Consider the following 109,999-nt stretch of genomic DNA (forward strand, 5'->3'; position numbering starts at 1 on the left):
GGGGGGCCCCCGCGGGGGCCCCTACCCCCCCCGGGGGGGGGGGTTTTTGGGGGGGGGGGCGGGGGGGGTCCCCCCCCCCCCCCCCCGGGGGGGGGGGCCCCCCCCCCCCGCGCCCCGCGCCGGCCCGGCCCCGGCCTGCCGGCGACCTCCGGACGGCATCGGCCGGGCCGGCCGGCCACACTGCGGCTCCCCCCGCTCAGGCACCACGAGGGCCACGCGAGAACCCCGGTCGCGCCAAGGTCAAGCCGCTTCGCGGTCGCCTACGGCGAGCCTTGACACGACCAGGGAACCTCGCGCAGCGACAAGCCTGCCTGATCGAGGAGATCCCGCAGACGCGCCGCGGGCATGCCCACAATGGGCCATCCATGGGCCAGTGGCCGCGAGGCGCAGCGGTCACGAGCGGGCACGAGGGACAAGCCAATCCGTCCCTGCGACAAGAGACTGTGCAGTCCGGTTGATGCGTGCGGGGTTGCCGGCTCCACGGAGAGGTTGTGCTCTAATCGCGGAGCACCGGTGCAGGTAAGTAATCATGACCACACGATGACACCAGGGCCCAGGTGTGGAGTGGATAGATTCCAGAATCAGATCGAGGCGGCGCAGCGCAGTAGCGAGGATCGGATCGAGGCGGCACGCCGTAGCGGTGCCTCCTCGTTGGATCTGAGTGGTCTCTCGTTGGGAGCCCTACCGGAGTCGCTGGGCAACCTGACCGCCCTCACCGAGCTGCTGCTGGTCGGCAACCGGCTCACTGCGCTGCCGGAATGGCTGGGTAACCTGACCGCCCTCACCCGGCTGGGCCTGGGCGGCAACCAGCTCACTGCGCTGCCGGAGGCGCTGGGTAACCTGACCGCCCTCACCTGGCTGGGCCTTTCTGGTAACCAGCTGCAGGCGCTGCCGGAGTCGCTTTGCAGCTTGACCGCTCTCACCTGGCTGGACTTGGCCAACAACAAGCTCTCGGCGCTGCCGCAATGGGTTGGTGCCCTGACCGCCCTCACCTGCCTGGACCTGACCGAAAACCGACTCACTGTGCTGCCGGAGTCGCTGGGTAACCTGACCGCGCTCACCCGGCTGTTCTTGACCGAAAACCAACTCACCGTACTGCCGGAGTCGCTGGGTAACCTCGCAGCCCTCACGCGGCTGGATCTGGCCGGCAACCAGCTCGCCGCGCTGCCGGAATGGCTGTGCAATCCCACCGGCGGCGAGCCGATGAACACACCTTTGCAGGCCTGGATCGACGACACCCGCACCACCGTGGACGGCCCTGCCGACCTGGACGCCATCCTTGACCGCGTACCGCCCAGCGGTGTCTCGCTGATCAGCGAAGACGGTGCGCGGAGTCTGCACATCACCCTTCATGCGGACCGCTCCGCCCTGGTATGGGAGAGCGAGGACGAAATCATGCTCAGCTGGGGACCAGTGCCGCTTGGCGCCCCACCCGGCCAGACAGTCGCCGACGCCGAATACGCATTCTCTGACCCGTGGTTCACCGCCGCAGGCGCTGAACCCTTCGATCTCACCGAAGAACAGGCCCGTCAAGCAGGGCACGAATTCCTGCGCACGGGCGTACGCCCCAGCAACGTTCAATGGGTTGACAAGCCGTAGGGTTCGCCCGGAATAACACACGCAGCCTTGTGAATGCTGCTTGATCTTGTGGGTGGTTTTCGTTCCGCTCTATCTGACCGCGACGGGGCGCAACCCCTTCGCTCGCAGCGGCGGTTGACAGTCGAGGGGCGGCCTCGCCTCGACCGCCCCTGACGCACCGTTGCCCGGAACGCTCCCACCTTGCCGCTGATCAGCAGGAATACCAAGCCGGACCGGATCACCAGGCCATTGCCGTCACGGTTCGGCAGTTGAGGAGGCTCCCGTTGTCGGTCTGGCACGACGTGAAGGTCACGCTCGTCCCCTCAGGGATGCTCAAGTCCAGGGTGTGACTGGTGTTCGCACCGCTGGTCAACCGGTAGTCGTTGTAGTGCATGCCGTTGTCGTACCACTGGGCCCCCACGTAGACGCCCCGACCATCCGCGTACGAGTCGATCGCGACCAGGCGCTCGCCATATGCCCAGAACTCACCGTCACCCACCGCTATGCCGTCGTGCCAGAACATGATCCAGCAGTCCCGGCCGCCGGGGTCGTTGGACGCCGCTCCGCAACTGCTCGTGTAGTAGTCGGCGTAGGCGGCGGTGGACGTCACCCCGACCAGCACGGCGGCCATCGCCGCGACGATGCCCACCCTTGCGCGATTCCGCATGATCACTCCTTGGTCCATTGAGGAGGGATGACTATGTCATGATCGCTGCCTCCACGGAAGGGTTCCTGGTGGCGCGCTCGTCGGATGTCCATCGACCGTCATCCGGGGCGGCGGCGACGGCTGCGTACGATGCGGGCCGGGCATCCCCTCGTCGGGTGGAGGTAGGCACGGATGTCAGGCCAGCAGGACGGATTCGCCCTCGGCGTCGACCTCGGCACCTCGAACACGGTGGCCGTGCTGCGCTGGCCCGACGGCCGGACCCGCCCGGTGCTCGTGGACGGGCACCCGATCCTCCCCTCCGGCGTGTACGCCGACCCCGAGGGGCAGCTGCACGTCGGGCGGGACGCCCAGCGGCGGGCCCAGGTCGACCCGGCCCGGTACGAGCCGAACCCGAAGCGCCGGGTGGACGAGGAGACCGTCGAGCTGGGCGGGCGGGCGTACCGGCCGGCGGAGCTGCTCGCCGCGACGCTCCGGGCGGTCGCGGACGCCGCGGTGGCCGCGACCGGATTCCTACCACCGGCGGTCGTCACCCACCCGGCGGCCTGGGCGGCGCCGCGCCGGCAGGTGCTGCACGACGCCTTGGAGCTGGCCGGCTGGCCCGCCGCCGCCGAGCACACCCTGTCCGCCCCGATCGGCCCCGGCACCCGGTTGCTGCGTGAGCCGGTGGCCGCGGCCCGCCACTACACCCAGGTGCTGCGCCGGCCGGTGCCCGTCGGCGGCTCCGTCGCGGTGTTCGACTTCGGCGGCGGCACCCTCGACGTGGCCGTGCTCCGCAACGAGGGCGCCGACCCGTGGGGCGACTCCGGCTTCCACCTGGTCGCCACCGGTGGCGTCGCCGACCTCGGCGGCCTGGACCTGGACGCCGCGCTGCTGGGGCGGGTCGGCGAATTGGTCGGCCTGGCGTACCCCCGACACTGGGCCCGGCTCACCGATCCGGGGACCACCGCCGAGTGGCGGGACCGACAGCAACTCTGGGACGACGTCCGCGGCGCGAAGGAGATGCTCTCCCGGTCCACGGTCGCGCCGGTGGCCGTACCGGGGGTGGAGGCGGTGGTCCACCTCTCCCGGGAGGACCTGGAACGGCTCGCCGCGCCACTGCTCGCCCGCGCTGTCGCCGAGACCCGGGAGGTGATCGCCTCGGCGGGGCTGACCCCCGGGCAGCTCTCCGGTCTCTTCCTGGTGGGCGGATCGACCCGGGTGCCGCTGGTGGCCCGGCTGCTCCACGCCGGCCTGGAGATCGCCCCGACCGTCCTGGAGCAGCCGGAACTGCCGGTGGCCGAGGGGGCGCTGACCGACCTCCCGTTGCCCCGGCGGACCGGCCGGCCGGCGAGCGTCGTCCCGGCCCCGGCCGGACCGCCGGACACTCTCCCCACCGAGCCCGCCGCCGGGTCGCCCGACATCCGGCCCACCGAGCCCGCCGTCGGCCCGCACGGCACCCTGCCGGTGAGCGCGCCGCCGGCCGTCGGCCCGCACGGCACCGTGCCCTACGCCGCTCCGGCGCACTCCGCACCCGCCGGAACCATGGTGGCGGTGGGTGGGCCCACGCCACCGGGAGCGGCGTACGCCATGGCCGGTCATCCCGGTCCTGCCGCGCAGCCGGGAGCCGGCCCGGCGGGCGTACCCCACGGGGTGCCGCCGGTCTCCCCCGCGGCGGGCGGCGCGACCCGGCCGGCGCGGAGCCGGCGGGCCGTCTGGATCGCGGTCGGCGCCGGCCTCGTGGTGGTCGCCGTGGTGGCCGCCACGGCGTGGTGGGTCTTCCGGGACCGCTACCCGGCGCTGGACTTTCACACCCCGAAACTGGTCGCGCGGGAGGCGACCGGCGCGGAGCGACCGGGAGAGACGTTCACCGCCGTGACGGCCGACCGCGCCTACCTGGCCTACCCACTGCCCGACGACCACCTGACGGTGGTCGCGCTCGATGCCGGAACCGGCACGGTGCTGTGGCGCAAGGCCACCCGGACGAGCGCGGACCGGTGGGCGGGCATTCGAGCGCTCCCGGACGGGGTCGCCGTGTTCGCCGACGCGTCCGGGGACAGCACCCCCCGCGACCTGCTGGTCCTCGACGGCTCGGGCGACGAGCGGTGGCGGCTGAGCATCCGCGGCGACGACGCCGTTTACCTCACCGGCAGGACGGCGGTCTGGCTCGACCGGACCGGCAACCGACTGGCCGGGCTGCGGCTCAGCGACGGTCAGGAGCAGTGGAACCGGGACAACCCACGCACCGAGTACGGGGACGCTCGCACCGAGGTGCTGCCGGTCCCCACCGGCGAGGCGCTGGACGGACCCGGGTACCTCGACGGCGTGCCGCGGGCGCCCTGGCTGGGCGACGCCGACCGGCTGGTCCAGGTCGGGGCGGACCGGTCCGTGCGGGTCATCGAGATGGACAGCGGGAAGATCCTGCGCAGCCGGAAGAACGTCGCCGACGTCGACGACCCGGTGGCGGCCAGCAACGACCGGCTCTACGTGATCGAGGACAACCGGGGCTTCCGGCTGCTCGCGTACGACCTGGGCAGCCTCGACCTGCCCGCCATGCTCTACACCTCGCCGGGCGAGGGCAGCCGGGCGAAGTCCCTGGTGACCTGCGGCGAGCACCGGGCCTGCCTGCTGGAGGCGCCGGACTCCGGGCCCGACGGGACGAAGGTGGTGGCCGTCACCGAAGGGAAGAAGGCCCGGAGCTGGCCGGCCCCGAAGGCCAAGACCCTGGTCCCGCTGGGCGAGCACCTGCTCGCCGAGGGGGACTTCCCGACGTCGACGGTCACCCTCTTCGCCCCGGACGGCCGGGCGGTGCTGCGAGACCGGGCCGGGGTCGCCGCCCGGCTGGACGCCGGCAACATGCTGCTCTTCGCCGAGGCACCGAGCTCCGTCGAGGACGACCGCAGCCTCGCCGGCATGGCCGTCGGCTCCGCCGAACCCGTCGAGATGGGCGAGCTCAAGGACGTCCGCAGCGAATCCTGCTCATGGAACACCGAGGTGATCGCCTGCGGCGCGGAGAAGGAACTGGTGGTCTACCGCTTCGCCGGCTGACTCACCCCCACCGGCCCGATCCGCTGGCCTCCCCCGCTCAGTCCACCGGGCGACGGATGAACCGCGCCGGGCCGGGTAATGCGACCGCCGTCCTGGTGGAGTGACGACCGGCGTCGCGGCGCTCCGCGACCGGGCACGCGGGCGGGCGGCAGCGCGCCGACCCGCCCGCGGCCACGGCGGTTCAGTTTCCGGTGACCCAGTTCCAGGCGGTCACGACCCACTCGGTCTGCTGCAGGTAGGCGACTCCTACGCCGGCCAGGAAGAGCCCGGTCAGCAGGTGCGCGCCCCGGGCGCTGCGCCGGATCCGGCCGAGTTGCCGCTCCCAGACGAGCCGGCCGACCAGGCGCGCGAGCGCGAAGAGGCCGACCGCGGTGAGCAGGCTGAGCACGAACGTGAGCAGCGGAGCCGTCAGGTTGCCCCGACCGGAGATCGCCCAGACGCCCCAGCAGACGAAGGCGAAGAGCGCGCCGGCCGCGCTCCAGTTTCCGCCCCGGCGCAGCTGCGCCAGGCGCCAGCTCATTGGCCGGCGGGGAGCGGAGTCACCCGACCAGCCGGTGGGGTCGGCGGTGGGGAACTGCTCGGTCCGGGGCGTCCGCCGTGGCCCCACCTGGGCGACGCCGCGCTGGTACGCGTCCCGCTGCGGTGGCACCACGCCGACCCCGGGCTGCGGCGGCACCTCCAGGGTGCGCTCGGCCCACGGCTGTGTCTGGTCCGCCATCTCGTGTCCTCCCCCTCGACCGACGTGGCCTCGGTTCCGAGGGTAGCGAGCCGGCAAATCGGTCGCCGACCCCGCATGTGATGGGCTACACACGGGCGATGACAGACGTGACGGTGCCGCGCGCGGAGGACTTCGACGAGATCTGGGGGTTGCTGGCCCTGGCCTTCCACAGCGACTCCGACCCCGAGCTGCGGGAAGTCGAGCGCGGGGTGTTCGAGCCCGAGCGCGCCCTGCTGGTCCGCGACGGCGGGACGGCGGTGGCGCACGCCGCCGCGTTCACCAGGGAGCTGGCGGTGCCCGGCGCCAGCGTGCCGGCCGCGCACGTGACGATGGTCTCAGTCCTACCGACCCACCGCCGGCGCGGCCTGCTCACCGGGTTGATGAGCCGGCAGCTCCGGGAGATCCGGAACGCGGGTCGCGAGCCGGTCGCGGTGCTCTGGGCCAGCGAGGGCCGGATCTATCCCCGCTTCGGCTACGGTCTCGCCGCCCAGCGGTACACCCTGGTCTGCCAGACCGCCGAGCTGCGCCTGCCGGAACCGGCGTCCGCCGTGGGCACGCTCCGCCTGGACCGACCCGCCCCGCACGGGGCCGAGCTGGCCCGGCTGTACGAGCGGGTGCGCGCCGACCGCCCCGGCTGGTCGAGCCGGGACGAGCGCTGGTGGGCGTACCTGCTCGCCGACCTGAAGAGCCTGCGAGAGGGTGCGACCGAGCGCCGGGTGCTGCTGCACGAGGGCCCGGCGGGCCTGGACGGGTACGCGCTCTACCGGACGAAGGACAGGTGGGAACGGAGCGGCCCCCGGGGCGAGGTCCGGGTCGACGAGGTCGTGGCGGCGACCCCGGACGCGTACCTGGCGCTGTGGCGGTTGCTGCTGTCGATCGACCTGACCCGGCAGCTGTCGTTCCGTGCCGCCGCCGTGGACGAGCCGCTGCTGTGGCTGCTGAACGAGCCGCGCGGCCTGGGCGCCCAGCTCTCCGACGCGCTCTGGGTACGCGTGGTCGACCTGCCCGCCGCGCTGGCCGCCCGCCGGTACGTCACCGAGGTCGACGTGGTGGTGGAGGTGACCGACGACCTGCTGCCGGAGAACGCCGGCCGGTGGCGGCTGGTCGGCGGTCCGGCCGGCGCCGAGTGCGTCGCCACGACCGCGCCGGCCCAGCTCGCCTGCGACGTACGCGCCGTCGGCGAGCTCTACCTGGGTGGGGCCGGGCTGGGCGCGCTCGCCGCCGCCGGACGGGTGCGGGAGCTGGTGCCGGGGACCGTGGCGGCGGCCGGTCCCGCCTTCGGCTGGCACCGCGCGCCGGCCCCCATGGAGGTCTTCTGACGCCCGAGGCGGTGGTCCGGGCCGGTACGGTCGGGTGATGGGCGATGCGGAGCGCCGGCGACGCCGGCTGCGGCACCACGGCGACGGCGAGACGCCGGACGGCGAGAGCCCGACCGCGACCACGAGCGCGGTGGACGACGAGCCGCCCCGGGGGCGCCGCCCCGGCCCGGCCGCCGAGGAGGGCGAGCGCGGGCTGCGCGGGCTGGTCGGCTCGGGGTCCTCACAGGTCAGCGTGACCGCCGCGCTGCGGGCCCGGGATGCCGCCCGGCCGAGCGACGAGGACCTGGCCGAGGCCGAGGCCCGGGTGGTGATCGTCAGACGGAACTGGGTGCCCCGCGACGAGCTGCCCCGCACCGGTCGCTGACCGGTCGACGGGTCCGGCCGGTGGCCACGCGTCAGGCCGGCAGGTCGGGAAGCTGGCGGCTCTGCTCGTAGGCGGCCACCTGGGCGATCCGGCGGGAGTGCCGGGGGTTGCCCGAGAACGGGGTGGTCAGGAACGCCTCCACCAGGGCGGTCGCCTCGTCCAGGGTGTGCTGGCGGGCGCCGACGGCGACGATGTTGGCGTCGTTGTGCTCGCGCGCCAGCTGGGCGGTGTCGATGTTCCAGGCGAGCGCGGCGCGTACGCCGGCGATCTTGTTGGCGGCGATCTGCTCGCCGTTGCCGGAACCGCCGATGACCACCCCGAGGCTGCCCGGGTCGCTGACCACCCGGTCACCGGTGTGCAGGCAGAACGCCGGGTAGTCGTCGTCCGGGTCGAAGGCGTGCGGGCCGACGTCGACCACCTCGTATCCCTGCTTGGCCAGGTGGTTGGCCAGGTGCACCTTCAGCTCGAAGCCGGCGTGATCGGATCCCAGGTAGACGCGCATACCGCGCAGTCTGACAGGCCCGCCCCCGTGCCGGCGCGCGGGCGGCGGCACCGAGGCGGATTCGTCACAGGTTCGCCTACGCCAGCTCGGCGACGACCAGGCCGGCCCGCGCCTTCGGGGTGAACCAGGTGCTCTTGCGGGGCATCTTCTCCCGGGCCAGGTTGACCGCGACGAAGTCGTCCACGGTCACCGGGGCGATCAGGATCGCCAGCTCGGCCCGGCCGGCGTCGACCTCGCCGGTGAGCCAGCTCGCCGGGTAGTCGCCGCCGACGTAGGTGATCCGCTTGTCGCCCGGGTCGAGGCCGAGCGCGTCGCGCAGCAACAGCCGCTCGACCAGCGCGTGGTCGAGGTTGTCCAGCCGGCCGCCGTTGACCTGCGGCAGGGTGACCGCGTACCCCTGGCCGGCCAGGTAGAGGTGGACGGCGCCGCCGGCCGCCGGGACCTCGACCGGGCCGTCGATCGGGTTGATCTCCGCGCCGGCGGCGCGGAGCCGGTCGAGCAGCTCCGCGGGAGTGGTGGTCAGCTCGCTGACCAGCCGGTTGTAGGGCTGGATGGCGACCGAGGCGGGCGTGGTGATCACCGACAGGAAGCGCGGGAAGCCGCCGGTCTGCGCGGCCAGGCTGCGGTGGTTGCCGTCCGCGACCACCAGCTCGCCGCCGCCGGCCAGCGCGGTCAGCTCGTCCTGCTCCGGACCGGGGCCGACCAGCCAGATCGCGTGGGTCCGCCCGGTCTGGTCGACGTCGGTCGCCGCGGGCGCACCGGCCGCCTCGGTCGCCGTCGCGAGCGCGGCGTGCAGCTCGTCGCCGCGCCCGGTCTGCAGCAGGAGTACGGGCGAGAGCAGGTGGCGCAGCGCGCCGGCCAGGGCGACCCGTTCCCGCACCTTGGCGATGAAGACGTCCTCATTGCGGATCACCAGGCCGGGCTCGTCGGCCCGGGTGGAGATCTGGTCGGTGTCGACCATGGCGAACAGCCCGTACGCGCTCTCCTCGCCCGGCGCGCTGATCCGGTAGAGCACCACGACCTGCTCGGCCGGCGTGTAGCTGCCATCCGCCTTGGCCTCGGCGAGGCGGGCCGCCGCGTCGGGGAGCGCGTCGAGGAAGGACTTCCCGAGGCTCTCCGGCGCCCGGTGGGGCATCTCGATCCCCAGGGCACTGTGCGGGTTCGCCTCGACGATGGCGGTGATCTCCGCGTCGTCGGCGAACTCGTCGTAGTTCTGCGCGCCGGTGCCGCCAGTGGTGATCCAGGCCCGGGCGATCGGATGCACGACCGTCATGCCCGCTGACGCTACCCGCGCCGGTGGGCACGCCGGCGCCGGACCCGCAGCACGTCCACCAGATGAAAGGAGGGCCCCCTGCTCAACTCCTCAGCGCGCTGGACCGGACCGTGCCGGGGATCCGGGGCGGGAGGCTCACGTCGGCGGGCGGGGTCAACCGGGAAGTGGCCACCACCCGGGCCACGCCGACCACGATCGGCGGCGCCAGCAGGTCGACCAGCTCGGCCGGCAGGGTGGGCCGGACCGCCGGCCAGTAGCCCTCGGCCACGGACCAGTACGTCGCACCGGAGTCCTCGGTCGCCGTCACCGGCGCGGCGTCGGACGTACGGCGGTGCTTGGCCATGGGAACGCCTCCAGGAGCTGCCAGGGTGCGGCCCCGCGGGCCGCCGGCTGGAACACCAGGTCAAACGAACCCCGCGCCGCCGGGGTGACGCCGGCGGCGCGGGGTTCGAGGTGTCACCCGGGGTCCCCTGCTCTACCGGAGGCGTCGAGAAGGGGCCCTTCCTTGCGCCCTCAGTCGAAGATCGGGCCTAGGTCCCGGGTGCGCTTCAACTCGTAGAAGCCGGGGGTGCCGGCGACCAGCAGGACGCCGTCCCAGAGCCGGCCGGCCGCCTCGCCCTTCGGCGCCGGGGTGATCACCGGGCCGAAGAAGGCGACCTTGCCGCCGTCCGGGCCAGGGGCGTGGATCACCGGAGTGCCGACGTCGGTGCCGACCGGGCGCATGCCGGCCTCGTGGCTGGCCCGCAGCGCCTCGTCGTAATCGGTGGAGTCGGCGGCGTCGGCGAACGCCGGGTCCAGCCCGACGTCGGTGAGCGCGCCGACCAGCATGTCCCGGCCGAGTTCCTCCTTGCCCAGGTGGATCCGGGTACCCATGGCGTGGTAGAGCTTCGCCAGCGTCTCCCCGCCGTGCGCCTGCTCGACGGCGATGCAGACCCGCACCGGGCCCCAGCCCTTCTCCATCAGCTCCTGGTACTGCTCGGGCAGCTCCCGGCCCTCGTTGAGCACGGAGAGGCTCATCACGTGGAAGCTGATGTCCACGTCCCGGACCTGCTCGACCTGCAACAGCCAGCGGGAGGTGATCCACGCCCACGGGCAAAGCGGATCGAACCACATGTCCACGGCGCCACGTTCGGTCACGGTGATATCCCTTCACGACTCCGCGCGCCGGGACCCCGGCGCCTTCCCCCTGATCCTCACCCCGGGTGGCATCGGCCGGTACCGGAATGAGAGCGTGACCTCGGCCACCGCAGGGTGTAACCACATGGAAGACTCGGTGGACCGGTCGCCACGAGCGGACCGGGGCGGCCGGTGCCGCGGGACGCGGCGAGACGAGTGGGATGGAGACGAACAGTGCCGGGAGTGCGCAACCTGACCCAGGTCGAGGCTACCGAGCGGGCCCGCCTGCTCGAGGTGACCGGGTACGACATCAGCCTTGACCTGTCGACCGCCGTGCAGGCCACCGGTCGCACGTTCCGCTCGGTGACCGAGGTCCGCTTCCGCTGCGCCGAGCCGGGGGCGACCACGTTCATCGAGACGGCCGCCGAGTCGGTGCGGTCCGCGACGCTCAACGGCGCGCCGGTCGACATCTCCGGCTGGTCGGCCGAGAAGGGCCTCACCCTGACCGGCCTGGCCGCCGAGAACGTCCTCGTGGTCGACGCCGACTTCGCGTACTCGAACAGCGGCCAGGGCCTGCACCGCACGGTCGACCCGGTCGACGGCGAGACCTACCTCTACAGCCAGTTCGAGACGGCGGACGCGCAGCGGGTCTTCGCCTGCTTCGACCAGCCCGACCTGAAGAGCATCTACGCCTGGCACGCCACCGTGCCGGACCACTGGCGGGTGGTCTCCAACATGCCGGTGGAGCGGGAGGAGCCGGCCGGCGAGGCGCTCAAGACCGTCCACTTCGCCGAGTCGGCACGGATGAGCACCTACATCACCGCGCTCTGCGCGGGGCCGTACCACGAGGTGCGGGACAGCCACGACGGCATCGACCTGGGCGTCTTCTGCCGGGCCTCGATGGCGCGGTACCTGGACTCGGACGACCTGTTCCTGATCACCAAGCAGGGCTTCGACTTCTTCCACGAGAAGTTCGGGGTGCGCTACCCGCTGCCGAAGTACGACCAGCTCTGGGTGCCGGACTTCAACGCCGGCGCGATGGAGAACTTCGGCTGCGTCACGCACGCCGAGTCGCACTACATCTTCCGCTCGCAGGTCACCGACTTCGAGTACGAGCAGCGGGCCAACACGATCCTGCACGAGCTGGCGCACATGTGGTTCGGTGACCTGGTCACCATGCGCTGGTGGAACGACCTGTGGCTGAACGAGTCGTTCGCCGAGTGGGCCAGCCACTGGTGCAACACCCACGCCACCCGGTTCGGCGACGCGTGGACGACCTTCCTGTCCATCCGCAAGAACTGGGGCTACCGGCAGGACCAGCTCTCCTCCACCCACCCGGTCTACTGCGAGATGCCGGACCTGGAGGCGGTCGAGGTCAACTTCGACGGCATCACCTACGCCAAGGGCGCCAGCGTGCTCAAGCAGCTCGTCGCCTACGTCGGCGAGGAGCCGTTCCTGGCCGGCCTGCGGGCGTACTTCGGCAAGCACGCCTGGGGCAATGCCACCTTCGACGACCTGCTCTCCGAGCTGGAGGCCGCCTCCGGCCGGGAGCTGCGCAAGTTCGCCGCGCAGTGGCTGGAGACCGCGCAGGTCAACACGCTCCGCCCCGAGGTCACCATCGGCGCCGACGGCACGTACGAGCGGGTGCTGGTCCGCCAGGACGCGCCGGCCGGGCACCCGACGTTGCGTACCCACCGGATCGGGGTGGGCCTCTACGACCTGACCGACGGCCGGCTGGTCCGCCGGGAGCTGGTCGAGGTGGACGTGACCGGTGAGGCGACCGAGCTGGACGTGCTGCACGGCAAGCCGGCCGCCGACGTGCTGCTGCTCAACGACGAGGACCTCACGTACACCAAGCTGCGGCTGGACGAGCGGTCGATGGCCACCGTGGTGCAGCACATCGCCGGTTTCGACGCGTCGCTGGCCCGGGCGCTGTGCTGGACCGCCGCCTGGGACATGACCCGGGACGCCGAGCTGGCGGCCCGGGACTACGTGGCGCTGGTGCTGGCCGGGCTGCCGGCGGAGACCGACATCAACGTGGTCACCGCCACCCTGCGCCAGGCGACCACCACGCTAACCTTCTACGTCGACCCGGCGTGGGCGCCGACCGGCTGGGCCGAGCTGGCCCGTACCGCCAAGGACGCCCTCACGGCGGCCGAGCCGGGCAGCGGCTTCCAGCTCGCCTGGGCCCGGGCGTACATCTCGGCGGCCCGCTCCGACGAGGATCTGGCGACGCTGCGCGGCTGGCTGGACGGCGTCGACGTGACGGCCGGGCTGACCGTGGACACCGAGCTGCGCTGGACGGTGCTCCAGTCGCTGGTGGCCAACGGCGCGGCCGGGGCGGCCGAGGTGGACGCCGAGCTGGCCAAGGACCACACCGCCAGCGGCGAGCGGGAGGCCGCGTACGGGCACGCCCTGGTGCCCACCGCCGAGAACAAGGCGGCGGTGTGGGTGCAGCTCACCGGCCCGGAGGCGCTGCCGAACTGGCGCAACCGGGCGCTGCTGCAGGGCTTCACCCACCCGGCGCAGGTGGAGCTCACCGCGCCGTACCGGGAGAAGTACTTCGCCACCGTGGCCCAGGTCTGGGCGCAGCGGGACAGCGAGCCGGCGCAGGAGTTCGTCCAGCTCGCCTACCCGGCGTACCTGGTCGCGGAGGAGACGGTGACGGCCACCGACGCCTGGCTGGCCCAGGAGGGCCACCCGGCGCCGCTGCGCCGGCTGGTGGCCGAGGGCCGCGACGGCGTGGTCCGCGCGCTGAGGGCCCGCGCCAAGGATGCCCAGAGCGCCTGACGGAGAAAGTGCGCGGCCCGGGGCCGGCGTGGGCGGAAGCCCGCGCCGGCCCCGGGCTGTCGTAGCGTTCGAGAGCACGAGAAAGCCCGGCCCGCGGAGGCGGACCGGGCTTCGTCGTACGGGGGGAAGGGCTCAGCCCTTGCCGGCGTGGCTGGCGAGCTGGTCGAGGCCCTGGATGACGCCGCCGGCCAGGTCGCCGCCGCCGAAGGACGCCACCATGGAGAGCGCGGCGAGCTTGGCGTACGTGTCGGGGATGCGCTTGCGGGCGTACCGGCCGGTGACGATCTCCAGCTGCCGCTGGTTCGGCGACACGGCGATCAGGACGGACTTGTCCGGCTCGGCGAGCTGCCGGTGCAGCCGCTCCGCGTGCTCCCGGATCGGCTCGTCGAGGCCGCCCACGTAGACCGAGAAGACCAGGCCGGTGCCCTGGTCGGCCAGGCGGAGCGCCTCGTCGATGCGCAGCAGCTGACGGGTCGAGAACGGCCCGTCCAGCACATCGGGCGGGTTATCGGTCCCCGTCGCGGCCAGCGTCTCACCAACGGTCACTTGCGCCTCCGGTTCCACCGGCCGGCGCCTCCCGGCCGGCCTGCTCCTGCTTGCGGCTGGTCAGCGCCGGCGCCTGCGCCCCGGCGGCCAGTGCGGTGCCGGCCGAGTCGGCCAGCTGCTCCGGACGGCCCAGGAACCAGACCGGAGTGAAGTCGAAGGGCCGGCCCGGCCGGTAGCGCTTGGCACCGCCACCGCCACCGCCGCGACGGCTGCTGCCGGCGTACGCCAGTCCGGCGATCACCAGCACCGCGGCCGCCGGGATGCCGAGGTAGACCAGCAGCGTCTCGGTAACAGACAATCCCAACGCCCCCAGGCGGAAAGAGAGACCAGGAATTTCCGGGTCGGGTGGACGATCATGACGACGTGCGCCCGACGCCGCTTGTGATGTTCACGTTAGCGGAGTCGACGGCTCGCCAGATTGCGGGGTGCTGATCCCATCCGCCACAGCCGTGCTCCAGTTGCGCGGCAGTGGCTATCAATGTCGCGTCGTCGCCGTACCGGCCGGTGAGCAGCACTCCCACCGGCATTCCGTCGGCGGTCCGGCCGACCGGCAGGGAAACGGACGGATCGCCGGTGACGTTGAAGATGGCGCAGTACGGCGAAAATCGGCGCTGCCGGTCGAAATCCTCCGCCGGATCGAGGGCGGCGAACGCGCCCACCGGTGCCTGCGGTGCGGCCAGGGTCGGGCAGAGCAGCAGGTCGCATCCGGCGGTACGGCGGACGCCGAGGCGTACCTGGGCCTGCAGCTCGCCGAGGGCGGCCATCAGCGGACCGGCGCCGACCGCCGTGCCCCGCGCGCGCAGGAACCGGGTCAGTGGCAGCAGGTCGCTCTCCCGCTCGGGCGGCACCGGGGACAGTGCCAGCACGTACCAGACGGTCTCGAAGAGCGGCCACGCCGCAGGGCCGAGCGGTGCGGGGACCTCAACCACCTCGTGGCCGGCCGCCACGAGCAGTTCGGCGGCCCGGTCGACGGTGGCGACGCAGTCCGGGTGCACCGGCTCGTCGGCGATCATCGGGGTGACGAAACGGCCGATCCGCAGCCGCCCGGGCGCCGCGTCGCGGGCCGCGCCCAGGTAGCCGCCGACGGGCGTGGCCGGCGGCAGGTAAGGCTCCCCGGGCACCGGTCGGGCCAGCACGTCGAGCAGTGCGGCCACGTCTGCCACGGTCCGCCCCAGCGGGCCGTTGGTGGGCAGCCCGAACGCCCCGAAGCCGAGCGGGCCGCCGGAGACCAAGCCTCGGCTCGGCTTGTAACCGACCAGGCCGCAGAGCGACGCCGGGATGCGCAGCGAGCCGCCGCCGTCCGAGCCCTGGGCCACCGGCACCAGCCCGGCCGCCACCGCGGCCGCCGCGCCGCCGCTGGACCCGCCCGCCGTGTACGCGAGGCCCCACGGGTTGCGCGCGGGCGGCGCGACGAGGCCTTCGGAGTAGAGCGAGCAGCCCATTTCGGAGGTAGTGGTCTTGCCGAGGCTGACCAGGCCGGCGGCCGCCATGAACCGGACCACGTCGGCGTCGACCGGCGGCACGAAGTCGGCGAAGGCGGCCGAGCCGAAGGTGGTGCGCACCCCGGCGGTCAGCGTCAGGTCCTTGATTGCGGTCGGTACGCCGTGCAGCGGCCCGCGCTCGTCCACCGGCACCGCGTCGGCGGCCCGAGCCACCTCCCTGGCCCGCTCCGGCGTGACGGTGACGAAGGCGCCGACGGTGTCGCCGAGCGCGTCGACCCGGCGCAGGTGGTGCTCGACCAGCTCCACGCTGGACAGCTCGCCCCGGCGGATCGCGGCGGCCTGTTCCAGCGCGGTCAGGTCGTGCGGCTCGGCCATGCTCCCATCCTGCCCGGACGGTCCCCCGGACGCACTTCTCACGCGCCGACTCGGACGCCGGGACCCCGGGACGCCGGGGCGCCGGGGCGCCGGGGCACCGGGGCACATGTCTTGCCCGCTTTGCTCTGTTGCAGCCCACGCAACACGGAACCGCTCCCGGTGTTGCGTTCGCTGCAGCAGAGCAAAGGCGGCGCGGGGTGGTGTCGCGGCCGCACGGCCGACGGCCGCCGGACGCCCCGGTCAGCCGTGCAGGAAGCGCAGGGCGTTGCGGGAGAAGAGCTTGTCGCGCTGGTCGGCGGTGAGGAAGTCGGCCTTGCGGACCACCTGCCCGACCGGCCGCTCCCCCAGCGGATACGGGTAGTCGCTGCCGACCAGCACCCGGTCCTCCCCCATGGTGTCGACCAGCAGCCGGAGCGCGGCCGGGTCGAAGACCACCGAGTCGACGCAGAACCGGTCGACGTAGGAGCTGGGCGGGGCGGTCGAGGCGCCGCGTACCAGGTCGCCGCGGCGGTGCCAGGCGTTGTCGGCGCGGCCCAGCCAGAACGGGAAGCTGCCGCCGCCATGCGCGAAGCAGATCCGCAGCGTCTCCGGCACCCGGTCGAAGACCCCGCCGAGGATGAGCGCCAGCACGGACAGGTGCGTCTCGGCGGGCATCCCGGTCAGCCAGCGGGCCATCCAGCGGTCCAGCCGGGGGCCGCCCGGCATGTCCCACGGGTGCACGAAGACCGGCGCGCCTACCTGGGCACAGTGGGTGAGGAACTGGACGATCCCGGCGTCGTCGAGGTCCCGGTCGCCGACGTGGTTACCGATCTCCACCCCGACGTGGCCGGCGGCCAGGCAGCGGTCCAGCTCGGCGCAGGCCAGGTCCGGATCCTGCAACGGCACCTGGCAGAACGGCACCAACCGGTCGCCACCGCCGGCGGTGACCTCCAGGGTGAGGTCGTTGAAGATCCGGGCCACCTTGACCGCCTGGTCGGCCGGGCGGTCGTAGCTGAAGAACACCGGGGTGGGCGAGACGACCTGCACGTCGACGCCGTCGGCGGCCATGTCGGCGAGCCGGGTCTCCGCGTCCCAGCACTCCGCGCCGACCGGCCGGAACTCCGTCTCCCCCACCATGATCATGGCCGCGCGCTCGGAGTCCACCCGCAGCCAGGGCCAGCCGGACCCGCCGCACGCCGCGGCGAGGTCCGGCCACCCCTTGGCTACGACGTGCGTGTGCACGTCGACGACACGTCCCGGCATCAGCCCTTGCCCGGGTGCAGCGCGCCGCAGTTGGTGCAGGTGCGGGCCTTCTCGTCGGCGTAGAACGCCGAGAAGACCGGGGGCAGGTCGGCGGCGATGTCGCGAACCTGGAGCTCCACCTCGTGCATCTTGTGGCTGCACTCGGGGCAGTACCACTGGAACTTCTCCAGCGTGCCCTCCTCGCGGACCCGCTCGATCACCATGCCGATCGAGCCCGCCTCGGGCCGCTGCGGGGAGTGCGGGGTGTTGCGCGGCAGCATCCACATCTGGCCCTCGCGCACGTGCACCGTACGCGGCCCCTCCGGGAGCATCAGGTTGATGTGCATGTTGCCCTTGACCTGGTAGAAGAACTCCTCGTACGGGTCGACGTGGAAGTCGGTGCGTTGGTTCGGGCCACCCACCACCATGACGATGAAGTCGTCGCTGCCCGGCAACATCTCCTTGTTGCCGACCGGCGGCTTCAGCAGGTGCTGGTTCTGCCCGATCCAGCCTTGGAAGCTGAACGGTTCGGCGATCTCACTCACGACTGGCCTCCGGACGGAAGTAGGGCCACGGCCTGGATCTCGATCAGCAGGTGCGGGTGCGGGAGCTGGTGCACGGCCACCGTGGTCCGGGTCGGGCCGGTGCCGTCGAAGAACTCCGCCCACACCTCGTTGTATCCACCGAAGTCATTCATGTTGACCAGGTAGCTGGTGACCTGCACCAGGTCGGTCAGTCCGGCACCGACCGACGCCAGCAGGTCGTCGATGTTCTCGATCACGGCCCGGGTCTGTGCCCGGATGTCCAGGTTGGTGGTGCCGAACTCGTCCACCTCGACACCGGCGAAGGTGTTGTCCGGTCGCCGGGACGACGTACCGGAGACGAAGACGAATCCACCGGCGACCTTGACGTGCGGGAAGGCCCCGCGCGGCACGGCCTTGCCGGCGACCACCCGGGCGGTCATGCTGCCGCCTTCAACGACACCGTGCCGAGCTTCTCCACCACGGCCCGGACATGGGCGCCGGGACGCAGCGGCACGGCGGCGGTGGCCGCTCCGGCGAGGAAGACCCAGCCCTCGCGGAGCCGGACGCCGTGCCGGCCGGCGAGGCGGATGCCCTCGTCCAGCGCCCGGCGCGGGTCGCCGAGGATCGCCGCGGTCGAGCCGACCTGCGCCACCCGCCCGTCGATCTCCAGCAGCACGCCGAGGTTCTCCAGGCCGTCCGGCACCGGTGACCAGGGCCCGACGACAAACGCCGCCGCCGAGGTGTTGTCGGCGATGACGTCCGGCAGGGAGAAGGTGAAGTTGGCGTACCGGGAGTCGATCAGCTCGATCGCCGGGGCGACCGCGCGGATCGCGTCGGTGAACGCGCCGAGCGGCTCACCCGGCTCGGGCAGCCGGTCCAGCAGGAACGCCACCTCCGGCTCGACCCGGGGGTGGATGAAGTCGGCGACGTCGACGAGCCCGCCCTCGGGCACCCGCATCACGTCGGTGAGCCGGCCCCAGATCACCTCGTCCACCCCGACCTGGGCCATCTTCGCCTTGCTGGTCAGCCCCATCTTCAGCCCGACCAGCCGCTCGCCCCGGTCGAGGCAGCGCTGCAGCAGCGCGGTCTGCACCGCGTACGCGGCGTCCACGTCGAGGCCGGTCTCGGCGGCGAGCTGCGGGATCGCGGTGGCCGTGTCGGCCGCCGCGCCCAGCTTCTCGGCGATTCCCGCGATGTCCGGTCCGATCATGAGTCCTCCTTGCCGGCCAGATCGAGCGCCACGTCCACGATCATGTCCTCCTGGCCGCCGACCATCCGGCGCCGGCCCAGCTCGACCAGGATCGACCGGACGTCCACCCCGTACTTCGCCGAGGCGCGCTCGGCATGCCGGAGGAAGCTGGAGTAGACGCCCGCGTACCCCAGGGAGAGCGTCTCCCGGTCCACCTGGACCGGCCGGTCCTGGAGCGGGCGTACCACGTCGTCGGCCGCGTCCATCAGCGCGAACACGTCGCAGCCGTGCTTCCAGCCGTGCAGCTCGGCGACCGCGACGAAGACCTCCAACGGGGCGTTGCCGGCGCCCGCGCCCATGCCGGCCAGGGAGGCGTCCACCCGGACCGTCCGACCGGACGGGGAGCCGAGCGGCCCGTCCCCGATGATGCGGCCGTGTTCGACCGCCACCACGCTGTTGGCGACGCCGAGCGACAGGTTGTGGTGGGCGTGGATGCCGATCTGCGTCTCCGGTTCGAGCACCTGCCGGTACGCGTCGACCCGCTCGGCCACGTCGAACATCAGCAGCCGGCCGCCGGAGTCGGTGACGTACACGCAGTGCGCCCCGTACGACTCCATCAGCTTGGCCTGGGCGGCCAGCCCGGCCGGGTCGTTCATGTGCGACATCATCAGGAACCCGGAGACGTCCATGCCGTTCTCGCGGGCCCAGGAGATGTGCTGGGCGGAGATGTCCGCCTCGGTGCAGTGGGTGGCGATCCGGACGCTGGTCACCCCGAGCGCCTTCGCCGCCTTGAGGTCGGCGATGGTGCCGATGCCGGGCAGCAGCAGGGTGGTGAGCTTGGCGTTCGTCATCACCTCCGCCGCGGCGGAGATCCAGTCGGCGTCGCTGGCCGCGCCATGGCCGTAGTTCACGCTGGACCCGGCCAGGCCGTCGCCGTGCGCCACCTCGATCGCGGCCACCCCGGCCGCGTCCAGCGCCGCGGCGATGGTCCGCACCTGGTCCACCGTGTACCGGTGGGCGATGGCGTGCATGCCGTCGCGCAGCGTCACGTCCTGGATGTAGAGGTCGGTCACGCCGGGACCCCCTTCGCCCGCAGGGCCACCAGCCGCTCCGCGGTGCGCAGCGCGGCCGAGGTCATGATGTCCAGGTTCCCGGCGTACGCGGGCAGGTAGTGCCCGGCGCCGGAGACCTCCAGGAAGACCGACACCTGGAGTCCGGTGAACGGCCGCCCCAACGCGGGCACGTACGCCTCGACCCGGTCGAACTGCACGTCCTGCTTGAGCCGGTAGCCCGGGACGTACTCCTGCACGGTGGCCACCATGTCGGCGACCGATGCGGCGATCGCGCCCCGGTCGGCGTCGGCGTCCGGGCAGAGGCAGTAGACGGTGTCCCGCATCAGCAGCGGCGGGTCGGCCGGGTTGAGCACGATGATGGCCTTGCCGCGCTCGGCCCCGCCGACCACCTCGATCGCCCGGGCGGTGGTCTCGGTGAACTCGTCGATGTTGGCCCGGGTGCCCGGCCCGGCCGACTTCGAGGCGATCGAGGCGACGATTTCCCCGTACGCGACCGGGGTGACCCGGCCGACCGCGGCGACGATCGGCACCGTCGCCTGCCCACCGCAGGTCACCATGTTGACGTTGGTTTCGTGCAGGTGCTCGTCGAGGTTGACCGGCGGCACCACGTACGGCCCGATCGCAGCCGGGGTCAGGTCGACCACCGTACGACCGTGCGCCCGCAGGACCGCGTCGTGGTGTCGGTGTGCGCCCGCCGAGGTCGCGTCGAACACCAGCTCGACGTCGGCGAATTCGGGCAGGGCCACCAGCCCCTCCACGCCCTCGGCGGTGGTCGCCACGCCGAGCCGGCGGGCCCGGGCCAGGCCGTCGGACGCCGGGTCGATGCCGGCCATCGCCACCATGCGCAGGCTGTCGCTCAGCCGCAGCACCTTGATCATCAGGTCGGTGCCGATGTTGCCCGACCCGAGCACCGCCACTCCGACGCTCATGAATCCTCCCGGGAGAAACAGGTCCGCACCGAGCCGAGCCCGGAGATCCGCGCCTCGTACGCGGCACCCGGGGTGACCGGCACCATCGGGCCGAGCGCCCCGGAGAGCACCACGTCCCCGGCCCGCAGCGGGTCGCCCGCACGGGCCATGGTGCCGGCCAGCCACTCCAGCGCGTGCAGCGGGTTGCCCAGGCAGGCCGCCCCGGCGCCGACCGAGACCGGCTCCCCGGCATGCTCCAGCACCATGCCGCAGAGCCGCAGGTCCACGTCGGCGAGCCGACGCGGCGCGGTGCCGAGCACGAAGAGCCCGCTGGACGCGTTGTCCGCGACGGTGTCCACAATGGAGATGTCCCAGCCGGCGATCCGCGAGTCGACGATCTCGATGGCCGGCAGCACGTGGTCCACGGCCCGGATCAGGTCGACGGTGGTGACCCGCTCATCGGGCAGGTCGGTGCCGAGCACGAAGGCGATCTCGGCCTCCACCCGGGGCTGGAGCAGCCGGCCCATCGGCACCTCGGCCCCGTCGTCGACCGCCATGTCGTCGAAGAGCACCCCGAAGTCGGGCTGGAAGACGCCGAAGTTCTCCTGCACCGCGCGCGAGGTGAGACCGATCTTCGCCCCCACCCGGCGGTGGCCCTTGCCCAGCCGCTGCCGGGTGTAGACCTGCTGCACCTGGTAGGCAGCCTCGATGTCGCCCTCCGGCAGCAGCCGGCCCCGCAGGGGCGGGCACGGCTTCTCCTCCTGCCGGGCGACGGCCAGTTCCCGGTTGGCGGCTTCGATGTCGACGGTCATCCCCGCTCCTCGCTGCGTACGCTGACGACGCTCACGGCGGTTCGCGACTGCGGGGCTCGCAACCCCGGCTCGCTCCGCGCGCTCACGATGCCGGCCATTCTGCCCGCCCCGCCCGCTCACGCCACCGCCTCGCTTCGCTCCGCGGCGGCGCGAGGCGCCGCGCTACTGAGCCGGATGATTCGCTCGCTCCGCTCGCTCATGCGAGGTCCACGCAGACGTTGGTGAGTTCGGAGTAGAAGTCGAGCGAGTGCACGCCGCCCTCCCGGCCGATGCCGGACGCCTTCACCCCGCCGAACGGGGTGCGCAGGTCGCGCAGGAACCAGGTGTTCACCCAGACGATGCCGGCGTCCAGCCGGGACCCGGCCCGGTGCGCCCGGCCCACGTCCCGGGTCCAGACCGTCGCCGCCAGGCCGTAGTCGGTGCCGTTGGCCAGCGCGTACGCCTCGTCCTCGTCGTCGAACGGGGCGACGTGGACCACCGGGCCGAAGATCTCCTCCCGGTTGGTGCGGGCGTCCGGCCCGAGGCCGGTCAGCACGGTCGGCTGCACGTACGCGCCGCCGTCCCGGGCGTCGCCGAAGCGCGGCACCCCGCCCCCGGCGCGGACCTCGGCGCCCTCGGCCCGGGCCAGCTCGTAGTGGCCGCGCACCTTGTCCCGGTGGGCGTGCGAGATCAGCGGCATGTTCACCGTGGCCTCGTCGGCCGGCCAGCCGTACGCCAGCTCGTCGGCGCGCTTGGCCAGCCGGGCGGTGAACTCCTCGAAGAGCGGCCGCTGCACGTAGATCCGCTCGGTGCAGAGGCAGACCTGGCCGCCGTTGGTGAAGCTGGACCGGACCGACCCGGCGACCGCGGCGTCCAGGTCGGCGTCGGCGAAGACCAGCCCGGCGTTCTTACCGCCCAGCTCGAAGCTGACCGCCTTCACCCCGTCCGCGGCGGCCCGCATGATGGCGCTGCCGGTGGCCGACTCCCCGGTGAAGGTGATCGCGTCCACGTCCGGGTGCCGGGTGAGGAACTCGCCGGCCGAGTCGGGGCCGAAGCCGTGCACCAGGTTGAACACGCCCTCCGGCACGCCTGCGGCGGACATCACCTCGGCGAGCAGGGTGGCCGAGGCCGGGGTCTCCTCGCTGGGCTTGACCACCACCGCGTTGCCGCAGGCCAGGGCGGGGGCGACCTTCCACGTGAGCAGGAGCAGCGGCAGGTTCCACGGCACGATCACCGCGACCACGCCGACCGGCTTGCGCACCGCGTAGTTCAGCGCCCGGCCGCCGGTCGGGGTGACCGTGGTGAACGACTCGGTCGGCGCGGTCGCCACGATCTCGGCGAACGCCCGGAAGTTGGCCGCGCCGCGCGGAATGTCCAGCGTGCGGGCCTGGGAGATGGACTTGCCGGTGTCGGCGACCTCGGCGGCGACCAGGTCGTCGAAGCGGCGTTCCAGCTCGTCGGCGACCCGGCGGAGCACCTCGGCGCGTTCCCGCTCGCCCATCCGGCCCCACGGTCCGCGCAGCGCCGCCCGGGCCGCGGTCACCGCGTCGTCCACTACGGACGAGGATGCCTCGACCACCTCGAAGACCGGTTCGCCGGTGACCGGGCTGCGCTTGGTGAACCGGGTCCCGGCGTCCACGAAGGAGCCGCCGACGAAGTTGCGCAGCAGGCCGGGCCCGTCCGGCGCGTGTCCGGCCATCAGCCGGGGATCCCAGAGCGTCATCGCCGCCTCCCTCGACCGAGCACCACCGCGGCGCCGGCCAGCGCCGCCACCGCGCCGGCCGCCAGCGTCCCGACCACCTGGTACTGCCGGCGCACCCGGCGGCGCACCTGGGCGTACGGGGTGGTGGAGAAGGAGACCAGCTCGTACTGCGAGACGTATCGGCCGGGCAGGGCCCGCTCCAGGGCGTGCTCGATCCGCTTGCGGGTCTGGAATACCGGCGAGGCGACCTTGTCGCGCATCTCCACGAAGTTGGTCAGCGCCATCCGTGCGATCGCCTCGGCGTTGGCCTGCCGCCGGTGCTGGTACAGCGGCAGCGCCGCCGACCACTGGTCGCCGCACTCGTCCAGGCAGCGGTCCAGCTCGACCACGTCCTCGAACGCGCAGTTCGCGCCCTGGCCGTAGAAGGGCACGATGGCGTGCGCGGCGTCGCCGAGCAGGCCCACCTTCCCGTCCACCTGCCACGGGCTGCAGCGGACCGTGCCGAGCACGCCGATCGGGTTGTGCTGGTAGTCGTCGACCAGGTTCGGCGCGAGCGGGATCAGGTCCGGGTAGTGGGTGCTGAAGTACCGCTCGATGGCGGCCGGGCTGCCCAGGGACGCGAAGCTCGCGGTGCCGTGGGTGGGCCAGAAGAGCGTGCAGGTGAAGGAGCGGTCCGGGTTGGGCAGTGCGATCATCATCGAGGTGCCGCGCGGCCAGATGTGCAGCGCGCCCGGGTCGAGGGCGAACTCCCCGCCGATGGGCGGGATGGTGAGTTCCTTGTAGCCGTAGTCGAGGAAGTCCAGGCTCTCGGTCAGCACGCCGTGCCCGAGAAGCTGCCCGCGCACGGCGGAGCCGGCGCCGTCGGCGCCGAGCACGACCGAGGCGGTGGTGGTGACCTTGCCCTGCGGGGTCTCGAAGGCCATCTCGCCGGTGGCCGGGTCGAGCCCGACCAGCCGGTGGTCGAAGGCGATCCGTACGCCGGGCAGCGCGGCGGCGGCGTTCAACAGCGCGTTGTTCAACGCGCCGCGGCTGATCGAGTTGATCGCCCGGTCGCCAGAGACGCTGTACGACTGGAACTGCGGCTCGCCCTCCACCGGGTGGATCATCCGGCCGTGCATCGGCAGCGCGTCCGCCATCACCTGCTCGTCCAGTCCGATCCGGCGCAGCGCGTCCAGGCCGCGCTCGGAGAGCGCCAGGTTGATCGAGCGCCCCCGCTCGACCTTCCCGGTCCGCGGGTCCGGCCGCCGCTCATAGAGGGCCACCGGGTAGCCGCGCCGGGCCAGGAAGCAGGCCAGCAGGCAGCCGGCCAGTCCGGCCCCGACCACCGCGATCTCCTCGCGCCGCTCGGTCATCGGTTCACCTCCACGGTCGCGGCCAGCGCGTCGGCGACCCGCCAGCAGTCGTGGTACGTCGAGTAGAGCGGCACCGGGGCGAACCGGACGATGTCCGGTTCCCGGGCGTCGGCGATCACGCCGTGCTCGTGCCGCAGCCGCTTGGTCAGCTCGTTGGCGCTGCCCGTCCCGATCCGCATCGAGAGCTGGCAGCCGCGGCGGGCCGGGTCGCGCGGGGTGACCACGGTCAGCGGCCGGTCGGCGGTGACCTCGTCGAGCAGCCGCTCCAGGTATCCGGTGAGCCGCAGGCTGCGTTCCCGCAGCGCCGGCATGCCGACCGAGTCGAACAGCTCCAGCGAGGTACGCACCGGGCCCATCGCGAAGATCGGCGGGTTGGAGATCTGCCAGGCCTCGACGGTGGCCGGCGGCCGGGACACCGGCGTCATCTCGAACCGGGTGGTGGCCTCGGTGCTCCACCAGCCCTCGAAGCGGGGCAGGTCCGGGTCGCCGAGGTGCCGCTCGTGGACGAAGACGCCCGCGAGGGCGCCCGGCCCGGAGTTGAGGTACTTGTACGAGCACCAGGCGGCGAAGTCGACGTCCCAGTCGTGCAGCGCCAGCGGGACGTTGCCGACCGCGTGCGCGAGGTCCCAGCCGACCACCGCCCCGGCGGCCCGCCCGGCGGCGGTGATCGCGGGGATGTCCATCAGCTCGCCGGTCAGGTAGTTGACCCCGCCGAGCAGCACCAGCGCGACGGTGTGCCCCTCGGCGGCGAGGAAGTCGAGGACGTCCTGCGCCCGCAGGGTGTCCTCGCCGGGACGCGGCTTCAGCCGGACCACCGTGGCCTCCGGGTCGAGGCCGTGGAAGCGGGCCTGGCTGCGCACCGCGTAGCTGTCCGAGGGGAAGGCGCTGTCCTCGATGACGATCCGGGTCCGCTCGCCCGCCGGCCGGTAGAAGCTCACCATCAGCAGGTGCAGGTTGACCGTCAGGGAGTTCATCACCACGGTCTCCGCGGGGAGCGCGCCGACCAGTCGCGCGGCCGGCGCGGTCAGCAGCTCGTGGTACGGCAGCCAGGGCCGGTCCGCCTCCAGGTGTCCCTCCACGCCCAGCCGGCGCCAGGCGTCCAGGTCGGCGAGGAGTTCGTCCCGGGTGGCCCGGGGTTGCAGGCCCAGCGAGTTGCCGGCCAGGTACGCCACCTCGGGGTGGCGCCCGCCCTCGGCCGGCGGCACGAGGAACAGGTGCCGGTGCCCGGGGTCGGACGCGTCGAGCGCGCGGGCCTCGTCTTCGGTGTGCATGCAGTTTTCTCCGGTCACATCGCGGTCCGGGCCGACCACAGCTCCGGGAAGACCACCCGGGCCATGCTGCGCTGCAACCAGGCCAGCCCGGCGGAGCCGCCGCTGCCGACCTTGGCGCCCATCGAGCGCTGCACCGCCTTGAGGTGGTGCCAGCGCCAGTCGCCGAACTGCTCGGCCACCTCGGTCAGCGCCTCACCGAGCATGCGCAGGTGATTGTCGGGGCCGCCGTCGGCGTAGATCCGCACCCAGGCCGCCTCGACGGCGGGGTGCGACTCGTGCTCGTTCGCCACGTCCCGGTCCAGCAGTTCCGCCGGGAGGTCGAAGCCGCGCCGGGCGAGCAGGGCGACCACGTCGTCCCAGAGGCTCGGCGTCGCGAGGGCGGCGGTCAGCTCGGCGTACACCTCGGTCTGCCGGCGGAACGGGCGGATCAGCGCCGGGTCGCGGAGGCCGAGCAGGAACTCCAGCTGGCGGTACATGGCCGACTGGAAGCCGGAGCCCTCGCCGAGCCGGTCGCGGAACCGGTTGAAGTCGGCCGGGGTCATCCAGCGCAGCCCCTGCCAGGCGGCGTTGAGCCCCTCCAGGTGCAGGGCGGCGCGGCGCAGCGGGGGCAGCGCCTCCCAGATCCGGTTGGCCCGCAGCTCCCGCTGGGCGTGCCGCAGCTCGTGGCAGGTCAGCCCGAAGTACAGCTCCATGATCTGGCTGATCATCAGGAAGGACATCTCGCCCGGATCGTCGCTGAGCGGCTCCTGGAGCTGGTGCAGCGTGCTCGCCTGGACGTACGCGTCGTAGGGCACCCGGTCGGCGAACTCCAGCGTCGGCTCGCCCCCATTGCGCGCCGCCCGGGCCGCCCGCTGCTGCGGGGTGGCCGGCCGGACCACCGTCGTCTGTTCCACCGTCATCTCCTCCTACGCGGGGTAGACGACATGATCCCGCCAGTGGATCCACAGATGGAATGCCTGTTCAACGGCTGTACGGTGGTATCACCTGCCGCTTTGAAAGCTTCCCCCGCACTCGACTTCACGGAAGAGAGGTCCCCGCGTGGACGACATGGACTGGGCGCTGCTGCGCGAACTCCAGGCCGACGCCCGGCTCTCGTACAGCGAGCTGTCCCGGCGGGTGCACCTGTCGCCGCCGGCGGTGGCCGAGCGGGTCCGCCGGCTGGAGGAGTCCGGCGTGATCACCGGCTACCACGCGCACGTGGACCTGACCCGGGCCGGGCGCACCGTGCTCGCGCTGATCCGGATGTCCTGCTACGGCTCGCGCTGCATCCTCAACGATCCCGGGGTGGCGGACTGGCCGGAGATCATGGAGATCCACCGGATCACCGGCGACGCGTGCAGCATGCTCAAGGTGGCGGCCGGGTCGATGGGCGAGTTCGAGGGGGTCATCGACCGGCTCGCCCCGTACGGCCAGCCGTCCAGCACGATGGTCCTGTCCACCCCGCTGGACTGGCACCCGGTCACCCCGCTCCCGCCATCCGGTTCGACGCCGCCCGGCCGCCGCCGCTGATTCGCCCCGGGTTTGCCCCGGGGTCAGCGGGAAAGCAGCCCTCACTGCCCGTCAGCAGGATTCCGGTGCGCCGCACCGGAAGGGGGGAATCATGCGAGGGCTCGTGTCACGCCGCGCCCTCTCGGCCGTCCTGAGCGTGCTGGGACTGGTCGCGGCGTTCGTCCTGATGACCGTCAGCCCGGCCCGGGCCGGGGAGACCGTCTTCGTCGAGGTCACGCCCAATCCGGCGCAGGCCGGAACCCGGGTGAACATCCGGGCCAGTTGCGACAACGCGAACAACCGGCAGGCGGAGGTGAACTCGGACGCCTTCGGACGGGTCATGCTCCGTCCGGACAACGGCTTCCTCACCGGGGCGGTGACCATCCCGGGCAACAAGCAGGGCGGTGACTTCCAGGTCGACCTGCGCTGCTCGAATGGGAAGACCGCCTCGACCGTGCTCACCGTGCTGAACATGGCCCAGCCGAGCAAGGGCCCGGCCACCGGCGGTGGCGGCACTGCGGGCGGCCGGGGCGCCGGCTCGCTGCTGCTGGTCGGCGGGCTCGTCGCGGTGGCGGTGGTGGCCGGCGTCGGCGCCCGTCGCAGGACCGGGTCGCGCTTCTGACGAGGTGCGGCCATGCCCCGCCAACGGACCCGAGCCGGACGGCAGCCTGACCTCCGGGACGACGGCCGGATGACGCGGATCCACGGCGACGGTCGCACCACCCGGATCCACCAGGACGCGCGCACCCTGCGAGTACCTGGCGACGATCGCATCGCGCGGATCCCCGGCGCGGCGCGCACCCCCTCGGCGCGAGGCGTCGGCCACGTGCCGAGGCCCGGGGGTGACGGGCCGAGCCGGGGCGCCGGCCCGACCCGGCACGGCCGGGCCGGCAGTGCCGCGGGTGATCGCCTGCGCACCTCGCTCCGGCTGGTGGCCGTCGCGGTCCGCCGGTTCGCCCGCGCCGCCGGTCACGCGTCCACCGCGAGCGTCGCCACCGCCGACGCGCGCGCCCGCCCGGTCGCGGTCCGGCCCACCACGGCCGCCGCCCGCTGGCGGTACGCCGCCCAGCGCGGCCCCGGCGCCCCGGTGCTGGTGGTCGCGACGCTGATGGTGCTGATCGTGGCCATGCTCGGGGTGGAACGGGTGACCGGGATCAGCGTGCTGCCCGACCAGCTGTTCGCCGGGCTGCGGCCGCCGCCGAAGAAGTTCCCGGTGCTGCCGGCGAGCCCGCCGACGGACCTCTCGATCGGCAAGGTCGGGCTGCGGGCCCCGGTGCACCGGGTCGGCCTCGCCCCCGACGGCACCATCGCGGTGCCCGAACTCGCGAAGGCCGGCGAGGCCGGTTGGTACGACCAGGGGCCGACCCCCGGGCAGTACGGGCCAGCGGTGATCGTCGGCCACGTCGACACCACCACCGGCCCCGCCGTCTTTCACGATCTCAAGCGACTCGACGACGGTGACCGGGTCGAGGTGACCCGGCAGGACCACTCGGTGGCGATCTTCGAGGTCACCTCGGTGCAGCGGTACGGCAAGGAGAAGCTGCCGGTGGACGAGATCTTCGGCGACTTCAGCCAGCCCAACCTGCGCCTGATCACCTGTGGCGGGCGATGGGTGGGCGGCGAGACCGGCTACGCCGACAACCTGGTGGTCTACGCGACACTGGTACAGACGCGCGGCCCGTGACCCTGGCTCAGGCCGCCTCGGGCTCGCGCAGGTCGAGCCAGTCCGCCCAGCGCGGGTCCGGCGCCCGGTGCCCGAGCACCCGCCACGCCGTCCCCTTGGGCACCGCCGGCAGGTTGTGCAGCCGCCAGCCCAGCTCGGCCGGGGTCTTGTCGCCCTTGGTGTGGTTGCACCGGGCGCACGCGGCCACCACGTTCTCCCAGGCGTGCCGGCCACCCCGGCTGCGGGGGAAGACGTGGTCGATGGTCTCCGCCGGCCCGCGGCAGTAGGCGCAGCGCCAGCCGTCCCGGGCGAAGACCGCCCGCCGGGAGAGCCCCACGTGGGTGCGGTAGGGGACCCGGACGTAGCGGGTCAGCCGGACCACCGAGGGGACTGGGAGCGCGTTGCGCGCGCTGTGCAGCATGCCGTCGCCGTCGGCGACGCAGACGGCCTTGGCGGAGAGCACGAGGATGGCGGCACGACGCACCGACACGACACACAGCGGTTCGTAGGTGGCGTTGAGAACGAGCGCACCGGAGCCCGCCGTGGGTCGTATGTCAGGCATCGCGCTCACCCTCCCGGTCCAGCCGCTCCTGCCGTTGTCGCGTCGGGCCCGCCCCGCAGGCAGCGGGGAACGACACCGACGCCGGCCGGATCACCGACGTCCGTTGCGCCAATCGTCCCTGATCGCGCCTCGGATTGCACGCACTAATCCGGGGTACCTCATGAAGCTTTTTCCGGCCGTGTCAGGATGACCGGTTCCGCCCGTGATGATCGGTTGCCGTCCGCCTGGTGGTGCTGAGGTGGGTCAGCAGCCGGCGCACAGCGGGCGTGCGGTACGAAAGCAGGGTGAGTGCCGCCAACCTGATGCTGCGCGCCCTGGTCGCCGCGCCCAGCCCCGACCCGACGCCCTCCGTCGACTGCCGGACCAACGACTGGTGCAAGCCCATCCTGGAGCTGACCAACTCGACCTGGCTCGCCGAGGGCAGCTACTGGATCATCCTCAAGCCGCTGCGGATCATCCTGATCGTGCTGCTGGCGGTGGCCGCCCGCTGGGCGCTGCACCGGACCATCAACCGGCTGGTCCGGACCACCACCGAGGGCGCGGTACCGACCATGCTCCGGCCGCTGCGCGAGCGGATCCCGTCCGCCGCGATCAGTCCTGAGGAGTTCGTGCCGGAGCGGCGGCGACAGCGGGCCGAAGCGATCGGCTCGGTGCTGCGCAGCGTGGTCACCGCGTTCGTCTTCGGCATCGCGCTGCTGATGGTCCTGCGCGAGTTCAGCTTCGACCTGGCCCCGCTGCTGGCCAGCGCCGGCATCGCCGGCGTGGCGCTCGGCTTCGGCGCGCAGAGCCTGGTCAAGGACCTGATCGCCGGCCTGTTCATGCTGATCGAGGACCAGTACGGCGTCGGCGACACGGTCGACCTGGGCGAGGCGACCGGCGTGGTCGAGGCGGTGGGCCTGCGGGTCACCACGGTCCGGGACGGCCGCGGCGTGCTCTGGTACATCCGCAACGGCGAGATCGTCCGGGTCGGGAACAAGAGCCAGGGCTGGGCCTTGGTGGTGGTCGACCTGCCGATCGGCTTCGCCGGCACCGAGGAGGCCACCGCGGTGCTGCGTACGGCAGCGGCCTCCGTGGCGATGGATCCCGAGCTGGCGCCGCAGATCGTCGAGGAACCGGACGTGCTCGGCGTCGAACAGATCACGGTGGACGGCGCGGTGATCCGTACGGTGGTCAAGACGACCGCCGACGGCCAGTTCGCGGTCGGCCGCGAGCTGCGCCGCCGGCTGGCCGAGGCGCTGGAGAACTCCGGCATCACCGCCCGGATCGCGGCGGCCCGGCTCTATCCGGGGATGCCCACCCGCACCCCGGCACCGGGCGAGACAGGCACCGGCGGCGCGACGTAGGCCGCGCCTCCCTTCGGGCCGGGACGACCGATTTCGGGGGTTCCCCGCCGTGCGGCCCCTCGGGTATCGTCCGTTCGTTCAGTCGGAGATGCGACGATCAATCCGTTCACCCTAGCCGTCGTTCAGACGATCGGGCAGAATCCGGTACGCACGCTCCCGTGGGAGCGTGCTCGTGTCCTCGCTGATCCGAGATCTGACGACGGTCCCCGGTCGGGCCATCACGAGTGGCCGGCGTCCGAGGACGATGGAGGCGACGGTGTCCGACGAGCGACCCGCCCCGGAGGGCCCGGCCACCTTTCGCGACGTCTTCGGCCAGGCCGAGTTCCGCGCGCTCTTCGCCGCCAACGCCCTGTCCTGGGTCGGCGACTACGTCGCCAAGGCCGCCGTCACGGTGCTCGTCTACCGGCAGACCGACTCGGTGGCGCTCTCCGCCGCCGCGTTCGCCGCCAGCTACCTGCCCTGGCTGCTCGGTGGCCCGGTGCTCGCCGCCGTCGCCGAGCGGCACCGCTACCGGCAGGTGATGGTCGCCTGCGACCTGATCCGGATGGCGCTCATGGCCCTGGTGGCGCTGCCCGGAATGCCGCCCTGGGCGATCCTCGCCCTGATCTTCGGCGCCACGCTGGCCAACCCGCCGAGCCAGGCCGCGCGGTCCGCGGTCACGGCGCAGATCCTGCGCGGCGACCGGCTGGTGGTGGGGCTCTCGGTCAACTCGAGCACCGGCCAGGCCGCCCAGGTCGTCGGCTACCTGCTTGGCGCGACGATCGCCGCGGTGAGCCCGGGCGCCGCCCTGCTGATCAACGCCGCCACCTTTGCGGTGTCGGCCGCCCTGGTCCGGTTCGGCCTGCGCGACCGGCCGCCCGCGATGACCGCAGCGCACCGCAGCCACCTGCTGCGGGAGACCGGACAGGGATTCCAGATCGTCTTCGGCCAGCCGGTCCTGCGGGCCATCGCCGTGCTGGTGTTCAGCGCGTCGCTCTTCTCCATCGTGCCGGAGGGCCTCGCCGCGGCGTGGGCCGCCGAACGGGGCGGCGACCTCGACGGCGGCGCCGCCCAGGCGATCATCATGGCCGCCAACCCGGTCGGCTACATCCTCGGCGGGCTGCTGATCGGCCGGTTCCTCGCGCCGGCCCGCCGACTGGCCCTGATGCGCCCACTGGCGGTCGTCGCCCCGGCGGTGCTCGTCCCGGCGCTGTTCGACCCGTCGCCGCTCGTGGTGGCGCTCCTCGCGGCGGTGTGCGGCTTCGCCGTCGCGGGGCTGATCCCGGTGGCCAACGGTCTCTTCGTCCGCGCCCTGCCCGACGCCTACCGCGCCCGGGCGTTCGGCGTGATGGCCAGCGGCACGCAGCTCACCCAGGGCGCCGCGGTGCTGGTCACCGGGGCGCTCGCCGAGCACTTCACCATCCCCGACGTGGTCGGCGTCTGGAGCGCCGCCGGGGTGGTGCTGGTGCTCGCGGCGGCGCTCACCTGGCCGCGCCGGGAGACGGTTGACACGGCGGTCGAGGCCGCCGCCTTGGCCAATTCGGCCGAGCCGACGGTCCCCGCCGGTCTCCGGCCGCACGTTCCGGCACGCCCGGCCGGCGAGCGGCCCCGGCAACGGCACGCGGTGACCTGACCGGTCCGGTCGCAAGGTGACCTGACCGACCCGGGAGGTGGGCCCGGATCGCGCGCCGGCCCCACCTGGCAGGATGGAACGGTGACTTCCCCAGGCGAGTCGATGACCCTCTTCGAGGCGGTTGGCGGCGAACCCACCTTCCGCAAGCTGGTGGACGAGTTCTATGTCGGCGTGGCCACCGACCCGCTGCTGCGGCCGATGTACCCGGAGGAGGACCTCGGCCCGGCGGCCGACCGGTTGACCCTCTTCCTCATCCAGTACTGGGGCGGCCCGCACACCTACTCGGAGCAGCGCGGCCACCCTCGGCTGCGGATGCGACACGCGCCGTTCCGGATCGGGGCGGCCGAGCGGGACGCCTGGCTGCATCACATGCGGCGGGCGGTGGACCGGCTGGACCTACCGCCGGAGATCGCCGCCGCGCTCTGGGACTACCTGGAGCGGGCCGCGTACTTCATGGTGAACGTGGTGGAGGATCCGGCGGCCGGGGCCTGACGGCGACCGGCCGCGGTGCCGTCGGTACCGGCGGTCCCGACGGCGGCCGGGGTCAGAGCAGCGCGCCCTCGTCGTGCAGCCAGTCCACGAATGAGGTGGCCACGGCGGCGCCGCAGTCCAGCATCTCGACCAGCAGCGCGTCGTGGGCGCCGGCGCCGAGCGGCACCTGGAGTTCCGCGTAGATCGGCAACTGCCCGCGCTCGGTCGGGTCGCCGATGTAGGCCTTGCAGAACCGCCGGGTGTGGTTCCACTCGTTGACCACCCGGTAGGCCCGGTCGGCCCAGTCCGGCGGCACCGTCGCGTGCGGCCGGGCCCGCATCACCAGGATCTCGTCGTCCGGCCCCTCGAGCGTGACCAGCACGGCGTGCCGCTCCCACATGGCCAGCAGGTTGCCGTCGCCGTCGGCGAGGTAGCGCACGTCGAGCAGGTCGAGCGCCTCACAGACCCGGGGGAGGGTGACCGGCCCGACGGTGGCCGGCCGGTCCGCGATCACCGGCCGCTCGGCGGCTGCGTCGTCCCCTGGCTGACGGGGGGTCGGTGGTCCGACCCGGACGGTGTCCTCCACTGTGATCCTGCTTCGAGTTTCCGGATCGCCGTCACCGACGGGACCTGGGCGCCATGACCACCACGGCATCGCTCGCGCACCTCACTCCCCAGCGGATCCAATCGCCTACGGTGCGTTGGATCCGAGGATGGACGGTACCCGGACAGCCGGGTTGAGGCATCCCCCCAACGGACGCCCCAAACCGGAAGAACGATTAGGGGTCATCCGTTCGGGTGAGCGGAAGTAGGCTCCAGGGCGAGTGCGGCATCCTTCCGCAACCAGGCCGCTCCATACGGCCCGACCAGACCGACCCATCGGCCGGCGACCCGTACCTGGACGTCGCCGGCGCCGAGGAAGCCCATCCGCACCAGCCCCTGGACCAGCCGCTGGGGCACCTCCACCGGGGCGTCCGGCGCGTCGTCCGGGGTCACCACCACCGCGACGTGGTCCAGCAGCGCGTCACGCAGCGCCCGCTGCCCCACCGCGCGGCCGCCCACACCGTGCGTGGCCGCCGCGCGCAGGGTGCCGGCCGCGGCGGCGGCGATCCGACGCACGTCGTCGGCGGGCAACGCCTCCACCGCCCGGCTCGCCGCCGGGGGCAGCGCCCAGCGCCACCCGTGGTCGCGGCGCCCGGGCAACGCCGCGCCGCCCGCCGCCAACTCGGCCAGCAGCTCCGCCGCGGCGACCGTGACGTCCCCGGGGGCCGCCCCCGCGACCGTACGGACGACCAGGACGCCCCACGGCAGCCGGGCCCACAGGGCGGTACGCCCCGCGCCCGGCACCGGCCGCAGCCGGACCAGGATGGCCGGATCCAGCCGGACCAGCCGGGCCAGGAAGGCTCCCGCGTCGGCCACCCCGACCAGCCCGTGCCCCACCGCGGGCGCGGTCACAGGGCTTCCTCAGTTCGCGACTGCGGGGCTCGCAAAACCGGCTCACTCCTCGCGCTCACGGCGCTTCCTCAGTTCGCGACCGCGGGGCTCGCCAAACCGGCTCACTCCTCGCGCTCACGGCGCTTCCTCAGTTCGCGACCGCGGGGCTCCCCGGAGCGGGCTCATGGCGTCGTCCCGGGGGCGTACCGGAGCAGGAAGGTCCGCTCCTCCGGGGAGATCCGCCGCGGCCGCTGCGCGGCCAGGTCGAACGGGACCAGCACCGAGCGGGCCGTGCTGGCCAGCACGTCGCCGTCGTACAGCTTGTAGGCGACGGTGAACGACGCGGCCCGGATCTCCTCGACCCAGAGTTCGATCCGCACCGTCGGGGCCGCCTCCGCGCTGGACCGACCCAGCGCGTAGTCGACCGGACGCAGGTAGTCGACCTCGTGTCGACGGATGACGACCCCGTCGGCGAACGAGTCCACGCCCCACGCCCGGCCGCCGGCGAACATCATCGCCACCCGCGCCTCCTCGTACAGGGTGAGGAAGCGCGCGTTGTTGACGTGGCCGTACGCGTCCAGGTCGGACCAGCGCAGCGTGCAGTGGTAGACGAACCGGTCAGTCACGGGTGAGCTTGCGGTAGGTCACCCGGTGCGGACGGGCGGCCTCGGCACCGAGCCGGTCGATCTTGTTCTTCTCGTACGCATCGAAGTTGCCCTCGAACCAGAACCACTTGGCCGGGTTCTGGTCGTCGCCCTCCCAGGCCAGGATGTGCGTGGCCACCCGGTCCAGGAACATCCGGTCGTGGGAGATGACCACGGCGCAGCCGGGGAACTCCAGCAGCGCGTTCTCCAGGCTGGAGAGCGTCTCCACGTCCAGGTCGTTGGTCGGCTCGTCGAGCAGGATCACGTTGCCGCCGATCTTGAGGGTCAGCGCCAGGTTGAGCCGGTTCCGCTCGCCACCGGAGAGGACCTTGGTCGGCTTCTGCTGGTCCGGCCCCTTGAAGCCGAACGCGGCGATGTACGCCCGGGACGGCATCTCGACCTTGCCCACCATGAGGTGGTCCAGCCCGTCGGAGACCGTCTCCCAGACCGTCTTGTCCCCGGCCAGACCGGCCCGGCTCTGGTCGACGTACGACAGCGAGACGGTCTCGCCGACCCGCACCGTGCCGTCGGTGGACTCCTCCAGCCCGACGATGGTCTTGAACAGCGTGGTCTTACCGACGCCGTTCGGACCGATCACGCCGACGATGCCGTTGCGCGGCAGCGAGAAGCTGAGGTCGTCGATCAGCACCCGGTCGCCGAAGGCCTTGACGAGGTGGTTCGCCTCGATGACCGTGCTGCCCAGGCGCGGACCCGGCGGGATCTGGATCTCCTCGAAGTCCAGCTTGCGGGTCTTCTCGGCCTCGCTCGCCATCTCCTCGTAGCGATCCAGGCGCGCCTTGGACTTGGTCTGCCGCGCCTTGGCGTTGGAGCGCACCCACTCCAACTCCTCGCTCAGCCGCTTCTTCATCTTGGCGTCGCGCCGGCCCTCGACGGCCATCCGGGCCGCCTTCTTCTCCAGGTAGGTGGAGTAGTTGCCCTCGTACGGGTAGGCCCGGCCGCGGTCCAGCTCGAGGATCCAGTTGGCCACGTTGTCGAGGAAGTACCGGTCGTGGGTGATCGCGATCACGGTACCGGCGTACTTGGCCAGGTGCTGCTCCAGCCACTGCACGCTCTCCGCGTCCAGGTGGTTGGTGGGCTCGTCGAGCAGCAGCAGGTCGGGGGTCTCCAGCAGCAGCTTGCAGAGCGCGACCCGGCGGCGCTCACCACCGGAGAGCTGGGTCACGTCGGCGTCCGGCGGCGGGCAGCGCAGTGCGTCCATGGCCAGCTCGAGCTTGGAGTCGATGTCCCAGGCGTCGGCGTGGTCCAGCTCCTCCTGGAGCTTGCCCATCTCCTCCATCAGCTCGTCGGAGTAGTCCGTGGCCATCTGCTCGGCGATCTTGTTGAACCGCTCCAGCTTGGCCTTGGTCTCCGCGACCGCCTCCTCGATGTTGCCGAGGACGGTCTTGGCGTCGTTGAGCGGCGGCTCCTGCGCCAGCATGCCGACGGTGTAGCCGGGCATCAGCCGGGCCTCGCCGTTGCTCGGCTGGTCCCAACCTGCCATGATCTTGAGAAGGCTGGACTTACCGGCGCCGTTCGGGCCGACCACACCGATCTTGGCCCCCGGCAGGAAGTTCAGCGTCACGTTGTCGAGCACGACCTTGTCGCCGTGCGCCTTGCGCGCCTTTTCCAGGACGTAGATGAACTGGGCCACGGTGCGGGCTACCTCCGTCGGTTGCGATCGCGAGCTTGCGGGGCGCGGGCGCGGGCTGTGACTTCCGCCCGCCGCCGCCGGCCGGGAGCCGGCCAGGCGCACGCCATCGTCAATCCTGACAGGTGAGGCGCGGTCCGCCCACATCACCCCGCCCCGGGCGGTACGCGCGTCGCGCCCGGCCGGGTTGTCGACAAGATCACGATCGGGGTTCGGTGGATCTGGGACGGGTAGGTAACTCCGGCACGGGGGAACAGACGCCGCAGCTACGCTCAGTACGCTCATCGCGGTGGACCCGTCAGCACCCGGAGGTGGCCGATCGTGACCGTCCGTAGCTCCTTTGTCGTAGTGGCGAACCGACTGCCGGTCGACGAGGTGAGCACACCCGAGGGACGGCAGTGGCGACGCAGCCCGGGCGGGCTGGTCACGGCACTGCACCCGGTCCTCGCCGAGCACCAGGGCACCTGGGTCGGCTGGGCCGGCGGCACGGGCGCCGCCCCGGAGCCGTTCGACCTGGAGGGGATCCGGCTGCACCCGGTGCCGCTGAGCGCCGAGGAGCTGGAGCGGTACTACGAGGGGCAGTCCAACGCGACGATCTGGCCGCTCTACCACGACGCGGTCGAGACCCCGGCGTACAAGCGCCGCTGGCGGGAGGCGTACCGCCTGGTCAACGCCCGATTCGCGGAGGCCGCGGCGGACGTCGCGGCCGAGGGCGCGACGGTCTGGGTGCAGGACTACCAGCTCCAGCTCGTCCCGGCGATGCTCCGCGAGCTGCGGCCGGACCTGCGGATCGGGTTCTTCCTGCACATCCCGTTCCCGCCGATCGAGCTGTTCATGCAGATGCCGTTCCGCACCGAGATACTGCGCGGCCTGCTCGGCGCCGACCTGGTCGGCTTCCAGCAGCGGCTGGCGGCGCAGAACTTCGTCCGGCTCGCCCGCCACCTGCTCGGCCTGCGCTACGAGGGGCAGATGATCCAGGTCGACGGGCGGCAGGTGAAGGCCGGGGCGTTCCCGATCTCCATCGACACCAAGGAGATGGAGCGGATGGCTGCCGACCCGGCGATCCAGGCCCGGGCCAAGCAGATCCGCGAGGAGCTGGGCAACCCGAAGACCATCGTCCTGGGCGTCGACCGGCTGGACTACACCAAGGGCATCGAGCTTCGGTTGAAGGCCTTCCGGGAACTGCTCGCTGACGGAAAGTTGACGGTCCCCGACGCGGTCATGGTGCAGGTCGCCACACCCAGCCGCGAGCGTGTGGAGCACTACCAGGCACTTCGGGTGAAGGTCGAGCGCGAGGTCGGCCGGATTAACGGCGAATTCGGACGGGTCGGGGTGCCCGCGGTGCATTATCTGCATCAGTCGTACAGTCGCTCCGAACTGGCCGCGATGTACGCCGCGGCCGACGTGATGATCGTGACCCCGCTGCGAGACGGAATGAATCTGGTGGCCAAGGAGTACGTCGCATCGCGCGCCGACCAGGGCGGCGCGCTCGTGCTCAGTGAGTTCGCCGGCGCCGCGACAGAGCTGCGTCAGGCCTTCCTGTGCAACCCGCACGACCCCGACGCGGTGAAGGACGCGCTGTTGCGCGCCGTGCATGTCGAGAGACCGGAGGCCCGCCGCCGCATGCGGATAATGCAACGCCACCTGCGCACCCACGACGTGGGGCACTGGGCCAAGTCCTTCCTGACCGAACTCGGCGTGCCCGATGCGGAGGCTGCGTGAACTCCCCCGCCACCACCACTCCGCATGCCGGGGTGATGGACCCCGAGCTGCGCGCCGCCATCGGCCGGATCGCCCGCGTCCCGCAGCTGCTGGTCGCCTGCGACTACGACGGCACCCTCGCCCCGATCGTCGAGGACCCGAGCAAGGCGGTGCCGCTGCCCGAGTCGGTGGCCGCGGTCCGCGCGCTGGCGTCGCTGCCGCAGACCACCGTCGCGGTGGTCTCCGGGCGCGCGCTGCGCGACCTGGCCGCGCTCTCCCGGCTGCCGAGCGAGGTCCACCTGGTGGGCAGCCACGGCTCCGAGTTCGACATCGGCTTCGTCGAGCGGCTCTCCCCCGAGCTGATCGCGACCCGCACCCGGCTACGGGACGCGCTGCGCGAGATCGCCGCGGCCCACCCGGGCGTACGCCTGGAGCGCAAGCCGGCCAGCGTCGCCGTGCACACCCGCGGGGTGGACCCGCAGGTGGCCGCGTCCGCCGTCGAGGCGGTCCGCAGCGGCCCCGCCACCTGGGACGACGTCACCGTCACCCAGGGCAAGGAGGTCATCGAGCTGTCGGTGGTGGCCACCCACAAGGGCACCGCGGTCGATCAGCTCCGGACCCAGCTTGCGGCGAGTGCCGTGCTCTTCATCGGCGACGACGTCACCGACGAGAACGCCTTCGGCAACCTGCACGGCCCGGACGTCGGCATCAAGATCGGTCCTGGCGACACCCAGGCCGACTACCGGGTGGCCGAGCCGATCGAGGCGGCCCGGGCGCTGGGCCTGCTGCTGGAGACCCGGCGGCACTGGCTCTTCGGCGAGCGGGCGGTGCCGATCGAGCGGCACTCGATGCTGGCCAACGGGCGTACGGTCGCGCTGGTCACCCCCGACGCCAAGATCACCTGGCTGTGCCACCCGAAGCCCGACTCGGCCGCGATCTTCGCCGACCTGGTCGGCGGCAGCCCGGCCGGGCACTTCAGCGTGGCCCCGGAGCGCGGCGGCATCCCGCTCGGCCAGCGCTACCGCAGCAACACGATGACCGTGGAGACCCGCTGGTCCGGCCTGACCGTCACCGACTGGCTGGACCTGCCGGCGCGGGAGACGACACCGGACGGCGAGGCCGTCGTGACCGGCGACTCGGCGCTGGTCCGGGTGCTCAGCGGCACCGGCCGGGCCCGGATCGACTTCGCGCCGCGACCCGAGTTCGGCCAGGTCGCCGTGCAGCTTCAGCCGCTGGACGACGGCCTGCTGGTGCTCGGGTCCAACGAGCCGGTCGCCCTCTACTCCCCCGGCGTCGAGTGGCAGGTCACCAGCGACGGGGTGAACGAGAGCGCGAGGGCGGTCGTCGACCTGCGCGCCGCCGGCGGGCAGGTCGTGCTGGAGCTGCGCTTCGGCACCCACAGCCTGGAGCACCACCAGGTGCCGGTCCACGAGCGGCAGGCCGCCGCCGAGCAGCCCTGGAAGGACTGGGTGGCCTCGCTGCGGCTGCCCGCCACCGCCCGGGACCTGGTCGCCCGCAGCGCGCTCACCCTGCGCGGGCTCTGCCACGAGGCCACCGGCTCGATCCTCGCCGCGGCGACCACCTCGCTCCCCGAGGAGCTGGGCGGCGTCCGGAACTGGGACTACCGCTACTGCTGGCTGCGCGACGCGGCGATGACCGCCCGCGCGCTGGTCGACCTCGGCTCCATCGAGGAGGCGGAAGCGCTGCTGCGCTGGACCGACGGCGTCATCGAGCGCACCGGCGGGCACCCGGAGCGGCTCCACCCGCTCTACACCGTCGACGGGTACGAGCTGGGCGCAGAGGCGGTCATCGACACCCTGCCCGGCTACGCCGGCTCCCGGCCGGTCCGGGTCGGCAACCTCGCCAACCACCAGCTCCAACTCGACGTCTTCGGCCCGGTCGCCGACCTGATCGCGGCGGTGGCCGACGCCCGGGGCTCGGTCCGGGACGACGAGTGGCGGGTGCTGGAGAACATGGTCGAGGCGGTCCGCCGCCGCTGGCACGAGCCCGACCACGGCATCTGGGAGGCTCGCCTCCCGCCGCGGCACCACGTCTTCTCCAAGGTCATGTTGTGGATGACCGTCGACCGGGCGTTGCACGTGGTGCGGCAGCACGGCGGCGAGGACCGGCCGGAGTGGGTGGAGCTGCGCGACCGGATCGGCGCCAACGTGCTGGAGTACGGCTGGCACGAGGAGGCCGAGGCCTACAGCGTCGCGTACGGGCACGAGGACATGGACGCCTCGTCGCTCTGGATCGGCATCTCCGGGCTGCTCCCCGGCGACGACCCGCGCTTCCTGTCGACCGTGCTCAAGATCGAGGCGGACCTGCGCAGCGGCCCGGTCGTCTACCGGTACCACTGGGACGACGGCCTGCCCGGCCGGGAGGGCGGCTTCCACATCTGCACGGCCTGGCTGATCGAGGCGTACCTGCGCACCGGCCGGCGGACCGACGCGGAGGAACTGTTCGCCCAGATGATCGACACGGCGGGCCCGACCGGGCTGCTCCCCGAGCAGTACGACCCGCTCGCCGAGCGCGGCCTGGGCAACCACCCGCAGGCCTACAGCCACCTCGGCCTGATCCGCTGCGCCCTGATGCTGGACAACATGCTCAAGCAGTGAGCTGAGCGATACCGCTGCGGCGGCGGGAGGCCTCGGTCTCCCGCCGCCGTCGTCGTTGGCGGCTCAGGTGTCCGGCTGGCCGCCGGTGAGGGCGTCGACCACGTCGCCGACCACGACGACGGCGGGCGGGCGGAGACCGGCGGCCGTCACGTCCGCGGCCACCGCGCCCAGCGTCGAGCGGAGCATCCGCTGGGCGGACGTCGTGCCCTCCTGGATCACCGCCGCCGGGGTCTGCGCCGGTCGGCCGTGCGCGATCAGCGTGCCGCTGATCGCGGCCAGGTTCTTCAGGCCCATCAGGATCACCAGGGTGCCGCGCAGGCCGGCGAGGGCCTCCCAGCGGACGAGCGAGGTCGGCGAGTCGGGCGCGACGTGCCCGGAGACCACCGTGAACTCGTGCGCCACCGCCCGGTGGGTGACCGGCACGCCGGCCACCGCGGGTACGGCGACCGCGCTGGTCACCCCGGGCACCACCGTGACCGGGACGCCCGCCTCGGCACAGGCCAGCAACTCCTCCCCGCCGCGGCCGAAGACGTACGGGTCGCCGCCCTTGAGCCGCACCACGACCTTCCCGGCCCGGGCCCGGTCCACCAGGATCCGGTTGATCTCCTCCTGGGCCCGGGACGGCCCGTACGGGATCTTCGAGGCGTCGACCAGCTCGACGTCCTGGCGCAGCTCGTCGAGGAGCAGCCCGGGGACCAGGCGGTCGGCGACCACGACCTCCGCCTCGGTGAGCAGCCGCCAACCCTTCAACGTGATCAGCTCGGGATCGCCGGGGCCGGCACCCACGAGCGCCACCCGTCCGGGCGCGCCGCCGGTCCCACCGCCGGCCAGGTCGGGGCGCACGCTGAGCAGGTCGCGCACCGCGTCCCGGACGGTCATCGCACGCCGGGGATCGCCGCCGCCGAGCACGGCCACGGTGACCGGGCCGTGCCGGGTCACCGCCGGGGTCCACGCCGTGGCCGCCGTCCGGTCGTCGGCGCGTACGCAGAAGATCCGGCGTTCGGCGGCGGCGGCGCTGACCGCGGCGGCCGCGACCGGGTCGTCCACCGCCACCTGGACCAGCCAGGCACCGTCCAGGTCGGCGGGGACGAACCGGCGCGGCTCCCAGTGCAGCCGGCCGGCGTCCACGTGCGCTCGCAGCGCCGGGGTGAGTTCCGGTGCCACCAGCAGGACGTCCGCACCGGCGTCGAGCAGCGCGGGCACCCGCCGGGTAGCCACCGCTCCCCCGCCCACCACGACCACCCGCCGGCCGGCCAGCCGCAGGCCGAGGGGGTAGGGGCTGCCGGTTGTCACTTCTCCGCCACTCCGGCCGAGTCGAAGGTGGCCACCTCGTGCAGCACCCGGACCGCGCCGGTGACGACGGGCAGCGCGAGCAGCGCACCGGTGCCCTCGCCGAGGCGCAGCCCGAGGTCGACCAGCGGGTCGAGGCCGAGGTGGCGCAGCGCCGTGGTGGCGCCCGGCTCGGCGGACCGGTGCCCGGCGACCATCGCCCCGACCGCGTCCGGCGCGAACGCGGCGGCGGCCAATGCGGCGCTGACCGCGATCACCCCGTCCAGCAGCACCGGCACCCGGCGGGCGGCGGCGCCGAGGATCAGCCCGGCCAGCGCGGCGTGCTCCAGCCCGCCGACGGCGGCCAGCACGCCCAGCGGGTCGGCCCGGTCGGGCGCGTGCCGGTCGAGCGCGGCCCGCACCACGCCGACCTTGCGGGCGTACGTCTCGTCGTCCACGCCGGTGCCGCGCCCGGTCACCTCGGCGGGGTCGGCGCCGGTGAACGCGGCGACCAGCGCGGCAGCCGGGGTGGTGTTGCCGATGCCCATGTCGCCGGTGAGCAGGATCCCCGCCCCGGTGTCGATCAGGTCCCCGGCGACCCGGATGCCGGTCTCCACCGCCGCCCGGGCCTCGTCCCGGGTGAGCGCGGCGGTGACCGTGAGGTCCCGCGTGCCGGCCCGTACGTTGGCGGCGATCAGGCGGGGACCGGCCGGGTCGGCGCCGGCCGGCGGGTCCACCGGCAGCGGGGTGGCCACGCCGACGTCCACCACGGTGACCGAGGCGCCGGCCTGCCGGGCGAACGCGTTGACCACCGCACCGCCGGCCAGGAAGTTGCCGATCATCTGGGCGGTGACCTCCTGCGGCCACGGGGTGACGCCCTGGGCGTGCACGCCGTGGTCACCGGCGAAGATCGCCACCGCGGCCGGCTCGGGTAGCGGCGGCGGGCAGGTACCGGCCAGCCCGGCGAGGCGTACCGAGAGGGGCTCCAGGGCGCCGAGGGAGCCGGCGGGCTTGGTCAGCCGGGCCTGGAGGTCGCGGGCCGCCGCCATGGCAGCCTCGTCGAGCGGCCGGATCGCGGCCACGGTGGACTCCAACATCATGCCTCCAGGATCTCCGCCAACGCGTCGGTGAACGCGTCGGTCGTCGCCGGATCGCGCACCGCGATCCGCAGCCAGTCCGGGCCGAGCCCGGGGAAGGTGTCGCCTCGGCGTACCGCCCAGCCGCGCTCGCGCAGCCGTTCCCGCACCTCGGCGGCGCCGGGCAGGTGGACCAGGACGAAGGCGCTGGCCGGGCGGCCCGCGACGCGTACGCCGGGCAGGCCGGACAGGCGGGCCACCAGGTGCTCGCGGTCGGCGGCGAGCCCGGCGGCGATGGCGCGCTCGGCCGTCACGGCGGCCGGGGACGCGCAGGCGGCCGCGGCGGCGAGCGCCGGGGTGGAGACCGCCCAGAGTGGCTGGGCCTCGGCGAACCGGGCGAGCAACGCCGCCTCGCCGAGCAGGTAGCCGACGCGCAGCCCGGCCAGCCCCCAGGTCTTGGTGAGGCTGCGGACCACCACCAGGCCGGGCAGGTCCCGGCGGGCGGCCAGGGACTCCGGCTCGCCCTCGACGCCGGGGGCGCGGGTGGTGTCGGCGAAGGCCTCGTCGACCACCAGCACCCGGCCGGGCCGGGCCAGCGCGGCGAGCGCCTCGGCGGGGTGCAGCACGGAGGTGGGATTGGTGGGGTTGCCGACCATCACCAGGTCGGCGTCGGCGGGCACCCGGGCCGGGTCGAGCCGGAAGTCCTCGGCCGGGTCGAGCAGCACCCGCTCGACGGGGAGGCCGGCGGCCCGCAGGGCGGCCTCCGGCTCGGTGAACTGCGGGTGCACCACCACGGGCCGCCGCGCGTCGCGCAGCGCCCGGGCGATCAGCACGAAACCCTCGGCCGCGCCGGCGGTGAGGAGTACCTCCTCCGGGGGACGCCCGTGCCGGGCGGCGACGGCGGATCGGGCCGGGCCGGGATCCGGGTACGCCGCCAGCTCGGCCAGCGCGGCGACCAGCGGGTCGGCCAGCCAGTCGGGCATCGGGGCGCGGCGCACGTTGACCGCCAGGTCCACCAGGCCGGGGGTGGCCTCGGCGTCGCCGTGGTGGCCGAGGTCGGGCTCGTCCGGCGGGGCGGTCGGCGTCCCGGTGAGCTGAGCACGCATGTCCGCGATCCTGCCGGGAAGCCGCCGCCCGGGACAGCGGATCCCGGCGTGGGGCGCGTCACCACCGCTCCACCCGCTCGCCCGTTTATGAATTCTTCTCATTTCCGAATCGGAAATGTCATAGCTTGGCCACGTGAGCACCCGACCCCTTGCCTCAGCTGGTCGTGCCGTTCCCCTCCTCCGCGCCGGGCTGATCGCCGGCATCGTGGTCGCCGCCGCGCTGTACCCGCTGGCTGCCGTCACGGGCATCGGTGCCAAGGCCACCGCGCACGCAGTGGAGCAGAAGACGAGCATCCTGAAGACCGCGCTACCCGCCGAGACCTCGTACCTCTACGCGCCGGACGGCAGGACCGTGTTGACGATGTTCTACGAGGAGTACCGGCAGTACACCAAGGTCGAGGAGATGTCGCCGAACATCCAGCAGGCGATCGTCGCCGCCGAGGACAACCGCTTCTACCAGCACCACGGCGTCGATCCGAAGGGCGTGGCCCGCGCCTTCGTGGCCAACTCCCGCTCCGGCGGCGTTTCCCAGGGCGCCTCGACCATCACCATGCAGTACGTCCGGATGGCTCTGCGGGACAGCGCCAGGACGCCGAAGGAGGTCCAGGAGGCCACCCAGCAGACCAGCCTGCGCAAGGTCAAGGAGATGCGCATGGCACTGGACATCGAGAAGCACCTCAGCAAGGAACAGATCCTGGAGCGCTACCTCAACTCGGCCTACTTCGGCCACCGGGCGTACGGGATCTACGCGGCCGCGCAGATCTTCTTCTCCAAGACCCCGGCCACCCTCACCCCGGCCGAGGCGGCCACCCTCGCCGGCCTGGTCAAGTCCCCGTCGGAGTACGACCCGATCACCTCGGACCAGAAGGACGCCACCGGCCGGCGCAACTACGTGCTCGACAACATGGCCCGCCTCGGCTACCTGTCGCCCGACGCCGCCGCGCAGGCCAAGGCCGAGCCGATCAAGCTCAAGCTCACCAACCCGCCGAACGACTGCGCGTCGCTGCTCGAGAAGTACCGGGCGACGTGGGGCTTCTACTGCGACTACCTGAAGAACTGGTGGAGCTCGCAGCCCGCGTTCGGGAACAACCGGCTGGAACGGATGGACAAGCTGCGCCGCGGCGGTTACCGCATCGTGCTCGCCCTCGACCCGAAGATCCAGGATGCGGCGGAGAAGAACGTCGGGGCCAAGGACGCCACCGGCAGCCCGTTCGCCAACGGCATCGTGGTGGCCGAACCGGGCACCGGACGGATCAAGGCGATGGCGGTGAACCGGACCTACTCGCTCGACCTGAGCGACAACCCGAACAGCTCCAATCCGGAGGCCGGCCCGAAGGTCAAGGCGAACTACCCGAACACGGTCGCGCCGTTGCTCGGCGGGGGCACACTCCCCGGCTACCAGGCCGGATCGACGTTCAAGATGTTCACGATGCTCGCCGCGCTCAACTCCGGGACGAAGCTCTCCGACACCATCAACTCGCCGTTCAAGTACCAGTCGGCCATCTACGACGGGTGGGCCCCGGTCAACGCCAGCGGCGCGATGACCGGCGTGCAGACCATGTGGTCCGGCTTCGGCAAATCGGTGAACACCTTCTTCGTGCAGTTGGAGGAGAAGGTCGGCGCGGAGAAGGGGGTGCGCCTGGCCGAGCAGCTCGGGCTGCGCTGGCGTACCGACGTGGACCGCGAGCACGCCGCGCCGGGCCAGGCGAACAAGTGGGGTGCGTTCACGCTGGGCGTCTCCGACGCCACCCCGCTGGAGATGGCGAACGCGTACGCCACGGTCGCGGCCGAGGGCCGGTACTGCGAGGCCATCCCGGTGAACTCGATCCTGAACCGGGACGGCACGCCGGCCATGTACACGACCGCCGGCGGCGTGGAGCGGGAGGTCGCCAAGCCGCGCTGCCGGCAGGTGGTCAGCGCGGACGCGGCCCGGGCCGCCACCGACGCCGCGCGCTGCCCGACCGGCGACAGCCCGGCCAAGGGTGGCTGCGGCGGCTGGTCGACCGCCGACAGCGTCCGGGGCACGGTCGGCCGCCCGGTCGCCGGCAAGACGGGTACCACCGACAGCACCCGGTCCGCCTGGTTCGTCGGCTTCACCCCGGAGCTGGCCGCGGCGAGCTTCATCGCCGACCCGGACAACCCGTTCAACGCCGTGGGTGACGGGTTGTCCCAGGTGCCCGTCGACGCGGTGGCGACGACCCTGCGCGACGCGCTCAAGGGCCAGCCCACCCGCCAGTTCACCCCACCGTCCGACCAGATCGTCGGCTGAGGCGGAGCCGTCGCCAGACCGCCCGGGGGTGCGCCCGGGCAGATGGTCAAGAGGTTCGCGGCCCGTGCCCGCGAACCTCTTGACCGCCTTCCTCGGCGCTCAGCGCAGGTCGGCGGCGACGAAGGACCAGAGTTCGAGGTCGACCCGGGCGCCCCGGACGAAGCCGGCATTGCGCAACAGGCCCTCGTAGCTGAAGCCGGCCTTCTCGGCCACCCGCCGCGAGGCCACGTTGCCCGGCGCCACCCGCAGCTCGACCCGCTGGAAGCCGTGCTCCAGGATCAGCGCGATGGCCACCGCGTCCACTGCCTCGGCGGCCAGGCCGTACCCCCGGGCGTGCGGCGCGACCGCGTACGACACCTCGGTCAGCCGGGCGCCCCAGTCGGTGCGGCGGGTCCAGAGGCAGCCGACCACCCGCTGGTCCTCCCGGCGGACGACCCCGTAGTGATCGCCGTCGCCGCTGTCCCGGCGCTGCCGGGCCAGCTCGGTGCACCAGGCCCGCCCCTCGATCTGCCCGGACGAGTCGGCCAGCGGCAGCCAGCGCTGGGTCTGCCGATCCGCGAACACCTCGTCGACCGCCGCGGCGTCCGCCACCACCAGCGGGCGCACCTCGGTGCGCGGGGTGGAGACGGTCAGCGTCGGGAAGCGGCGGACGGCCACCTGTCCGATCACGCCGGGGCCTCCGCCGGGGCCACGGCCGCCGCGACCAGCCGGGCCGCGATCTCCGGGTACGCGGCCCAGTGCGGCACGAGCTGCGAGGCGTGCACGCCCCGCCAGACGAAGCCCTCCGGGGCGCCGCCCTCCCAGCTCCACGCCGCCCGCTCGCCGGCCCGCGGGGTGAGCACGGCGGCGTGCTGCTTGTGCCCGACCACCGTGGTGCCGGCCGGGGCGACCACGCTGTCGGTCCGGGCGGTCGCCGCCCGGTAGCCGATCACCAGGCCGTCCCGGCTCGAGCCGATCGCGTCGAGCACCCCGCACATGGGCAGCCCGTCCAGCTCGCGGGCCAGCCAGAGCAGCCCGGCACCCTCGGCGATCACCGGCCGGCCGGTCCGGGCCAACTCGGCCACCGCGATGCAGAGCCGGCGGTTGGCGGAGAGCCGGTCCGCGTACGCCTCGGGAAGCCCGCCGCCGACGACCAGCGCGCGGGTCCCGGTGGGCAGCGCCTCGTCGCGCAGCGGGTCGACGGTGACCACCTCGGCCCCGGCGGCCCGGAGCAGCTCGGCGGTCTCCGGGTGGCTGTAGCTGCCGCCCGGGCCGCCGGCGAGCGCGACCACCGGCCGCTCGCCGGTCGGCGCGCCCCCGGCCGGTTCCGGCGACCACGGTTCGACGGTGAGCGCCGGCGCGGATCGGGCCAGCACCAGCAGCCGGTCCAGGTCGACGGTGGCGGCCACCGCCTCCCCGAGACGGCGCACCGCGCGCTCCGCCTCGTCGTCCCGCTGGACCACCGGGACCATGCCGTGCCGACGGGCGGGGAGCACCGGGGGCAGCTCGTGCCGGCGCAGCGCGCCGTAGACGGGCACGCCGACGTCGTCGAGCGCCGCACGCAGCATCGCCTCGTGCCGGGGCGACGCCACCCGGTTGAGGATCACACCGCCCAGCCAGAGCTGCTCGTCGTAGGACCGGAAGCCGTGCACCAGGGCGGCCACCGACTGGCCCATCGCGGCCACGTCCACCACCAGCACCACCGGGCTGCGCAGCGCGGTGGCGACGGCTGCGGTGGACTCGGTCCCGGGCCGGCCGGAGATCGAGTCGTAGAGCCCCATGGTGCCCTGCACCAGCGCGAACCCGGCGCCGGCCGCGCCGTGCGCGAAGAGCGGCGCGATCCGCTCCGGGCCGACCAGCCGCGGGTCCAGGGTCCGCCCCGGCCGCCCGGCGGCCAGCCCCAGGTACGCCGCGTCCACCTGGTCCGGCCCGATCTTGAAGCCGGCCACGTCCAGCCCCCGGTCGACGAGGGCGGCGAGCAGTCCGAGCGAGAGGGCACCGGTGCCGTGCCCCGAGGAGGGAGCGCTCAGCACGACGCGCGGCACGACGGTCATCATCGACTCCTGATCTGGGTGGTTTCGGCCCGCGTGACCATACCCGGCCGAGCCGACACCCAGCGGCCGCCGACCGGTCGGTTCCGACCCGGCTTCCCGCCCGGCGCAGGTCAGTGGCCCCGCTCATACGGGTAGCCTTCCTGGTGTGTACCGGTTCCTGCTGACCCCGCGCTGGCTGGGCTGTCTCGCGCTGACCCTGGTCGCCGCCGCGCTGATGGTGTTCCTCGGCAACTGGCAGCTGGACCGCTACCACGGTCGTACGGCGATCAACGAGCGGATCGACGCCGGCGCGACGATGACCCCGGCACCGCTGCGCGACGCCCTGCCCGCCCCGACCGGCGGACCGGGCAGCACCGGCCCGGCCCCGGCCGACCGGATCACCTGGACCACGGTGACCGCCACCGGCCGGTACGACACCGCGAACGTCGTCCTGGTCCGCGGCCGTACGGTCGACAGCGAGGTCGGCTTCGAGGTGCTCACCCCGCTGGTCCTCGCCGACGGCACCGCCGTGCTGGTCGACCGCGGCTGGATCCCGCCCGCCCCGGGGGGCGGCGCCACCGCCCAGCCACCGGTGCCCGCCGCACCGAGCGGCGACGTCACGGTCACCGGCCGGGTGGTGTCCACCGAGAGCGGCGGCGGCGCCGTCGACCGGCGCGACGGCAGGCTGGAGACCCGGCGGATCAGCGTCCCCCGGATCGCCCGGCAGCTGCCCTACCCGGTGGCCGGCGGGTACGTGCTGCTCGAGCAGCAGACACCGGCCGCCGACCCGGCCTTCCAGTCGGTCCCGATCGGACACACCAACAACTGGCAGAACTTCGGCTACGTGGTGCAGTGGTGGATCTTCTCGGCCATGAGCCTCGTCGGCTACGCCTGGGTGGCCCGCCGGGAGGCGCGCCGGCGGGCCGGCCTCGACAAGCCGCGTACGCCGGTCGACCGGGCCGGCGACCAGCGCCTCCGCCTGACCCGCCTCGGGCCTCAGCCGGTGGTGACCCGGCCGGCGTGGATGGCGCGGACGGCGTCGATGGTGTCGGCCTCGGCGGCGGTCTTGTCGTCCCGGTAGCGCACCACCCGCGCGAAGCGCAGCGCCACGCCGCCCGGGTAGCGGCTGCTGGTCTGCACGCCGTCGAACGCGATCTCGACCACCTGCTCCGGGCGGACCCGGACCACCCAGTCGCCCTTCTCCACCGCCAGGTCGAGGAAGCGCTGGGTCTGCCAGCGCAGCAGTTCGTCGGTGAGCCCCTTGAACGTCTTGCCGAGCATGACGAACTCGCCGGTGCGCGGGTCGCGCGCGCCGAGGTGCAGGTTGGAGAGCCAGCCCTGCCGACGGCCACTGCCCCACTCGACCGCCAGCACCACCAGGTCCAGGGTGTGCCGGGGCTTGACCTTGACCCAGGCAGAACCGCGCCGCCCGGCGGCGTAGGGGGCGGCCGGGTCCTTGACCACCACCCCCTCCTGGCCGGCGTCGACCGCGGCGGCGAAGGCGGCCCCGGCCTGCTCCGGGTCGGCCACCTCCACCCGGCCGACCAGCAGCGTCGGGTCGACCGCTCCGGCCAGCGCGGCCCACCGCTCCCGGCCGGGCAGGTCGATCAGATCCGCGCCGTCGAGGTGCAGCAGGTCGAAGAAGTACGGCGTGAGCACGGTGTCGCCGGTCCGCTCGGCGGCGGCGAGCACCGCGGGCGCCACCGGCGTGCGACCGGTGGTGCTGGGCGTGGTGCGCCGCGCCACCCGGCTGGAGGTCTCCTGGAACGGCAGCGGGCGGCCCTCGGCGTCCAGCCCGATCGCCTCGCCGTCGAGCACCAGCTCCCGCGCGGGCAGCGCGCGCACGGCGGCCACCACCTCGGGGAGCCGGGTGGTGATGTCGTCCAGACTGCGGGTGAAGATCGCGATGTCCTGTCCGGACCGGTGCACCTGGATGCGGATGCCGTCGAGCTTGACGTCGACCACCGCCGGGGCGCCGGTGGCGGTCAGCGCCTCGTCCACGCTGGGGGCGCTCTGGGCCAGCATCGGCGCCAGCGGGCGGCCCACCTGGAGCCCGAAGCCGGCCAGCGCCGCCGCGCCGCCGGAGAGCGCGGCGACCGCCACCGCGCGCAGGTCACCGGCGAGCAGCAGGGCCCGGCGGACGGCCGTCACCGGCACCTCGGCCGCCCGGGCCACCGCGTCGGCGAGCAGGCCGGCCTGGGCGCCCTGGCGGAGCTCACCGCTGAACAGGCCGACCAGCAGCCGCTGCTCGTCGGCCGTGGCCGCGGCGAAGAGCCGGCCGACCATCTCCCGACGGCGGGCCTGCGAGCCGACGCCACCGACCCCGGCGATCTCGTCGATAGCCGCGTCGACCCCGGCCACCGTCAACGTCGGCTCGGCCGCCGGCGGCGGCAGGTCACGCAGGCTCGCCCAGCCCACCCCGGTGTGTCGTTGACGCAGCTCACCGGCGAGGTAGCCGGAACCCGCCGGGACCTCGCCGGGTTCGAGCGACCGCAGCGCGGCGGCGAGCAGCTCCACCTTGGCCCGCCGGCCGCTGGTGGCGCCCACCGCGGCGGAGGTGGCCGCCAGATCGAGGAACCGCACGGAACACATCCTGCCAGCCACCCCCGACACGGCGGGGCTTCCCGCCGTGGACCGTCGAGCGAGCCGGTCCCGGTCAGGCCGAGACCGGCTCCTCGATCCGCAGGCCGCGGGCGCGGACCTCGTCGGCGACCCGGGTCAGCAGCGCGTCGAGCGTGACCAGCGCGGCGGAGAGCTCGCCAAGCTGGTCCTTGAGCGTGTCCTCGGGCCACGCGGAGACGTCGACGTCCCCCAGAGCGTTGACGGCGGCTTGGAGCCGGGTCATCTCGTCATTCGTACGCATGTACGAAAGGCTATAACACCCTGCCGGCCGACACACCGCAAACTCCGACATCGGCTGCGAAGCTACGGCTCCGACAGCTAACTCCGGTTCGCGCCCGCCTCGGCGACCTTGGCCAGCAGCAGCGCCTCGGCCACGCAGACCCGGGCGAACTCGCCCAAGTGCAGGCTCTCGTTCGGCCCGTGCGCGCGGGCGTGCGGGTCCTCGACGCCGGTGACCAGGATCGCCGCCTCGGGGAACATCTCCTGGAAGGTGGCGATGAACGGGATGGAACCGCCGACGCCGATGTCGACCGGGTCGGTGCCGTCCCAGGCGCCCCGGAAGGCCGCGCGTGCCGCCTCGAACATCGGCCCGGTGGCGTCGATGACGCAGGGGGCGCCGTCGTGCTCGAAGGTCACCGTCACCTGCGCGCCCCAGGGCGCGTGCTTCTCCAGGTGGGCGATCAACGCCGCGTACGCCTTCTTCGGGTCGTCGCCCGGCGCGAGCCGGACGCTCAGCTTGGCCTTGGCGGCCGGGACCAGCGCGTTCGGCGCCTCCCCGGTGGCCGGGGCGTCGACGCCGAGCACCGCGAGGGCCGGCTTCGTCCAGAGCCGGTCGGTGATCCGGCCGGTTCCGAACAGTTCGGCCCCGTAGACCAGCCCGGCCTCGGCGCGGAACCGGTCCTCCGGGTAGTCGACCGTGGCGCCCTCGCGGCCGACCAGGCCCTCGACGGCCACGTCACCGGCCGCGTCGTGCAGCGTGGCGAGCAGCTTGACCAGGGTGGTGAGGGCGTCCGGCACGGCACCACCGAACATGCCGCTGTGCACGGCGTGGTCGAGGGTGCGCACCTCCACGAAGCAGTTGACGATGCCGCGCAGCGAGGTGGTCAGCGCGGGCACGCCGATGTCCCAGTTGGTGGAGTCGGCGATGACGATGACGTCCGAGGCGAGCTCCTCGCGGTGCGCGGCGAGCAACTGCTCCAGCGAGTCCGAGCCGTACTCCTCCTCGCCCTCGATGAAGAGGACCACGCCGACCGGGAGCCGGTCGCCGAAGGCGCGCAGCGCGGCGATGTGCGCCATGATGCCGGCCTTGTCGTCGGCGGCGCCCCGGCCGTAGAGGCGGCCGTCCCGCTCCACCGGCTCGAACGGGTCGGACTCCCACAGCGACCGGTCGCCCACGGGCTGGACATCGTGGTGGGCGTACATCAGGACGGTGGGCGCGCCGGGCGGGGCGGGCTTCCTCCCGATCACCGCCGGCTGGCCGCCGGAGCGCACGATCTTCGTGTCGAGGCCGCAGCCGCGCAGCAGCTCCGCCACCGCCTCGGCGGAGCGCTCCAGGTGCGAGTGGTCGAATCCCTCGAAGGCGATGCCCGGGATGCGGACGAGGCGTTCCAGGTCGGCACGGACGCCGGGCAGCTCCCGCTCGACGGCGGCCCGTACCTCGGACTCGGACATGATCGGTGTGGTCATGACCGGCATCGTATGCCGGCCTTACCGCCGCCCACCGCCCGAGCCCGTCCCCAGGTCAGGGGCGGCGGACGTAGTAGCGGGCGGGGTCGTGCGGGAGGCCCGGCGCGCCGTCGACCACGAGGTCCGCCGCGGCCTCGGTGCCGTCGGTGGCGAAATGTGCCCGCTCCCCCGTGTGCCAACGGCGCAGCTCGGGCAGGATCTCCGTGCCGTCCCGGGCGAGCGCGCGGGACAGCCGCAGCTCCGCGGGCGCGGTGACGAAGACCGACCGGGTCAGCTCCGGCCGGACGTGCGCCCGCGCCGCGCTCACCCCCTCGACGATGAGCACCGGCCCGGCCGGCACCGGCACCGGCCGGTCCAGGAAGCACCGCCGCACCCAGCTGTACCGGCGGTAGGCCCCCGGCCGGCCCGCGCGCACCGGGCCGAGCACCCACTCCTCCAGCCGGGACCAGAAGGTGAGCTGGTCGTCCCAGCCGTCGAGCAGGTCGTCGGTGCGGACCACCGGCGGCCGGTCGCCGCCGGGCAGCGCGGCGAGGGCGTCCGCGAGGCGCGCCGCGAAGACGCTCTTGCCCGCGCCGCTCGGCCCGTCGACCGCCACCAGCCGGGTACGCCCCAACCGCGCCGGTCCGGCGAGCACCCGCCGGGCCAGTGCCGCGTACGCCTCGATCACCGCCACCGTCACCCGACCGACGCTAGCGCCGCACCCGGCTCCCGCCGCGAGGACCGTCCCCCGTCCGCTGGATCCTGCCGCTCAGCAGCCCGTTCACCGGGCGGATGGGTCCGGCCACCCGGCATCATCGGGTGGTGCTCCATGACGTGATGTGTCCGGGCGTCGACGCCCTGTTGGAACAGGCCCGGGCCGGACTGCGCCGGCTCACTCCGCACCAGACCGTCGAGGCGGTCCGCAACGGCGCGCTGCTGGTCGACACGCGTACCGAGGGGCAGCGGCGCGAGCAGGGCGAACTGCCGGGGGCGATCGTCATCGACCGGACCGTGTTGGAGTGGCGGCTGGACCCGGCCAGCGGCTGGCGGATCCCCGAGGCGACCGGGTATGACCGCATGGTAGTGGTGGTGTGCCGCGAGGGCTACAGCTCCAGCCTGGCCGCCGCCAGCCTCCAGACGCTCGGCCTGCGCCGGGCGACGGACATGATCGGTGGCGTGCAGGGGTGGCGGGAGGCCGGCCTGCCGATCTCCGACCGCCCGGCCGACGTGCGCTACTGAGGTGCGCCGGGCGGGATGAACGGCAGGCCCGACGGCGGCCCCGACTCGACCAGCCGCCACAGGGCGTCGGTGTCGAGGTGCTCCTCGACCAGGTCGCCGAGGAGGTCCAGGGTGCGCTCGCGGGCGTCGGCGAACGCGGTGTCCGGGGCGACCTTGAAGCCGGCCCGGCCGGCCAGCCGGGCCGCCTCGGTGAGGAACCGGCGGCGGAAGACGTCGGACTCGAAGGCGCCGTGCCAGTGGGTGCCGTGCACCGCGCCGAGCCGGGCACCCTCGCCGGTACCGTCGGCGTAGCGCAGCAGTGGTGGCAGGGCCGGGTCGGCGGCGGAGACGACGCCGTGGTGGATCTCGTAACCGTGGACCGGGACGTCCCCGGCGGCGGTGCCGGCGGCCCGCCGGACGGTCTTGCGCGGGTCGAAGGTGACCTCGATGGGCAGCAGCCCGAGCCCGGGGACGCTGCCCTGCCGGCTCTCCACGGGATCGTGGATCGCCCGGGCCAGCATCTGGAACCCGCCGCAGATGCCGAGCAGCGGCCGGCCGGCCGCGGCGTGCGCCGACACGGCGTCGGCCAGGCCGGTCTCCCGCAGCCAGGCCAGATCGGCCACGGTCGACTTGGAGCCGGGGAGCACCACCAGGTCGGCGGCGGCCAGCTCGGCCGGCTCGACGGTCAGCCGCACCCGGACCCCCGGCTCGGTGGCGAGCGCCTCGACGTCGGTGGCGTTGCTGATCCGGGGCAGCCGGACCACCGCCACGTCGAGCCAGTCGGTGCCCCGGGGCGCCGCCGGCCGGCCGAGCACCCGCCCGTACGCGAGCGAGTCCTCGGCGTCCAGCCAGAGGTCCAGCTCCCAGGGCAGCACCCCGTACGTCGGGCGGCCGGTGACCCGGTGCAGGATGTCCAGCCCCGGCTGGAGCAGCCCGAGGTCACCCCGGAACTTGTTGATCACGAAGCCGGCGACGAGCGCCTGGTCGGCCGGGTCGAGCAGGGCGACCGTGCCGAACATCGAGGCGAACACCCCGCCCCGGTCGATGTCACCGACCACGATCGTGGGCAGTCCGGCGTGCCGGGCCAGCCCCATGTTCACGTAGTCGCCGACCCGCAGGTTGATCTCGGCCGGGCTGCCGGCCCCCTCGCAGATCACCACGTCGTACGCGGCCCGCAGCTCGGCGAGCGCGGCGTAGGCGGTGCCGGCCAGCCGGGGACGCAGTTCGCGGAAGTTGCTCGCGGTGAGGGTGTCGACCGCCTCGCCGAGCAGCACCACCTGGCTGGCGTGGTCGCTGCCCGGCTTGAGCAGCACCGGATTGAAGCGCAGGTCCGGGGCGACCCCGCAGGCGGCGGCCTGCATGGCCTGGGCCCGGCCGATCTCGCCGCCGCGCCCGTCCGGGCCGACCACCACCGCCGAGTTGTTGGACATGTTCTGCGCCTTGAACGGCGCGACGCGCACGCCCCGGCGGCGCAGCCACCGGCAGATGCCGGCGGTGAGCACGCTCTTGCCGGCGTCGGAGGTGGTGCCGGCGACCAGCAGCCCGCCGCTCATCGCCCGCTCCCCTCGGACACTTCGCCCGCTGCGGACCGGGCCAGGCCGCGCAGCACCGACCGACCGGCCGCGCCGACCAGGCGACCGACGGTCACCGGGTAGGTGGCGGCGAGGCCGAGCGCGGCCAGGCCGACCGCGCCGGAGATGCGGGCGGCCCGCTTCAGGTGCCGGGCCTCGGGCCGGGGCCCGTCGCCGAGGAACGGTCGGGTCTCGGCGCGACCGAAGTAGATGTTGCGCCCGCCCAGCCGCACGCCGAGCGCGCCGGCCATCGCCGCCTCGCACTGGCCGGCGTTGGGGCTCGGGTGGTCGTTGCGGTCCCGGCGCCAGATCCGCAGGGCGGCCCGGCGGTCCCCGTGCGCGGCCGGCGCGACCGCGATGGTGAGCAATCCGGTCAGCCGGGCCGGAGCCAGGTTGAGCAGGTCGTCCAGGCGGGCGGCGGGGGTGCCGAAGCGGGCGTGGCGGGGTGAGCGGTGCCCGACCATGGCGTCGAGCGTGTTCGCCGCGCGGTAGCCCAGCAGGCCGGGCAGGCCGGCGACCGCGCCCCAGAGCAGCGGCGCGACGACCGCGTCGGAGGTGTTCTCGGCGACCGACTCGACGGTGGCCCGGGCCAGCTCCGACTCACCCAGGGTCGACGGGTCCCGGCCGCACAGGTGGTTGAGCCGGCCACGGGCGGCGGGCAGGTCACCTCGCTGCAGCGCCCGGGCCATCGCCCTCGACTCGTGGCGCAGGGTGCGACCGCCCAGCACGGTCCAGGTGCCGGCGGCCACCAGCGCCGCGCGGGCCAGCGGGCGACGCCGGGTGGCAAGGGTGCCGGCGACGCCGAGCAGCACCGGGGCGCCGACGGCGAGCGCGGTGAACACGGCTCCGGCCGTGCGGTCGGGCCGGTAGACGCGCTGCTCCAGGGCACCGGCGGCCCGGCCGAACCCGGCCACCGGGTGCCACCGGCGGGGATCGCCGAGCAGCGAGTCCAGGGCGTATCCCGCCACCAGTCCCGCCGCGTTCGCCATGGCGGTCGCCTCCCGCACCCGTCACCACCTCCGGCCGGCCAGCCTAGTCGTACGCGGGGTGGCCACGTCGGCGTCGCCACCCCGCTCCCCGTTGCACGATCCGATGGCTCAGGCGGGCACCGGCGTGCGCCGTCCGCCCCGCCGGCCCCGGCCGGTCGCGGTGACGCCCTCGATGTCGCCGGCCGGCGCCGGCCCGCCGGTGGGGTCGCCGGGCTCCGCGGCCGACTCGTCGTCGCCCTTCCCGTCGTCGCCCTCCTCGTCGTCGCCGTCATCGCCGTCGTCGGCGGTCAGGTCGTCGAACGGGTCGGCCGCCGCGTCGAAGTCACCGGACGGCGGCCCGTCCAGGTCGTCGGGAAGCCCGGGCCCGCCGTGCGGGGCGGCCAACTCCAGCGCGTCGAACTCGTCGTCGAACGGCCGGTCGTCGAGGGAGGTCGGCGCCTGCGCCACCGGCACCGCCTCGGTCGCCTCGCCGGGCACCCGGCGTTCCGCCTCGGCGTCCTCGACCGTGCTGGTCGCCCTGTTCGGGCGGTTGCGCAGGAAGCGCCCCCGGCCCCGGGACAGGTCATGCCCGACCGCCACCGCCTCCAGCTCGTAGAGGGTGCGGTGGTTGCCCGCGTCGTCGGTCCAGTCGCGGGTGTAGAGGCGGCCGGCGACGACCACCGGGTCGCCGACCATCACCGAGGCGGCCACCCCCTCGGCCAGCTTCCGCCAGCAGTTCACCCGGACCCGCAGGCTGTTCCCGTCCACCCACCGGCCGGAGTCCCGGTCGAGCCGGCGGGCCGTGGAGGCGACCTTGAAGTTGGCGACCAGGGTGTTGCTCTGCGTGGTACGGCGCCACTCAGGCGCGGTCAGCACGTTGCCGACGATGGTGACGTACGTATCGAACATCGCCCCTCCCAGGGAGACTCGGCTTGTCGGACCGAGCCTCGACCGGCGGCGCCCCGACCACCAGCCGCGCAGCGCCGGGCTGTGGACGACGGGCAGGCCTGTGGACAACGACCTGATCAAGGTCCCGTCTGTTAGGGACCACGGTCCCTGGGGCGGCGACCCGCGGCGCGACACCATCGACAGGTGTGGGCGGTTCCGGACCCGCACCGACTGGGTAGGGAGTTGATCAACCGAGAGAGAGGGCAGCGAGATGATCCTCCGCTCACTCCGTACGACCGATCGCGAGGTCCGGCGATGAGCGCCGTGACGAACCCGGCGACCGTGGCCGAGTGCCTGCGGGTCGGGGCCGGGTTCGCTCAGGGCGACCGGAACTGGATCGCTGAGCAGTTCGCGACCTTGGACGCCCGGCTCGCGGGATTCCACGCCGACGCGACCGAGCTGGAGGTGTCGGTCAAGGACCGGGACGCCCGGGGCCAGAAGGTGACCCTGGAGTGCTGGATCGCCGGCCGGCAGAAGATCGTCACCACCTCCGGCGAGGAGGACCTGCACGCCGCGCTGAACGACGTCCGGGACGACCTGCGCCGCCGGCTGAACGACGCGAAGACCCGGCAGGAGCCGCGCCACAACAAGCACCTCCGGGAGAACGGCCAGGAGGGCGTCCCCGCGCAGGCCGCCGAACGGACCGACGCGGAGACCGGCTGAGCCCCTCCGCCCCCGTCCGCACCGGTGCGGGCGGGCGGGGGCGCGGGCTACCGCCGGGTAGCGTGGCGGCGTACCGTCACGGTCGTGGAACCCGACGTGCTGGGACCGCCGTACGAGCGGCAGACGATCGACCTGGGCACCGACGGCGAGGGACCGGTCGTCGCGACCCTGGTCCGCCGCCGGGCCGAGCGCCCGACCGGCCGCGCCGTGCTCTACGTGCACGGCTTCGTCGACTACTTCTTCCAGACCCACGTCGCCGACTTCTTCGCCGAGCGGGGCTGGGACTTCTACGCGCTCGACCTGCGCAAGTACGGCCGTAGCCTGCTGCCGCACCAGACCCCGAACTTCTGCCACGACCTGGCCGAGTACTTCCCCGAGCTGGACGCCGCCGCGAAGATCATCCGCGACGACGAGGGGCACGACACCCTGCTCGCCCTGGGCCACTCCACCGGCGGCCTGATCGTCTCGCTCTGGGCGCACGCCCGCCGCGAGGCCGGGCTGGTCGACGGGCTCGTCCTCAACAGCCCGTTCTTCGACATCAACGCCCCCTGGCTGGTCCGTCGACCCCTCGCGGCCGCCGTCTCCCGGCTCGGCCGCAGGGCGCCGCACCGCATCCTCCCGTTCGGGCTCGGCACCGTGTACGGCGAGAGCCTGCACGCCGACCACCGCGGCGAGTGGCGGTACGACCTGGCCTGGAAGCCGCTCGCCGGGTTCCCGGTGCGGGCCGGCTGGATCAACGCGATCCGCGCCGGCCAGCGGCAGCTCCGGGCCGGCCTGGACATCCCGGTGCCGGTGCTGCTCGCCTGCTCCACCCGTAGCTACCGGGGCACCAGGTGGCACGAGAAGGCGACCCTCGCCGACGCGGTGCTCGACGTCGAGCACATGGTCCGCTGGGCGCCCCGGCTCGGCCGGCACGTCACCCTGGCCCGCTTCGACGGCGGGCTGCACGACCTGACGCTGTCCGGCCCCGCCGTACGGGAAAGGGTCTTCGCCGAGGTCGGACGGTGGGCGGAGGGCTTCCTCGGGACCGGCCCGACCGACCGGGTGCCGGACGGCCCGCCGGCGGCGCGGCGGCCGGCCGAGGACCCGGCCGGCGCGGCCGCCGAGGGCTGAGACCCGCCGGTCAGCGGAAGCCGGCGGTCGCCGCCGCGAGGGCCGACCGGATCCGGTCGAACGTCGCGACGGGGTGGCCACCGCCCTCGCCCGACAGCACCAGGCCGAGGCAGTGCAGCGCCAGGTCCCCGTCAGGACTCGTCTCGACGCCGAACACCGGCGCGCCGACGTACCCGGCGGGAAGCTCCGTGTCGACCCGCAGCCCGTCGCCGTCCCGGACGACCCGCTCGATCACCGCTTCGAGAGGCCGCGACCCGTCGTCGCCGACGCCGAGCGCCAGCACGAACGCCGAGCCGGGCTCCGCGCCGACCCGGGCGACCGCGTCGGCCCCCGCGACCACCGCGTCGGTCACCTGCTGGGTACGCCACCGCCAACCCCGGTCCTCGGCATAGCCGTGCAGCCCGCCGGTGGGCATCGCGGCCAGACCCGGCTCCGGCAGGTGCAGCCACCGGTCGGGGAAGCCGGGTAGCACGATCGGCTCCGCCGCCGCGTCGGCCGGCTCGGTCACGCTCGGCCGCAGACCGATCTCCCCGTACGCCGCCCGGGTGGCCGCGTCCGCGGTCAGCAGCCACTCCTGCACCACGTCCCCGTCGTCGGTGGCGCCGACCAGTTCGGTGTAGAAGAAGGCGGTGCCGAAGCCGTGGCCGGCCGCGCCCGGCCGGTCGTACTGGCTGACGGGCAGGATGGACCGCCCGAGCAGCTGGCACAATTGGTAGACGATCTCGTTCTCGGTTTCCTGGTCGAGCAGCACGTCGCCGAGGGTACGGACCTCGGCCGGCGCGGCTGCCCGAGACCCGCAAATCCCGGGTGCCCGCGGAGAAGCCCTCATGGCACCCTGATCATCGGCGAGGCCGCGACCACCCGTTCCCCCGTCGGACCCGGGTACGGCGGTACCCTCTTGGCGCGACACCGTCGCCGCGCGCCCGTAGCTCAGCGGATAGAGCAGGGGACTTCTAATCCCAAGGCCGCAGGTTCGAATCCTGCCGGGCGCACCAACGCTGTCCCAGGTCAACGGCATTTCGCTGCCGACCTGAGTAGACCTGCAAGGTGCCGAACCCGGTCACGGCGCCTGGACTGGGCTCATGCCGGCGACCTGAGTGACGCCAGACCGCCGGGAAGGTCCGGCACTCGTCACACCGAGGTGTGGCTTGCGCGAGTCGGCTCTCGGTGGCACCGCGAGAGTCGTGCCTTACTCGGCCCAGGGCTGGAAGCCGGTGTCGAGGACGGCTTCGAGGGAGGCGCGCAGTCGGGCCGCCGCGCCGGCTCCGAACTTCTCTTCGAACCGGGTCTGCATCGCCTCCCACAGTGGAAACGCCGCCTTCATCCGGGAGAGGCCGTCCGGCGTGATCGAAACGATCCGTGCACGTCGGTCGGCTGCCGACGGCTCGACGGTGACCAGGCCTTCCCGCGCGAGCGGCTTGAGGTTCGAGGCCATCGTCGTGCGGTCCATGGCGATCATGTCAGCGAGGCTGCTGATGGTCATGTCTCCGTGAGCACTGAGCTTCTGCAGGATGCTGAACTGCGTCGCACGAAGACCGGACGAGGCCAGCGCCTTGTCGTAGGTCGCGCCGAGATACCGGGCTGCCTTGCGCAGTGCCAGGTTGTTGCACCGGCCGATGGGTCTCGTCACCGCAGTGTTCATCGTGTCCTCCAAGCTTCCCCAACACCAGAATAGGAGCAACTGCTCCCATATGTGAAGGGGGTCACCTCGGCTCGACGGGCCGTTCCGCCAATAGGAGCATATGCTCGTAACTCCGCCAGTGGAGCTGCCTGGCGGTCCGCTGTGCGACCGAGGCAAGGAAGAAGGACATCCCATGGATCTGAGGCTCGAACTCATCATGCTGCCGGTATCCGACGTCGATCGGGCCAAGGCCTTCTACGAGGCGGCGGGATTCCGCCTGGATCTCGACAAGGCCGTCAGCGAGGAGTGGCGGGCGGTGCACTTCACGCCGCCCGGTTCTGAGTGCTCGATCATGTTCGGCCGCGGGATCACCTCCGCCGCACCCGGCTCGGTCCAGGGCCTGTACCTCGTCGTCTCGGACATCGAGGAGGCCCGCGCGGAGCTCGTCGGTCGCGGCATCGAGGTGAGCGAGGTGTTCCACGATGCCGGCGGGACCGTGTACCACGGCCACGACGGCGGAGACGTCGTCCACCGCGCCGGCGGCCAGGCGCGGATCGCCGGCCCGCACCCCACCCGTGCCGACTACGGCTCCTTCGCCACCTTCAGCGACCCGGACGGCAACGGCTGGGTACTCCAGGAGGTCAAGAAGCGGGCCCCCGGCCGCTGACACCACCTCAGTCACCGAGGGCGCGACGGGCCGGGCGCAGCCTACGTGGCGGCCGGCCCGTTCCGCCCTCGGCGCATGGGACCGCGTCGGCCGCGTCGCCGCGCAGCTCCCCGACGAAGGACCAGCGCGTTGCAGGTAAGGGCCAGGCACCGAGAGGCGGCTGCCGCCGGGCGCCCTCCGCTCCCCTTACGTGACCACCGCCATACGCCGTACGGTGCCCCAGCTGGGCCGACCGGTGACCGGGGCACAACGGCGCCCGGCCGAGATCCAGGCCCGGGCCACGGCCCTCCCTCGGCGACCCGAGGCGCGACCTCGGGCACCGTCGCCGGCACGCAGCGGCATCAGCGGGGCGCTTCGACGGCGAGCCGGCGCACCGCAGACACGACCAGGGCGCCTCGGCCCGGCAAGCCCCGCTTCCGCGGAAGCCGCAAGATCGACAGAGTTACAGGAGCAGTGATGGAGGAAGCGGTGACGAACGAGGCACCCCGCACCTACGACGTGGTCGTCATCGGCGCGGGCCCGGTCGGCGAGAACGTGGCCGACCGGGCCAGCGCCGCCGGGCTCAGCACCGTGATCGTGGAGCGCGAACTGCTCGGCGGCGAATGCTCGTACTGGGCCTGCGAGCCCAGCAAGGCGCTGCTACGGCCGGTGCTGGCACGCGCCGACGCCCGCCGCGTCCCCGGGCTGCGCCAGGCAGTGGCCGGGCCGCTGGACGTCGAGGCGGTCCTCGCGCACCGTGACAAGATGTCCGCGTACTGGAACGACGAGAACCAGGTCGGCTGGCTGAACGCAGTCTCCGTCGACCTGATACGCGGCCACGGCCGGCTCGACGGCCCCCGCCAGGTGGCGGTGCAGACCCCTGACGGCGACACCGTCCGGCTGACCGCACGGCACGCCGTCGCCATCTGCACCGGCACCAGCGCGGCCCTGCCCGACACACCCGGACTCGACACCGTACGCCCCTGGACCAGCCGTGAGGCCACCAGCGCCGACCACGTACCAGGCCGTCTCGCCATCGTCGGCGGCGGCGTGGTGGCCGTCGAGATGGCAACCGCCTGGCAGGCGCTCGGCGCCCAGGTGACCATGCTGGTCCGCGGCGACGCCGGACTACTGCCGAGGATGGAGCCGTTCGCCGGCGAACTGGTCGCGGACGGGCTTCGCGAAGCCGGCGTCGACATCCGGTTCGGGGCCTCTGTGACATACGTCGCGCGCGAGGACGGCGAGGTGCGGATGACGCTGGCCGACGGCGCAGAACTGGCCGCCGACGAGATCCTGTTCGCCACGGGCCGAGCCCCGCGGACGGCGGACCTCGGCCTGGAGACCGTCGGTCTCACCGCGGGCGACTGGCTGACCGTCGACGACACCGGCCGGGTGACCGCCGTCGCCGACGGCTGGCTCTACGCCGCCGGCGATGTCAACCACCGGGCACTGCTGACCCATCAGGGGAAGTACCAGGCCCGGATCGTCGGCGCCGCCATCGGCGCCCGCGCCAAGGGAGAGCCGGTCGACGACGCCAGGTGGGGCGGGCACGCCACGACCGCCGACGGCGCGGCCGTGCCGCAGGTCGTCTTCACCGACCCGGAGGTCGCGTCCGTCGGCCTGACCACGCGCGAGGCGGAACGGGCCGAACGCCGGGTCGAGGTGGTCGACTACGACATCGCACGCGTCGCGGGCGCCCACCAGTACGCCGAGGGCTATCGCGGCCAGGCCCGCATGCTGGTCGATGTGCACCGCGGCACGGTGGCGGGGGTCACCTTCGTCGGGCCCGGCGTCGGGGAACTGCTGCACTCGGCCACCATCACGGTCGCAGGCGAAGTGCCGGTGGAACGGCTCTGGCATGCCGTGCCCGCGTTCCCGACGATCAGTGAGGTCTGGCTGAGGCTGCTGGAGACCTACCGGGACCGGCAGCAGGAACGAAATCGGCCGTAGTGTCGCACCTGATCGCGGGCACACGGTGCACCAGCATGGCACCGGCAACTAGTGGGATCATGCGGAAACGATGATCGGTTCGTCCGGTAACCCGTCTGTGAGCAGGTGCCGGAGCAGTTGAGGAAACCCGGCGGGCCACAACGTATCTCGGCTCAACGAACTTCGCTCGGGTCGCCTGGCGCGGGTCTGGTAGCCCAGAGTGGACCGTGCGGAGTGGCGCATGACACGGCGGTCGCCCGGTGCCGACTCAAGTGATGGTGGCCACGATGGCGGTAACGCGCAACAACGGGCCAGGAGCAGCAACAATGGGTCTGGAAAAGGAGGGAACCGTGCTTGAGGAGCGTGAGTCCGGGATGCGGTTCTCGGACGAAGAATTCGCGGCTCAGCGTATCCAGCGGTTCGGCCGGTTGCCCGCCCAGATACGACCCGAGGATCACGTCGTACTGGTCGAGTCCAGCGCTCGCCCCGGCCGGCCGGCGGCGGCTGGCAGCGATGATGAGTGGATGGTGCGCAACCCGTGCTTCTGACCGCCGACCAGATCTAGGCCACCGCCGGCCGTGGGATTGGTTGAGCGGCAGCAGCTGATGGCTTGCCGAGGAATAACTCGCTGATTCCGGTTCTTCCGGCCACAAATGTGATATGAGGTTCCACGACCTGCGAAGGTCCGTGCAGAGGTGCAAATGCTGGGCCAACGGTAGTCCAGACATCGCTGCAGGTCGCGGGCCTCTAGCAAACCTTAGGGATCACCTGTCAGTGCCGTTACCGCCATTCGGACAGCCAAGGCCACTCACTGACCCCCTGGCGGCGTCCTATCGCTGAGCGCGCCAGCGCTTGACGTCGTGAGCGACCAGTACCAGCCCCAGCAGGATCATGGGCACTCCGAGCCAGCGCCTCCAGTCATGCGCGCTCGTCACGTAGTCCACTCCTCCGCCCGTCAGGACCAGTCCCGGAAGAAGTCCCAGAACACGCCCGCCCTCCCGCCGCTCATCTGTGCCGAGACCGTACCGCTGGACCCGCCCTCCGACGCCCGACGCCCGCGGCGCCAGCCCGACGTGCAACCTTTCGCCCCGCCACCGGCGACATAGAAGCGACCAGAGCCCACCGTCCACGCGGCCGAACTAGGGAGCAGGATGCGGCCAGACCTCGAACGGGAGTACGTCGAGTACGTGCAGGCGCGATTGCCCCGCCTACATCGAACGGCGTACCTACTCTGCGCCGACGCGTTCCAGGCGGACGACATCGTCCAGGCGACGCTCACGGCGCTCTACGTGAACTGGAAGCGCGCCGCCGGCGCCGACAACCTCGACGGGTACGTGCACCGGATCATGATGCGGCGCTACCTCGACGAGCGGCGGCGCGGGTGGTCCAAGGTGCTGCTCGGCGACCGCCTGCCGGAGCAGTCCGCCCCGGTCGATCACGCCGTGGAGGAGCGGGACGCGCTGGTGACGGCGTTGCGATCGCTGCCCAGGGGGCAGCGCGCCGTCGTGGTGCTGCGCTACTTCGGCGACCTGTCGGTCGAGGCGACCGCGGAAGCCCTCGGATGCTCGACGGGCAACGTCAAGAGCCAGTGTTCGCGGGGGCTTGCCGCGCTGCGTGAGGCGCTCGACGGACGGCAATCGGTCACGGTCGCACAAGGAGGGAGGGATCGGTCATGAACGAGGAACAGGAACTGCGGGACCGGCTGGCAGCGGTCGAGGTGCCGCCCAGCCGTATCGAAATTGACGCACTGGTCAGCGCCGGTCGCCGGCGTGCCTTTCGCCGCCGCTCGGTCCAGGGGGTCGGGGGCGTGGCGCTGGCGACAGCCCTGCTGCTGGCGGTGCCGTCGATCCTGACCAGGGCGGGAGCGCAGCCGGCCGCCGGCCTGGCCGAAGCCTCGGCCGATCCGACAGCCACAGTGGAGCCGACCGGCGCAACCGACCCGACCGCGTCACCGGCGGCGACGGCCTGGGACGGCCACTGCACGATGATGGAGCTGCCTGTGCCGGGCGGCATGAAGGACGTCACGGCCGACGCGGTGGATCCGGCCGGGTGGTACGTGGTCGGGAACAGCGTCGTCGGGCAGGACTTCCGGCCGGTGCTGTGGACCGACGGGCAGCCGCAGGCGCTGCCGGTGCCCGGGCAGTCGGTCCAGGTGACCGCCGTCAACTCCAGCGGGATCGCGGTGGGCCTGGTGGAGAACGGGCCGCAGGAGGAATACGTCTTCCGCTACGAGAAGGGCGCGTACACGCGGCTGCGCACCCCGCCGGGGAACTGGCACGTGTACCCGACCCCGGCGATCAACGCGGGCGGCGACGTCGTCATCAACGCGGAGCCGCGCGGGAACTCGGGGGGCAAGGACAGCATCGTCCTGCTGTGGAAGGCCGGGTCGACGACCGCGGCAAAGCTGCGGCTTCCCGACGGCGCCAACGCCTACGACATCACCGACGACGGCACGATCGTCGGCGCGATCTACCGCAACGGCGTCGCGACCACGGCGTACGCCTGGGACCAGCAGGGCAAGGGCCGGAAGCTGAAGGCGCCGGCCGGCGAGACCGGCGCCGCCTACGCGGCAGAGGGCGACTGGGCGACGGGCGGCCTGTGGCCGTCCCATTCCGGCGCGCTGTGGAACATCCGGACCGGCGAGGTCACCGACCTGGACAAGGAGGGACCGGGACAGTCGGTCAACGCGGTCGGCTGGGTGGTCACCAATGGCGTCCTGGTGCGGGACGGCGCCGCTGTCGACCTCAGCGTGCCGAGCGGGCAGGCCGGCTTCGCCTCGGCCGTGTCCGACACCGGACTGGTCGTGGGTCAGGCGCGAAGCAGTGACAGCAACGACCACCAGAACCTGGGACCGCGCGTGTGGCGATGCTGACGCAGCCGTAGGCGACGGCGCGGCCGGTGGCGGGGAACCGCACCGGCCGCGTCGTCGCCGCCCGGGGCGTCATTCCCCGACGGTGCCGAAGGTCGGCGCGCCGGCGCTGCCGTACGTCAGCATGGTCACCCCGCTGGGCGAGGTGCGGCTGTCGGTCATCCGCAGGCCCGCCGGCGGCACGCCCTCGGCGAAGAGTCGCTGCCCGCGGCCCAGGACCACCGGGAAGACCAGCAGGTGGTACGTGTCGATCAGCCCTTCCCGCATCAGCGACCGGGCCAGCGCGCCGCTGCCGTGCACCTGGAGCTCGCCGCCGGGGCGGTCCTTGAGCTCGGTGATCGCGGTAGCCAGGTCGCCGTCGAGCCGCTGCGAGCCGGACCAGGTCAGCTCGTCCTTGCGGTTGGTGGCGACGTACTTGGGCAGCCGGTTGAGCGGGTTGTCCGGTCCGCCCTCGGCCGGGTCGGTGACGTGCGGCCAGTAGGCGGCCATGATGTCGTACGTGCGCCGGCCGAGCAGGAGCGAGTCGGCCCGGCCGAGGATCTCCCCCATCCACCCGCCGACGGTCTCGTCGAAGTGCGGCGGCAGCCAGCCACCCAGGTCGAACCCGCCGCTGACGTCCTCGTCCCGGCCGCCGGGGGCCTGCATGACGCCGTCCAGGGTCAGAAACGTGGTGACGGTGAGTCGCATGACGTGTCTCCTCCGGTCGGGCCGGCCCCGCGCCGGCTCTCACCATGCCGACGGCTGAAACGGCACCAATTCGACGACACCAACGACAATGTGACCTAGGCCACATCAGGTCAGCGACCGTCGGCGGACGGCAGCGGCACCACCCGCTCCTCGTGCACCTGGATCTCGGCGCGGAACCGGTGCGCGGTCGGATGCCAGATCTCGTCGAACGGGCCCATGACGTCCCCGCCGACCCCGCGCCGGCGGACCCGGGCCGCCAACCACCGCAGGAGCGCCAGGACGGCCCCGAGACAGCCGACGACGAGCAGGATCGCCAGGACTTCCGCCATCGACCCACCGTACGGCAGCCGCCCGCCGGTGGGGCGACCGAGAACGACGGGCGAGGTGGTCGCCGAGATCGGCTGACCGTCAGGGCTTCCGGGCGAACAGGTACGCCTGTGGGTGCCGCAGCCCCTCACCCGGCTCCTGCCGCATGGTCGCGGTGACCAGGTGGGTGGGCTCGGTCATCCGCCGACCGTAGCCTCCGGGACCCGCTCGTAGACCGAGACGTGGCGACGGCTGGCGGCGGTGAACGGGGGTGCGGTCCCAGAAGTCCCAGCGTTCGCGCAGCCGCATGCCGGCCAGCCGGGCCATCAGGTCCAGCTCGCTCGGCCAGCAGTACCGCAGCCCCAGCGGGCGCAGCGTGGTGCCCGCCGCGTCGAAGGTCACCCGCTGGTAGGTGACCGCCTGGGCCACCGGGTCGTGCTGGAGGAACTCCATGCTCACCGAGTCCTCGTCGATCGCCCGGGTGGTGACCCGCTGGTTCCGGTCGAACTCGGTCAGGTCCTGGATGAACGCCTCGACCACGAAGCGGCCGCCCGGGGCGAGGACCCGACCGACGTTGACGAAGCAGTCCACCTGCCGGTCCTGGTCGGGCAGGTTGAAGAACGTGTTGAAGACCAGGTACGCGAGGTCGTACGGCCCGTCCACGGCGACGTCGGCCATGTCACCGAGCACCACCGGGATGTCGGCGCCACCGGCCCGGGCGCGCAACTGCTCCAGCATCAGCGGTGAGCCCTCGATCCCCTCGACGGTGATGCCGCGTCGGGCCAGCGGCAGCGCCACCCGCCCGGTGCTGATGGCGAGTGGTCGTTCAGTCCACTCATGACGGCCACTCAACCAACGGCCTCCGGGACGCGCCATCGAATTCGTTGACAGGCCGACCGCTGTTCCTCGGTGCCCCCGTACCCGATCCGCACGAGGTTGCCCAGCAGCGGTGGCTGCTGCGCGCGGCGGCGGTGACCGCCGCCCTGCCGCCGCTGCTCGCGCTGCTGGCCGCGGCCCGCGAGCGTCGCCGCGGTCCGGCCCTGGCCTGGTCGGTGGCGCTCGTGCTCGGCATCGCCGTCGCCGTTGCCCTGCTCCGCGCTGCCGCCGGCTGACCCCGTCCGGCGCACCGATGCCCCGGGACGGCAGCCGTGGATCGGATGGCACTGCCACGCTCGCCGGTCCGGACGCAGGAAGGGGTGAGGCGGCGGCCGGGGGATCCGGCCGCCGCCTCGCCGCGCCGGTTGAGGCGCGGGTCGCGGCGCCGTACGGAGGACCGGGGGGCTGGTCATCCGGGCGGGGCCGCGGTGCCGACGCCGGGCGGGCGGGAGGGGGGGGTGTGCCCGCCCGGCGTCGGAGGTCAGTTGGTGGGTCGGGCGGTCGGCTTGTGGCCGGCGTCCGGGGCGTCGGGCCGGGCGGTCGGGGCGGTGGTCGGGCGGGCGCCGGGCTTGCCCGCCGGGTGGCTCGGGGTGGCCGTGGGCCGGGCCGCCTGGCTCGGCTTGCCCTTCTCGGTGGCGAGCAGCCTGTCGCAGTACGCCGCCACCTTCTCCTGGTCGCCGGCGGTGGTGATCAACACGCGGAACGCCGGGTTCTCCAGCGCCTTGCCCGGGTTGTCGCCCGCACCGGCCCGGTACGCCCGGCAGAGGCCGACCAGGTTCGGCGAGGGGCTGCCCTTCGCGTCACCGGCGCCCTTGCCCTTGTCGGCCGCGTCGGACGGCTTGCCGGTGGCGTGCGCCGAGGGCTTCGCGGATGGATCGGTGAGCGGGTTGGGCAGGGTGCCGGTCGCGGCGGCGAACGCGACCCCACCGGTGGCGGTGACGGCGACGACCGCCGCGCCGACCTTGAGGGTGAGGAGTTTCGCGAGGGCGATCTGTGACATCAAACGGCTCCGTTAGGGGGTTGGTGTACGGACGTGCCGTCCCGCGCCTCCGGAACAGCGCACCGCCCGACGAGTGCCGGACGGTGGGACGGACGCACCGGGCGACCAGCAGCGGGCTGGGGACGGCCGGCTGACAACGCGTACCGACGACACCGCTGAGTGATCAGTCGGCGACGCCGGAGGCGTGCTGGTCGAAGATCCGGTGCATGCATTCCGTGCCCCTCAGCGCCGCCGCTGCGCCAGATGTCACACCGTCACCGTCCGGCACCGCGACCCAACCGACGGCGACCGACGGGCCGGTCAGGTCAACCGACCGGCGCCGGCCGCGCGCCAAGCGGCAGCGCGGCCAGCCCGAACGCGGCGAACACCGCCCGGTCCTGGAAGACCACGTTGCGGCTGACCCGCCCACCGGTGATGGTGAGCACCTGGAGGGTGTGCGGCAGGTACCCGTCCCCGTCCCGCACGTACGCGGCCAGCGCGGGCTGCCCGTTCGCGGCGGTGGGGACCAGTCGCCAGTCGGTGCCGCGCAGCGCCAGGATCCGGGCGATGAACCGGCCGTAGCGCTCCCGGCCGACGTACCAGTTGAGCACCGGCGGCATCTCCAGCACGGCGTCGTCGGTGAGCAGCCGGGTCAGCCCGGCCACGTCGGCCCGCTCGAACGCCGCCATGTACCGGTCGACCAGCGCCCGCTGCTCCGGGTCGGCCGGCTCGGTCACCTGCTCCTCCCGGACCGCCGTCGCGCCGAGCCGGGCCCGGGCCCGCTGCAACCCGCTGTTCACCGCCGCGGGCGTGGTGTCCAGGGCCTCGGCGATCTCGGCGGTCGACCAGTCGAGGACCTCGCGCAGGATCAGGACGGCCCGCTGCCGGGGCGGTAGCAGCTGCATCGCGGCGACCAGCGCGAGCCGCAGGCTGCCCCGGGCGGCGACCACGGTGGCCGGGTCGAGCAGCGCGTCCGGCAGCGGCTGCAACCAGGGCACCTCGCCGACCACCATGGGCGCCTCCGGGTCGGGGTTGGGCGCCACGAAGTCCGAGGGCAGTGGCCGGCGGACTCGGGTCCGCAGCGCGGTGAGGCAGGCGTTGGTGGCGATCCGGTGCAGCCAGGTGCGCAGCGAGGCGCGCCCGTCGTCGTACCGGTCGAAGGCCCGCCACGCCCGCAGCAGCGTCTCCTGCACCAGGTCCTCCGCCTCGTGCACCGAGCCGAGCATCCGGTAGCAGTGGGCCAGCAACTCCGGCCGGTACGGGCCGGTCCGCCGATCGAAGTCCTCGCTGGTCACCGTCACCGCTCCACCCTCCCGGCCGCACGCCCTCCCCATACCTACCGGCTCGGTCGCCGGAATTCATCCCTGCCGGGTCGATGAGTTGCGGCAGGCCGCCAAGTAGGTACCGGCGGAAGGTACCCCGTGCGGAAGGACGACCATGACCGACACCACGACCATCGACACCCGAGCCCGGGCCACCTGGGTGCTGGCCCGGGGTGCGGCCGGGTGGCGGGTCGAGGCGTACCACAAACTGCCCGGCCTGACCGCCGTCCCCGGCCGCCCGCTCCGCAGGCGGGCGGCCGCGGGCGGTCACGGGGTGAACCGGACGCTGACCGGCCCCGCCGGATAATCGGGATGATCCGCTCGGCCGGGTCGTCCACCATCGACGTATGCCGCACCATCGACCGGCGGAGCCGGACATCCAGCGTTACTACACCGAGGTGTTCGCCGAGGCGGATCGGCTGCACCGGACGCCGCAGGGCCGGCTGGAGGCGCGGCGCACCCGGGACCTGCTCGCCCGTCTGCTGCCCGCGCCGCCGGTGACGGTGCTGGACGTCGGGGGCGGCACCGGCGCGTACGCGGGGTGGCTGGCGTCGGCCGGGCACCCCGTGCACCTGGTCGACCTGGTGCCGGCGCACGCGGCCGCCGCCCGGACGGCATACCCGGAGGTCACCGCGACCGTCGGGGACGCCCGTGCCTTGCCGCTGCCCCACAGCTCGGTCGACGCGACCCTGCTGCTCGGCCCGCTCTACCACCTCACTCGGCGGGCGGACCGGGTGACTGCGCTGCGCGAGGCCGCCCGGCTCACCCGCCCCGGCAGGCCGGTGGTCGCGGCGGTGATCAGCCGCAACGCGGCCCTGATCGACCTCACCGCACAGGGCCGGGTGGACGAGCGCAGCCGCCCGCTGCTGCTCCGGGAGTACGCCACCGGGGTGAACGACCCGGAGACCGGCTTCACCACGGCGTACTTTCACCGGCCGGAGCAGGTGGTGGCGGAGTTCATCGCGGCGGGCCTGCCGGCCCCGACCCTGTACGGGGTGGAGGGTCCGCTCTGGCCGCTGCTGAACGCGCTGGACACCGGCCCGGAGGACCGGCTCTTCGCCGACGCGGTGGCCTGTGCCGAGGCGTTCGAGCAGGACCCGGCGGTGCTCGGCGCCAGCTCCCACCTGCTCGCGGTCGCGCCCGCCTGAGTGGTTGACAGCCGGCGGCGAGGGCCGCGGTCGCGGGCCGGAGAGCAGCGGGTCAGCGGGCGTCACGCATCCAGAGCGGCAGTGCGCGGGTGTCGTCCTGGCCGTGGCCGGCGGCGTGCACCGCCTCGCCCACCTGCCGGGCGGCGTCGACCAGCGGCAGCCGGGGCTCGACGGCCAGGCAGAGCCGCAGGTCCTTGGTGAGCATGTCGACGGCGAACCCGGCGGTCCCCGGCGGCCCGGCCTGGAGGACCTGGCGGACGCCCGGGTAGGCCGCGCCGAGCGGACCGGCCGCCATCAGCTCGTCCACCACGTCGGCTGGGAGGTCGAGGGTGGCGGCGAGGCGGAGCGCGTCGCCGATCCCGGCGAGGGCCAGCCCGAGGCTGAGGTTGCGGACCAGCTTCGCCGCACTGCCGGCCCCGGTCGTCCCGACGTGCCGCACCTGCCGCGGGTCGCCCCAGAGCTCCAGTACCGGGCGGGCCGCCGCGACGTCCGGCTCCTCGCCGCCGGCCAGCACGCCGAGGGTGCCCTCGGTGGCCGGGCCGACCGACCCGTAGACCGGCGCGTCCACGTAGCGCAGTCGATGCTCGCGCAGCCGGGACGCCATCCGCCGGGAGGCGCCGGGGCCGATCGTGCTGCCGTCCACCACCAGCGTGTCCGGGTCCGCGCCGGAGGCCACCCCGTCCGGGCCGAGCAGTACCTGCTCGACCGCCTCCGGGTCGGCCAGCATCAGCACGACCACGTCCCGGTCGGCCGCGGCGGCGGCCGGGGTGTCCGCCACCGCGGCCCCCTCGGCCGCCAGGGCGTCGGCCTTGCCTCGGGTGCGGTTCCAGACGGTCAGGTCGTGCCCGGCCCGGAGCACGTGTCGGGCCATCGGCGTGCCCATTCGACCGAGCCCGAGGAAGGCGACCCGGAGTCGCCGCGCGTCGTCACCCATGCCGGCAGTCAACCGCACGGCCGGCTCGCCCGCGCGGCGACCGGCGGGACCGCGGCCACCGTTCGGCCCAGCGACGCCCCGCACCAAGGGTGACTAGTTGCGGTTTGACATGTTATTCTCCGGCGTCGATCCAGGCCGGACGGACCCGACCGGGTCGCTGCCGGAAGGACCTCCCCGATGCCGGTCGTAGCCGCCACGACCTCGCCGCCGACGCCACTGGGCGGGCCGGCCGGCGGCGCGTTGACCCTGATCTTCACCACCGTGCCGGCGCTGCTCCGGCTCACCTGCGGCCTGGTCGCCGCGGTGGTGGCCCTGGCGGTCCGCACCCCGCCCGTCCGGGTCGCGCTGCTGGTGCCGGCGGTCGTCGCGCTCACCGCGTGGTCCGCCTGGTACGCCGTCCGCGCGTTCCGGCACGGGATCGGTGGCGGGCTGGTGGCCGGCGACGTCGCGCTCACCACCGCCGCCGGGTTGACGATCCCCTGGCTGGTCGCGCCGGAGGTGCTGCCCGGCGAGGTCAGCTGGATCGCGGTGCTGGCCAGCACCACAGTGATCAACGCGCAGCTGACCGCCCCGGCCCGCTGGTCGGTCCCGGCCGGGCTGGTGGTCACCATCGCTTACGCGGCCGGCGCGACCGCCGCCGGCAACCCGGCCGAGGCACGGGGGCACGCGGTGACCCTGCTGGTGCAGATCGGCTGCGCGGCGATGATGAGCGCGGTGATGCGGCGCCGGAGCGGGCGGGCGGACGCCGCCTTCGCCGACTATCAGCGGCTGGCCCGGGACGCGGTGGTGGCGCGTACCGCCCGGGAAGCCGAGCGGCGGCAGAACCGGGATCTGCACGACACGGTGCTCGCCACACTGACCATGGTCGGGCTCGGCGCGGTGCCCGGTCCGTCGGCGGCGCTGCGCGAGCGGTGCGCGGCCGACCTGCGTACCCTCGCCGCGCTGGCCGACGCCCGGTCGGTGCCGACGCCCGGCACGGTGGCGCTGGACGACCGGCTGCGCGCGATCCTCGCCCGACTGCCCGAGCTGCCGGTGGCCGCGACGCTGCCGCCGTGCGCGGTGCCGGCGGAGGTTGCCGCGGCCGTCGCCGACAGCGCCGCCGCCGCACTGGCCAACGTGGTGCGGCACGCGCCAGGTTCGTCCGCCACGCTGCGCCTGACCCGGGTCGGGGACGCCGTCGTGGTCGAGGTGGCCGACGACGGGCCCGGCTTCGACCCGGCCACGGTCCCCGCCCACCGGTACGGGCTGCGCGAGTCGATCCACGGCCGGATGTCCACGGTGGGCGGTCGGGCAGAGGTGACTTCCGCCCCTGGCGCCGGCACCCGGGTGCGGCTGGAGTGGACCGGTGTCGACTGAGTCCGGTCCGGCGTTGACCGCCGCCGCCCCCGGCTCGTGGGCCGGGGCGGCCCGGCGCGTCCTCCGGCCGCGGATACCGGAATCGGCGCACACCGAGCCGGCGGCGGGTCGGCCGGTGGGCACCGCGGCGGCGAGCGCCGTCGCCGACGCCTCCGACCGGGGCGCCCGGGTCGCGGCGGTCACCGTCGCGCTGGCCTGGCACCTGGCGATCGACCTGCCGGGGCTGCTCGGGGCGGGGCTCGACCCGGCCGCCTCGGCGATGGTCGCCGCCGGCTGGCTGGTGACCGCGGCGGTCGGCGTAGCGGTCGGCGTACGCCTGCTGCGCGGCGGGCTGCCGCCCGCCCGGCGGCTGACGGTGCTGCTGCTGGTGGTCGACGCGGCGGTCTTCACCGCCGCCGGAGAGCGCGGACTCTTCGACGACGCCAACTGGGCGTGGGGCGGGCTGGTCTGGTTCTTCCTGCTGGTGCTCTGGCGGCGGCCGGTCGGATGGCTGCTCGCGCTGCTCGGCGCGCATGCGGCGATCGCCCTCGGCGCGGTGCTCGGCCACGGCACCACCGCCCCGGCCGATCTCACCCGGTACGCGATGTACGTCTACGGCACCTCGTCGCTGCCGGTGGCGTTGTTCGCCGGTGCCGCGGCGATCACCGTCCTGGCCTGGAACCGGGCCGACACGGCGGCCGCGGCGCTCGCGGTCGAGGCGGAACGGATCGCGGCGGAACGGGCCCGCCGGGAGCGGCAGGCCCGGCTGGCCCTGGCCGGCGGCACCGCCGAGGAGGTGCTCGCCGCCCTCGCCGCCGGCGAGGCCGACCCGGCCGACCCCGAGGTGCGCCGCCGCTGTGTGCTGGCCGCGGCTCGGCTGCGCCGGCTCATCGCCGAGTCGGACGACGTGCCCGATCCGCTGCTGCACGAGCTGCGCGCCGCCGCCGACCTGGCGGAACGCAAGGGCCTGCCGATCGAACTGGTCGCCGTCGGCAGCCCGCCGGAGCTGCCCGTCGAGGTACGCCGGCGGCTGGCCGACCCACTCACCACGGCGCTCTCCGACGCCCGCGGCTGGGCCCGGCTTACCGTGGTCGCCAACCCGGACGAGGTGGTGGTCAGCATGGTCACCCCCGACCACGAGGGGCCGGATGCGACCGGCCCACCCGACCCGGGCGGGGACGGGCCGGTGGACCAGGTGGAGGAGCGGGGCGGGGGGATCAGATGGACGCAGATCAGGTGGCGGAGGACGTGACCGGCGGGCGGCCGATCGGGGTGGCGATCGTGGACGACCATCCGGTGGTCATCGACGGGGTGCGCGCCTGGCTGGCCACCGAGCCGGGGCTGTGCGTACTGGCCACCGGGGACGATCCGGACGCGGTGCTGCGGGACGCCCCCGACGCCGACGTGATCCTGCTCGACCTGCGACTGCACGGGCGGATGATGATCGACAAGCTGGCCGAGCTGAGCGCCGCCGGGCGGCGGGTGGTCGTCTACTCCGAACACACCGACCCCGACACCATGCTCGCCGCGCTGGACGCCGGGGCGGCGGCGTTCCTCGCCAAGCACGAGGGGCGCGAACACTGCGTGGCAACCGTGCTCGCGGCGGCGACCGACCGCCCCTACGTGCCGCCGGCGCTCGCCGGGGCGATGGTGGGCGACCACCGGCCGGACCGGCCGGCCCTGTCCGACAAGGAGCGTGAGGCCCTGCTGCTGTGGTTCCAGTCGATGTCGAAGGCGTCGGTGGCGCGCCGGATGCGGATCAGCGAGCACACCGTGAAGCAGTACGTGGACCGGGCGCGGATCAAGTACGCCCGGGCGGGTCGACCGGCCGCGACCAAGGCGGCGCTGCTCGCCCGGGCGATCGAGGACGGACTAGTCCGGCCGGAGGAGATCTGCGTCTACCGGTCACAGGCGCGGTCCGACCGGCCGACCCCCTAACGGGTGTCATGACAGCCGCCCCCGCGTCGACCAGGCTCGACGTACCGCCAACCGTCACCGGGAGGTCGTGACCGTGCAGGAGGACGCCGCTCCCTTCTTCATCCGGCCGCACCGCTTCGACGCGGATGACGACGCCACCCGCCCCCTGCTCGACCGGCGCCACGCGCTCGTCCCCGAACCGGGCGAACAGGTGCTCGGCCAGCACCCGCTCCAGGTGGCCGGGCACCTGCTCGGCCCGACCGAGAGCGCCCGCGCCTGGAGTCTCCCCGCGCCGGCCACGGTCACCGTGACCGAACGGCGGCTCGCGTACGTGTGCTCCGGTTCGGAACTGTCCCTGGTCCCCGGGCGGGACGGCCGGGCGGGTGCCCGGCACCGGCGCTCGGTCCGGCTGTCCCGCCTGGTCAGCGGCCAGATCCGCTGGCAGTGGCCGTCCCGGCTGGAGCTGTCCGACAGCCCGGACGGCGAGGTCGAGCTGCGGGTGGTCTGCGACGCGCTACGGACGATCCGGCAGCCGGCGCTCGCGCTCACCGGGCCACCCGCCCTGGTCACCGCGCTGGCCCGGCAGGTATGCCGCGCGGTGGCCGCGTTCCGGCTGATCCACCCCGAGCTGGTGGACCTCTCCCCGCCGGAGCGGGACACCCTGTCGACCCGGGTCGGCGCGGTGCCGGCCCCGGGTCGCGGCGCGGTGACCCTGCCCGGGTCGCTGCCGGTGGAGTTCCTGTCCCGCGACGACTACTACCGACCGACCGCCGACGAGACGCCCGACTGGCCGCGCCTGGGGTCCCCGGCGCGGGACCGCCCCGGCTCCGCCTGCTGACCCGGGTCAGCCGGCGAGGGCCAGGCTGGGGCGGGTGCGGGCGCGCAGCCGGCGGAGCATCCGGGCGTCGGTGAAGCCGACCGCCCGGGCCGCGGCCTCCACGGTGGCGCCGTGCCCGATCAGGTGCTCGGCCCGCTCCACCCGCAGCAGTTGCTGGTAGCCGAGCGGGGTCAGCCCGGTGACCTGCCGGAACAGCCGGCTCAGCGTGCGCTCGGAGACGCCGCAGGCGGCGGCCAGGTCGGCCAGCGGCAGTGGCTCGGCGTAGTGCGCGTCGATCAGGTCCTGCGCCCGGTGCACCGCGTCGGACAGATGCGAACGGTGCCGCATCATCGCGCTGGCCTGCTGCTCGTGGCCGTTGCGCCGGGCGTACACGACGAGGGCGCGGGCGACCCGGGCCGCCGCGGCCGGGCCGTGCCGGGTGGCCACCAGGTGCAGCGCCACGTCGATGCCACTGGCGATGCCGGCCGAGGTGACCACCCGGTCGTCGACCACGTAGAGCACGTCCCGGACCACCCGGGCCGCCTGGTGCCGCCGGGCCAGCTCGTCCTGCACCTCGTGGTGGGTGGTGCAGCGCCGTCCGTCGAGCAGCCCGGCCCGGCCCAGCGCGAAGGCCCCGGCGCAGACGCTCGCCACGGTGCCGCCGGCCGCGTGATGGTCGGCCAGCCGCCGCAGGTCGTCGCGGCCGACCGGCCCCGCCGGGCCGTGCGTCGACACCCGCCACCCGGGTACGACCAGCAGGCCGTCGCGGTCCAGCGGGGGCCAGTCGGTGTCGGCCCGCAGGGTCACCCCCTGCACGGTCGGCACCTCGGGGGTGGCGGCGACGTAGTGCAGCCGGTAGTCGTACCCGATGTCGGCGGCGGTGGAGAAGACCTGGGCCGGCCCGGCGAGGTCCAGCAGGTGCACCTGCGGGACCAGCAGGAAGACGACGGCTCCAGGCCGCGGCGCGGCGCCGGACGCGCCGGGCTGGAGCCGTCGGTCGACCCGGGCCATCAGGTCACGCTCCGACCGGGACCGCGCCAGGCGCGCCGGGCTGGAGTTGTCGCACGACCTCGGCGACGGTCCGCACGGTGGCGAACCGGCCGGCCAGGGCGTACTCGGTGCGGGCGATCACGTCGTCGGTGGAGAGGGTGCGCGGGTCGGCGAGGATCTCCGCCAGCGAGGCGTCCGCCGGCAGGTCCCGGTGCGGGATGGGGAAGGTGACGGTCGCATCGGTCACGAAGGTCATCTCGTACCCGAGGTCGGCGCCGACCCGGGTGGTGGTCTCCACGCACTGCTCGGTGCGGATGCCGCAGACCGTGATCTCCCGGATCCCGGACAGGGTGAGGAGCTGCTGGAGGTTGGTGGTGGTGAAGGCGTTGTGTGCCGTCTTGACCAGGGTCGGCTCCCCGGCGACCGGGGCCAGGCCGTCGATCAGCCGGACGTGCCCGTGGGCCGGGTCGAAGACGTCACCGCTGCCCGGCTCGGCGTGCAGCACCCAGACCACCAGGTCGCCGCGGCGGCGGCCCGCGTCGACCAGCCGGTTCACCTGGTCGACGATGGCGGGCTGGGAGGCGCACGCCCAGTTCGGGCGCTGCCGGAAGGACTCCTGGACGTCGATGACGACGAGTGCTGCTCTGCTCATGACTTCGATCCTGGCCGGGCGGACGCCGGGGCGGCAGGCACCATCATGCCCGGATGCGGAACGATCCGGTCAGCCGCCCGGCGGGCGTCAGGAGGTGCTGCGGGCGCGGCGGCCCTGGCGGTCCAGCTCGGCCGCCTCCTCCGGGGTGGGCGCGGTGCCCCCGAGGTGGGCCGGCTGCCACCAGGCGTCGTCCGGGCCGGCGGGCTGCTCCGGGTAGCCCCGCTGGACCCGGTCGACCAGCGCGGCGAGCCGGGTCTTCAGCTCGGCGCTCATGGTGTTCGCGTCCGGGTACCCGGCCGGGTCCATCGGCTCGCCGACCAGGATGGTGATCGGGGTGTGCCGGCGGGTCAGGGTGCGCGGCCGGCCCTTGGTCCAGAGCCGCTGGGTGCCCCAGAGCGCGACCGGCAGCAGCGGCACGGACGCCTCCTGCGCCATCCGGGCGGCGCCGTTCTTGAGGTCCTTGACGGTGAAGGAGCGGCTGATGGTGGCCTCCGGGAACACGCCCACCACCTCGCCGCGACGCAGCGCGCTGACCGCGGTGGCGTACGACCCGGCGCCGGCCGCCCGGTTCACCGGGATGTGCTTCATGCCCCGCATCAGCGGGCCGGAGACCTTGTGCCGGAAGACGGAATCCTTGGCCATGAACCGGACCAGGCGGCGGGACTCGAGCGCGCCGTATCCGCAGAAGATGAAGTCCAGGTAGCTGACGTGGTTGCTGGCCAGCACGGCGCCGCCGGTACGCGGCACGTGGTGGCTGCCCTCGATGGTCAGCCGCAGGTCGAGGACCCGGAACATCGTCTTGGCGGCGGCGATCACGGGCGGGTACACGAGTTCCGGCATCCGGCAACTTTACCCCGAGTAGGTTACGCGACCGTAGGGGCGAAAATGCGGTCGGACACCTGGCCGGACTCTGCCCTCGGCAGAGCGGGTTGGCGAGACGGCCCGGGTCCGGACAGCATGGCGGGATGACTGAACGTGGGGTGCTGCTCTGGATCCACGGCGGCGGCTGGCGGGGCCGCTACCACGAGGACGGGGCCGCCCTGGCCCCGCTGGGGCTGCGGGTGGTCGCCGCGACCTACCGGTTCGTGTCCGAGGCGCACTGGCCGGCCCAGCTCGACGACGTACGCGCGGCGGCCAGGGCGGCCCGGGCGGCGGCGGACGGCCTGCCGCTGCTGGTCGGCGGCGACTCGGCCGGCGCGACGCTGGCCCTGCACCTGGCCCTGCGCGGGGTGGACCGGCCGGGCGACGTGACGGCGGCGCTGGCGTACTGGGCGCCGGTCGACCCGCTGGACCCGCAGTGGCGGCGACTGCGCGGCGACGACGACCCGTGGGCGGGCCTGCTCGGCCACCCGCCCGCCGAGGGCGACCCGGCCACCGCGGACGCCACGGTCGCCACCCACCTCGGCTCCGGCGTGCCGGTGCTGCTGGTGCACGGCCGCGACGACGCGTCGGTGCCGGCCGAGCAGTCGGTCGAACTCGGCCGCCGGCTCCTCGCCGCCGGGCACCCGGTGCACAGCTGGCTCACCCACGGCGGGCACGCCCTCGACCTGGCCCGGCCGGACATCCGGGCGGTCACCGCCGCGTTCCTGGACACCGTCCTGCCGGCCGGCTGAGCCGACTACCGTCCAGGGCATGCCCGACCTCGCCTCGATCGTCATCCACTGCCGCGACCCCTACCTGCTCGCCCCGTTCTGGAGCGTCGTGACCGGACTGCCCGCGGTCGAGGAGGACCGGGTGAAGCTCGCCGAGCGGTCCCTGGAGCCGGACGAGTCGGTGCTGCTGCGCGCTCCCGACGGGCGCCACCCGGACGTGTGGATCACGCCCGCCGAGGACCTGCCCGGCACCGGCCGGATCCACCTCGACCTGGTCGGCGACGCCGAGGAGCGGGCCGCGGTGCTGGAGGCGGGCGCGACCGTGGTCCGCGAGCTGCCCCGGTGGACGGTGCTGGCCGACCCGGAGGGAAACGAGTTCTGCCTGCTCCCCCGCACCGAGGCGCACGCCGACCCGCTGCCGGGCGGGCGCTGAGGCCCCCGGCGTCGCCGGAACCGGCCGCCTCAGCGGGCCAGGTTGTGCATGTCCAGTCGGCCCCGGGCGAAGGCGTCCACCCGGCCCCACCGGCCCGGGATGTCCAGCACCTCGATCCGGCCCATGCCCACCGGCAGCCGCGGGTCGACCGACAGGTGCCCCTCGTGCGGCTCCAGCCCCAGCATCGTCCGGATGAACAGCAGCGGGGTCCCCGTCGACCAGGCCTGTGGGCTGCACGCGGTCGGGTACTCCACCGGGAACTTGGTCAAGTCCCGCTGGTAACCGCCGAACGCCTCCGGCAGCCGGCCGTCGAAGTACCTCGCCGCGTCCAGGATCCCGTTGGCGATGGTGGCGGCCTCCTCGGCGAAGCCGTACCGGCGCAGACCCCAGGCGATGAAGGAGTTGTCGAACGGCCAGATCGTGCCGTTGTGGTAGCCGATCGGGTTGTAGCGGACCTCGCCCTCGGCCAGGGTGCGCACCCCCCAGCCCGACCAGAGCCGGGGCCCGACCAGGTGCGCGGCGATCTGCGCCGCCCGGTCGTCGTCGACGATGCCGCTCCACAGCAGATGCCCGATGTTGGAGCTGAGCACGTCGCACTGCCGGCCGTTCGGGTCCAGCGCGAGGGCGTAGAACCCACCGTCCGCCACCCACCAGTCCCGGTTGAACCGCTCCTTCAGCGCCGCCGCCTCCCGCTCCAGCTGGTCGGCGTACGCCGGGTCGTCCCAGCACTCCCGGGCCAGCCGGGCGGCCCGCACCTTCGCGTCGTACGCGTACCCCTGCACCTCGCAAGTGGCCCGCGGGAACGGCGGCAGCAGGCCGTCGGAGTACGAGATGGAGTCCCACGAGTCCTTCCAGCACTGGTTCTCCAGGCCGGTGTCGGTGTTGCGCCGCTCGTACCAGACGTACCCGTTGCCGACCAGGTCGGCATAGTCGTCGACCCACTTCAGCGCGGCACGGCACTCCCGTTCCAGCTCCTTGACCAGCGCGACATCGCCGGTCCACTTCTCGTACTCGTCGAGCAGCACCACGAACAGCGGCGTGGCGTCCACCGAGCCGTAGTACGGCGAGTGCGGCTGTTCCTCGAAGGCGGCCGTCTCGCCGTACCGCATCTCGTGCAGGATCCGGCCTGGGTCCTCGTCCCGGAAGTCGTCGAACCGGGTGCCCTGCAACGCGCCCAGGATCCGCAGCGTGGTCTTGGACATGTCCGGCGCGAACGGCAGCACCTGGAGGCAGGTGAAGATGCTGTCCCGGCCGAACATGGTCATGAACCAGGGCAGGCCGGCCGCCGGGAGCGTCTGCCCGCCGAGGGAAAGCGGCGAGAACCGCAGCGCGGCCAGGTCGATCAGGCTCCGCTTGTACGTCGACGACACCTGGCCGTGCTCGCTGTTCACCTTGGGCGCCTTGGCGATCCACTCCTCCAGGTCGCGCTGGAGTGCCCGCCGCTCGACGCCGTGCGTCTGGAGTCCCAGCCGCAGATCCCGACCGCCCGGGCCGAGCGCGTAGGTCTGCACGTCGATGGCGGTGTCCCACTGCTCGTTCGGTTCCAGGTGAATGGTGAAGGCGAAGCCGTCGCGGTCGTACCGGGCCGGCTGGGACGAGGAGACGATCGTCTCCCGCCGGAAGTTCCCGCGCCGGTAGCCCAGCCGCAGCCGGTCCGACTCGGCCTCGCTGTAGATCTCCCCCTTCTTGTTCAGGATCTCGTCCTTGACCTGGAAGAGGTCGGCGAAGTCCGAGGCGGCCTCCATCCGTACCTCCAGGTCGACCGCCTTCTCGTCGTGGTTCAGGATGGTCAGCGTCTCCCGGAAGCTGCCGCCCACCGCCCGCTCCCGGATGATCGACAGCTTGGCGTCGACATAGTGGGTGGCCATGCCGGGCACCAGGAAGAAGCGCGCCTCGTAGTACTGGAGGTCGTCGTACGAGAGTGCGTTGAGCCGCTCACCGTTCACGGTCAGCACCCACCGGGACAGGAAGCGGGTGTCGATGGAGAAGAGACCGGTCGGCTCGCTCGGGGTGGCCTCGATGTCGCCGGTGTCCTCGGAGACCACGAAGGTGTTGCCGTCGAGGATCCGGACGGTGTTGTTGTCCGCCATCAGAACCCCTCCCTTCGGAACGCGTGATGCGGCCCCCGGGAGTCCGGCGGGCCGGGGAAGAGCCGTTCGACCTGGAGCACCAACCGCAGGTCGCCCGACACGGTCATGTCGCCGCGCAGGAGGGCCGAGATGGCGTTCTCCTCGCCGGTGACGAGCTCACCGAAGAGCCGGGGTTCGGCCCCCACGACCGTGTCCGCCTCCTGGTCCTGCTGATGGACCTGGAGGTTGCCTCGGTCGATCTTCAGCAGCCAGTGCGTGGTGTGCGCCCCCTCGTGCAGGTCGAAACGAAGGGTTCCGGCGGTCTTCGCCAGCAGGGGTTCGTACCCCCGCCGGTCCAGGTCCTCGAAGAACTTCGTGGTGGCGTCCACCATCGGGTCCACTCCTCCCGCGATCCGCGGCGTTCGACGTCCGAGGAGGGGTCCCCGCCGGGTACGACGTCAACCTCGCCCGGTTCGGGTGAGTCGCCACGCCCGTCCGGGTCGTACCCGGGCGGTAATGTGCTCGGTCGGCGACTCAGCGACCCCGACGCGGCCCGGCGGCTGCCCACCCAGATCCGCGACGGGGCGCGGCTGGGGCGGGCCGCGTTCACCGCCACCGCCGAGGCGTTCCGCGCGGTGGTGACCGGCCCGATGGAGAAGGGCGCGGTGAGCCGGGCGGTCAGCGACCGGATCGCGGACGCACTGACCTACGCGGCCACCGAACTACGCCGGGTGGCCGGCGGACGCGCTGGCGGAGGTCCGCCTCGACGGCCGGAGGACCTGGCTGCCCGCGGACCGGCTCGACGCGCTACGAACGGCCGAACCGGCACGGCTGGTCCGGCTGCTGGCCGCCGAGGCGGAGACCGTCGGGGCCGCTCGGGGCGCCGCCGACGTGCGGCTGACCGTCGAGGCGGGCTGAGCCGGGGCCGGCCCGCACCGCGCGAGCGCCGACCTCCGAACCGGAGGCCGGCGTCACCGCGGCGGACAGCTCAGTTGTTGGGCTCATCGGCGCTGATGTCGGCGAGCACCGACTGGGGTTCCCGTTCCACGGCCAGGTCACCCATCGAGACCAGCCCGACCAGCCGGCCGTCGTCCACGACCGGCAGCCGGCGGACGGCGTACGTCCGCATCAGGTCGGCGGCGGCCACCGCGTCGTCGTACTGGCTTACTGTCACCACGTCCTTGCTGGTGACCTGGTTGAGCCTGGTGGTGCTCGGGTCCAGGTTCTCGGCGACGCCCCGGACCGTGATGTCCCGGTCCGTGATGATGCCGACCACGCTGTCGCCGTCGGTCACCACCACGTCGCCGATGGCACTGTCCCGCATCTCCTGGGCTGCGGCGGTGAGGGTGTCGCTGCCGTCCATCGTCACCAACCGGGTCGTCATGAACTCTCCGACCGTTGTCATGGTGCTCCCCTCTCGGTGTCGGCACCGCGGTCTACCCGCCGCTCCCGGTGGGGTAACCCGGGCCGGAAGTGCGGTTGCCGCGGGTCCCGTCGGGCGGGTGCGTGCGGGGAGGAACGGACGGTCGGGGCCGCCGGCTGGCGGGTCAGCCGCGCGGCGGCATCCCGTAGACGCGCTCGACGTGCAGCCGCAGCACGAGGCGGCGTTCGGCGACCATGGCGCGCCGGAAGTCGTCCCAGTCCGGGTGTTCGCCCTGCACCGCCCGGTAGAGCCCGACCAGTTCCTCGACGGTCGCGTCGTCCGGCCGCTCCGCCACCGGGGTCAGCTCGGCCCGGGCCTCCGCCACCGCGTACGCCCACCCGTCCTGGCTGCTGACCTGGAAGCTGGCCCGCGGGTCGCGACGCAGGTTGGCGGTCTTGGCCCGGCCGTCGGTGACGGACACCCGGATCAGGTCCCGCTCCCGGTCGAAGGAATAGACCACATTGGACAACTGGGGCCGGCCGTCCCGTTTGATGGTGGCGAGGGTCCCGAGCCAGCGGCTCGCGATGAGGTCGGTCAGGGCCTGCCGGGTCTGCTCGTCCGCCATGCTGCTCTCCCGCGTCGACGCGTCGTGGTCGGTACCCATCCCACCGCACCGACGCCCGTACCGCGAGGTCCCCGCCCCGGCGTGCCGCCGGGCCGGCTCAGGCCCGTTCGGCGGCGACCAGCTCGGCGAGCTGCACGGCGTTGAGCGCCGCGCCCTTGCGCAAGTTGTCGTTGGAGCAGAACAGGGCCAGCCCATGCTCGACGGTCTCGTCGGCCCGGATCCGCCCGACGTAGGTCGGGTCCTGCCCGGCCGCCTGCAGCGGGGTCGGCACGTCGGAGAGCGCCACGCCCGGCGCGCCGTCCAGCAGCTCGCGGGCCCGCGCCGGGCTGATCGGCCGGAGGAAGCGCGCGTTGATCTGGAGCGAGTGGCCGGTGAACACCGGCACCCGGACGCAGGTGCCGGAGACCTTCAGGCCCGGGATTTCCAGGATCTTGCGGCTCTCGTTGCGCAGCTTCTGCTCCTCGTCGGTCTCAAAGGAGCCGTCGTCCACGATCGAGCCGGCCAGCGGGAGTACGTTGAAGGCGACCGGGCGGGCGAACGAGCGCGGCGCGGGGAACTCCACGGCCGCGCCGTCGAAGGTGAGGTCGCTCGCGTGCTCGGCCACCTTGCGCACCTGCTCGTCCAGCTCGGCCACGCCGGCCAGGCCGGCGCCGGAGACCGCCTGGTACGTCGACACCAACAGGCCGACCAGCTCGGCCTCGTGGTGCAGCGGGCGCAGCACCGGCATGGCGGCCATGGTGGTGCAGTTCGGGTTGGCCACGATGCCCATCGGCCGATCGGCGATGGCGTGCGGGTTGACCTCGGCGACCACCAGCGGCACCTGCGGGTCCATCCGGAACGCCGACGAGTTGTCGATGACGACCGCGCCGGCGTCGGCGACCCGTGGGGCGAGCTCCCGGGCGGTGCTCTTGCCCGCCGAGAAGAGCACGATGTCCAGCCCGCGGTAGTCCGCGGTGGCCGCGTCCTCGACGGTGACCTCCCCGTCGCGCCAGGGCAGCGTGCGCCCGGCCGACCGGGCCGAGGCGAACAACCGCACCTGTTCCGCCGGGAAGTCGCGCTCCGCCAGCACCTGCCGCATCACGCCACCGACCTGGCCGGTGGCCCCCACAATGCCGATCCTCATGCCCGCGAGGCTACCCAGCCGGGCGGCCCGACCGGGAGGCCTTTCCCACCGCACGGGCCGACGAGCCGCCGGACCGGCACCGCGGGCGGGCCGGCGAGCTGCAACGACGACGTCCGAGGGCCGGCCGGACCGGAAGATCACCCGCCGTCCCGTCGCCGCACCGCAGCATCCACATCCGGCGTCGGCCGCCCGGCGCGGAGCCGGGCGATCGACGTCACACCGGTCAGGGGGTGTGGTCGACGACCTCGCCGATCCCGGCGGCGACCAGCTCGTCCCGGATGAGCGCCGAGTCGCCCTCGACGACCAGGGTGAGCGAATCCGGGTGCAGGTGCGTCGCGGCCGCCGTGGAGACCTGGTCCACGTCGGCGGCGAGCAGCGCCTCGCGCAGCCGGGCGTGGTAGTCGTCCGGCAGGTCGTGCACCACCAGCGTGGTCAGCGCCGACGCGATCGCGCGCGGGCTCTGCAGCTCGACCGAAAGCTGACCGGCCCGCCAGGAGCGGGCCACCGCCAGCTCGTCCTCGGTCACCCCGGTGAGCTGGGTACGCGAAACCTCGCCGACCGCCTCCACCAGGGCCGGCGCGGTCACCGCGGTCTGCACCCCGGAGCTGATCGCGAACCGGCCGAACCGCCGGGACGAGGCGAAGTCGCCGCGGATGCCGTACGTGTAGCCGTGCACCTCGCGGAGCAGGTGGTTGAGCCGGGAGGTGAACGCCCCGCCGAGCACCGTCCCGGCGAGCGTCACCGGCACGTGGTCCGGGTGGGCGCGGTGCGGGGAAGGGTGCCCGAGGCGGAGCGTGGACTGCACCGAGCCGGGCCGGTCGACCAGGATGACCTTCCGCTGGCCGTGCAGCGCCACCTCGATCGGTCCGCCCTTCTCCACCGGTCCGCCCCCGGTGCCGGCGAACGCGGCGGCGGCGAGCGCGTCCAGGTCGAGCCGGTCCAGGTCGCCGGCGACGATCAGCGTGCCCGGGCGGATGAACCACTCGGAGTGGAAGACCGTCACATCGTCGACGTCCAGCGCGGCGACGCTCTCCGGGTCGCCGTACATCGGTCGGCCCCAGCGGTTCTCCGCGCCGAAGATGTCGGCGCGGAGCACGGCCTCCGCCCGGGGGCCGGGGTTGGCCCAGTCCATCCGCAGCGCGGTCGCCTCGTCGTCGCGGACCCGCAGCACGTCGGCCGGGTCGAGCCGGGGCGTCCGGACGCCCTCGGCGAGCAGCTCGACGGCGGCGCTCAGCCGGTCGACCGGAACCTGAACGCTGACCTGGAACGAGTCCCAGTCCAGCCCGGTCACCAGCTCGGTGCCGAGCGCCTCGATGGCCAGCGCGTACGCGGTGCCGTCCCGCTGCGCGGTGCCCTCCTCCAGGGCCTTGGCGAGCACCCCGCCCAGCCCCTCCTTGCCGACCGGCTCCCGGCCGGCCCCGGCGTCGAGGAGCAGCAGCGCGACGGCCAGGTTCTGCCCGGGCAGGTGCGCGGCGACGACCTGCCCGCCGGCGACGGCCCGCCGGACCACCTGCGGGAACCGGTACGGGCGGGCGGCACCCGGGCCGGGACGTTCGGTGATCAGGGTCATGCGCTCTTCTCCTCGGGCACGTAGATCAGGGTCACCCGGTCGTGGTCGGGGCGGAGCAGCTCGGCGGCCAGCTCGTTGATCTGCTCGGCGGTGACGGCGAGCCAGGCGGGCAGCCGCTCGCCGGCCTTCGCCGGGTCGCCGAACTGGGTGGCGTAGCGGCCCAGGGTGTCGGCCCGGCCATCCACGGTGGACATCTGCCGCCACCACAGGGTGCTCAGCAGCGCCTTGGCCCGGTCCAGCTCGGCGGCGGTCACCGGCACGGTGGCCAGCTCGTCGATCACCTCGGTCAGCCCGGCCCGCAGCCGCTCGGCGTCGACGCCGGGGCGGGCGGTGGCGGTGGCGATCAGCGGGGCCGGCGCGTGCGCCAGGTCCACCCCGTACGCACCGACCAGGTCGGGCTGGGCGATCCGCTCGCCGTCGGCGAGCCGCTGGTAGAGGCGGCTGCCGCGGCCGCTGCCGAGCACGGTGGCGAGCACGGTGGCCACGTCGTACCCGGGGGTGCCGAACGGGTGGGTGCGGTGCGCGACGTAGACGCGGGGCGCGGGCACGTCGGCGGTCACCGTCTCCCCGGCCGGCTGGCCGGTCAGCGGCACGGTCCGCCCGTCCGGCGCGGCGGGGATGTCCGCGCGCATCGGGAGCGCACCGAAGTACTTGTCGGCCAGCGCGAAGACCTCGGCGGCGGTGGTGTCGCCGACGACGGTGAGCACCGCGTTGTTCGGCGCGTAGTAGGTGGCGTGGAAGGCCTGGAAGGTGGCCAGGTCGGCGGCGTTCAGGTCGGCCATCGAGCCGATCGTGGCGTGGTGGTACGGGTGGCGTGGCGGGTAGAGCAGCGGCAGCAGCCGCAGCCAGGCGTCGCCGTACGGGACGTTCTCGTAGCGCTGGCGACGCTCGTTCTTGACCACGTCCCGCTGGTTGTCCAGCGTCTCCTCGGTCAGCGCGGGCACCAGGCCGCCCATCCGGTCGGCCTCCAGCCAGAGCGCCAGCTCCAGGTGCTCGGCCGGGACGGTCTCGAAGTAGTTGGTCCGGTCCGGGTTCGTGGTGGCGTTCAGCGAACCGCCGGAGCCCTGGATCAGCTTCATGTGCTCGGTCTTCGCCACGTTCACCGAGCCCTCGAACATCAGGTGCTCGAAGAGATGGGCGAAGCCGGTCTGTCCGTCCGGTTCGTGCCGGGAACCCACGTCGTACCAGAGGTTCACCGCGACCGCGGGGGCGGTGCGGTCCTCACTCACCACCACGCGCAGGCCGTTGTCCAGTCGGGTCGTCTCGATCGGCCAGGGGTAACCGCTGTCGGGCATGGCACGACGCTATCCGATCTCGCGGGCGGAAAGGTGACGAGCGGGGAGCCTCCTCGGCCCGTACCCGGGTGGGGCGCGACCGCTCAGTCGGGCGGCTCGACGGGGGTGACGGTCTGATCGGAGGTCCGGTGTTCCAGGGTGGTGTCCTCGGCGACGTTCCGGTCCTCCCGGATGTCCGATTCACTGAGGATCGCGTCGGCCTGGGCCTCCGGGTCGTCGCTGCCCGCCCGCGCCTCCTCGGGCAGCAGGTGGGCGCGGGACTCGATCCGCTCCTGGTCGCTCTGCTCGTGGCTCATGCCGTGCTCCATACCCCCGCCGGGGCACGGCGGAACGGGCCGCGCACCTGGTATGTGATCCCGCCCGAGGAGGAACCGGTGGTGCCGCGCTGCACGGCGAAGGACGAGGCGTTCGCCACGCACAGGTGAGAGCTGCTCGCCGGGTCGGGTAGGCTGGCCGGCGTGACGCGGTCGTATCGATGGTTTAGGCAGCCGGCTGGAGGAGCCGGTGACTCGACCATGATCTGACGTCACTCCTCTTCGAGCCGGCCGGGCAGGGATGATTCCCTGCCCTTTCGCGTACGAGCAGCCGGCTCGGACCTCGGGCGCCGGCCCCGGGGCACGGTCGGCGGAAGGAACCCCACCGTGACGACCCCGGACGCCCATCGGGTCATCGACCAGCGGATCGACCGTGTCGTTCCGCTGACCACCCCGGCCCTGCTGCACCACCACCTGCCCCTCGAGGCCCCGCTCGCGGAGGCCGTGGTGGCCGGTCGCCGCGCCGTCGGTCGGGTGCTGGACCGGGCCGACGATCGGCTGCTGGTCGTGGTCGGCCCGTGCTCGGTGCACGACCCGGCGGCCGCCCTGGAGTACGCGGGCCGGCTGCGCGAGGCCGCCGACCGGCTCGCCGACGACCTGCTGGTGGTGATGCGGGTCTACTTCGAGAAGCCGCGCTCGACGGTCGGCTGGAAGGGCCTGATCAACGACCCGGGGCTGGACGGCTCGGGCGACGTCAACACCGGCCTGCGGACCGCCCGGGCGCTGCTGCTCGACGTGCTGCGCCTGGGCCTCCCGGTGGGCTGCGAGTTCCTCGACCCGATCACCCCGCAGTACATCGCCGACACCGTCGCCTGGGGCGCGATCGGCGCGCGGACCGTGGAGAGCCAGGTGCACCGGCAGCTCGCCTCCGGCCTGTCCATGCCGATCGGCATGAAGAACCGCCCCGACGGCAGCATCTCGACCGCGGTGGACGCGATCCGGGCGGCCGGCGTGCCGCACGTCTTCCCCGGCATCGACGTCTCCGGCACGCCGGCGATCATGCACACCCGGGGCAATGCCGACGGCCACCTGGTGCTGCGCGGCGGTGGCGGCCGGCCCAACTACGACGCGGAGTCGGTGGCCGCCGCGCTCGACCTGCTCCGGGCGGCTGGCCTGCCGGAGCGGGTGGTGATCGACGCCAGCCACGCCAACAGCGGCAAGGACCACCGCAACCAGCCGTTGGTCGCCGCGGAGGTGGCCGCCCAGCTCGCCGCCGGACAGCGCGGCATCGTCGGGGTCATGCTGGAGAGCTTCCTCCAGCCGGGCCGGCAGGACCTCGACCCCACCCGCGAGCTGGAGTACGGCAAGTCGGTCACCGACGCCTGCATCGGCTGGGACACCACCGCCGAGGTCCTCGACCACCTCGCCGCCGCGGTCCGCGCCCGCCGCGCCACCCTCCCCACCCCCGCCTGAGCCGCAACCCGGGGACATAAAGAGCGCCGCCCGGCCCCTCGTGAGGGCCGGGCGGCGCTGGGTGTCGGTGTGCAGGTCGCCTCTCGGCGAGTGGCGCGACGCGGCTCCAGCCGGACGGTATTCCGCGAAGGCAATTTAGGTGAGGCCCGGGGACACTGGACACACCGACGCTCTGCACAACGACCGGCCCGGGTCCGGTGTTCCTGGCGGCAGCGTGTCCGCCGTCACGTCGCCCCGCGCGCCGGCGGCGGTGACGTTTGACCGATTCGGGCCCGGGTAGCTGATCGGCGTGACCGACGACGCGCCCGCGACCGAGCAGCCGGAAACCCGACCGCTCGACGAACTGCTCGACGAGATCTACCACGGCCAGGAGCGGGTCACCCAGGCGGACATCTACCGTCGCGCGGTGGCCGCCGAACTGCCCGCGGAGCTGCTCGCCCGGATTGCCGCGCTCCCCCAGGGCGAGTACGCGGTCGACGAGGCGGCCGAGTTGCTCGGCGGGACGGTGGCCTGAGCGGCCCGGAACAGCACGACGGAGAGGACAGTGGGATGACCGACCGCGACCAGGGGCAGCAGCACCACATCGAGGCGCTCGGTGATCCGCCGTCGGCGCCGGACCCGTACGCCGACGCCGACTTCGCCGAGGAGCACGAGGAGACCGCGGTGGACGAGGACATCATCACCGGCGAGGACGAGGGCCAACGCGAGCCGGAGGCGGCGCGCGGCTGGGCCGGCGAGAACCACGGCACGTCTCCCACCTGAGCGGCACGAGCGAGGGGCCGGCGTGGTGCGCCGGCCCCGCGTCATATCCGCTCACTCCCCGTGATGTCTGCCCTCGGCCGCCTGCTGGGCGACGGCGTACCCCATCTGGAGGAAGTCGGAGGCGGCGATCGCGGTCAGCGCCGTGGCCACCAGCCGGGTCAGCCGGGGCGCCAGCACCAGTCCACCGGTGAGCCCGGTGGCGACCCAGACGGCCAGGCAGAACGGGCAGCTCACCAGCTCGCCGACGGCGTGCCGGGTGGCGCTGCCCTGGTCCCGGACCTGCTCCATCACCTCGCCGCTGCCGATCGGGTGGTCGTAGCGGGTGAAGGGCGCGCGCAGCGGGCTGGTGATCGCGTCCTTGGACAGCAGCCGGCTGAGCTTGTGCGTGGCGATGGAGAGCAGCACGACGTCGGCCGGGCTGGGCCGCTCGGGCACCGGCCGCCCGGTCGCCTTCACCAGGCCCACCAGGGACGCGGTCACCGCCGCGTAGCTGCCCATGGCCGCCAGGTAGCCGCCCAGCGGCCGGTGCTCGTGCGGCGCGTACGCCTGCCGCAGCCGCGCCACCTTCTGCTTCAGGCCACTCCCGGTCACCCGGCCTCCTCGGTTCTCGTGGCGGCGCCGGATCAGCCGGCGGTCAGGTTGTCGGCCACCTCGCGGGCGAGGCTCGCCAGGATCTCGTCGGCCATTCCGTGGTCGGTGCCGGCCAGCTCCAGCCGGACCCGGGCGCCCCCCGCGTCGGCCGGCTCGACGTCGATGTCCGCCGACCAGCCGGCGGACTCGGAGCTCCAGCGCGCCCGCATGTCCTCGGTGTCGACGATCTCCACCCGGTGCGTCCCGGAGCGCCGCAGCTCCTCCGGCAGCCAGGCCGCCGACCGGTCCGGGTCGGTGGCGGTGTTGAACACCACCTCGGGCGGCGCGGACATGCCGCGCTCGGCGTGGCTGGCCATCAGGCCCCCCGCAGCCGGCTCGGGTCCACCTCGCGTCCCGGGTGCCGGGCCAGGTACTCGGTCTCCAGCTCCGCGGTGCGGCGCAGGTGGTTGGCGAGCGCCGAGTCGGTGGCGTGCCGCAGGGTGTCCAGCCGGGTCCGGTGCAGGCTGTGCATCTCCCGGATCAGGTCCTCGTCCCCCAGCTCGGCGGGGTCCACCCCGAGCAGGTCGCGGTCGACGTCAGCGGTCACGGTCTCGGTCCGGGCGTGGTCGCCGTCCCACTCGGGCATCCGCTGCTCCGGGCTGGCGTCGCCCCGGCGTACTGATTCGGTCATCGTCGCCCCCTCGTCTCGTTCGGGCTGGCGTCTAGACGGATGCCCACCCGAGGTGCCACCAAACCCCGCCACCTACGACACCGCGTCGGAGACGGGCGCGGGCCCCGGTACCCTCGATGGCATGAAGCGGCTCTGGACACCGGCGTGGATCGCCCGCCACGTGGCCATGGTCGTGCTGGTCGTGGGCTTCCTCGGGCTCGGTTGGTGGCAGGTCACCCGGGCCGCCGGCGGCAACACGCTGAGCTTCGGGTACGCGATCGAGTGGCCGGTCTTCGCCGGCTTCGTGGTCTTCGTCTGGTGGCGTGAGGTGCGGCACACGCGGCGGGGCACGCCCGAGGTGGCCGTCCCGGCGCCGCCGGCGGCCGCCGGGCCCGAGCCCGCCGCCGCCCCGGCGGTACGCCGACCCGTGCGGGTCAGCCGCGTGCCGGCCGCCCCGGTCGACGGGGCGGAGGACGGCGACCTCGCCGAGTACAACCGCTACCTGTCATGGTTGAACGCCAACCCGGGCGCGAGGCCCGGTGACTATCCCGGCTGAGGCCGGCTTCGGAAGGACGGACGACGGTGGGCGGAGCCCTTACCCGGTACCGCGTGATCGCCTGGATCGTGGGCGTGGCGTTGGTGGTGCTGGTCCTGATCGGCATGCCGCTGAAGTACTTCTTCGACTACCCGACGGTGGTGGCCGTGGTCGGTACCGCGCACGGCTGGCTGTACATGATCTACCTGGCGCTCACCTTCGACCTGTCGCGGCGGGTCGACTGGCCGCTGAAGCGGATGCTGCTGGTGATGCTCGCCGGCACGGTGCCGTTCGTGTCGTTCTACGCCGAGCGCCGGGTGAGCCACTGGCTGGCCGACGCCGACCGGCCCCGGACCCCGGAGCCGGTCGCCGGCTGAGTCAGCCGTTCGGCCGCCACACGGTGGACGCCAGCGGGTCTGCCCAGCCACCGAGGCGTACGCCCTCCCGGGCCCGCTGGAGGGCCCGGGTGACCTGCCCGAACTGCCGCTCGTCGTCGGTGGTGAACAGCAGCACCTGGGCACCCCGGTACCGCCCCCACAGCTCGTACGCCGGGGGGCGCCAGCGGTCGCCGAGCACCACCAGCAGCACCGGCAGCAGGCCGACCGTGCCGAGCGCCAGGTAGGCGGCCGCGGTGAGCCGTTGCAGTCCGCCGGTGAAACCGAGCAGCACTCCGACTCCACCGATCAGAGCGGCGGTGACCCCGACCGCCCGGAGGGCGAGGCGGTCATGCGGGCCGCGGGTGGTCCAGACCTGGGTGAGCTCGGCGACCGGCCAGCTGGCGCGGCCGACGGTGAAGCGCTCGGCGGTGACGACGATGCCCGGCCGGGCGTAGAGCAGGGTCGGGGCGGCCGCCGCCCGGGTCGGGCGGGGTGGGCGGGTGGTGGAGCCATCGCTCTGCACGGCGTCCTCCCAGGGATCGCGCGCCGGGCTTCCGCGCCACCGACCAGCCGCGTCGATGCCGTGCGGCGGGATTCCCGGATCCGCGCGTTCATTGTGTTTCGGTCGCGCCACCCCCGGCCCGGCGTTTTCCCTGCTCAGGCCCTCGGACGCGGCGCCCCTTCCACCGGGAAACAGCGGCCATTTCCGTCTTTATCCGCATTCGGTGCCGCGCTGCCTGCCGACATCCGCCGAGAACGACGAATCGGGCCAGCCGCACTATCCGCCCATCCGCCCCGTCGGCCGCCACGGCCGGCCGGCAAACCGGTCACGAAGCGTCACCGTCATCAGCTTCACTTTCTGACACTTTGCCAACATTTGCCCCTGCTTCAACTCCCCGCCACTCCCGTCACGGGTTAGGTTGGGCGGGCCGGTCCGGTCGACCGCCATCCACCCGGAAGGCCCCGGGCCGGTGTCGCGGGGTGCGCATCGCCCGCCCGGCGACGGTTGGAGAGGAGCTTTCCGCTCTTGTCGTCCTTACGGATTCTGCTGCGCAGCCTGGCGGTCGCCGGCCTCTCGGCCGTGCTCATCGCCCCGGCATCGGTGGCTCGGGCCCAGCCCACCCCGGCCGAGCTGACGAAGCAGATCGAGAAGTCCTCGACTGAGCTGGAGCGAATCGTCGAGTCCTACAACAAGCTCAACGAGGAGATCAAGGCCAACAAGGCCACCGCGGCCACGTTGCAGGCCAAGATCGGCCCGTTGCAGGCGCAGGCCGAGCAGAGCCGCGCCGACGTCGGGATCCTCGCGGTCACCGCGTACAAGACCGGTGGGATGCGGACCGCCCAGGCCCTGCTGGAGCCGGGCGGTTCGACGTCACTGCCGGAGCGGCTGGGCGCCCTGGACCAGTTGAGCCGGCAGCGTCAGCAGACCATCGACGGCTTCACCGTCAACCAGCGCAAGCTGATCGACCAGAAGACCCGGCTGGACACCACGCTGGCCCGGCAGGCCGCACAGGCCAAGCAGTTGGCCGCGGGCAAGAAGAAGATCGAGGCGGATCTCTCCCGCCTCTACGACCTGCGCCGCCAGGCGTACGGGCGGGCCACCGAGGCGCCGACGGGATCCGGCTCCGCCGGCAGCGCCCCGGCCATCTCCGGCTCGGCCGGGGTGGCGGTGCGGTACGCGTACGGGGCGGTCGGCAAGCCTTACGCCTACGGAGCCGACGGCCCCGGCAGCTACGACTGCTCCGGCCTCACCCTCGCCTCCTGGCGGGCGGCCGGGAAGTCGTTGCCGCACAACGCAGCGATGCAGTGGGACGCCACCTCGCGCATCAGCCGCAGCGAACTGAAACCCGGCGACCTGGTCTTCTACTCCGGCCTGGGGCACGTGGCGATCTACGTGGGCAGCGGCCAGATCATCGACGCGCCCAGCGCGGGCCGCAACGTCAGCAAGCGGGGCATGAACATCATGTCCATCGCCGGCTACGGCCGGGTGCGCTGACCCCTCGGATACACAACGAACGGCCGGCGTCCCCCTATCGGACGCCGGCCGTTCGTCGTGTCAATTGTTACCAGCTCAGGCCGCCTGCAGCCCCTCGGCCCGGGCCAGCTCCCGGAGCCGGCCGAGGGCCTGGATCTCCAGCTGGCGGATCCGCTCGCGGGAGAGCGAGAACCGCGAGGCGACCTCGGTCAGCGAGTGCTCGCGGCCGTCCTCCAGGCCGTACCGGGCCCGCATGATGCCGGCCGAGCGGTCGTCGAGGTGGTTGAGCAGGCCCTCGATCCGCTGCCGCTCCAGGCCGGTGAGGACGATGTCCTCGGGCGACGGGGCGTCGCTGTCGGCGACCAGGTCGCCGAGGTTGGTGTCGCCGTCGTCGCCCACCGGGGTGTCCAGCGAGACGGTGTCCTGCGACCAGCGGACCAGCTCGTTCACCCGCTCGACGGTGACGCCGAGCGCCGCCGCGATCTGCTCCGGCTCCGGGTCGCTGCCCAGCTCACGGGTGAGCTGGCGGGCGACGTTCCGCATCCGGTTGACGTCCTCCACCAGGTGCACGGGCAGCCGCACGGTCCGCTCCTGCTGGGCGATCGCCCGGCTGATGGCCTGGCGGATCCACCAGGTGGCGTAGGTGGAGAACTTGTAGCCACGCTCGTAGTCGAACTTCTCGACCGCCCGGACCAGGCCGGTGTTGCCCTCCTGGATCAGGTCCAGCATGGGCATGCCCGAGCGCACGTAGCGGCGGGCGATCGACACGACCAGTCGCAGGTTGGCGCGGATGAACAGGTCCTTCGCGCGCTCACCCTCGACGACCAGCCGCTCCAGGTCCTCCCGGTCGACGCCGGCGGGTACGCGGTCCTCACCGAGCAGGTGCTCGGCATAGAGGCCGGCCTCGATCGCCTTGGAGAGGTCGACCTCCTTGGCGGCGTCCAGCAGCGGCGTCCGGGAGATCTCGTGCAGGTAGACGCCGACCAGGTCCCGCTCCTCGGCGACCTCGTCGGTACGCATGCCGATGTTCTTGTCCACGATTGCCACGGTCCCCTCGCTCGCGCCGGTTGCCCGGTTCCTTGCCATCCCCACGTTCATCAGCCCTCCCCGTAACCTCCGCTGTGCCCGTAGGTGCTGACACCTACACAACAGATGAGACGCGTCGGGGATTCCATGTCGTGAGTCGAAACTGTCACGAATGCCTGAGTAGTAGCTGTGAGCCCGGTCCATGTTTGCTGTCAGGACCCCTGCTCGGGTGGCTCGCGTACGCCCTGGCGGCAGGGCGTCGGAGCTGCGGAATCATCGTCCGCCCATGGAATCGCACCATTGCGAAATCCATGAACACAGCGACCCGCGTCACCGCGTCATTGCGATCCTGGTCACTGCGAGATACGCGTCCGTGGACCGGTCGGTTCAGCCACGGGTGAGGATTACCCCACCCCTCCTTGAACAATCCGCAGCGGGAGAGACGTCCCCGGCGCAGCGTGATGCGCGTCGCATCTCGCGGCGGGGGCGGTGGGGCGGGCGGCGCCGGTCAGGAGGCGAGCAGGGCCAGCGCGCCGCGTACCTGGTCGGCGGAGCGGGCCAGGGCGGCCCGGGCGGCGGGCACCTCCGCGCCGGAGACCAGCGAGACCAGGGCGGTCTTGAGATCGCCGTCGGCCTCGTGCAGCGCGGCCTGGCAGACCTCCTCGGGGCAGCCGGTGGCCTCGATCAGGATCGAGATCATCCGGCCCCGCAGCTTGGCGTTGGTGGCCACCATGTCGATCATCAGGTTCGAGTAGACCCGACCGAGGCGCACCATGACGGCCGTGGAGAACGTGTTGAGCACCAACTTCTGCGCGGTGCCCGCCTTCATCCGGGTCGACCCGGTGACCACCTCGGGTCCGGTGTCCACCCCGATGAAGACGTCCACCGCCGAGGCGGCCTCGGCCTCCGGGTTGGCGCAGAGCAGCACGGTCGAGGCGCCCTGGGCCCCGGACGCGTCGAGCGCCCCGAGGACGTACGGGGTGCGACCGCTGGCGGCCAGCCCGACCACCAGGTCACCGGGGCGTACGCACTCGGCCGCCTCCGCGGAACCCGCGCGGTCGTCGTCCTCGGCGTCCTCCACGGCCCGCCACATCGCCTCCGGGCCACCCGCCAGGTGCGCGCAGAACCAGTCCCGCGGCGAGTTGAACGTCGGGGCCAGCTCGGCGGCGTCCAGCACGCCGAGTCGACCGGAGGTGCCGGCGCCGAAGTAGTGCACCCGGTGCCCGCCGCGCAGCGCGGCCACCGCGAGGTCGACGGTCTCGGCGATCTCGTCGAGTACGGCGGCCACCGCGGCCGGCACCCGCCGGTCCGCCTCGTTGATGACGGTGAGCACGTCCCGCGTCGACATCAGGTCGAGGTCCACGCTGTGCGGGTTGCGCCGCTCGGTGGGCGCGCCGACCCGCACCGTGGGCCGCACCACGGCCACCTCGTCCCGCTCCACGCGGCCCGTGGTCATGCCCGCCTCCGCCCGGAGCCCACCCGGCGCGACTGGACGGCCTCGGCCGTCGCCTCCAGGGCCTTCCGGGCCTTGGCCCGGTTGCGCGCGGCCACCCCGACGAAGAGGCAGTCGACCACGGTCAGCTGGGCCAGCCGGCTGGCCATCGCGCCGGAGCGGTACGTGGTCTCCCGGGCGGCGGTGGTGAGCACGAAGTCGGCGACCTCGGTGATCGGCGAGCGCGGGAAGTTGGTCAGCGCGACCGTGGTGGCGCCCCGGGCCCGGGCCTGCTCCAGCACCTCGATGACGTCCGAGGTGGTGCCGGTGTGCGAGATGCCGACGGCGACGTCGCCCCGGCCGAGCAGGGCCGCCGAGGTCAGCGCGGTGTGCACGTCGGGGAAGTAGAAGGCGGTCCGGCCGATGCGGTGCAGCTTCTGCTGGAAGTCGGAGGCGACGAAGCCGCTGGCGCCGGCGCCGTAGACGTCGATCCGGCCGGCCGCGCCGATCGCCTCGACCACCTGCTCGCAGACCGCCGGGTCGAGCTGCTCGGCCGTCTCCTCGACGGCCCGGGCGTCGTTGAAGGCGATGGTCGCGATGATCTGCGCCAGGTCGGCGCCGGGCGGGATGTCGCCACCGACCACCCGGGCGTCCGGCGGCTCGACCCGGCGGGCGGCCTCGGCGGCGAGCCGGATCCGCAGCTGGGGGTAGCCGTCCATGCCGACCGACCGGCAGAACCGGATGACGGTGGCCTCGGAGGTCTCGGCGGCGGTGGCGAGGTCGGTGATGGTGCGCCGGGCGGCGTCCGCCGGATCGGCGACGACCAGCCGGGCGACCCGCTGCTCGGCCGGGGACAGCGACGGGAGCAGGCCACTGATGTGGACGATCAGTCCACCAGGCTCGTGACTCGCAGAAATCTTCGGACTCTTCGCCACGGATGAAACTTACTTTCATGAGGCGTGACCGTCAACCATGACCGCGCGTATCGGGAAAAGTACCGCCTTCCGCGCGGGTTCGTCGCGGCAAGGGTCCCATTCCCGCAGCCCGGCCGCCTCCTCCGCTCCGGTCGAGTCGGCCCCCTCGGCCCACCAGCGGATCGGCCGTCGTCCACGTCGCCCCGGCCGGTCGGCCGGGACGCGTCGCCGGACGGCCGGGCCGACCGGCCGGACGAGGGCCCGGCCGGCATCGACCGGGCCGCACCGCGCCCCGGCCGTACCGGCCGCTAGCGTGTGCTCATGGCGGAGCGCACGGTGCTGGTGACCGGGGGCATGGGCGGGCTGGGCGGTGCGGTCACCGCCGCCTTCCTGAAGGCCGGGTGGCGGGTGGTCGTACCGGAACGGGAGGGCGGGGGGACGGCGCCGGCGGCGTCCGGACTGGTCCGGGTCCGGCGACAACTCCAGCTCGGCGCGTCTGACGCCGCGCGGCGACCTGAAGCCGTCGCCGCGGACCTGCTGGAACCCGCCGGGGCCGCCCGGGCGGTCGAGGCGGCCGCCGGGGAGCCGGCCGCGCCGCTGCGCGCCGTGGTCAACCTCGTCGGGGGGTACGCCAGCGGCGGGCTGGTGCACGAGACCCCGGTCGAGGAGTTCGACCGGATGCTGCGGATCAACCTGCGCCCGACGTACCTGGTCACCCAGGCGGCGTTGCCGCACCTGGTGGCGGCCGGCGGCGGTGCGGTGGTCTGCGTGTCGGCGCGGGCCGCGGTGGCGCCCTTCCCGGGCGCGGCCGGCTACGCCACCGCCAAGGCGGCGGTGCTCGCCCTGGCCAACGCGGTCGCGGTCGAGTACCGGCAGCGCGGGGTGCGGTGCAACACGGTGCTGCCCAGCGTCATCGACACGCCGGCCAACCGGGCCGCCCAGCCGGAGGCCGACCACCGGCGCTGGGTCGCGCCGGCCGAGATCGCCGGAGTGATCCGTTTCCTGGCCTCAGACGAGTCCGCGCCGACCAGCGGCGCGAGCATCCCGGTCTACGGGCGGGCCTGAGCCGGGACCGGGCCGTCCCGGCCCGCGCCGCCCGAGGGCGGACGGGCACCGCCCGGCGGCACCGGCGGGTCGCCGGGGAGCCACCCGGTGAGGTGGGCCCGGATCCGGCGGGAGACCTCCTCGGGCGTGCCGTTGGCGTCGACCACGATGAAACTGCCGTACTCGGGCAGGGCCCGGTAGGCGGTGGCGGCGGCGGTGAGCCAGCGCATGCTCTCGTGGTCGGTGCCACGCCGCTCGATCCGCCGGTACGCCTCCGCCGGGTCGACGGTGAGCAGGAAGGTGACCTGGGGCGCCGGGAAGACCCGATAACCAACCCGGGCCAGCCGTTCCCAGCGCTGCCCGCCGTGCGCCCGGATGCTGGCGTACTGACAGGCGGCGTAGCGGTCCATCACCGCCGTGCGGCCGGTCACCAGGCAGGTCAGCAACGCGAGGGCGATGGCGAGCCAGCGGAGCACGGACTCGACGGCGAGCAGGCCGTCCCGCCCGACGAGACGCTGGGCGTCCGGCCGGCCGAGCCGGTGGGCGAGGCGGCCGAGCCAGCGGCGGCCGCCGGCGTTGCGGTGGTAGGTGGCGGGTTGGCCCGCGGCGGTGAGCGCCTCGGCGAGCCGGTGAGCCTGGGTGGTCTTGCCCGATCCGTCAATGCCGATCAGGGCGACGGCGCGCAGTCGGGCCCTGCCGCGCCGCACCCACAGTGACCTGGCCACCTGCCAGAGGTTATCCGACCGACGCTCAACTTTGGCGGTTTGTCCGTTCCCGTCCCCCTCTCGCCCCGCCGTGTCCGGAACAGGTGTGACCGACCGGCACGCCGGGTACGCAACTTCATTCCCACCGCCACCCACGACGACGGGAGACCCAGATGGCCGAGCGCGGGGACGAGACCCTGGTGCACACCCTGAAGAAGGTCGCCGCCGTGCTCAAGCAGTCCGAGATCCCCTTCGCGCTCGGCGGGAGCTTTGCCGTGTACGCCCACGGCGGCCACTCCAGCGAGCACGACGTGGACTTCCTGATCCGGCAGCAGGACGTGGACCGGGCGCTGGAGGCCCTGGTCGAGGCCGGCTTCACCGCCGAGCGCCCGCCGGAGGACTGGCTGGTCAAGGTCTACGACGAGGGGCGGATGGTGGACCTGATCCACCGGCCGATCGAGACCCCGGTGACCGAGGAGACCTTCGCCGACACCATCGTGCGGCCCGTCGACGCGATCCACATGCCGGTGCTCTCGGCCACCCAGCTGATGGTGCACAAGCTGCTCAGCTTCTCGCAGCACTACTGCGACTTCGCCCGCGCCCTGCCGCTCGCCCGCTCCCTGCGGGAACAGATCGACTGGGAACGGGTACGGAAGGAGACGCAGCACTCGCCGTACGCCGAGGCGTTCCTGGTGCTGCTCGATCGGCTGGACGTGCTGCCCGGCGGCGCGCCCGGAGGAAGGGAGATCCCGTGACCGGACAGCCCGGCGACGCTCCGCCCGACGAGTACGTCGAGGCGGAGATCCAGAGCATGCTGGCCGAGGACCCGTCCGTCGCCGAACAGGGCATCACCGTGGTCCGCCGCGAGCGCGGCCTGGTGCTCTACGGCGAGGTGGAGAGCCCGCACCGGCGGGAGGAGATCCTGCGCCGGGTGGCCGAGCGCTTCCCGGACTTACCCATCACCAGCGACATCGGGGTGACCCGCACGCAGGCGCCTAGCCAGGTCGAGGAGCTGCCGTGAGGGAGGTTCGATCGTGATCCGGATCGCCGCCGTCGGCGATGTGCACCTGGACGAGGACGTGGTCGGCCGGTTCCGACCGGCGCTGGAGGAGCTGCCGGACTGCGCCGACGTGCTGCTGCTCGCCGGCGACCTGACCCGGCACGGCACCGAGTCCGAGGCGCGGTGTGTGGCACAGGAGTTCGGCAACCTCGGGGTCCCGGTGATCACCGTGCTGGGCAACCACGACCACCAGTGCGACCAGGTGCCGCAGGTGGTCAAGGTGCTGGAGGACGTGGGGATCAGCGTCCTGGAGGGGAACGGCATCGTGCTGGAGTGCACCGGCGGGCGGCTCGGCGTGGCCGGGGTGAAGGGCTTCGGCGGCGGTTTCGCCGGGCGGTGCGCCAGCGACTTCGGCGAGCCGGAGATGAAGGCGTTCGTCCACACCACCACCGAGAGCGCCGACGCCCTTGGTGCGGCGCTGCGCGGGCTGGAGTGCGACCTGCTGGTCGCGCTGACCCACTACTCCCCCGTGCCGGACACGCTGGCCGGCGAGCCGCTGGAGATCTACCCGTTCCTCGGCTGCTACCAGCTCGGCCAGGCGATCGATTCGGCGCCCACCGCGCTGGCCCTGCACGGGCACGCCCACCACGGGACCGAGCGGGGCACCACCCCGGGCGGGGTCCGGGTCCGCAACGTCGCCCACCCGGTGATCAAACAGGCATACAGCATCTTCCACGTCGGCGATCACCTCGACCGATCATGAGGTTTGAATCAGAGCACAACGGGTATTGATAACCGCATGTTGAGCTTGCTTCTTTGGATTCTCGCAGTCGTACTGGTGGTCGCCGGCATCCTCGCGCTCTTCCGGCGGCAGATCCTGTGGGGCATCGTCCTCATCATTGTCGGCCTGCTGGTCGGCCCGGGCGGCGTCAGCATCTTCACCTGACCCGCGAAACCCTCAACCCCCTGACCCGCCGGGGTCGTCGGGCCCGGAGCTCCGTCCTCCCAGACATGAGCATCCGGACCCGACGACCCCGGCGTTTCACGTCTGCGGCGCGGTCTGCGCTCAGCAGCGTGGCACGCCCGGGATGTAACCGTCGTAGCCGGTGTAGACGTACGCGTCGGAGATGTACCGCCCGCTGCCGATCCGGTCCCAGATCGAGCTGGTGCCGTACGTGCCGGTGACCGTGGTGCCGCTCGTCTGGCAGTAGATGGTGACCTTCGCGCCGTCGGCCACCGAGCCGACCGCGCTGTAGCCGGTACCGGGGCCGGAGCGGACGGTCAGGCTCACGCCGGAGGTGGTGTTCACCGTGCCCTCGCCGGTGTTCGCACCGGAGCAGCCGTTGTCGCTGGTGTAGGTCTTGGTGCCCCAGTAGAGGGCGAGCGCCCCGTTGAACCGGACCTGGACGTCGTTGCCGTTGAGCCGCTGCTCGTAGTGCAGGTGCGGCCCGGTGGACCCGCCGGTGCTGCCGACGTACCCGATCACCCTGCCGTAGCCGACGGTCTGCCCGACGGAGACGTTGAACCCGCTCAGGTGGGCGTAGTAGGTGGTGTAGCCGTTGCCGTGGTCGATCCGGACGTATTTGCCGTAGCTCGTGCCGCCGAGGTCGGTCACCCGGTCGACCGTGCCGGGCGCGCTGGCCACCACCGGGTCGCCGAGGTCGTCGGTGCGGTTGAAGTCGATGGCGTACGCGGGGCTGTGGTCGGACCGGGTCTGCCCGGACCAGGACTGGTTGCAGGGGAACGGGACCTTGAAGGTCGGCGCCGCCATGGCCGGGGTCGCCGGCACCAGCGTGGCCGCGAGGACGGCACCCACCGCCGCGAGGCTGAACCACCGTTTGCGCATCCACTGCCTCCCATGTTGAAAGCTTTCGATTCCGTACGCCCAGGGTGACAGAAAGTTCCATCGACAGGAAGGGCCTTCCCGGGGCAGAAAGAGCGGAGCGTGGGAGCGCGCCCACGGCCGGTGAGCGGGTTGCGGGATTGTTACCGGGCCGTGTCCGGCAGGGGGTGGACCAGCGAGGATGCAAGCGCTTACATGTGGGGACGACCATCGGACCGGCGCGGGTTCGATTTCCCCCACGCGCCGGCAAGGAAGGAGATCGGCATGGCGTTTGCCAGATCGCGCCAGGCTCTCGCGATCGCCGGCGTGCTGAGCCTGGCGCTCGGCGTCACCGCCTGCGGCACGGGCAACGACAAGAAGAGCGGCAAGGCGAGCTCTCCGGAGTGCGCCCCATACCAGAAGTACCAGGGCCACGACGGCAAGAAGGTCACGATCTACTCGTCCATCCGGGACATCGAGGCCGACCGCCTGGCGCAGTCCTGGAAGCAGTTCGAGGACTGCACCGGCATCACGATCGACCACGAGGGCTCGGGCGAGTTCGAGGCCCAGATCGGTGTCCGGGTGGACGGCGGCAACGCCCCCGACCTGGCCTTCATCCCGCAGCCGGGCCTGCTCAAGCGGTTCGCCGACGCGGGCAAGCTCAAGCCGGTCGGCGCCGACACCAAGGCGCTGGCGGAGCAGAACTTCACCCCCGACTGGCTGAAGTACAGCACCGTCAACGGCACGCTCTACGGCGTTCCGCTCGGCTCCAACGTCAAGTCGTACGTGTGGTACTCGCCGAAGACCTTCAAGGAGAAGGGCTGGACCGTCCCCACCACCTGGGACGAGATGATCCAGCTGAGCGACAAGATCGCGGCGAGCGGCACGAAGCCGTGGTGCGCCGGCATCGAGTCCGGTGACGCCACCGGCTGGCCGGCCACCGACTGGATCGAGGACGTGATGCTGCGGACGGCGGGCCCCGAGGTCTACGACCAGTGGACCACCCACGGCATCAAGTTCAACGACCCGCAGGTCGTCGCGGCCGTCGACAAGGCCGGCACCATCCTCAAGAACGAGAAGTACGTCAACGGCGGCTTCGGCGGCGTGAAGAGCATCGCCACCACCTCCTTCCAGGAGGCCGGCACGCCGATCACCGCTGGCAAGTGCGCCATGCACCGCCAGGCGTCCTTCTACGCCAACCAGTGGCCGCAGGGCACCAAGGTGGCCGAGGACGGCGACGTCTTCGCGTTCTACTTCCCGGCCATCGACCCGGCCAAGGGCAAGCCGGTGCTGGGTGCCGGCGAGTTCGTCGCGGCCTTCGCCGACCGCCCCGAGGTCCAGGCCGTGCAGACCTACCTGGCCTCCGGCGAGTACGTCAACAGCCGCGCCAAGATCGGCGACTGGCTGTCGGCGAACAAGAAGCTCGACATCAACAACGTGCCCAACCCGGTGGACAAGCTCTCCGTCCAGATCCTGCAGGACCCGAAGACCGTCTTCCGCTTCGACGGCTCGGACCTGATGCCGGCCGCGGTCGGCGCGGGAACCTTCTGGAAGGGCATGGTCGACTGGATCAACGGCAAGGACACCGCCACGGTCCTGAACGGCATCGAGAGCAGCTGGCCGAAGTGATCTGAGCCGGTGGTCCGGTCCGCGCCCGCGGGCCGGACCATCGCTCGATCCAACCCCTGGGAGGGTCGATGGAGTTCGACTTCGCGGAGGAACAGCCGAAGTTCCTCATGCTGATGTACGGGCTGATCGCTTTCGTCGCGGTGGTGGGCGGCCTGCTCCTGCTCCTCGACGCGGTGCCGGCCTGGTTCGCCCGTCGTCGGGAGGCGAAGCTGGTCGCCGCCGCGACGAGCGGCGCCCCCCTGCCCCGCCGGCGCAAGCCGCGTGAGGGGCTGTTCGCGCTCTTCTTCCTGCTGCCGACGCTGCTGTTCCTCCTCGTCGGGCTGGTGGTGCCCGCGATCCGCACCACGCTGCTCTCCTTCATGGATTCCGGCAGCAACAACTGGGTCGGACTGCGCAACTACGGCTGGATGTTCTCCGACGGCGCGATCGTCCAGGTGCTGACCAACACCCTGATCTGGGTGCTCCTGGTGCCGCTGGTCGCCACCACGTTCGGCCTGATCTACGCCGTGATGGTGGACCGGGCCCGGCTCGAGGCGCTCGCCAAGTCCCTGATCTTCCTGCCGATGGCGATCTCGTTCGTCGGCGCCAGCATCATCTGGAAGTTCGTCTACGCCTACCGCGGCGACGGTGAGAAGCAGATCGGTCTGCTCAATCAGATGGTGGTCAGCCTCGGCGGCGAGCCGAAGCAGTGGCTGCTCGAATCGCCCCTGAACACCTTCCTGCTCATCGTGATCATGGTCTGGATCCAGGCCGGCTTCGCGATGGTGGTGCTCTCGGCCGCCATCAAGGCCATCCCGGCGGACATCGTCGAGGCGGCCCGGCTGGACGGGGTGAGCCCGTGGCAGATGTTCTGGCAGATCACCCTGCCGAGCATCCGGCCGGCGCTGATCGTGGTGGTGGTCACGCTCTCCATCGCCACGCTGAAGGTCTTCGACATCGTCCGGACCGCCACCAACGGCAACTACGACACCAGCGTGATCGCGAACGAGATGTACAACCAGGCGTTCCGGTACGGCCAGAACGGGCAGGGTTCCGCCCTCGCGGTCTTCCTCTTCGTCCTGGTCATCCCGATCGTGATCTACCAGATCCGCAACCTGCGTCAGCAGCGGGAGGGCTGAGATGACCACCGCCACGCCCACCGTCGGAGCCGGCGTCCAGGCGACCGGGAAGACCACCCGGGTCGGCCGGGTCCGCAAGCGCCTGAACAGCCGGACCGCCACGCTGGTCTCGATCGTCATCGCGCTGCTCTGGACGGTCCCGACCTTCGGCCTGTTCATCTCCTCGTTCCGGCCCGAGGACCAGATCAAGACCACCGGCTGGTGGACGTTCTTCACCGACCCGCAGTTCACCCTGGAGAACTACCAGCAGGTGCTCTTCAGCACGTCCTCCTCGTCGGGCCAGCTCGCCAGCTACTTCATCAACTCCCTGGCGATCACCATCCCGTCGGTGCTCTTCCCGACGGCGTTCGCGGCGCTGGCCGCGTACGCGCTGGCCTGGATCAACTTCAAGGGGCGGGACTGGCTCTACATCGCGATCTTCGCGTTGCAGATCGTCCCGCTGCAGATGGCCCTGGTGCCGCTGCTGAAGTTCTTCTCCACCGGCGTCACCATCGCCGGCGTCCAGGTGCTCCCGGCCTGGGATCTCGTCGACGAGCAGAAGTTCGCGCAGGTGTGGTTCGCGCATACCTGTTTCGCGCTCCCGTTCGCCGTGTTCCTGCTGCACAACTTCATCTCGCAACTGCCGTCGGACCTGATGGAGGCGGCCCGGGTCGATGGGGCCACGCACCCGAAGATCTTCCGCACCATCGTGCTGCCGCTGATCACGCCCGCCCTGGCCGCGTTCGGCATCTTCCAGTTCCTCTGGGTCTGGAACGACCTGCTGGTCGCGCTCATCTTCGCGGGCGGGGGCAACGAGACCGCCCCGCTGACCGTCCGGCTCGCCGAGATGGCCGGCACCCGGGGCAACGAGTGGCAGCGGCTGACCTCCGGTGCGTTCGTGTCGATCGTCGTACCGCTGATCGTGTTCCTGTCCCTCCAGCGCTATTTCGTGCGGGGCCTGCTCGCCGGCAGCGTCAAGGGCTGACCCGCTGCTCCGCCGCCGCCGGCCCCCGGCGGCGGCGGGGCGCGGGCCGGAGCGGGGAACAACGATGACCAAGATTGACGATGTCGCCCGCCTGGCCGGGGTCTCCACGGCCACCGTCTCCCGCGCGCTGCGCGGCCTCCCGACGGTCTCGGCCGCGACCCGGCACCGGGTGCTTGCCGCCGCAGAGCAGCTCCAGTACGCCGTCTCGCCGAGCGCCTCCCGGCTGGCTGGCGGGAAGACCGGCACGGTGGCGGTGGTGGTCCCCCGGATCACCCGCTGGTTCTTCGCCACGGTGGTCGAGGCGGTCGAGGACCACCTCCAGGAGAACGGCTACGACCTGCTGCTCTACAACCTCGGCGGTCGGGAGCAGACCCGCCGGCGGGTGCTGCGGACGGCCAGCCTGCACAAGCGGGTGGACGCGATCATCCTGGTCGCCACCCCGCTGCGCCCGGCCGACGTGACCGCGCTGACCAAGCTGGAGCTGCCGGGCGTGACGATCAGCTCCGGCAGCGGGGTGCCCGGGTGGCCCTGCGTACGCATCGACGACGTGGCTGCGGCGCGGACCGCCACCCGGCACCTGCTCGACCTCGGCCACACCCGGATCGCGCACATCTCCGGCGACCCGGACGACGAGCTCGCCTTCACCACCCACCTGGACCGCCGCCGCGGCTACCAGGAGGCTCTGCGGGCGGCCGGGATCCGGCCCGACCCGACCCTGGACATCGAGTCGCAGTTCACCATCGACGGCGGCACCCGGGCCACCGCCGAGCTGCTGGCCCGGGGCGAGCCGCCGACCGCGATCTTCGCCGCCTGCGACGAGATGGCGATGGGCGCGATGACCGCGCTGCGCGACGCCGGGCTGCGGGTGCCGCAGGACGTCAGCGTGATCGGCGTCGACGACCACGACCTCGCCGGGGCGCTCGGCCTGACCACCATCGCCCAGCCGGCGGCGGAGCAGGGGTTGCTCGCGGCCCGGATCCTGCTCGACCCGCTCGGCGTGCGCGCCGCCGACCCGTACGCCGGGCTGGTGCCCGCGCCGCGCGGCGCGGAACCCGGCGGCGACACGCCGACGCAGCCGGTGATCCTGCCCACTCGGCTGGTGGTGCGGGAATCGACCGCGCCGCCCCGGGCAAACTGAACGGATCCGGCCGTCCCCGTGACGACCGGAGAACGGCCGCAAGGCCACCGCACGACACAGGGGAGAAGGCTCTGAACACCGACGCGACACAGCAGGAACCGGCCGCTGCCCCGGCCACCGGCTGGTGGACCGAGGCCGTCATCTACCAGATCTACCCGCGCTCGTTCGCCGACTCGAACGGCGACGGCATCGGCGACCTTCCCGGCATCACCGCCCGCCTCGATCACCTCGCCGAGCTCGGCATCGACGCGGTCTGGCTGTCGCCGTTCTACCCGTCCCCCCAGGCCGACGCCGGGTACGACGTCGCCGACTACCGGGACGTCGACCCGCTCTTCGGCACCCTCGCCGACGCCGACAAGATGATCGCGGAGGCGAAGGCGCGCGGGCTGCGGGTGATCGTCGACCTGGTGCCCAACCACACCTCGTCGCAGCACCGCTGGTTCCAGGCCGCGCTCCCGGCCGCGCCGGGCAGCCCGGAGCGGCAGCGCTACGTCTTCCGGGACGGCAAGGGACCGCAGGGCGCCGAGCCGCCCAACGACTGGCAGAGCGTCTTCGGCGGCCCCGCCTGGACCCGGGTGCCGGACGGGCAGTGGTACCTGCACCTCTTCGACCCCGGCCAGCCCGACCTGAACTGGGACAACCCCGAGGTCCGCGCCGAGTTCCTGGACATCCTCCGGTTCTGGCTGGATCGGGGCGTCGACGGCTTCCGGGTGGACGTGGCGCACGGCCTGATCAAGCAGGCCGACCTGGCCGACTGGCAGGAGCAACCCGAGATCCTCTCCGGCGCGGAGGTCGACAAGCCGCGCCCGCCGATGTGGGACCAGGACGGCGTGCACGAGATCTACCGGGAGTGGCGGCGGCAGCTCGACTCGTACGACGGAGAGCGGATCCTCGTCGCGGAGGCGTGGGTCGAGCCGGCCGAGCGGCTGGCCCGCTACGTCCGGCCGGACGAGATGCACCAGGCGTTCAACTTCGAGTACCTGCTCGCCTCCTGGACTGCCCCGGCGCAGTACGCGGTGATCACCCGCTCCCTGGAGGCCACCGACTCAGTCGGCGCCCCCACCACCTGGGTGCTCTCCAACCACGACGTGGTCCGGCACGCCTCCCGGCTCGGCCTGCCGATCGGCGGCGGCCGCCCGAACGGCATCGGTATCGGCGACCCGCAGCCGGACGCCGCGCTCGGCCTGCGGCGGGCCCGGGCGGCCAGCCTGCTGATGCTGGCCCTGCCCGGCTCGGCCTACCTCTACCAGGGCGAGGAGCTGGGGCTCCCGGAGCACACCACGCTCCCCGACGAGGCGCGGCAGGACCCGACCTGGGAGCGCAGCGGGCACACCCAGCGTGGCCGGGACGGCTGCCGGGTGCCGATCCCGTGGGAGGCCGACGCCCCGTCGTACGGCTTCGGGCCGACCGACGCGAGCTGGCTCCCCCAGCCCCCGAGCTGGGCGGAGTACGCGCTCGACCGGCAGCGCGACGTGCCGGGCTCGACGTACGAGCTGTACCGGACGGCGCTGCGGCTGCGCCGCGAGCACGGCCTGGGCCGCGGCCCGCTGCGCTGGCACTCGTCCGGCGACGAGGTGCTCATCTTCAGCAACCGCGGGCTCATCGTGCTGACCAACTTCGGTGCCGAGCCGGTGCCGCTGCCGGTCGGCGCGAAGGTGCTGGCGGCCAGCGCCCCGCTCGACGACGACAACGCCGTCCCGACGGACGTCACCGTCTGGTACAGCGTCTGACGTGTCCGGAGGGGCCCTTGTCCAACGCGAGGCGTTGACCGGGGCCCCTCCTCACAGGCGGTCGGCACGGGTGTGCAGGAGGTCGTGGACCGACTCGATGTCGCCGGGTGAGGCGCGGGCGGCGAGCCAGTACATCAGCCCGGTCGGGATGAAGAAGAGCTGGAACACGGCCAGCCCGACGGCGTAGTTCAACGGCGGCGGGAAAGCCGCCCGCAGCCCCTGGAAGGCCACCCCGACCAGGCCGTTGCCGGCCGCCCGGCCAACCCCGTTGACCAGGTTGCCCAGGCTGTAGACGGTGCCCCGGTGCTCGGGCGGGTTGACGTCGGCGATCAGCG

Annotated in this window: 111 protein-coding genes, 1 tRNA gene and 3 pseudogenes (1 of these 115 cut by a window edge); 49 read left to right on the forward strand and 66 right to left on the reverse strand. The window is 73.2% G+C overall.

Annotated features, from left to right (window positions below; genetic code table 11):
• Positions 1-564 precede the first annotated feature (564 nt).
• The gene (locus ACFYOS_RS15820; protein ID WP_387141110.1) at positions 565-1,599 is read left to right on the forward strand and encodes an Imm1 family immunity protein; all 1,035 of its coding nucleotides are present in this window, start codon (positions 565-567) and stop codon (positions 1,597-1,599) included.
• A gap of 217 nt (positions 1,600-1,816) precedes the next feature.
• On the opposite strand, the gene ACFYOS_RS15825 is transcribed toward ACFYOS_RS15820, so the two are convergent.
• On the reverse strand, positions 1,817-2,245 hold the full coding sequence (locus tag ACFYOS_RS15825) for a hypothetical protein (RefSeq protein WP_387141113.1): 429 nt from the start codon (positions 2,243-2,245) through the stop codon (positions 1,817-1,819).
• Between the two features lie 171 nt (positions 2,246-2,416).
• On the opposite strand from ACFYOS_RS15825, the gene ACFYOS_RS15830 reads away from it, so the two are divergent.
• Entirely contained in the window at positions 2,417-5,269 is a 2,853-nt protein-coding gene (locus ACFYOS_RS15830; protein WP_387141116.1) for an Hsp70 family protein, read from the forward strand.
• A gap of 181 nt (positions 5,270-5,450) precedes the next feature.
• Here the strand turns inward: ACFYOS_RS15830 and ACFYOS_RS15835 are convergent, their stop codons facing one another.
• On the reverse strand, positions 5,451-5,987 hold the full coding sequence (locus ACFYOS_RS15835; protein ID WP_387141119.1) for a hypothetical protein: 537 nt from the start codon (positions 5,985-5,987) through the stop codon (positions 5,451-5,453).
• Positions 5,988-6,085: 98 nt separating this feature from the next.
• Here ACFYOS_RS15835 and ACFYOS_RS15840 point away from each other — a divergent pair, with 98 nt between their 5' ends.
• Together ACFYOS_RS15840 and ACFYOS_RS15845 are read left to right on the forward strand one after the other, a co-directional pair.
• On the forward strand, positions 6,086-7,306 hold the full coding sequence (locus tag ACFYOS_RS15840; RefSeq protein WP_387141122.1) for a GNAT family N-acetyltransferase: 1,221 nt from the start codon (positions 6,086-6,088) through the stop codon (positions 7,304-7,306).
• A gap of 37 nt (positions 7,307-7,343) precedes the next feature.
• Positions 7,344-7,670: a hypothetical protein gene (locus ACFYOS_RS15845; RefSeq protein WP_387141125.1), complete on the forward strand. Its 327-nt coding sequence runs from the start codon at positions 7,344-7,346 to the stop codon at positions 7,668-7,670.
• Between the two features lie 31 nt (positions 7,671-7,701).
• Here ACFYOS_RS15845 and ACFYOS_RS15850 read toward each other — a convergent pair whose 3' ends face one another.
• From ACFYOS_RS15850 to ACFYOS_RS15865, 4 genes are all read right to left on the reverse strand, one after another.
• Positions 7,702-8,172 (reverse strand): ribose-5-phosphate isomerase, encoded by a 471-nt coding sequence (locus ACFYOS_RS15850; protein WP_387141128.1) that lies wholly within the window; start codon positions 8,170-8,172, stop codon positions 7,702-7,704.
• A gap of 76 nt (positions 8,173-8,248) precedes the next feature.
• Positions 8,249-9,445, reverse strand: a complete 1,197-nt coding sequence (locus ACFYOS_RS15855; RefSeq protein ID WP_387141130.1) for a DUF1015 family protein — start codon at positions 9,443-9,445, stop codon at positions 8,249-8,251.
• An 82-nt stretch (positions 9,446-9,527) separates the two neighbouring features.
• A complete protein-coding gene (locus tag ACFYOS_RS15860) occupies positions 9,528-9,788 on the reverse strand; it encodes a hypothetical protein (protein WP_387141133.1) in 261 nt (86 codons plus the stop codon).
• Between the two features lie 170 nt (positions 9,789-9,958).
• Positions 9,959-10,558 carry a disulfide bond formation protein DsbA gene (locus ACFYOS_RS15865; RefSeq protein WP_387141493.1) on the reverse strand — a complete coding sequence of 200 codons (600 nt, stop codon included), beginning with the start codon at positions 10,556-10,558 and terminating at the stop codon, positions 9,959-9,961.
• A 246-nt stretch (positions 10,559-10,804) separates the two neighbouring features.
• Here ACFYOS_RS15865 and pepN point away from each other — a divergent pair, with 246 nt between their 5' ends.
• Positions 10,805-13,351, forward strand: coding sequence for an aminopeptidase N (gene pepN / locus ACFYOS_RS15870; RefSeq protein ID WP_387141136.1), 2,547 nt, complete (start codon positions 10,805-10,807; stop codon positions 13,349-13,351).
• Positions 13,352-13,483: 132 nt separating this feature from the next.
• Here the strand turns inward: pepN and ACFYOS_RS15875 are convergent, their stop codons facing one another.
• The 14 genes from ACFYOS_RS15875 to ACFYOS_RS15940 all read right to left on the reverse strand — a co-directional run bounded on the left by ACFYOS_RS15875 (position 13,484) and on the right by ACFYOS_RS15940 (position 26,644).
• Positions 13,484-13,897 carry a DUF5130 family protein gene (locus tag ACFYOS_RS15875; RefSeq protein ID WP_387141139.1) on the reverse strand — a complete coding sequence of 138 codons (414 nt, stop codon included), beginning with the start codon at positions 13,895-13,897 and terminating at the stop codon, positions 13,484-13,486.
• A complete protein-coding gene (locus ACFYOS_RS15880) occupies positions 13,884-14,177 on the reverse strand; it encodes a hypothetical protein (RefSeq protein ID WP_387141496.1) in 294 nt (97 codons plus the stop codon). Before ACFYOS_RS15880 ends, ACFYOS_RS15875 begins: the two co-directional genes overlap by 14 nt.
• A gap of 73 nt (positions 14,178-14,250) precedes the next feature.
• Positions 14,251-15,714 carry an amidase gene (locus ACFYOS_RS15885; protein WP_387141142.1) on the reverse strand — a complete coding sequence of 488 codons (1,464 nt, stop codon included), beginning with the start codon at positions 15,712-15,714 and terminating at the stop codon, positions 14,251-14,253.
• A gap of 240 nt (positions 15,715-15,954) precedes the next feature.
• Positions 15,955-16,956 (reverse strand): amidohydrolase family protein, encoded by a 1,002-nt coding sequence (locus tag ACFYOS_RS15890; protein ID WP_387141145.1) that lies wholly within the window; start codon positions 16,954-16,956, stop codon positions 15,955-15,957.
• Entirely contained in the window at positions 16,956-17,480 is a 525-nt protein-coding gene (locus tag ACFYOS_RS15895) for a 3-hydroxyanthranilate 3,4-dioxygenase (RefSeq protein WP_387141148.1), read from the reverse strand. Before ACFYOS_RS15895 ends, ACFYOS_RS15890 begins: the two co-directional genes overlap by 1 nt.
• Complete coding sequence (locus ACFYOS_RS15900; protein WP_387141151.1) at positions 17,477-17,899, reverse strand: RidA family protein; 423 nt, start codon at positions 17,897-17,899, stop codon at positions 17,477-17,479. Before ACFYOS_RS15900 ends, ACFYOS_RS15895 begins: the two co-directional genes overlap by 4 nt.
• Positions 17,896-18,669: a 2-keto-4-pentenoate hydratase gene (locus tag ACFYOS_RS15905; RefSeq protein ID WP_387141154.1), complete on the reverse strand. Its 774-nt coding sequence runs from the start codon at positions 18,667-18,669 to the stop codon at positions 17,896-17,898. The genes ACFYOS_RS15900 and ACFYOS_RS15905 overlap by 4 nt, the downstream gene beginning before the upstream one ends.
• The gene (gene dmpG, locus ACFYOS_RS15910; RefSeq protein ID WP_387141157.1) at positions 18,666-19,721 is read right to left on the reverse strand and encodes a 4-hydroxy-2-oxovalerate aldolase; all 1,056 of its coding nucleotides are present in this window, start codon (positions 19,719-19,721) and stop codon (positions 18,666-18,668) included. Before dmpG ends, ACFYOS_RS15905 begins: the two co-directional genes overlap by 4 nt.
• Positions 19,718-20,650: an acetaldehyde dehydrogenase (acetylating) gene (locus ACFYOS_RS15915; protein ID WP_387141160.1), complete on the reverse strand. Its 933-nt coding sequence runs from the start codon at positions 20,648-20,650 to the stop codon at positions 19,718-19,720. Before ACFYOS_RS15915 ends, dmpG begins: the two co-directional genes overlap by 4 nt.
• Positions 20,647-21,441, reverse strand: coding sequence for a 2-keto-4-pentenoate hydratase (locus ACFYOS_RS15920; protein WP_387141163.1), 795 nt, complete (start codon positions 21,439-21,441; stop codon positions 20,647-20,649). Before ACFYOS_RS15920 ends, ACFYOS_RS15915 begins: the two co-directional genes overlap by 4 nt.
• Positions 21,442-21,637: 196 nt before the next feature.
• Positions 21,638-23,119 (reverse strand): 2-hydroxymuconic semialdehyde dehydrogenase, encoded by a 1,482-nt coding sequence (locus ACFYOS_RS15925; RefSeq protein WP_387141498.1) that lies wholly within the window; start codon positions 23,117-23,119, stop codon positions 21,638-21,640.
• 20 nt (positions 23,120-23,139) lie between these two features.
• A complete protein-coding gene (locus tag ACFYOS_RS15930) occupies positions 23,140-24,474 on the reverse strand; it encodes an FAD-dependent oxidoreductase (RefSeq protein ID WP_387141166.1) in 1,335 nt (444 codons plus the stop codon).
• Positions 24,471-25,745, reverse strand: coding sequence for a kynureninase (gene kynU, locus ACFYOS_RS15935; RefSeq protein WP_387141170.1), 1,275 nt, complete (start codon positions 25,743-25,745; stop codon positions 24,471-24,473). The genes ACFYOS_RS15930 and kynU overlap by 4 nt, the downstream gene beginning before the upstream one ends.
• A 14-nt stretch (positions 25,746-25,759) precedes the next feature.
• A complete protein-coding gene (locus tag ACFYOS_RS15940; RefSeq protein WP_387141173.1) occupies positions 25,760-26,644 on the reverse strand; it encodes a tryptophan 2,3-dioxygenase in 885 nt (294 codons plus the stop codon).
• A 139-nt stretch (positions 26,645-26,783) separates the two neighbouring features.
• Between ACFYOS_RS15940 and ACFYOS_RS15945 the strand changes: the two genes are divergently transcribed.
• From ACFYOS_RS15945 to ACFYOS_RS15955, 3 genes are all read left to right on the forward strand, one after another.
• Complete coding sequence (locus ACFYOS_RS15945; protein WP_387141176.1) at positions 26,784-27,254, forward strand: Lrp/AsnC family transcriptional regulator; 471 nt, start codon at positions 26,784-26,786, stop codon at positions 27,252-27,254.
• Positions 27,255-27,345: 91 nt separating this feature from the next.
• On the forward strand, positions 27,346-27,855 hold the full coding sequence (locus ACFYOS_RS15950; protein WP_387141178.1) for a hypothetical protein: 510 nt from the start codon (positions 27,346-27,348) through the stop codon (positions 27,853-27,855).
• A gap of 288 nt (positions 27,856-28,143) precedes the next feature.
• The gene (locus ACFYOS_RS15955; protein ID WP_387141502.1) at positions 28,144-28,917 is read left to right on the forward strand and encodes a class F sortase; all 774 of its coding nucleotides are present in this window, start codon (positions 28,144-28,146) and stop codon (positions 28,915-28,917) included.
• Positions 28,918-28,924: 7 nt separating this feature from the next.
• Here ACFYOS_RS15955 and ACFYOS_RS15960 read toward each other — a convergent pair whose 3' ends face one another.
• Complete coding sequence (locus ACFYOS_RS15960; protein WP_387141180.1) at positions 28,925-29,458, reverse strand: HNH endonuclease; 534 nt, start codon at positions 29,456-29,458, stop codon at positions 28,925-28,927.
• 302 nt (positions 29,459-29,760) lie between these two features.
• On the opposite strand from ACFYOS_RS15960, the gene ACFYOS_RS15965 reads away from it, so the two are divergent.
• From ACFYOS_RS15965 to ACFYOS_RS15975, 3 genes are all read left to right on the forward strand, one after another.
• Positions 29,761-30,801: a mechanosensitive ion channel family protein gene (locus tag ACFYOS_RS15965; RefSeq protein ID WP_387141504.1), complete on the forward strand. Its 1,041-nt coding sequence runs from the start codon at positions 29,761-29,763 to the stop codon at positions 30,799-30,801.
• A 244-nt stretch (positions 30,802-31,045) separates the two neighbouring features.
• Positions 31,046-32,413, forward strand: coding sequence for an MFS transporter (locus ACFYOS_RS15970; protein ID WP_387141183.1), 1,368 nt, complete (start codon positions 31,046-31,048; stop codon positions 32,411-32,413).
• Between the two features lie 102 nt (positions 32,414-32,515).
• Positions 32,516-32,905 (forward strand): globin, encoded by a 390-nt coding sequence (locus ACFYOS_RS15975; RefSeq protein ID WP_387141507.1) that lies wholly within the window; start codon positions 32,516-32,518, stop codon positions 32,903-32,905.
• Positions 32,906-32,957: 52 nt separating this feature from the next.
• On the opposite strand, the gene ACFYOS_RS15980 is transcribed toward ACFYOS_RS15975, so the two are convergent.
• The 4 genes from ACFYOS_RS15980 to ettA form a co-directional block, all read right to left on the reverse strand.
• A complete protein-coding gene (locus ACFYOS_RS15980; protein WP_387141186.1) occupies positions 32,958-33,539 on the reverse strand; it encodes a YbjN domain-containing protein in 582 nt (193 codons plus the stop codon).
• 131 nt (positions 33,540-33,670) lie between these two features.
• Positions 33,671-34,324: a hypothetical protein gene (locus ACFYOS_RS15985; protein ID WP_387141510.1), complete on the reverse strand. Its 654-nt coding sequence runs from the start codon at positions 34,322-34,324 to the stop codon at positions 33,671-33,673.
• A gap of 176 nt (positions 34,325-34,500) precedes the next feature.
• Positions 34,501-34,944: an acyl-CoA thioesterase gene (locus ACFYOS_RS15990; RefSeq protein ID WP_387141189.1), complete on the reverse strand. Its 444-nt coding sequence runs from the start codon at positions 34,942-34,944 to the stop codon at positions 34,501-34,503.
• Positions 34,937-36,613, reverse strand: a complete 1,677-nt coding sequence (gene ettA, locus ACFYOS_RS15995) for an energy-dependent translational throttle protein EttA (RefSeq protein WP_387141192.1) — start codon at positions 36,611-36,613, stop codon at positions 34,937-34,939. The genes ACFYOS_RS15990 and ettA overlap by 8 nt, the downstream gene beginning before the upstream one ends.
• 318 nt (positions 36,614-36,931) lie before the next feature.
• On the opposite strand from ettA, the gene ACFYOS_RS16000 reads away from it, so the two are divergent.
• Positions 36,932-38,332, forward strand: coding sequence for a trehalose-6-phosphate synthase (locus ACFYOS_RS16000; RefSeq protein ID WP_387141195.1), 1,401 nt, complete (start codon positions 36,932-36,934; stop codon positions 38,330-38,332).
• 35 nt (positions 38,333-38,367) lie between these two features.
• Positions 38,368-40,929 carry a trehalose-phosphatase gene (otsB, locus tag ACFYOS_RS16005; protein WP_387141513.1) on the forward strand — a complete coding sequence of 854 codons (2,562 nt, stop codon included), beginning with the start codon at positions 38,368-38,370 and terminating at the stop codon, positions 40,927-40,929.
• 63 nt (positions 40,930-40,992) lie between these two features.
• Here the strand turns inward: otsB and cobA are convergent, their stop codons facing one another.
• From cobA to cobC, 3 genes are read right to left on the reverse strand one after another with little or no spacing between them, the layout of a single operon-like run.
• A complete protein-coding gene (cobA, locus tag ACFYOS_RS16010) occupies positions 40,993-42,222 on the reverse strand; it encodes a uroporphyrinogen-III C-methyltransferase (RefSeq protein WP_387141198.1) in 1,230 nt (409 codons plus the stop codon).
• Positions 42,219-43,295, reverse strand: a complete 1,077-nt coding sequence (gene cobT / locus ACFYOS_RS16015; protein ID WP_387141516.1) for a nicotinate-nucleotide--dimethylbenzimidazole phosphoribosyltransferase — start codon at positions 43,293-43,295, stop codon at positions 42,219-42,221. Before cobT ends, cobA begins: the two co-directional genes overlap by 4 nt.
• A complete protein-coding gene (gene cobC, locus ACFYOS_RS16020) occupies positions 43,295-44,380 on the reverse strand; it encodes an Rv2231c family pyridoxal phosphate-dependent protein CobC (RefSeq protein WP_387141200.1) in 1,086 nt (361 codons plus the stop codon). Before cobC ends, cobT begins: the two co-directional genes overlap by 1 nt.
• 133 nt (positions 44,381-44,513) lie before the next feature.
• Here cobC and ACFYOS_RS16025 point away from each other — a divergent pair, with 133 nt between their 5' ends.
• A complete protein-coding gene (locus ACFYOS_RS16025; RefSeq protein ID WP_387141203.1) occupies positions 44,514-46,649 on the forward strand; it encodes a transglycosylase domain-containing protein in 2,136 nt (711 codons plus the stop codon).
• Between the two features lie 99 nt (positions 46,650-46,748).
• On the opposite strand, the gene ACFYOS_RS16030 is transcribed toward ACFYOS_RS16025, so the two are convergent.
• Positions 46,749-47,318 (reverse strand): GNAT family N-acetyltransferase, encoded by a 570-nt coding sequence (locus ACFYOS_RS16030; RefSeq protein ID WP_387141206.1) that lies wholly within the window; start codon positions 47,316-47,318, stop codon positions 46,749-46,751.
• Complete coding sequence (locus ACFYOS_RS16035) at positions 47,315-48,682, reverse strand: cobyrinate a,c-diamide synthase (RefSeq protein WP_387141209.1); 1,368 nt, start codon at positions 48,680-48,682, stop codon at positions 47,315-47,317. Before ACFYOS_RS16035 ends, ACFYOS_RS16030 begins: the two co-directional genes overlap by 4 nt.
• A gap of 145 nt (positions 48,683-48,827) precedes the next feature.
• On the opposite strand from ACFYOS_RS16035, the pseudogene ACFYOS_RS16040 reads away from it, so the two are divergent.
• A pseudogene (locus ACFYOS_RS16040) lies at positions 48,828-49,628 on the forward strand (SURF1 family protein); the annotation flags it as partial.
• A gap of 29 nt (positions 49,629-49,657) precedes the next feature.
• Here the strand turns inward: ACFYOS_RS16040 and ACFYOS_RS16045 are convergent.
• From ACFYOS_RS16045 to ACFYOS_RS16060, 4 genes and pseudogenes are all read right to left on the reverse strand, one after another.
• On the reverse strand, positions 49,658-51,244 hold the full coding sequence (locus ACFYOS_RS16045) for an ATP-dependent DNA ligase (RefSeq protein ID WP_387141212.1): 1,587 nt from the start codon (positions 51,242-51,244) through the stop codon (positions 49,658-49,660).
• A 73-nt stretch (positions 51,245-51,317) separates the two neighbouring features.
• Positions 51,318-51,524, reverse strand: a complete 207-nt coding sequence (locus ACFYOS_RS16050; RefSeq protein WP_387141215.1) for a hypothetical protein — start codon at positions 51,522-51,524, stop codon at positions 51,318-51,320.
• Positions 51,525-51,601: 77 nt separating this feature from the next.
• Entirely contained in the window at positions 51,602-52,954 is a 1,353-nt protein-coding gene (locus ACFYOS_RS16055) for a dipeptidase (RefSeq protein ID WP_387141519.1), read from the reverse strand.
• A pseudogene (locus ACFYOS_RS16060) lies at positions 52,944-53,648 on the reverse strand (uridine kinase); the annotation flags it as partial. The gene ACFYOS_RS16055 and the pseudogene ACFYOS_RS16060, both read right to left, overlap by 11 nt.
• Positions 53,649-53,785: 137 nt before the next feature.
• Here ACFYOS_RS16060 and ACFYOS_RS16065 point away from each other — a divergent pair.
• Positions 53,786-54,187, forward strand: coding sequence for a rhodanese-like domain-containing protein (locus ACFYOS_RS16065; RefSeq protein WP_387141522.1), 402 nt, complete (start codon positions 53,786-53,788; stop codon positions 54,185-54,187).
• Here ACFYOS_RS16065 and ACFYOS_RS16070 read toward each other — a convergent pair.
• The 3 genes from ACFYOS_RS16070 to ssb all read right to left on the reverse strand — a co-directional run bounded on the left by ACFYOS_RS16070 (position 54,181) and on the right by ssb (position 57,614).
• Complete coding sequence (locus tag ACFYOS_RS16070) at positions 54,181-55,719, reverse strand: cobyric acid synthase (protein ID WP_387141218.1); 1,539 nt, start codon at positions 55,717-55,719, stop codon at positions 54,181-54,183. The two genes, ACFYOS_RS16065 and ACFYOS_RS16070, sit on opposite strands and share 7 nt — an antisense overlap.
• On the reverse strand, positions 55,716-56,726 hold the full coding sequence (locus ACFYOS_RS16075) for a cobalamin biosynthesis protein (protein ID WP_387141525.1): 1,011 nt from the start codon (positions 56,724-56,726) through the stop codon (positions 55,716-55,718). Before ACFYOS_RS16075 ends, ACFYOS_RS16070 begins: the two co-directional genes overlap by 4 nt.
• Before the next feature lie 108 nt (positions 56,727-56,834).
• Positions 56,835-57,614, reverse strand: a complete 780-nt coding sequence (gene ssb, locus ACFYOS_RS16080; protein WP_387141221.1) for a single-stranded DNA-binding protein — start codon at positions 57,612-57,614, stop codon at positions 56,835-56,837.
• A 294-nt stretch (positions 57,615-57,908) separates the two neighbouring features.
• Here ssb and ACFYOS_RS16085 point away from each other — a divergent pair, with 294 nt between their 5' ends.
• Together ACFYOS_RS16085 and ACFYOS_RS16090 are read left to right on the forward strand one after the other, a co-directional pair.
• Positions 57,909-58,316, forward strand: coding sequence for an HPF/RaiA family ribosome-associated protein (locus ACFYOS_RS16085; RefSeq protein WP_387141224.1), 408 nt, complete (start codon positions 57,909-57,911; stop codon positions 58,314-58,316).
• Positions 58,317-58,400: 84 nt separating this feature from the next.
• Positions 58,401-59,429, forward strand: a complete 1,029-nt coding sequence (locus tag ACFYOS_RS16090) for an alpha/beta hydrolase (RefSeq protein ID WP_387141227.1) — start codon at positions 58,401-58,403, stop codon at positions 59,427-59,429.
• A gap of 10 nt (positions 59,430-59,439) precedes the next feature.
• On the opposite strand, the gene ACFYOS_RS16095 is transcribed toward ACFYOS_RS16090, so the two are convergent.
• On the reverse strand, positions 59,440-60,180 hold the full coding sequence (locus ACFYOS_RS16095; RefSeq protein WP_387141230.1) for a hypothetical protein: 741 nt from the start codon (positions 60,178-60,180) through the stop codon (positions 59,440-59,442).
• A 168-nt stretch (positions 60,181-60,348) separates the two neighbouring features.
• Between ACFYOS_RS16095 and ACFYOS_RS16100 the strand changes: the two genes are divergently transcribed.
• Positions 60,349-60,424: transfer RNA gene (locus tag ACFYOS_RS16100), tRNA-Arg, on the forward strand.
• A gap of 194 nt (positions 60,425-60,618) precedes the next feature.
• Here ACFYOS_RS16100 and ACFYOS_RS16105 read toward each other — a convergent pair.
• A complete protein-coding gene (locus tag ACFYOS_RS16105; protein WP_387141233.1) occupies positions 60,619-61,071 on the reverse strand; it encodes a MarR family winged helix-turn-helix transcriptional regulator in 453 nt (150 codons plus the stop codon).
• 172 nt (positions 61,072-61,243) lie between these two features.
• On the opposite strand from ACFYOS_RS16105, the gene ACFYOS_RS16110 reads away from it, so the two are divergent.
• From ACFYOS_RS16110 to ACFYOS_RS16130, 5 genes are all read left to right on the forward strand, one after another.
• Positions 61,244-61,717, forward strand: coding sequence for a VOC family protein (locus ACFYOS_RS16110; protein ID WP_387141236.1), 474 nt, complete (start codon positions 61,244-61,246; stop codon positions 61,715-61,717).
• Positions 61,718-62,185: 468 nt separating this feature from the next.
• Positions 62,186-63,646 (forward strand): dihydrolipoyl dehydrogenase family protein, encoded by a 1,461-nt coding sequence (locus tag ACFYOS_RS16115; RefSeq protein WP_387141239.1) that lies wholly within the window; start codon positions 62,186-62,188, stop codon positions 63,644-63,646.
• A gap of 305 nt (positions 63,647-63,951) precedes the next feature.
• Positions 63,952-64,173 carry a hypothetical protein gene (locus ACFYOS_RS16120; RefSeq protein ID WP_387141242.1) on the forward strand — a complete coding sequence of 74 codons (222 nt, stop codon included), beginning with the start codon at positions 63,952-63,954 and terminating at the stop codon, positions 64,171-64,173.
• A 603-nt stretch (positions 64,174-64,776) separates the two neighbouring features.
• On the forward strand, positions 64,777-65,301 hold the full coding sequence (locus ACFYOS_RS16125; RefSeq protein WP_387141245.1) for a SigE family RNA polymerase sigma factor: 525 nt from the start codon (positions 64,777-64,779) through the stop codon (positions 65,299-65,301).
• Complete coding sequence (locus ACFYOS_RS16130; RefSeq protein ID WP_387141248.1) at positions 65,298-66,497, forward strand: hypothetical protein; 1,200 nt, start codon at positions 65,298-65,300, stop codon at positions 66,495-66,497. The genes ACFYOS_RS16125 and ACFYOS_RS16130 overlap by 4 nt, the downstream gene beginning before the upstream one ends.
• A gap of 69 nt (positions 66,498-66,566) precedes the next feature.
• Here ACFYOS_RS16130 and ACFYOS_RS16135 read toward each other — a convergent pair whose 3' ends face one another.
• From ACFYOS_RS16135 to ACFYOS_RS16145, 3 genes are all read right to left on the reverse strand, one after another.
• Complete coding sequence (locus ACFYOS_RS16135; RefSeq protein WP_387141251.1) at positions 66,567-67,181, reverse strand: dihydrofolate reductase family protein; 615 nt, start codon at positions 67,179-67,181, stop codon at positions 66,567-66,569.
• A gap of 110 nt (positions 67,182-67,291) precedes the next feature.
• Positions 67,292-67,510, reverse strand: a complete 219-nt coding sequence (locus tag ACFYOS_RS16140; RefSeq protein ID WP_387141254.1) for a hypothetical protein — start codon at positions 67,508-67,510, stop codon at positions 67,292-67,294.
• Between the two features lie 79 nt (positions 67,511-67,589).
• Complete coding sequence (locus tag ACFYOS_RS16145; protein ID WP_387141257.1) at positions 67,590-68,363, reverse strand: class I SAM-dependent methyltransferase; 774 nt, start codon at positions 68,361-68,363, stop codon at positions 67,590-67,592.
• Between the two features lie 8 nt (positions 68,364-68,371).
• On the opposite strand from ACFYOS_RS16145, the gene ACFYOS_RS16150 reads away from it, so the two are divergent.
• Positions 68,372-68,599, forward strand: coding sequence for a hypothetical protein (locus ACFYOS_RS16150; RefSeq protein WP_387141260.1), 228 nt, complete (start codon positions 68,372-68,374; stop codon positions 68,597-68,599).
• Between the two features lie 245 nt (positions 68,600-68,844).
• On the opposite strand, the gene ACFYOS_RS16155 is transcribed toward ACFYOS_RS16150, so the two are convergent.
• Together ACFYOS_RS16155 and ACFYOS_RS16160 are read right to left on the reverse strand one after the other, a co-directional pair.
• On the reverse strand, positions 68,845-69,363 hold the full coding sequence (locus ACFYOS_RS16155; RefSeq protein ID WP_387141263.1) for a hypothetical protein: 519 nt from the start codon (positions 69,361-69,363) through the stop codon (positions 68,845-68,847).
• 305 nt (positions 69,364-69,668) lie between these two features.
• Entirely contained in the window at positions 69,669-70,676 is a 1,008-nt protein-coding gene (locus tag ACFYOS_RS16160) for a sigma-70 family RNA polymerase sigma factor (protein WP_387141266.1), read from the reverse strand.
• Positions 70,677-70,779: 103 nt separating this feature from the next.
• Here ACFYOS_RS16160 and ACFYOS_RS16165 point away from each other — a divergent pair, with 103 nt between their 5' ends.
• Together ACFYOS_RS16165 and ACFYOS_RS16170 are read left to right on the forward strand one after the other, a co-directional pair.
• Entirely contained in the window at positions 70,780-70,971 is a 192-nt protein-coding gene (locus tag ACFYOS_RS16165; RefSeq protein WP_387141269.1) for a hypothetical protein, read from the forward strand.
• A 40-nt stretch (positions 70,972-71,011) separates the two neighbouring features.
• A complete protein-coding gene (locus ACFYOS_RS16170) occupies positions 71,012-71,812 on the forward strand; it encodes a class I SAM-dependent methyltransferase (protein ID WP_387141271.1) in 801 nt (266 codons plus the stop codon).
• Positions 71,813-71,864: 52 nt separating this feature from the next.
• On the opposite strand, the gene ACFYOS_RS16175 is transcribed toward ACFYOS_RS16170, so the two are convergent.
• Complete coding sequence (locus ACFYOS_RS16175) at positions 71,865-72,746, reverse strand: NAD(P)-dependent oxidoreductase (RefSeq protein WP_387141274.1); 882 nt, start codon at positions 72,744-72,746, stop codon at positions 71,865-71,867.
• A 177-nt stretch (positions 72,747-72,923) separates the two neighbouring features.
• On the opposite strand from ACFYOS_RS16175, the gene ACFYOS_RS16180 reads away from it, so the two are divergent.
• The 4 genes from ACFYOS_RS16180 to ACFYOS_RS16195 all read left to right on the forward strand — a co-directional run bounded on the left by ACFYOS_RS16180 (position 72,924) and on the right by ACFYOS_RS16195 (position 76,836).
• Positions 72,924-74,102 (forward strand): sensor histidine kinase, encoded by a 1,179-nt coding sequence (locus ACFYOS_RS16180; RefSeq protein ID WP_387141277.1) that lies wholly within the window; start codon positions 72,924-72,926, stop codon positions 74,100-74,102.
• A gap of 73 nt (positions 74,103-74,175) precedes the next feature.
• A complete protein-coding gene (locus tag ACFYOS_RS16185; RefSeq protein ID WP_387141528.1) occupies positions 74,176-75,333 on the forward strand; it encodes a hypothetical protein in 1,158 nt (385 codons plus the stop codon).
• Entirely contained in the window at positions 75,303-76,019 is a 717-nt protein-coding gene (locus ACFYOS_RS16190) for a response regulator (protein WP_387141280.1), read from the forward strand. The genes ACFYOS_RS16185 and ACFYOS_RS16190 overlap by 31 nt, the downstream gene beginning before the upstream one ends.
• A gap of 73 nt (positions 76,020-76,092) precedes the next feature.
• A complete protein-coding gene (locus tag ACFYOS_RS16195) occupies positions 76,093-76,836 on the forward strand; it encodes a hypothetical protein (RefSeq protein WP_387141531.1) in 744 nt (247 codons plus the stop codon).
• Positions 76,837-76,842: 6 nt separating this feature from the next.
• Here ACFYOS_RS16195 and ACFYOS_RS16200 read toward each other — a convergent pair whose 3' ends face one another.
• The 3 genes from ACFYOS_RS16200 to ACFYOS_RS16210 form a co-directional block, all read right to left on the reverse strand.
• Entirely contained in the window at positions 76,843-77,826 is a 984-nt protein-coding gene (locus ACFYOS_RS16200; RefSeq protein WP_387141283.1) for a GlxA family transcriptional regulator, read from the reverse strand.
• Positions 77,827-77,830: 4 nt separating this feature from the next.
• Positions 77,831-78,457, reverse strand: coding sequence for a cysteine hydrolase family protein (locus tag ACFYOS_RS16205; RefSeq protein WP_387141286.1), 627 nt, complete (start codon positions 78,455-78,457; stop codon positions 77,831-77,833).
• Between the two features lie 87 nt (positions 78,458-78,544).
• The gene (locus tag ACFYOS_RS16210; RefSeq protein WP_387141289.1) at positions 78,545-79,297 is read right to left on the reverse strand and encodes a lysophospholipid acyltransferase family protein; all 753 of its coding nucleotides are present in this window, start codon (positions 79,295-79,297) and stop codon (positions 78,545-78,547) included.
• Between the two features lie 125 nt (positions 79,298-79,422).
• Between ACFYOS_RS16210 and ACFYOS_RS16215 the strand changes: the two genes are divergently transcribed.
• A complete protein-coding gene (locus tag ACFYOS_RS16215) occupies positions 79,423-80,070 on the forward strand; it encodes an alpha/beta hydrolase (RefSeq protein ID WP_387141292.1) in 648 nt (215 codons plus the stop codon).
• Between the two features lie 19 nt (positions 80,071-80,089).
• A complete protein-coding gene (locus ACFYOS_RS16220) occupies positions 80,090-80,482 on the forward strand; it encodes a VOC family protein (protein ID WP_387141295.1) in 393 nt (130 codons plus the stop codon).
• 29 nt (positions 80,483-80,511) lie between these two features.
• On the opposite strand, the gene ACFYOS_RS16225 is transcribed toward ACFYOS_RS16220, so the two are convergent.
• The 8 genes from ACFYOS_RS16225 to ACFYOS_RS16260 all read right to left on the reverse strand — a co-directional run bounded on the left by ACFYOS_RS16225 (position 80,512) and on the right by ACFYOS_RS16260 (position 88,823).
• Positions 80,512-82,572 (reverse strand): glycogen debranching N-terminal domain-containing protein, encoded by a 2,061-nt coding sequence (locus ACFYOS_RS16225; protein ID WP_387141298.1) that lies wholly within the window; start codon positions 82,570-82,572, stop codon positions 80,512-80,514.
• A complete protein-coding gene (locus ACFYOS_RS16230) occupies positions 82,572-82,943 on the reverse strand; it encodes an SCP2 sterol-binding domain-containing protein (RefSeq protein ID WP_387141300.1) in 372 nt (123 codons plus the stop codon). Before ACFYOS_RS16230 ends, ACFYOS_RS16225 begins: the two co-directional genes overlap by 1 nt.
• 596 nt (positions 82,944-83,539) lie before the next feature.
• Positions 83,540-83,956 carry a CBS domain-containing protein gene (locus ACFYOS_RS16235; RefSeq protein ID WP_387141302.1) on the reverse strand — a complete coding sequence of 139 codons (417 nt, stop codon included), beginning with the start codon at positions 83,954-83,956 and terminating at the stop codon, positions 83,540-83,542.
• A gap of 142 nt (positions 83,957-84,098) precedes the next feature.
• Positions 84,099-84,539 (reverse strand): PPOX class F420-dependent oxidoreductase, encoded by a 441-nt coding sequence (locus ACFYOS_RS16240; RefSeq protein WP_387141534.1) that lies wholly within the window; start codon positions 84,537-84,539, stop codon positions 84,099-84,101.
• Between the two features lie 97 nt (positions 84,540-84,636).
• Entirely contained in the window at positions 84,637-85,662 is a 1,026-nt protein-coding gene (locus tag ACFYOS_RS16245; protein WP_387141305.1) for an aspartate-semialdehyde dehydrogenase, read from the reverse strand.
• A gap of 223 nt (positions 85,663-85,885) precedes the next feature.
• Entirely contained in the window at positions 85,886-87,232 is a 1,347-nt protein-coding gene (locus ACFYOS_RS16250; RefSeq protein ID WP_387141308.1) for a M16 family metallopeptidase, read from the reverse strand.
• On the reverse strand, positions 87,229-88,527 hold the full coding sequence (locus ACFYOS_RS16255; protein WP_387141311.1) for a M16 family metallopeptidase: 1,299 nt from the start codon (positions 88,525-88,527) through the stop codon (positions 87,229-87,231). Before ACFYOS_RS16255 ends, ACFYOS_RS16250 begins: the two co-directional genes overlap by 4 nt.
• A gap of 83 nt (positions 88,528-88,610) precedes the next feature.
• Positions 88,611-88,823: a hypothetical protein gene (locus ACFYOS_RS16260; RefSeq protein WP_387141315.1), complete on the reverse strand. Its 213-nt coding sequence runs from the start codon at positions 88,821-88,823 to the stop codon at positions 88,611-88,613.
• A 345-nt stretch (positions 88,824-89,168) separates the two neighbouring features.
• Here ACFYOS_RS16260 and ACFYOS_RS16265 point away from each other — a divergent pair, with 345 nt between their 5' ends.
• From ACFYOS_RS16265 to ACFYOS_RS16275, 3 genes are all read left to right on the forward strand, one after another.
• The gene (locus tag ACFYOS_RS16265; RefSeq protein WP_387141318.1) at positions 89,169-90,254 is read left to right on the forward strand and encodes a 3-deoxy-7-phosphoheptulonate synthase; all 1,086 of its coding nucleotides are present in this window, start codon (positions 89,169-89,171) and stop codon (positions 90,252-90,254) included.
• 289 nt (positions 90,255-90,543) lie between these two features.
• Positions 90,544-90,768: a hypothetical protein gene (locus ACFYOS_RS16270; RefSeq protein ID WP_387141321.1), complete on the forward strand. Its 225-nt coding sequence runs from the start codon at positions 90,544-90,546 to the stop codon at positions 90,766-90,768.
• 35 nt (positions 90,769-90,803) lie between these two features.
• Positions 90,804-91,016 (forward strand): hypothetical protein, encoded by a 213-nt coding sequence (locus ACFYOS_RS16275; RefSeq protein WP_387141324.1) that lies wholly within the window; start codon positions 90,804-90,806, stop codon positions 91,014-91,016.
• Positions 91,017-91,067: 51 nt separating this feature from the next.
• On the opposite strand, the gene ACFYOS_RS16280 is transcribed toward ACFYOS_RS16275, so the two are convergent.
• From ACFYOS_RS16280 to ACFYOS_RS16290, 3 genes are read right to left on the reverse strand one after another with little or no spacing between them, the layout of a single operon-like run.
• Positions 91,068-91,607: a DUF1360 domain-containing protein gene (locus tag ACFYOS_RS16280; RefSeq protein WP_387141327.1), complete on the reverse strand. Its 540-nt coding sequence runs from the start codon at positions 91,605-91,607 to the stop codon at positions 91,068-91,070.
• 32 nt (positions 91,608-91,639) lie between these two features.
• Positions 91,640-91,963 (reverse strand): hypothetical protein, encoded by a 324-nt coding sequence (locus ACFYOS_RS16285; protein ID WP_387141329.1) that lies wholly within the window; start codon positions 91,961-91,963, stop codon positions 91,640-91,642.
• Positions 91,963-92,277, reverse strand: coding sequence for a DUF6158 family protein (locus ACFYOS_RS16290; RefSeq protein WP_387141331.1), 315 nt, complete (start codon positions 92,275-92,277; stop codon positions 91,963-91,965). Before ACFYOS_RS16290 ends, ACFYOS_RS16285 begins: the two co-directional genes overlap by 1 nt.
• A 121-nt stretch (positions 92,278-92,398) precedes the next feature.
• On the opposite strand from ACFYOS_RS16290, the gene ACFYOS_RS16295 reads away from it, so the two are divergent.
• Together ACFYOS_RS16295 and ACFYOS_RS16300 are read left to right on the forward strand one after the other, a co-directional pair.
• Complete coding sequence (locus tag ACFYOS_RS16295) at positions 92,399-92,812, forward strand: hypothetical protein (protein WP_387141333.1); 414 nt, start codon at positions 92,399-92,401, stop codon at positions 92,810-92,812.
• 26 nt (positions 92,813-92,838) lie between these two features.
• On the forward strand, positions 92,839-93,168 hold the full coding sequence (locus ACFYOS_RS16300) for a DUF3817 domain-containing protein (RefSeq protein ID WP_302762264.1): 330 nt from the start codon (positions 92,839-92,841) through the stop codon (positions 93,166-93,168).
• A 1-nt stretch (position 93,169) separates the two neighbouring features.
• Here the strand turns inward: ACFYOS_RS16300 and ACFYOS_RS16305 are convergent, their stop codons facing one another.
• The gene (locus ACFYOS_RS16305) at positions 93,170-93,691 is read right to left on the reverse strand and encodes a DUF6232 family protein (RefSeq protein WP_387141335.1); all 522 of its coding nucleotides are present in this window, start codon (positions 93,689-93,691) and stop codon (positions 93,170-93,172) included.
• 504 nt (positions 93,692-94,195) lie between these two features.
• Here ACFYOS_RS16305 and ACFYOS_RS16310 point away from each other — a divergent pair.
• The gene (locus ACFYOS_RS16310) at positions 94,196-95,164 is read left to right on the forward strand and encodes an NlpC/P60 family protein (RefSeq protein ID WP_387141338.1); all 969 of its coding nucleotides are present in this window, start codon (positions 94,196-94,198) and stop codon (positions 95,162-95,164) included.
• A gap of 75 nt (positions 95,165-95,239) precedes the next feature.
• Here the strand turns inward: ACFYOS_RS16310 and ACFYOS_RS16315 are convergent, their stop codons facing one another.
• From ACFYOS_RS16315 to ACFYOS_RS16325, 3 genes are all read right to left on the reverse strand, one after another.
• Positions 95,240-96,229, reverse strand: a complete 990-nt coding sequence (locus ACFYOS_RS16315) for an RNA polymerase sigma factor RpoD/SigA (protein ID WP_387141537.1) — start codon at positions 96,227-96,229, stop codon at positions 95,240-95,242.
• 448 nt (positions 96,230-96,677) lie between these two features.
• Positions 96,678-97,625, reverse strand: a complete 948-nt coding sequence (locus tag ACFYOS_RS16320) for an N-acetylmuramic acid 6-phosphate etherase (RefSeq protein WP_387141341.1) — start codon at positions 97,623-97,625, stop codon at positions 96,678-96,680.
• Positions 97,622-98,536, reverse strand: coding sequence for a MurR/RpiR family transcriptional regulator (locus ACFYOS_RS16325; protein ID WP_387141344.1), 915 nt, complete (start codon positions 98,534-98,536; stop codon positions 97,622-97,624). The genes ACFYOS_RS16320 and ACFYOS_RS16325 overlap by 4 nt, the downstream gene beginning before the upstream one ends.
• 300 nt (positions 98,537-98,836) lie before the next feature.
• Between ACFYOS_RS16325 and ACFYOS_RS16330 the strand changes: the two genes are divergently transcribed.
• A complete protein-coding gene (locus ACFYOS_RS16330; RefSeq protein ID WP_387141347.1) occupies positions 98,837-99,580 on the forward strand; it encodes an SDR family NAD(P)-dependent oxidoreductase in 744 nt (247 codons plus the stop codon).
• Here ACFYOS_RS16330 and ACFYOS_RS16335 read toward each other — a convergent pair.
• Positions 99,565-100,284, reverse strand: a complete 720-nt coding sequence (locus ACFYOS_RS16335; protein WP_387141350.1) for a dTMP kinase — start codon at positions 100,282-100,284, stop codon at positions 99,565-99,567. The genes ACFYOS_RS16330 and ACFYOS_RS16335 overlap by 16 nt on opposite strands.
• A gap of 149 nt (positions 100,285-100,433) precedes the next feature.
• Between ACFYOS_RS16335 and ACFYOS_RS16340 the strand changes: the two are divergent.
• The 4 genes and pseudogenes from ACFYOS_RS16340 to ACFYOS_RS16355 form a co-directional block, all read left to right on the forward strand.
• A pseudogene (locus ACFYOS_RS16340) lies at positions 100,434-101,018 on the forward strand (nucleotidyltransferase); the annotation flags it as partial.
• Between the two features lie 56 nt (positions 101,019-101,074).
• Positions 101,075-101,284, forward strand: coding sequence for a hypothetical protein (locus ACFYOS_RS16345; RefSeq protein ID WP_387141540.1), 210 nt, complete (start codon positions 101,075-101,077; stop codon positions 101,282-101,284).
• Between the two features lie 10 nt (positions 101,285-101,294).
• Positions 101,295-102,026 carry a metallophosphoesterase gene (locus tag ACFYOS_RS16350; protein ID WP_387141543.1) on the forward strand — a complete coding sequence of 244 codons (732 nt, stop codon included), beginning with the start codon at positions 101,295-101,297 and terminating at the stop codon, positions 102,024-102,026.
• A 39-nt stretch (positions 102,027-102,065) separates the two neighbouring features.
• Positions 102,066-102,209, forward strand: coding sequence for a GPGG-motif small membrane protein (locus tag ACFYOS_RS16355; protein WP_387141547.1), 144 nt, complete (start codon positions 102,066-102,068; stop codon positions 102,207-102,209).
• A 120-nt stretch (positions 102,210-102,329) separates the two neighbouring features.
• Here the strand turns inward: ACFYOS_RS16355 and ACFYOS_RS16360 are convergent, their stop codons facing one another.
• On the reverse strand, positions 102,330-103,109 hold the full coding sequence (locus ACFYOS_RS16360; RefSeq protein ID WP_387141353.1) for a peptidoglycan DD-metalloendopeptidase family protein: 780 nt from the start codon (positions 103,107-103,109) through the stop codon (positions 102,330-102,332).
• A 261-nt stretch (positions 103,110-103,370) separates the two neighbouring features.
• On the opposite strand from ACFYOS_RS16360, the gene ACFYOS_RS16365 reads away from it, so the two are divergent.
• The 5 genes from ACFYOS_RS16365 (at position 103,371) to ACFYOS_RS16385 (ending at position 109,664) form a co-directional block, all read left to right on the forward strand.
• Positions 103,371-104,714 (forward strand): ABC transporter substrate-binding protein, encoded by a 1,344-nt coding sequence (locus tag ACFYOS_RS16365; protein ID WP_387141356.1) that lies wholly within the window; start codon positions 103,371-103,373, stop codon positions 104,712-104,714.
• 68 nt (positions 104,715-104,782) lie between these two features.
• A complete protein-coding gene (locus ACFYOS_RS16370) occupies positions 104,783-105,832 on the forward strand; it encodes a carbohydrate ABC transporter permease (RefSeq protein WP_387141359.1) in 1,050 nt (349 codons plus the stop codon).
• A gap of 1 nt (position 105,833) precedes the next feature.
• Positions 105,834-106,796 carry a carbohydrate ABC transporter permease gene (locus tag ACFYOS_RS16375; protein ID WP_387141362.1) on the forward strand — a complete coding sequence of 321 codons (963 nt, stop codon included), beginning with the start codon at positions 105,834-105,836 and terminating at the stop codon, positions 106,794-106,796.
• 64 nt (positions 106,797-106,860) lie between these two features.
• Positions 106,861-107,934: a LacI family DNA-binding transcriptional regulator gene (locus ACFYOS_RS16380; protein ID WP_387141365.1), complete on the forward strand. Its 1,074-nt coding sequence runs from the start codon at positions 106,861-106,863 to the stop codon at positions 107,932-107,934.
• 71 nt (positions 107,935-108,005) lie between these two features.
• A complete protein-coding gene (locus ACFYOS_RS16385; protein WP_387141550.1) occupies positions 108,006-109,664 on the forward strand; it encodes a glycoside hydrolase family 13 protein in 1,659 nt (552 codons plus the stop codon).
• 51 nt (positions 109,665-109,715) lie between these two features.
• On the opposite strand, the gene ACFYOS_RS16390 is transcribed toward ACFYOS_RS16385, so the two are convergent.
• Positions 109,716-109,999, reverse strand: partial view of an MFS transporter gene (locus ACFYOS_RS16390; protein WP_387141368.1) — the final stretch only. It continues 1,135 nt past the right edge of the window; 284 of the gene's 1,419 nt are visible here — the last part of the coding sequence; its start codon lies off the right edge, out of view; its stop codon occupies positions 109,716-109,718.

The organism is Micromonospora sp. NPDC005806 (assembly GCF_042871425.1).
GTDB lineage: Bacteria > Actinomycetota > Actinomycetes > Mycobacteriales > Micromonosporaceae > Micromonospora.

Bases quoted from the DNA above. Each gene is read 5' to 3' on its own strand.
- ACFYOS_RS15825 (WP_387141113.1), bottom strand. From the start codon at position 2,245: ATGCGGAATCGCGCAAGGGTGGGCATCGTCGCGGCGATGGCCGCCGTG.
- ACFYOS_RS15830 (WP_387141116.1), top strand. From the start codon at position 2,417: ATGTCAGGCCAGCAGGACGGATTCGCCCTCGGCGTCGACCTCGGCACC.
- ACFYOS_RS15835 (WP_387141119.1), bottom strand. From the start codon at position 5,987: ATGGCGGACCAGACACAGCCGTGGGCCGAGCGCACCCTGGAGGTGCCG.
- ACFYOS_RS15840 (WP_387141122.1), top strand. From the start codon at position 6,086: ATGACAGACGTGACGGTGCCGCGCGCGGAGGACTTCGACGAGATCTGG.
- ACFYOS_RS15845 (WP_387141125.1), top strand. From the start codon at position 7,344: ATGGGCGATGCGGAGCGCCGGCGACGCCGGCTGCGGCACCACGGCGAC.
- ACFYOS_RS15850 (WP_387141128.1), bottom strand. From the start codon at position 8,172: ATGCGCGTCTACCTGGGATCCGATCACGCCGGCTTCGAGCTGAAGGTG.
- ACFYOS_RS15855 (WP_387141130.1), bottom strand. From the start codon at position 9,445: ATGACGGTCGTGCATCCGATCGCCCGGGCCTGGATCACCACTGGCGGC.
- ACFYOS_RS15860 (WP_387141133.1), bottom strand. From the start codon at position 9,788: ATGGCCAAGCACCGCCGTACGTCCGACGCCGCGCCGGTGACGGCGACC.
- ACFYOS_RS15865 (WP_387141493.1), bottom strand. From the start codon at position 10,558: ATGTGGTTCGATCCGCTTTGCCCGTGGGCGTGGATCACCTCCCGCTGG.
- ACFYOS_RS15885 (WP_387141142.1), bottom strand. From the start codon at position 15,714: ATGGCCGAGCCGCACGACCTGACCGCGCTGGAACAGGCCGCCGCGATC.
- ACFYOS_RS15890 (WP_387141145.1), bottom strand. From the start codon at position 16,956: ATGCCGGGACGTGTCGTCGACGTGCACACGCACGTCGTAGCCAAGGGG.
- ACFYOS_RS15900 (WP_387141151.1), bottom strand. From the start codon at position 17,899: ATGACCGCCCGGGTGGTCGCCGGCAAGGCCGTGCCGCGCGGGGCCTTC.
- ACFYOS_RS15905 (WP_387141154.1), bottom strand. From the start codon at position 18,669: ATGATCGGACCGGACATCGCGGGAATCGCCGAGAAGCTGGGCGCGGCG.
- ACFYOS_RS15915 (WP_387141160.1), bottom strand. From the start codon at position 20,650: ATGAGCGTCGGAGTGGCGGTGCTCGGGTCGGGCAACATCGGCACCGAC.
- ACFYOS_RS15920 (WP_387141163.1), bottom strand. From the start codon at position 21,441: ATGACCGTCGACATCGAAGCCGCCAACCGGGAACTGGCCGTCGCCCGG.
- ACFYOS_RS15925 (WP_387141498.1), bottom strand. From the start codon at position 23,119: ATGGCCGGACACGCGCCGGACGGGCCCGGCCTGCTGCGCAACTTCGTC.
- ACFYOS_RS15930 (WP_387141166.1), bottom strand. From the start codon at position 24,474: ATGACCGAGCGGCGCGAGGAGATCGCGGTGGTCGGGGCCGGACTGGCC.
- kynU (WP_387141170.1), bottom strand. From the start codon at position 25,745: ATGCACACCGAAGACGAGGCCCGCGCGCTCGACGCGTCCGACCCCGGG.
- ACFYOS_RS15940 (WP_387141173.1), bottom strand. From the start codon at position 26,644: ATGACGGTGGAACAGACGACGGTGGTCCGGCCGGCCACCCCGCAGCAG.
- ACFYOS_RS15950 (WP_387141178.1), top strand. From the start codon at position 27,346: ATGCGAGGGCTCGTGTCACGCCGCGCCCTCTCGGCCGTCCTGAGCGTG.
- ACFYOS_RS15960 (WP_387141180.1), bottom strand. From the start codon at position 29,458: ATGCCTGACATACGACCCACGGCGGGCTCCGGTGCGCTCGTTCTCAAC.
- ACFYOS_RS15965 (WP_387141504.1), top strand. From the start codon at position 29,761: ATGCTGCGCGCCCTGGTCGCCGCGCCCAGCCCCGACCCGACGCCCTCC.
- ACFYOS_RS15970 (WP_387141183.1), top strand. From the start codon at position 31,046: ATGGAGGCGACGGTGTCCGACGAGCGACCCGCCCCGGAGGGCCCGGCC.
- ACFYOS_RS15975 (WP_387141507.1), top strand. From the start codon at position 32,516: ATGACCCTCTTCGAGGCGGTTGGCGGCGAACCCACCTTCCGCAAGCTG.
- ACFYOS_RS15980 (WP_387141186.1), bottom strand. From the start codon at position 33,539: ATGCCGTGGTGGTCATGGCGCCCAGGTCCCGTCGGTGACGGCGATCCG.
- otsB (WP_387141513.1), top strand. From the start codon at position 38,368: ATGGACCCCGAGCTGCGCGCCGCCATCGGCCGGATCGCCCGCGTCCCG.
- cobT (WP_387141516.1), bottom strand. From the start codon at position 43,295: ATGTTGGAGTCCACCGTGGCCGCGATCCGGCCGCTCGACGAGGCTGCC.
- cobC (WP_387141200.1), bottom strand. From the start codon at position 44,380: ATGCGTGCTCAGCTCACCGGGACGCCGACCGCCCCGCCGGACGAGCCC.
- ACFYOS_RS16035 (WP_387141209.1), bottom strand. From the start codon at position 48,682: ATGACCGTCGTGCCGCGCGTCGTGCTGAGCGCTCCCTCCTCGGGGCAC.
- ACFYOS_RS16050 (WP_387141215.1), bottom strand. From the start codon at position 51,524: ATGCGTACGAATGACGAGATGACCCGGCTCCAAGCCGCCGTCAACGCT.
- ACFYOS_RS16055 (WP_387141519.1), bottom strand. From the start codon at position 52,954: ATGTCCGAGTCCGAGGTACGGGCCGCCGTCGAGCGGGAGCTGCCCGGC.
- ACFYOS_RS16065 (WP_387141522.1), top strand. From the start codon at position 53,786: ATGTGTCCGGGCGTCGACGCCCTGTTGGAACAGGCCCGGGCCGGACTG.
- ACFYOS_RS16070 (WP_387141218.1), bottom strand. From the start codon at position 55,719: ATGAGCGGCGGGCTGCTGGTCGCCGGCACCACCTCCGACGCCGGCAAG.
- ACFYOS_RS16075 (WP_387141525.1), bottom strand. From the start codon at position 56,726: ATGGCGAACGCGGCGGGACTGGTGGCGGGATACGCCCTGGACTCGCTG.
- ssb (WP_387141221.1), bottom strand. From the start codon at position 57,614: ATGTTCGATACGTACGTCACCATCGTCGGCAACGTGCTGACCGCGCCT.
- ACFYOS_RS16085 (WP_387141224.1), top strand. From the start codon at position 57,909: ATGAGCGCCGTGACGAACCCGGCGACCGTGGCCGAGTGCCTGCGGGTC.
- ACFYOS_RS16105 (WP_387141233.1), bottom strand. From the start codon at position 61,071: ATGAACACTGCGGTGACGAGACCCATCGGCCGGTGCAACAACCTGGCA.
- ACFYOS_RS16110 (WP_387141236.1), top strand. From the start codon at position 61,244: ATGGATCTGAGGCTCGAACTCATCATGCTGCCGGTATCCGACGTCGAT.
- ACFYOS_RS16120 (WP_387141242.1), top strand. From the start codon at position 63,952: ATGGGTCTGGAAAAGGAGGGAACCGTGCTTGAGGAGCGTGAGTCCGGG.
- ACFYOS_RS16125 (WP_387141245.1), top strand. From the start codon at position 64,777: ATGCGGCCAGACCTCGAACGGGAGTACGTCGAGTACGTGCAGGCGCGA.
- ACFYOS_RS16130 (WP_387141248.1), top strand. From the start codon at position 65,298: ATGAACGAGGAACAGGAACTGCGGGACCGGCTGGCAGCGGTCGAGGTG.
- ACFYOS_RS16135 (WP_387141251.1), bottom strand. From the start codon at position 67,181: ATGCGACTCACCGTCACCACGTTTCTGACCCTGGACGGCGTCATGCAG.
- ACFYOS_RS16140 (WP_387141254.1), bottom strand. From the start codon at position 67,510: ATGGCGGAAGTCCTGGCGATCCTGCTCGTCGTCGGCTGTCTCGGGGCC.
- ACFYOS_RS16145 (WP_387141257.1), bottom strand. From the start codon at position 68,363: ATGGCGCGTCCCGGAGGCCGTTGGTTGAGTGGCCGTCATGAGTGGACT.
- ACFYOS_RS16155 (WP_387141263.1), bottom strand. From the start codon at position 69,363: ATGTCACAGATCGCCCTCGCGAAACTCCTCACCCTCAAGGTCGGCGCG.
- ACFYOS_RS16160 (WP_387141266.1), bottom strand. From the start codon at position 70,676: ATGGGGAGGGCGTGCGGCCGGGAGGGTGGAGCGGTGACGGTGACCAGC.
- ACFYOS_RS16165 (WP_387141269.1), top strand. From the start codon at position 70,780: ATGACCGACACCACGACCATCGACACCCGAGCCCGGGCCACCTGGGTG.
- ACFYOS_RS16170 (WP_387141271.1), top strand. From the start codon at position 71,012: ATGCCGCACCATCGACCGGCGGAGCCGGACATCCAGCGTTACTACACC.
- ACFYOS_RS16175 (WP_387141274.1), bottom strand. From the start codon at position 72,746: ATGGGTGACGACGCGCGGCGACTCCGGGTCGCCTTCCTCGGGCTCGGT.
- ACFYOS_RS16180 (WP_387141277.1), top strand. From the start codon at position 72,924: ATGCCGGTCGTAGCCGCCACGACCTCGCCGCCGACGCCACTGGGCGGG.
- ACFYOS_RS16190 (WP_387141280.1), top strand. From the start codon at position 75,303: ATGGACGCAGATCAGGTGGCGGAGGACGTGACCGGCGGGCGGCCGATC.
- ACFYOS_RS16200 (WP_387141283.1), bottom strand. From the start codon at position 77,826: ATGGCCCGGGTCGACCGACGGCTCCAGCCCGGCGCGTCCGGCGCCGCG.
- ACFYOS_RS16205 (WP_387141286.1), bottom strand. From the start codon at position 78,457: ATGAGCAGAGCAGCACTCGTCGTCATCGACGTCCAGGAGTCCTTCCGG.
- ACFYOS_RS16210 (WP_387141289.1), bottom strand. From the start codon at position 79,297: ATGCCGGAACTCGTGTACCCGCCCGTGATCGCCGCCGCCAAGACGATG.
- ACFYOS_RS16215 (WP_387141292.1), top strand. From the start codon at position 79,423: ATGACTGAACGTGGGGTGCTGCTCTGGATCCACGGCGGCGGCTGGCGG.
- ACFYOS_RS16220 (WP_387141295.1), top strand. From the start codon at position 80,090: ATGCCCGACCTCGCCTCGATCGTCATCCACTGCCGCGACCCCTACCTG.
- ACFYOS_RS16225 (WP_387141298.1), bottom strand. From the start codon at position 82,572: ATGGCGGACAACAACACCGTCCGGATCCTCGACGGCAACACCTTCGTG.
- ACFYOS_RS16230 (WP_387141300.1), bottom strand. From the start codon at position 82,943: ATGGTGGACGCCACCACGAAGTTCTTCGAGGACCTGGACCGGCGGGGG.
- ACFYOS_RS16235 (WP_387141302.1), bottom strand. From the start codon at position 83,956: ATGACAACGGTCGGAGAGTTCATGACGACCCGGTTGGTGACGATGGAC.
- ACFYOS_RS16240 (WP_387141534.1), bottom strand. From the start codon at position 84,539: ATGGCGGACGAGCAGACCCGGCAGGCCCTGACCGACCTCATCGCGAGC.
- ACFYOS_RS16245 (WP_387141305.1), bottom strand. From the start codon at position 85,662: ATGAGGATCGGCATTGTGGGGGCCACCGGCCAGGTCGGTGGCGTGATG.
- ACFYOS_RS16250 (WP_387141308.1), bottom strand. From the start codon at position 87,232: ATGACCCTGATCACCGAACGTCCCGGCCCGGGTGCCGCCCGCCCGTAC.
- ACFYOS_RS16255 (WP_387141311.1), bottom strand. From the start codon at position 88,527: ATGCCCGACAGCGGTTACCCCTGGCCGATCGAGACGACCCGACTGGAC.
- ACFYOS_RS16260 (WP_387141315.1), bottom strand. From the start codon at position 88,823: ATGAGCCACGAGCAGAGCGACCAGGAGCGGATCGAGTCCCGCGCCCAC.
- ACFYOS_RS16275 (WP_387141324.1), top strand. From the start codon at position 90,804: ATGACCGACCGCGACCAGGGGCAGCAGCACCACATCGAGGCGCTCGGT.
- ACFYOS_RS16285 (WP_387141329.1), bottom strand. From the start codon at position 91,963: ATGGCCAGCCACGCCGAGCGCGGCATGTCCGCGCCGCCCGAGGTGGTG.
- ACFYOS_RS16290 (WP_387141331.1), bottom strand. From the start codon at position 92,277: ATGACCGAATCAGTACGCCGGGGCGACGCCAGCCCGGAGCAGCGGATG.
- ACFYOS_RS16295 (WP_387141333.1), top strand. From the start codon at position 92,399: ATGAAGCGGCTCTGGACACCGGCGTGGATCGCCCGCCACGTGGCCATG.
- ACFYOS_RS16315 (WP_387141537.1), bottom strand. From the start codon at position 96,229: ATGGCAAGGAACCGGGCAACCGGCGCGAGCGAGGGGACCGTGGCAATC.
- ACFYOS_RS16320 (WP_387141341.1), bottom strand. From the start codon at position 97,625: ATGACCACGGGCCGCGTGGAGCGGGACGAGGTGGCCGTGGTGCGGCCC.
- ACFYOS_RS16330 (WP_387141347.1), top strand. From the start codon at position 98,837: ATGGCGGAGCGCACGGTGCTGGTGACCGGGGGCATGGGCGGGCTGGGC.
- ACFYOS_RS16345 (WP_387141540.1), top strand. From the start codon at position 101,075: ATGCTGGCCGAGGACCCGTCCGTCGCCGAACAGGGCATCACCGTGGTC.
- ACFYOS_RS16360 (WP_387141353.1), bottom strand. From the start codon at position 103,109: ATGCGCAAACGGTGGTTCAGCCTCGCGGCGGTGGGTGCCGTCCTCGCG.
- ACFYOS_RS16365 (WP_387141356.1), top strand. From the start codon at position 103,371: ATGGCGTTTGCCAGATCGCGCCAGGCTCTCGCGATCGCCGGCGTGCTG.
- ACFYOS_RS16370 (WP_387141359.1), top strand. From the start codon at position 104,783: ATGGAGTTCGACTTCGCGGAGGAACAGCCGAAGTTCCTCATGCTGATG.
- ACFYOS_RS16375 (WP_387141362.1), top strand. From the start codon at position 105,834: ATGACCACCGCCACGCCCACCGTCGGAGCCGGCGTCCAGGCGACCGGG.
- ACFYOS_RS16380 (WP_387141365.1), top strand. From the start codon at position 106,861: ATGACCAAGATTGACGATGTCGCCCGCCTGGCCGGGGTCTCCACGGCC.